Source organism: Streptomyces plumbidurans (assembly GCF_019857225.1).
GTDB classification, from domain to species: domain Bacteria; phylum Actinomycetota; class Actinomycetes; order Streptomycetales; family Streptomycetaceae; genus Streptomyces; species Streptomyces plumbidurans.
On sequence record NZ_JAFJSY010000029.1, the window covers coordinates 1 to 115,343 of the forward strand.

The 115,343-nt window shown below is 71.0% G+C and carries 96 protein-coding genes, 3 tRNA genes and 1 pseudogene; 41 read left to right on the forward strand and 59 right to left on the reverse strand.

The window, feature by feature from the left end; all coding sequences use genetic code 11:
* From JYK17_RS20045 to JYK17_RS20055, 3 genes are all read left to right on the forward strand, one after another.
* Positions 1-753 (forward strand): SPFH domain-containing protein (locus JYK17_RS20045; RefSeq protein ID WP_222810922.1); only part of this gene is annotated, 753 nt, incomplete at its 5' end.
* 148 nt (positions 754-901) lie between these two features.
* A complete protein-coding gene (locus JYK17_RS20050; RefSeq protein WP_222810923.1) occupies positions 902-1,507 on the forward strand; it encodes a lytic polysaccharide monooxygenase auxiliary activity family 9 protein in 606 nt (201 codons plus the stop codon).
* A gap of 100 nt (positions 1,508-1,607) precedes the next feature.
* A complete protein-coding gene (locus JYK17_RS20055) occupies positions 1,608-3,326 on the forward strand; it encodes an AMP-binding protein (protein WP_222810924.1) in 1,719 nt (572 codons plus the stop codon).
* Between the two features lie 818 nt (positions 3,327-4,144).
* On the opposite strand, the gene JYK17_RS20060 is transcribed toward JYK17_RS20055, so the two are convergent.
* From JYK17_RS20060 to ehuB, 6 genes are all read right to left on the reverse strand, one after another.
* Positions 4,145-4,221, reverse strand: a tRNA-Lys gene (locus tag JYK17_RS20060).
* A gap of 97 nt (positions 4,222-4,318) precedes the next feature.
* Positions 4,319-5,077 carry an IclR family transcriptional regulator gene (locus JYK17_RS20065; protein WP_108013031.1) on the reverse strand — a complete coding sequence of 253 codons (759 nt, stop codon included), beginning with the start codon at positions 5,075-5,077 and terminating at the stop codon, positions 4,319-4,321.
* Positions 5,078-5,311: 234 nt separating this feature from the next.
* Positions 5,312-6,088 carry an ectoine/hydroxyectoine ABC transporter ATP-binding protein EhuA gene (gene ehuA, locus JYK17_RS20070; RefSeq protein WP_108013030.1) on the reverse strand — a complete coding sequence of 259 codons (777 nt, stop codon included), beginning with the start codon at positions 6,086-6,088 and terminating at the stop codon, positions 5,312-5,314.
* Positions 6,089-6,098: 10 nt separating this feature from the next.
* A complete protein-coding gene (ehuD, locus tag JYK17_RS20075) occupies positions 6,099-6,749 on the reverse strand; it encodes an ectoine/hydroxyectoine ABC transporter permease subunit EhuD (RefSeq protein ID WP_108013029.1) in 651 nt (216 codons plus the stop codon).
* A complete protein-coding gene (gene ehuC / locus JYK17_RS20080) occupies positions 6,746-7,468 on the reverse strand; it encodes an ectoine/hydroxyectoine ABC transporter permease subunit EhuC (protein WP_222810925.1) in 723 nt (240 codons plus the stop codon). The genes ehuD and ehuC overlap by 4 nt, the downstream gene beginning before the upstream one ends.
* The gene (gene ehuB / locus JYK17_RS20085) at positions 7,465-8,370 is read right to left on the reverse strand and encodes an ectoine/hydroxyectoine ABC transporter substrate-binding protein EhuB (RefSeq protein ID WP_108013027.1); all 906 of its coding nucleotides are present in this window, start codon (positions 8,368-8,370) and stop codon (positions 7,465-7,467) included. Before ehuB ends, ehuC begins: the two co-directional genes overlap by 4 nt.
* Before the next feature lie 47 nt (positions 8,371-8,417).
* On the opposite strand from ehuB, the gene JYK17_RS20090 reads away from it, so the two are divergent.
* Positions 8,418-8,912, forward strand: a complete 495-nt coding sequence (locus JYK17_RS20090; RefSeq protein ID WP_164932232.1) for a DUF3830 family protein — start codon at positions 8,418-8,420, stop codon at positions 8,910-8,912.
* Here JYK17_RS20090 and JYK17_RS20095 read toward each other — a convergent pair.
* Positions 8,893-10,305, reverse strand: a complete 1,413-nt coding sequence (locus JYK17_RS20095; protein WP_108013025.1) for an amidase — start codon at positions 10,303-10,305, stop codon at positions 8,893-8,895. The genes JYK17_RS20090 and JYK17_RS20095 overlap by 20 nt on opposite strands.
* A 32-nt stretch (positions 10,306-10,337) precedes the next feature.
* Entirely contained in the window at positions 10,338-11,285 is a 948-nt protein-coding gene (locus tag JYK17_RS20100) for a D-2-hydroxyacid dehydrogenase (RefSeq protein WP_222810926.1), read from the reverse strand.
* Positions 11,286-11,429: 144 nt separating this feature from the next.
* Here JYK17_RS20100 and JYK17_RS20105 point away from each other — a divergent pair, with 144 nt between their 5' ends.
* From JYK17_RS20105 to JYK17_RS20115, 3 genes are all read left to right on the forward strand, one after another.
* Positions 11,430-12,227, forward strand: coding sequence for a maleate cis-trans isomerase family protein (locus JYK17_RS20105; protein WP_108013023.1), 798 nt, complete (start codon positions 11,430-11,432; stop codon positions 12,225-12,227).
* Complete coding sequence (locus JYK17_RS20110; protein WP_222810927.1) at positions 12,224-12,955, forward strand: maleate cis-trans isomerase family protein; 732 nt, start codon at positions 12,224-12,226, stop codon at positions 12,953-12,955. The genes JYK17_RS20105 and JYK17_RS20110 overlap by 4 nt, the downstream gene beginning before the upstream one ends.
* Before the next feature lie 133 nt (positions 12,956-13,088).
* The gene (locus JYK17_RS20115; RefSeq protein WP_108013021.1) at positions 13,089-14,183 is read left to right on the forward strand and encodes an LLM class flavin-dependent oxidoreductase; all 1,095 of its coding nucleotides are present in this window, start codon (positions 13,089-13,091) and stop codon (positions 14,181-14,183) included.
* A 449-nt stretch (positions 14,184-14,632) separates the two neighbouring features.
* Here the strand turns inward: JYK17_RS20115 and JYK17_RS20120 are convergent, their stop codons facing one another.
* Positions 14,633-16,492: a putative bifunctional diguanylate cyclase/phosphodiesterase gene (locus JYK17_RS20120; protein ID WP_108013020.1), complete on the reverse strand. Its 1,860-nt coding sequence runs from the start codon at positions 16,490-16,492 to the stop codon at positions 14,633-14,635.
* A gap of 312 nt (positions 16,493-16,804) precedes the next feature.
* Between JYK17_RS20120 and JYK17_RS20125 the strand changes: the two genes are divergently transcribed.
* Positions 16,805-18,094, forward strand: coding sequence for a M6 family metalloprotease domain-containing protein (locus JYK17_RS20125; RefSeq protein WP_222810928.1), 1,290 nt, complete (start codon positions 16,805-16,807; stop codon positions 18,092-18,094).
* 757 nt (positions 18,095-18,851) lie between these two features.
* On the opposite strand, the gene JYK17_RS20130 is transcribed toward JYK17_RS20125, so the two are convergent.
* The 7 genes from JYK17_RS20130 to JYK17_RS20160 form a co-directional block, all read right to left on the reverse strand.
* A tRNA-Lys gene (locus JYK17_RS20130) sits at positions 18,852-18,925 on the reverse strand.
* Positions 18,916-19,509, reverse strand: a complete 594-nt coding sequence (locus tag JYK17_RS20135; protein WP_108013018.1) for a bifunctional DNA primase/polymerase — start codon at positions 19,507-19,509, stop codon at positions 18,916-18,918. Before JYK17_RS20135 ends, JYK17_RS20130 begins: the two co-directional genes overlap by 10 nt.
* 121 nt (positions 19,510-19,630) lie before the next feature.
* A complete protein-coding gene (locus tag JYK17_RS20140) occupies positions 19,631-19,996 on the reverse strand; it encodes a DUF8844 domain-containing protein (RefSeq protein ID WP_108013017.1) in 366 nt (121 codons plus the stop codon).
* Between the two features lie 109 nt (positions 19,997-20,105).
* Positions 20,106-21,443 (reverse strand): AAA domain-containing protein, encoded by a 1,338-nt coding sequence (locus tag JYK17_RS20145; protein ID WP_128802820.1) that lies wholly within the window; start codon positions 21,441-21,443, stop codon positions 20,106-20,108.
* On the reverse strand, positions 21,440-23,029 hold the full coding sequence (locus JYK17_RS20150) for an amino acid adenylation domain-containing protein (protein ID WP_222810929.1): 1,590 nt from the start codon (positions 23,027-23,029) through the stop codon (positions 21,440-21,442). Before JYK17_RS20150 ends, JYK17_RS20145 begins: the two co-directional genes overlap by 4 nt.
* A complete protein-coding gene (locus JYK17_RS20155) occupies positions 23,020-24,204 on the reverse strand; it encodes a hypothetical protein (protein WP_108013014.1) in 1,185 nt (394 codons plus the stop codon). Before JYK17_RS20155 ends, JYK17_RS20150 begins: the two co-directional genes overlap by 10 nt.
* Positions 24,155-25,099, reverse strand: a complete 945-nt coding sequence (locus JYK17_RS20160; protein WP_108013013.1) for a phosphatase PAP2 family protein — start codon at positions 25,097-25,099, stop codon at positions 24,155-24,157. Before JYK17_RS20160 ends, JYK17_RS20155 begins: the two co-directional genes overlap by 50 nt.
* A gap of 205 nt (positions 25,100-25,304) precedes the next feature.
* Between JYK17_RS20160 and JYK17_RS20165 the strand changes: the two genes are divergently transcribed.
* Entirely contained in the window at positions 25,305-25,901 is a 597-nt protein-coding gene (locus JYK17_RS20165) for a histidine phosphatase family protein (protein ID WP_128802822.1), read from the forward strand.
* A 43-nt stretch (positions 25,902-25,944) separates the two neighbouring features.
* On the opposite strand, the gene JYK17_RS20170 is transcribed toward JYK17_RS20165, so the two are convergent.
* The gene (locus JYK17_RS20170) at positions 25,945-27,438 is read right to left on the reverse strand and encodes an NsdA family TPR-like regulatory protein (protein WP_128802823.1); all 1,494 of its coding nucleotides are present in this window, start codon (positions 27,436-27,438) and stop codon (positions 25,945-25,947) included.
* Between the two features lie 290 nt (positions 27,439-27,728).
* Between JYK17_RS20170 and JYK17_RS20175 the strand changes: the two genes are divergently transcribed.
* Both JYK17_RS20175 and JYK17_RS20180 read left to right on the forward strand, forming a co-directional pair.
* Positions 27,729-28,121, forward strand: a complete 393-nt coding sequence (locus JYK17_RS20175) for a hypothetical protein (RefSeq protein WP_108013309.1) — start codon at positions 27,729-27,731, stop codon at positions 28,119-28,121.
* 48 nt (positions 28,122-28,169) lie between these two features.
* Positions 28,170-29,039, forward strand: a complete 870-nt coding sequence (locus JYK17_RS20180) for a spermidine synthase (RefSeq protein ID WP_128802824.1) — start codon at positions 28,170-28,172, stop codon at positions 29,037-29,039.
* Between the two features lie 46 nt (positions 29,040-29,085).
* On the opposite strand, the gene JYK17_RS20185 is transcribed toward JYK17_RS20180, so the two are convergent.
* Entirely contained in the window at positions 29,086-29,601 is a 516-nt protein-coding gene (locus JYK17_RS20185) for a hypothetical protein (RefSeq protein ID WP_108013010.1), read from the reverse strand.
* A gap of 110 nt (positions 29,602-29,711) precedes the next feature.
* On the opposite strand from JYK17_RS20185, the gene JYK17_RS20190 reads away from it, so the two are divergent.
* From JYK17_RS20190 to JYK17_RS20200, 3 genes are all read left to right on the forward strand, one after another.
* The gene (locus JYK17_RS20190) at positions 29,712-30,416 is read left to right on the forward strand and encodes a response regulator transcription factor (protein WP_164932234.1); all 705 of its coding nucleotides are present in this window, start codon (positions 29,712-29,714) and stop codon (positions 30,414-30,416) included.
* Positions 30,413-31,789 (forward strand): sensor histidine kinase, encoded by a 1,377-nt coding sequence (locus JYK17_RS20195; protein ID WP_108013008.1) that lies wholly within the window; start codon positions 30,413-30,415, stop codon positions 31,787-31,789. Before JYK17_RS20190 ends, JYK17_RS20195 begins: the two co-directional genes overlap by 4 nt.
* A 182-nt stretch (positions 31,790-31,971) precedes the next feature.
* Positions 31,972-33,438: a glycoside hydrolase family 18 protein gene (locus JYK17_RS20200; RefSeq protein WP_108013007.1), complete on the forward strand. Its 1,467-nt coding sequence runs from the start codon at positions 31,972-31,974 to the stop codon at positions 33,436-33,438.
* Between the two features lie 160 nt (positions 33,439-33,598).
* On the opposite strand, the gene JYK17_RS20205 is transcribed toward JYK17_RS20200, so the two are convergent.
* From JYK17_RS20205 to JYK17_RS20220, 4 genes are all read right to left on the reverse strand, one after another.
* Positions 33,599-35,038, reverse strand: coding sequence for a GH1 family beta-glucosidase (locus tag JYK17_RS20205; protein ID WP_128802825.1), 1,440 nt, complete (start codon positions 35,036-35,038; stop codon positions 33,599-33,601).
* 136 nt (positions 35,039-35,174) lie between these two features.
* Positions 35,175-36,068 (reverse strand): carbohydrate ABC transporter permease, encoded by an 894-nt coding sequence (locus tag JYK17_RS20210; protein WP_181362498.1) that lies wholly within the window; start codon positions 36,066-36,068, stop codon positions 35,175-35,177.
* Positions 36,065-37,093: a carbohydrate ABC transporter permease gene (locus JYK17_RS20215; protein ID WP_108013004.1), complete on the reverse strand. Its 1,029-nt coding sequence runs from the start codon at positions 37,091-37,093 to the stop codon at positions 36,065-36,067. The genes JYK17_RS20210 and JYK17_RS20215 overlap by 4 nt, the downstream gene beginning before the upstream one ends.
* Positions 37,090-38,415: an ABC transporter substrate-binding protein gene (locus JYK17_RS20220; RefSeq protein ID WP_108013003.1), complete on the reverse strand. Its 1,326-nt coding sequence runs from the start codon at positions 38,413-38,415 to the stop codon at positions 37,090-37,092. Before JYK17_RS20220 ends, JYK17_RS20215 begins: the two co-directional genes overlap by 4 nt.
* Before the next feature lie 394 nt (positions 38,416-38,809).
* Here JYK17_RS20220 and JYK17_RS20225 point away from each other — a divergent pair, with 394 nt between their 5' ends.
* On the forward strand, positions 38,810-39,865 hold the full coding sequence (locus JYK17_RS20225; protein WP_108013002.1) for a LacI family DNA-binding transcriptional regulator: 1,056 nt from the start codon (positions 38,810-38,812) through the stop codon (positions 39,863-39,865).
* A 56-nt stretch (positions 39,866-39,921) separates the two neighbouring features.
* Here JYK17_RS20225 and JYK17_RS20230 read toward each other — a convergent pair.
* From JYK17_RS20230 to JYK17_RS20250, 5 genes and pseudogenes are all read right to left on the reverse strand, one after another.
* Positions 39,922-40,152, reverse strand: a pseudogene (locus JYK17_RS20230) (GNAT family N-acetyltransferase); the annotation flags it as partial.
* Between the two features lie 171 nt (positions 40,153-40,323).
* Positions 40,324-40,396 (reverse strand) — tRNA-His (locus tag JYK17_RS20235).
* Positions 40,397-40,506: 110 nt separating this feature from the next.
* Positions 40,507-41,109, reverse strand: coding sequence for an oligoribonuclease (gene orn, locus JYK17_RS20240; protein WP_108013000.1), 603 nt, complete (start codon positions 41,107-41,109; stop codon positions 40,507-40,509).
* A gap of 108 nt (positions 41,110-41,217) precedes the next feature.
* Positions 41,218-42,462: a helix-turn-helix domain-containing protein gene (locus tag JYK17_RS20245; protein ID WP_108012999.1), complete on the reverse strand. Its 1,245-nt coding sequence runs from the start codon at positions 42,460-42,462 to the stop codon at positions 41,218-41,220.
* Positions 42,463-42,840: 378 nt separating this feature from the next.
* Positions 42,841-43,173, reverse strand: a complete 333-nt coding sequence (locus JYK17_RS20250) for a hypothetical protein (protein WP_181362497.1) — start codon at positions 43,171-43,173, stop codon at positions 42,841-42,843.
* Positions 43,174-43,524: 351 nt separating this feature from the next.
* Between JYK17_RS20250 and JYK17_RS20255 the strand changes: the two genes are divergently transcribed.
* Entirely contained in the window at positions 43,525-44,052 is a 528-nt protein-coding gene (locus JYK17_RS20255; RefSeq protein WP_108012998.1) for a universal stress protein, read from the forward strand.
* A gap of 151 nt (positions 44,053-44,203) precedes the next feature.
* A complete protein-coding gene (locus JYK17_RS20260) occupies positions 44,204-44,770 on the forward strand; it encodes a GPR1/FUN34/YaaH family transporter (RefSeq protein WP_222810930.1) in 567 nt (188 codons plus the stop codon).
* Between the two features lie 99 nt (positions 44,771-44,869).
* On the opposite strand, the gene glmS is transcribed toward JYK17_RS20260, so the two are convergent.
* The gene (gene glmS / locus JYK17_RS20265; RefSeq protein ID WP_108012996.1) at positions 44,870-46,687 is read right to left on the reverse strand and encodes a glutamine--fructose-6-phosphate transaminase (isomerizing); all 1,818 of its coding nucleotides are present in this window, start codon (positions 46,685-46,687) and stop codon (positions 44,870-44,872) included.
* Positions 46,688-46,717: 30 nt separating this feature from the next.
* The gene (locus JYK17_RS20270) at positions 46,718-46,975 is read right to left on the reverse strand and encodes a hypothetical protein (RefSeq protein WP_108012995.1); all 258 of its coding nucleotides are present in this window, start codon (positions 46,973-46,975) and stop codon (positions 46,718-46,720) included.
* Positions 46,976-47,149: 174 nt separating this feature from the next.
* Between JYK17_RS20270 and JYK17_RS20275 the strand changes: the two genes are divergently transcribed.
* Positions 47,150-48,715 carry a purple acid phosphatase family protein gene (locus tag JYK17_RS20275; RefSeq protein WP_108012994.1) on the forward strand — a complete coding sequence of 522 codons (1,566 nt, stop codon included), beginning with the start codon at positions 47,150-47,152 and terminating at the stop codon, positions 48,713-48,715.
* A 50-nt stretch (positions 48,716-48,765) separates the two neighbouring features.
* On the opposite strand, the gene JYK17_RS20280 is transcribed toward JYK17_RS20275, so the two are convergent.
* Positions 48,766-49,650, reverse strand: coding sequence for a DUF4429 domain-containing protein (locus tag JYK17_RS20280; protein WP_108012993.1), 885 nt, complete (start codon positions 49,648-49,650; stop codon positions 48,766-48,768).
* A gap of 83 nt (positions 49,651-49,733) precedes the next feature.
* On the opposite strand from JYK17_RS20280, the gene JYK17_RS20285 reads away from it, so the two are divergent.
* Positions 49,734-51,332: a beta-N-acetylhexosaminidase gene (locus JYK17_RS20285; protein WP_222810931.1), complete on the forward strand. Its 1,599-nt coding sequence runs from the start codon at positions 49,734-49,736 to the stop codon at positions 51,330-51,332.
* 62 nt (positions 51,333-51,394) lie between these two features.
* Here the strand turns inward: JYK17_RS20285 and JYK17_RS20290 are convergent, their stop codons facing one another.
* From JYK17_RS20290 to JYK17_RS20335, 10 genes are all read right to left on the reverse strand, one after another.
* The gene (locus tag JYK17_RS20290; protein ID WP_222810932.1) at positions 51,395-53,167 is read right to left on the reverse strand and encodes an IucA/IucC family protein; all 1,773 of its coding nucleotides are present in this window, start codon (positions 53,165-53,167) and stop codon (positions 51,395-51,397) included.
* Entirely contained in the window at positions 53,164-53,694 is a 531-nt protein-coding gene (locus JYK17_RS20295) for a GNAT family N-acetyltransferase (protein WP_222810933.1), read from the reverse strand. The genes JYK17_RS20290 and JYK17_RS20295 overlap by 4 nt, the downstream gene beginning before the upstream one ends.
* The gene (locus JYK17_RS20300) at positions 53,691-54,977 is read right to left on the reverse strand and encodes a lysine N(6)-hydroxylase/L-ornithine N(5)-oxygenase family protein (protein WP_128802831.1); all 1,287 of its coding nucleotides are present in this window, start codon (positions 54,975-54,977) and stop codon (positions 53,691-53,693) included. Before JYK17_RS20300 ends, JYK17_RS20295 begins: the two co-directional genes overlap by 4 nt.
* On the reverse strand, positions 54,961-56,403 hold the full coding sequence (desA, locus tag JYK17_RS20305) for a lysine decarboxylase DesA (protein WP_222810934.1): 1,443 nt from the start codon (positions 56,401-56,403) through the stop codon (positions 54,961-54,963). The genes JYK17_RS20300 and desA overlap by 17 nt, the downstream gene beginning before the upstream one ends.
* A gap of 54 nt (positions 56,404-56,457) precedes the next feature.
* Positions 56,458-57,294: a siderophore-interacting protein gene (locus JYK17_RS20310; protein WP_222810935.1), complete on the reverse strand. Its 837-nt coding sequence runs from the start codon at positions 57,292-57,294 to the stop codon at positions 56,458-56,460.
* 125 nt (positions 57,295-57,419) lie between these two features.
* Positions 57,420-58,463, reverse strand: a complete 1,044-nt coding sequence (locus tag JYK17_RS20315; protein WP_222810936.1) for an ABC transporter substrate-binding protein — start codon at positions 58,461-58,463, stop codon at positions 57,420-57,422.
* 122 nt (positions 58,464-58,585) lie between these two features.
* Complete coding sequence (locus tag JYK17_RS20320; protein WP_108013307.1) at positions 58,586-59,746, reverse strand: acyl-CoA dehydrogenase family protein; 1,161 nt, start codon at positions 59,744-59,746, stop codon at positions 58,586-58,588.
* Positions 59,747-59,751: 5 nt separating this feature from the next.
* Entirely contained in the window at positions 59,752-60,729 is a 978-nt protein-coding gene (locus tag JYK17_RS20325; protein WP_108012985.1) for a hydroxymethylglutaryl-CoA lyase, read from the reverse strand.
* Complete coding sequence (locus JYK17_RS20330) at positions 60,726-62,663, reverse strand: ATP-binding protein (RefSeq protein WP_222810937.1); 1,938 nt, start codon at positions 62,661-62,663, stop codon at positions 60,726-60,728. The genes JYK17_RS20325 and JYK17_RS20330 overlap by 4 nt, the downstream gene beginning before the upstream one ends.
* Before the next feature lie 11 nt (positions 62,664-62,674).
* Positions 62,675-64,291: a carboxyl transferase domain-containing protein gene (locus tag JYK17_RS20335; protein WP_108012983.1), complete on the reverse strand. Its 1,617-nt coding sequence runs from the start codon at positions 64,289-64,291 to the stop codon at positions 62,675-62,677.
* A 96-nt stretch (positions 64,292-64,387) separates the two neighbouring features.
* On the opposite strand from JYK17_RS20335, the gene JYK17_RS20340 reads away from it, so the two are divergent.
* The 5 genes from JYK17_RS20340 (at position 64,388) to JYK17_RS20360 (ending at position 69,277) form a co-directional block, all read left to right on the forward strand.
* A complete protein-coding gene (locus JYK17_RS20340; protein WP_128802836.1) occupies positions 64,388-64,981 on the forward strand; it encodes an SACE_7040 family transcriptional regulator in 594 nt (197 codons plus the stop codon).
* 105 nt (positions 64,982-65,086) lie between these two features.
* Complete coding sequence (locus JYK17_RS20345; protein WP_108012981.1) at positions 65,087-66,244, forward strand: acyl-CoA dehydrogenase family protein; 1,158 nt, start codon at positions 65,087-65,089, stop codon at positions 66,242-66,244.
* Positions 66,245-66,290: 46 nt separating this feature from the next.
* Positions 66,291-67,172 carry an acyl-CoA thioesterase gene (locus JYK17_RS20350; RefSeq protein ID WP_108012980.1) on the forward strand — a complete coding sequence of 294 codons (882 nt, stop codon included), beginning with the start codon at positions 66,291-66,293 and terminating at the stop codon, positions 67,170-67,172.
* Positions 67,173-67,177: 5 nt separating this feature from the next.
* The gene (locus tag JYK17_RS20355) at positions 67,178-68,143 is read left to right on the forward strand and encodes a cation diffusion facilitator family transporter (protein ID WP_108012979.1); all 966 of its coding nucleotides are present in this window, start codon (positions 67,178-67,180) and stop codon (positions 68,141-68,143) included.
* A 42-nt stretch (positions 68,144-68,185) separates the two neighbouring features.
* Positions 68,186-69,277, forward strand: coding sequence for a maleylpyruvate isomerase N-terminal domain-containing protein (locus tag JYK17_RS20360; protein ID WP_261995950.1), 1,092 nt, complete (start codon positions 68,186-68,188; stop codon positions 69,275-69,277).
* A 21-nt stretch (positions 69,278-69,298) separates the two neighbouring features.
* Here JYK17_RS20360 and JYK17_RS20365 read toward each other — a convergent pair whose 3' ends face one another.
* Together JYK17_RS20365 and JYK17_RS20370 are read right to left on the reverse strand one after the other, a co-directional pair.
* On the reverse strand, positions 69,299-70,096 hold the full coding sequence (locus tag JYK17_RS20365; protein ID WP_222810938.1) for a phosphatase: 798 nt from the start codon (positions 70,094-70,096) through the stop codon (positions 69,299-69,301).
* A 92-nt stretch (positions 70,097-70,188) separates the two neighbouring features.
* Entirely contained in the window at positions 70,189-71,706 is a 1,518-nt protein-coding gene (locus JYK17_RS20370) for a PucR family transcriptional regulator (RefSeq protein WP_222810939.1), read from the reverse strand.
* Positions 71,707-71,827: 121 nt separating this feature from the next.
* Here JYK17_RS20370 and JYK17_RS20375 point away from each other — a divergent pair, with 121 nt between their 5' ends.
* From JYK17_RS20375 to JYK17_RS20385, 3 genes are read left to right on the forward strand one after another with little or no spacing between them, the layout of a single operon-like run.
* Positions 71,828-73,291 carry a sodium:solute symporter family protein gene (locus tag JYK17_RS20375; protein ID WP_108012976.1) on the forward strand — a complete coding sequence of 488 codons (1,464 nt, stop codon included), beginning with the start codon at positions 71,828-71,830 and terminating at the stop codon, positions 73,289-73,291.
* Between the two features lie 47 nt (positions 73,292-73,338).
* Positions 73,339-74,307: an agmatinase gene (gene speB / locus JYK17_RS20380; protein WP_108012975.1), complete on the forward strand. Its 969-nt coding sequence runs from the start codon at positions 73,339-73,341 to the stop codon at positions 74,305-74,307.
* A complete protein-coding gene (locus JYK17_RS20385; protein ID WP_222810940.1) occupies positions 74,304-75,995 on the forward strand; it encodes a thiamine pyrophosphate-binding protein in 1,692 nt (563 codons plus the stop codon). Before speB ends, JYK17_RS20385 begins: the two co-directional genes overlap by 4 nt.
* Here JYK17_RS20385 and JYK17_RS20390 read toward each other — a convergent pair whose 3' ends face one another.
* On the reverse strand, positions 75,996-76,220 hold the full coding sequence (locus tag JYK17_RS20390; RefSeq protein WP_128802840.1) for a DUF397 domain-containing protein: 225 nt from the start codon (positions 76,218-76,220) through the stop codon (positions 75,996-75,998).
* Positions 76,213-77,007 carry a helix-turn-helix domain-containing protein gene (locus tag JYK17_RS20395; protein ID WP_128802841.1) on the reverse strand — a complete coding sequence of 265 codons (795 nt, stop codon included), beginning with the start codon at positions 77,005-77,007 and terminating at the stop codon, positions 76,213-76,215. Before JYK17_RS20395 ends, JYK17_RS20390 begins: the two co-directional genes overlap by 8 nt.
* Before the next feature lie 141 nt (positions 77,008-77,148).
* On the opposite strand from JYK17_RS20395, the gene JYK17_RS20400 reads away from it, so the two are divergent.
* Positions 77,149-77,556, forward strand: coding sequence for a hypothetical protein (locus tag JYK17_RS20400; protein ID WP_372465190.1), 408 nt, complete (start codon positions 77,149-77,151; stop codon positions 77,554-77,556).
* Here the strand turns inward: JYK17_RS20400 and JYK17_RS20405 are convergent.
* Positions 77,475-79,691 carry an ArnT family glycosyltransferase gene (locus JYK17_RS20405; RefSeq protein ID WP_222810941.1) on the reverse strand — a complete coding sequence of 739 codons (2,217 nt, stop codon included), beginning with the start codon at positions 79,689-79,691 and terminating at the stop codon, positions 77,475-77,477. The two genes, JYK17_RS20400 and JYK17_RS20405, sit on opposite strands and share 82 nt — an antisense overlap.
* 127 nt (positions 79,692-79,818) lie before the next feature.
* Between JYK17_RS20405 and JYK17_RS20410 the strand changes: the two genes are divergently transcribed.
* The 5 genes from JYK17_RS20410 (at position 79,819) to JYK17_RS20430 (ending at position 87,705) form a co-directional block, all read left to right on the forward strand.
* Positions 79,819-80,670 carry a serine hydrolase gene (locus JYK17_RS20410; RefSeq protein WP_108012971.1) on the forward strand — a complete coding sequence of 284 codons (852 nt, stop codon included), beginning with the start codon at positions 79,819-79,821 and terminating at the stop codon, positions 80,668-80,670.
* Positions 80,671-80,723: 53 nt separating this feature from the next.
* Positions 80,724-81,773 (forward strand): esterase-like activity of phytase family protein, encoded by a 1,050-nt coding sequence (locus JYK17_RS20415; protein ID WP_222810942.1) that lies wholly within the window; start codon positions 80,724-80,726, stop codon positions 81,771-81,773.
* A 138-nt stretch (positions 81,774-81,911) separates the two neighbouring features.
* Complete coding sequence (locus JYK17_RS20420; protein ID WP_222810943.1) at positions 81,912-85,652, forward strand: ABC transporter ATP-binding protein; 3,741 nt, start codon at positions 81,912-81,914, stop codon at positions 85,650-85,652.
* Between the two features lie 141 nt (positions 85,653-85,793).
* Positions 85,794-86,189 (forward strand): hypothetical protein, encoded by a 396-nt coding sequence (locus tag JYK17_RS20425; RefSeq protein WP_128802846.1) that lies wholly within the window; start codon positions 85,794-85,796, stop codon positions 86,187-86,189.
* A 76-nt stretch (positions 86,190-86,265) separates the two neighbouring features.
* On the forward strand, positions 86,266-87,705 hold the full coding sequence (locus JYK17_RS20430) for a S28 family serine protease (RefSeq protein ID WP_222810944.1): 1,440 nt from the start codon (positions 86,266-86,268) through the stop codon (positions 87,703-87,705).
* A gap of 42 nt (positions 87,706-87,747) precedes the next feature.
* Here JYK17_RS20430 and JYK17_RS20435 read toward each other — a convergent pair whose 3' ends face one another.
* The 3 genes from JYK17_RS20435 to JYK17_RS20445 form a co-directional block, all read right to left on the reverse strand.
* The gene (locus JYK17_RS20435) at positions 87,748-88,404 is read right to left on the reverse strand and encodes a hypothetical protein (RefSeq protein ID WP_128802848.1); all 657 of its coding nucleotides are present in this window, start codon (positions 88,402-88,404) and stop codon (positions 87,748-87,750) included.
* Between the two features lie 128 nt (positions 88,405-88,532).
* A complete protein-coding gene (locus JYK17_RS20440) occupies positions 88,533-90,326 on the reverse strand; it encodes a glycoside hydrolase family 3 protein (RefSeq protein WP_108012966.1) in 1,794 nt (597 codons plus the stop codon).
* Positions 90,327-90,646: 320 nt separating this feature from the next.
* Entirely contained in the window at positions 90,647-91,564 is a 918-nt protein-coding gene (locus JYK17_RS20445; protein WP_108012965.1) for a LysR family transcriptional regulator, read from the reverse strand.
* Between the two features lie 87 nt (positions 91,565-91,651).
* Between JYK17_RS20445 and JYK17_RS20450 the strand changes: the two genes are divergently transcribed.
* From JYK17_RS20450 to JYK17_RS20460, 3 genes are read left to right on the forward strand one after another with little or no spacing between them, the layout of a single operon-like run.
* Entirely contained in the window at positions 91,652-92,566 is a 915-nt protein-coding gene (locus tag JYK17_RS20450; RefSeq protein ID WP_128802850.1) for an EamA family transporter, read from the forward strand.
* Between the two features lie 4 nt (positions 92,567-92,570).
* A complete protein-coding gene (gene aroA / locus JYK17_RS20455) occupies positions 92,571-93,830 on the forward strand; it encodes a 3-phosphoshikimate 1-carboxyvinyltransferase (RefSeq protein WP_128802851.1) in 1,260 nt (419 codons plus the stop codon).
* Positions 93,814-94,437, forward strand: a complete 624-nt coding sequence (locus JYK17_RS20460; protein WP_128802852.1) for a GNAT family N-acetyltransferase — start codon at positions 93,814-93,816, stop codon at positions 94,435-94,437. The genes aroA and JYK17_RS20460 overlap by 17 nt, the downstream gene beginning before the upstream one ends.
* A 95-nt stretch (positions 94,438-94,532) precedes the next feature.
* On the opposite strand, the gene JYK17_RS20465 is transcribed toward JYK17_RS20460, so the two are convergent.
* The 4 genes from JYK17_RS20465 to JYK17_RS20480 all read right to left on the reverse strand — a co-directional run bounded on the left by JYK17_RS20465 (position 94,533) and on the right by JYK17_RS20480 (position 98,665).
* On the reverse strand, positions 94,533-95,333 hold the full coding sequence (locus JYK17_RS20465) for a sugar phosphate isomerase/epimerase family protein (RefSeq protein ID WP_108012961.1): 801 nt from the start codon (positions 95,331-95,333) through the stop codon (positions 94,533-94,535).
* 11 nt (positions 95,334-95,344) lie between these two features.
* A complete protein-coding gene (locus tag JYK17_RS20470; RefSeq protein WP_128802853.1) occupies positions 95,345-96,277 on the reverse strand; it encodes a bifunctional helix-turn-helix transcriptional regulator/GNAT family N-acetyltransferase in 933 nt (310 codons plus the stop codon).
* An 86-nt stretch (positions 96,278-96,363) separates the two neighbouring features.
* Positions 96,364-96,963, reverse strand: coding sequence for a dihydrofolate reductase family protein (locus JYK17_RS20475; RefSeq protein WP_128802854.1), 600 nt, complete (start codon positions 96,961-96,963; stop codon positions 96,364-96,366).
* A gap of 643 nt (positions 96,964-97,606) precedes the next feature.
* Positions 97,607-98,665, reverse strand: coding sequence for a LacI family DNA-binding transcriptional regulator (locus JYK17_RS20480; RefSeq protein WP_128802856.1), 1,059 nt, complete (start codon positions 98,663-98,665; stop codon positions 97,607-97,609).
* A gap of 286 nt (positions 98,666-98,951) precedes the next feature.
* Here JYK17_RS20480 and JYK17_RS20485 point away from each other — a divergent pair, with 286 nt between their 5' ends.
* Genes JYK17_RS20485 through JYK17_RS20495 form a run of 3 tightly spaced genes read left to right on the forward strand, consistent with a single transcriptional unit; the run spans position 98,952 to position 102,093 of the window.
* Positions 98,952-100,112, forward strand: coding sequence for a Gfo/Idh/MocA family protein (locus tag JYK17_RS20485; RefSeq protein WP_222810945.1), 1,161 nt, complete (start codon positions 98,952-98,954; stop codon positions 100,110-100,112).
* Entirely contained in the window at positions 100,109-101,263 is a 1,155-nt protein-coding gene (locus tag JYK17_RS20490) for a dihydrodipicolinate synthase family protein (RefSeq protein WP_108012957.1), read from the forward strand. The genes JYK17_RS20485 and JYK17_RS20490 overlap by 4 nt, the downstream gene beginning before the upstream one ends.
* A 29-nt stretch (positions 101,264-101,292) precedes the next feature.
* Positions 101,293-102,093, forward strand: coding sequence for a sugar phosphate isomerase/epimerase family protein (locus JYK17_RS20495; RefSeq protein WP_222810952.1), 801 nt, complete (start codon positions 101,293-101,295; stop codon positions 102,091-102,093).
* Positions 102,094-102,282: 189 nt separating this feature from the next.
* Here JYK17_RS20495 and rbsD read toward each other — a convergent pair whose 3' ends face one another.
* The 5 genes from rbsD to JYK17_RS20520 form a co-directional block, all read right to left on the reverse strand.
* Positions 102,283-102,672: a D-ribose pyranase gene (gene rbsD / locus JYK17_RS20500; protein ID WP_108012956.1), complete on the reverse strand. Its 390-nt coding sequence runs from the start codon at positions 102,670-102,672 to the stop codon at positions 102,283-102,285.
* Positions 102,669-103,571 carry a ribokinase gene (locus JYK17_RS20505; RefSeq protein WP_222810946.1) on the reverse strand — a complete coding sequence of 301 codons (903 nt, stop codon included), beginning with the start codon at positions 103,569-103,571 and terminating at the stop codon, positions 102,669-102,671. The genes rbsD and JYK17_RS20505 overlap by 4 nt, the downstream gene beginning before the upstream one ends.
* A 67-nt stretch (positions 103,572-103,638) precedes the next feature.
* The gene (locus JYK17_RS20510) at positions 103,639-105,585 is read right to left on the reverse strand and encodes an ABC transporter permease/substrate-binding protein (RefSeq protein WP_222810947.1); all 1,947 of its coding nucleotides are present in this window, start codon (positions 105,583-105,585) and stop codon (positions 103,639-103,641) included.
* Entirely contained in the window at positions 105,575-107,113 is a 1,539-nt protein-coding gene (locus tag JYK17_RS20515; protein WP_108012953.1) for a sugar ABC transporter ATP-binding protein, read from the reverse strand. The genes JYK17_RS20510 and JYK17_RS20515 overlap by 11 nt, the downstream gene beginning before the upstream one ends.
* Positions 107,110-108,138, reverse strand: a complete 1,029-nt coding sequence (locus tag JYK17_RS20520; RefSeq protein WP_222810948.1) for a LacI family DNA-binding transcriptional regulator — start codon at positions 108,136-108,138, stop codon at positions 107,110-107,112. The genes JYK17_RS20515 and JYK17_RS20520 overlap by 4 nt, the downstream gene beginning before the upstream one ends.
* A gap of 128 nt (positions 108,139-108,266) precedes the next feature.
* Here JYK17_RS20520 and recD2 point away from each other — a divergent pair, with 128 nt between their 5' ends.
* Positions 108,267-110,525 carry an SF1B family DNA helicase RecD2 gene (recD2, locus tag JYK17_RS20525; protein ID WP_108012951.1) on the forward strand — a complete coding sequence of 753 codons (2,259 nt, stop codon included), beginning with the start codon at positions 108,267-108,269 and terminating at the stop codon, positions 110,523-110,525.
* Positions 110,526-110,775: 250 nt separating this feature from the next.
* Positions 110,776-112,065, forward strand: coding sequence for a citrate synthase (locus tag JYK17_RS20530; protein WP_222810949.1), 1,290 nt, complete (start codon positions 110,776-110,778; stop codon positions 112,063-112,065).
* Between the two features lie 637 nt (positions 112,066-112,702).
* On the opposite strand, the gene JYK17_RS20535 is transcribed toward JYK17_RS20530, so the two are convergent.
* Together JYK17_RS20535 and JYK17_RS20540 are read right to left on the reverse strand one after the other, a co-directional pair.
* Positions 112,703-114,973, reverse strand: coding sequence for a heavy metal translocating P-type ATPase (locus JYK17_RS20535; protein ID WP_108012949.1), 2,271 nt, complete (start codon positions 114,971-114,973; stop codon positions 112,703-112,705).
* A gap of 21 nt (positions 114,974-114,994) precedes the next feature.
* Positions 114,995-115,234 (reverse strand): heavy-metal-associated domain-containing protein, encoded by a 240-nt coding sequence (locus JYK17_RS20540; protein ID WP_108013301.1) that lies wholly within the window; start codon positions 115,232-115,234, stop codon positions 114,995-114,997.
* Positions 115,235-115,343 lie beyond the last annotated feature (109 nt).

The window sequence follows — 115,343 nt, forward strand, 5'->3', positions numbered from 1 at the left end:
GCGGCGGCGCTGCGGCTGCCCGCGTTCGCGGGGGCCGGGCTCGGGCCCGCGCAGTGGGCGGCGTACGCCGGTGCGGGGGCGCTCGCCCTGTTCGGGTTCGGCGGACTGGCCCGGGGCCGGACCGGGCGGGCCTGGGTGCTCGGGCTGTTCGGCCGCTACCGCGGGACCGTACGGCGTACCGGTCTGATGTGGGTCAACCCGCTGCTGCTGCGCCGCCGGGTCGACGTACGGCTGCGGCATTGGCGCAGCGAGCCGATGCCAGCGGCCGATGGCAACGGTGTCGCGCTGCGCGTGGTGGTGCTGGTGGTGTGGCGGGTGCGGGACACCGCGCGGGCCGTGCTGGGCATCGAGGACCACGAGACCTATCTGCGCGAGTGCGTGGAGGCGGCCCTCGCCCGGGTGGCGGTGGAGACGCCCGGGAGTCGGAGGGGTCCGGCGGAGGCGGCCGGGGACGCGCTGACCCGGCTGACGGCGGCGGACGCGGCGCCGGTCGGGCTGGAGGTCTTCTCGGTGCAGCCGGTCCTCGTCGAGTACGCGCCCGAGGTGGCCGCCGCGATGCAGCGTCGCCGTATCGCCGCGCTGGACGCGCAGCACCGGGCGAGTGTGCTCACCTCGGTGGTCGACTCCGTGGAGGACACCGTGACCCGGCTGACAGTGCGTGGTCTGGTGGACCTGGACGACTACGAACGCAAGGCGCTGGTGAAGGACTTGACGGTGGCGTTCTGCGCGGGGCGGAGCGAACAGATGCCGTGATGAGCGAACAGATGCCGTGATCGAGGATGCCGTGACGGATAGGGGCCCGTCTTGGTATGGACACGACCAACGGACGGCAATATTCTGAAACTTGGTCTAGACCTGCACGCCTCATGGAACTTCCCCCACGTTCTTCAGGAGCGGCAGCATGCGCAGAAAGACCAAGTGGTACGCCGCCGCGCTCGGGCTCACCACGGCAGGGGCCTTCGTGCTCTCCGCCGGAAGCGCGAGCAGCCACGGCTACACCGACCTCCCCATCAGCAGGCAGAAGCTGTGCGCCAACGGCACGGTGACGAACTGCGGCGACATCCAGTACGAGCCGCAGAGCGTCGAGGGCCCCAAGGGCTTCCCCGCCTCCGGACCCGCCGACGGGGCCATATGCTCCGGCGGCAACTCGCGCTTCTCCCAGCTCGACAGCCCGAGGACACCGTCCGGCGGCGCCTGGCCCACCACCCAGGTGACGGGCGGTCAGAGCTACACGTTCCGGTGGCAGTTCACCGCCATGCACGCCACCACGGACTTCAAGTACTACGTCACCAAGCAGGGCTGGAACCAGAACCACAACCTGTCCCGCTCGGACCTCAACACCACACCGTTCCTGACAGTGCCCTACAGCGGGCAGCGGCCCCCCTCCACCCTCTCCCACAGCGGCACCCTGCCGTCCGGGCTGAGCGGTCACCACGTGATCGTCGCCGTATGGACGATCGCGGACACGGGCAACGCGTTCTACGCCTGCTCGGACGTCACCTTCTGATCCACCGGACAGGGTGTGTGCGCCGGGAGGCTCGGTCCCGGCGCACACACCTGGTTACGCCTCTCCACATCTGACGGGACGTCAATTACCGTGCACCTCCATGGAGTCCAAGGAGTCCAGGTCATCCGGAGCGACTACGGCCACGGCTACGTCCACGGCCACGGTCGCCGAACTCGTGGCGGTGCGCTACGGCGACCACCGCCCGGGGCTGTGGTACGAGGACCTGGTCCTCACCCACCACGAGGTGGCGGCCGGTGCTGCCGCCCGAGCGGCGCTGCTGACCGACCTGTTGCCGCCCGGCGCCGAGCCGCACGTGGGGGTGCTGCTGGACAACACCCCTGAATACCCGCTGTGGTTGAGCGCCGCCGCGCTCGCGGGAGCCGCGGTCGCCGGGATCAACCCCACCCGCCGCGGCCCGGAACTGGCCCGCGACATCCTGCACACCGAGTGCCGGACGCTGGTCACCGAACGCGCCCACCTCCCCCTCCTCGCCGGGCTCGAACTCCCCGGCGTACGGCTGCTGGTGACCGGGACCGAGGAGTACGAGGACCTTCTGGCGCCCTACGCGGGCGCCGTGCCGGACGCCTCCCGGGCCGCCCCCGGCGACCGCCTCCTGCTGTACTTCACCTCCGGCTCGACCGGCGCCCCGAAGGCGGCGATCTGCTCCCAGGGGCGGCTGGCGGCGGCCGGGCGTTCGCTGGTCGGCCAGTTCGGGGTGGGTCCGGACGACGTGCACTACATCTGCATGCCGATGTTCCACGGCAACGCGGTGATCGCCGACTGGGCGCCCGCGCTGGTGGCCGGGGCGGGGGTGGCGCTGCGGCGGCGCTTCTCGGCGTCGCGCTTCCTGGCGGACGTGCGCGCGTACGGGGCGACGTACTTCACGTATGTGGGGCGGGCCGTGAGTTACGTCCTGGCCACCGAGGAGCGTGCCGACGACCGGGACAACCCCCTGCGGCTGGGCTTCGGCACGGAGGCGGGGGCGGTGGACGCGGCGGCCTTCGAGCGGCGCTTCGGGGTGCGCCTGGTGGAGGGGTACGGCTCGTCGGAGGGGGGTGCGGCCGTGCAGTGGTCGCCGGGTACGCCGTCCGGCGCGGTCGGGAGGGCGACGCCCGGGCTCGTCGTACTCGATCCGCAGACGCGCAAGGAGTGTCCGGCCGCCGTTCTCGACGCGGCCGGGCGGCTGCTCAACGGGGACGAGGCGATAGGGGAGCTGGTCAACAAGGGGCCGAACCCCTTCGAGGGGTACTGGCGCAATCCCTCCGCGGAGGCCGAGCGACGGCACGACGGCTGCTACTGGACCGGCGACCTCTTCTACCGGGACGCCGACGGCTACCTCTACTTCGCCGGCCGCACCGACGACCGGATCCGCGTCGACAGCGAGAACCTCGCGGCCGCGATGATCGAGAACATCCTCGCCCGCTACGAGGGCGCCGCCGCCGTCGCGGTCTACGCAGTGCCGGACCCGGTGACCGGCGACCAGGTGATGGCCACCATCGCCGGCACCTTCGACCCCACGACCTTCACCACCTTCCTGGCCGCCCAGCCCGACCTCGGCACAAAAATGACCCCGAGCTTCGTACGCGTCGTAGAACGGATGCCGATCACGGCCACCAACAAAATCCACAGAGCCCAACTAAGACGGGAGGGCCTCCACTGCAACGACCCGGTGTGGTGGCGCCCACCGGGAGAGCAGATGTACCGCCTTCTGACCCCCGAGGACACTGCAGACCCCGCAACGACAAAGGCCCCCCGCGCCTGCGGAGGACCCTCGTCGTCAATGGTGCGCCGCCAGGGACTCGAACCCCGGACCCGCTGATGCTGCGTTTTCCCGGGGGATAACCCCCGGACCCCCAGCCGCTCCTGCCGGGCCGCGAGGAGATCGGGGGCTCCGGCGTAGATCCGGCCCCGACGACAAGGGCCCCCCGCGCCTGCGGAGGACCTTCGTCGTAGATGGTGCGCCGCCAGGGACTCGAACCCCGGACCCGCTGATGCTGCATTTCCTGGGGGATGACCCCCAGACCCCCAGCCGTCCCTGTAGGGCCCGGGGAGATGCGGGCGTCGCGGGAGACTCGCCCCAACGACGAAGGCCCCCCGCACCTGCGAGGGGCCTTCACCCGTGTTTGTGCGCCGCCAGGCACTCGAACCCCGGACCCGCTGATGCTGCGTTTTCCCGGGGGATAACCCCCGGACCCCCAGCCGCTCCTGCCGGGCCGCGAGGAGATCGGGGGCTCCGGCGTAGATCCGGCCCCGACGACAAGGGCCCCCCGCGCCTGCGGAGGACCTTCGTCGTAGATGGTGCGCCGCCAGGGACTCGAACCCCGGACCCGCTGATGCTGCATTTCCTGGGGGATGACCCCCAGACCCCCAGCCGTCCCTGTAGGGCCCGGGGAGATGCGGGCGTCGCGGGAGACTCGCCCCAACGACGAAGGCCCCCCGCACCTGCGAGGGGCCTTCACCCGTGTTTGTGCGCCGCCAGGCACTCGAACCCCGGACCCGCTGATGCTGCGTTTTCCCGGGGGATAACCCCCGGACCCCCAGCCGCTCCTGCCGGGCCGCGAGGAGATCGAGGGCGCCGGCGTAGATCCGCCGCAACGACAAAGGCCCCCCGCGCCTGCGGAGGGCCCTCGTCGTCAATGGTGCGCCGCCAGGCACTCGAACCCCGGACCCGCTGATTAAGAGTCAGCTGCTCTAACCAACTGAGCTAGCGGCGCGTGACTCTCGCCGCCCGGTGGAGTGGTCTCCGGTGGGTGGCGACGGGGAAAATAGTACCTGGTCCGTGGGGGTGGTTGTGACCACCCGGGGCTGTCTCTAGATCGCCAGGGAGAGCAGGACCGGGGTTGCGTTGCGGTTGAGGGTGTCGGCGGCCTGGCGGAGGCGGTGGGCGTGTTCGACGGGGAGGGAGAGGGCCAGGCAGCCGACCGAGGTGCCGGCGCTGACCGGGACGGCCGCGCAGACCGTGCCGACCGCGTACTCCTGGAGGTCGAGGTGGGGCACCGTGGGCGGCTGGGTCTCCAGGCGGGACAGCAGAAGTTTGTCGCTGGTGATGGTGCGCGAGGTGAGCCGGGCCAGCTTGTGGCGGGAGAGGTGGTCGCGGCGGCCGTTGTGGTCGAGCTGGCCGAGCAGGCTCTTGCCGATCGCGGTGGCGTGCGCCGAGGAGCGGAAGTCCACCCACTCGTTGACCACCGGGGTCGTGGGCCCGTCCGCGTACTGGGCGATCCTGACCTCGCCGTCGACGTACCGGCTGAGGTAGACCGCGGCGCCCACCGAGTCCCGCAGCCGGTCCAGGGTCCGCTGCAGCTTCTCGCGCACCGCCTGCTCGCGGCCCTCGGCGGATCCGAGCCGGGAGAGGGCGTCACCGGTGACGTACGCCCCGTCGGTGATCTGCTCGACGTAGCCCTCGCGGCGCAGCATCCGCAGCAGGGTGGCCAGCCGCTCCGGGGCGAGGCCGGTGTCCCGGGCGAGCTCGGTGTCGGTGACTCCTGCGGTGTGCCGCGCCACGGCCTCCAGGATGCGCAGGGCGTCCTGGGCCGAGTGGTACGGCGCGGTCGGCTCGTGCTTCAGCGCCACGGTGCTTCCCCCTGCGCTTGCTCGGTCGCTCAACAACTGGGCCGTCATCAGGACAGAGAAACCGGTTCCACGATAGCGGCCAAGAGGCTTGTTGTGAGCGGCTGTTGACGGGATCCGAACCCCGTTCCAACGCTCTCAGCAGCGGCGCAGGCACTCCGGCACATGCCAGGGACATGATCCGGCGCCCGGACCTCGGAGGTTGAACCGCGTTCAACCTCCGAGGCCGCAGACACGTCAGAGCACCGCGCTGAGAAATTCTCGCGTGCGGTCGTTCTCGGGCTCGCTGAAGATCTTCTCCGGCGACCCCGACTCGATGACCCGCCCGGAGTCGAACATCAGCACCTGGTCCGAGATGTCCCGCGCGAAGTTCATCTCGTGGGTCACGCAGAGCATCGTGATGTCCGTGGTGCGGGCGATGTCACGCAGCACGTCGAGCACACCGGCGACCAGCTCCGGGTCGAGCGCCGAGGTCACCTCGTCGAGCAGCAGCACCTGCGGCCGCATCGCCAGCGCCCGCGCGATCGCCACCCGCTGCTGCTGACCGCCGGAGAGCTGCATCGGCCGGGCGTCGCACTTGTCGGCGAGGCCCACCATCTCCAGCAGGTCGCGGGCGCGCTCCGCCGCCTCGTCCTTGGACATGCCGAGGACGGTGACCGGGGCCTCGGTGATGTTGCGCAGCACCGACATGTTCGGGAACAGGTTGAACTGCTGGAAGACCATCCCGATCTTCTTGCGGACCTCGCGGATCTGCTTCTCCGGCGCCGGGAAGAGCTGCTCCCCGGCGACCGTGATCGTGCCCTCCTCCGGCTTGGTGAGGGTCATCAGCAGCCGCAGGATCGTCGTCTTGCCGGAGCCGGACGGGCCGATCAGGGTGACGTGCTTGCCGGAGTTGACGGAGAAGTCGAGCCGGTCGAGCACCGTGTTCGACCCGAACCGCTTGGTGACGTTGTCGAAGCGGATCAGCTCGCCGCCGTCCACCGGCGGGTTCGCGTCGGCGTCGGGTTCTTTCATCAAGGGTGTGTCAGCGGACAAGGCGTCGCTCCAGGGCTCGTACGAGAAGGGAGGCCGGATAGGCGATGACGATGAAGGCCACGCCGATCACCGTCAGGGGCTCGGTGAACTGGAAGTTCTGCTGCGAGAACAGCCGCGCCTGGCCGAGCATCTCCAGGACCGTGATCGTCATCAGGATCGGCGTGTCCTTGAGCATCGAGATCACGTAGTTGCCGAGCGCCGGGACGACCCGGCGAATCGCCTGCGGCAGGATCACCGCGGTCCAGGTGTGCCGCACCGGCAGGTTCAGCGCCGTCGCGGCCTCCCACTGGCCGACGGGGACCGCCTCGATACCGGCCCGGTAGACCTGCATCGTGTACGTCGAGTAGTGCAGCCCGATCGCGCAGATACCGGTGGTCAGCGCCGACCAGGTCAGGCCCCACTCGGGCAGCACGTAGAAGAAGAAGAACAACTGCACCAGCAGCGGAGTGTTGCGGATGAACTCCGTGATCACCCCGACCGGCCAGCGCACGAAGCGGGTCGGCGTCCGCATCAGCAGCGCCCACACCAGGCCCAGCACGAACGAGATCAGCGAGCCGAGGGCCAGGATCTCCAGCGTGACCAGCAGTCCGTCCCAGAACTTCGGCATGAAGTCGGCGACGACGCCCCAGTCCCAGGTCATGAGGAAGCACCTCCCGCGCCCACGCCGGCCGTCTCGGGCGCGTGCAGCCTCTCGTCGGGCGTGCGCCCTACCTGCTTACCGATTCCCGCCTTGAGCCTGCGTTCCAGTGCGCGCATCCCCCGCGTGAGCACGAAGGCGATGACGAAGTAGATCAGCAGGACGTACGTGTAGATCTCCGCGCTCTGCTGCAGCGCGAGGCGCACCAGGTTGGCGCTGAAGGCGAGATCGCCCATGCCCATGATCGACACCAGTGCGGTGCCCTTCAGCAGCTCCACCAGGAGGTTGGAGAAGGGCGGGATCATCTCCGGCACGGCCTGCGGCAGCAGCACCAGCCGCATCCGCTGCCACGGCGTGAAGCTCAGGGCGATGCCGCCCTCGCGCTGTGCCGGGTCGACGGAGTTCAGCGCGCCGCGCACGATCTCGGCGCCGTAGGCCCCGTAGGTCAGTCCGAGTGCGAGGGTGCCGGCCCACAGCGGGACCAGCTGCCAGCCGAAGGCGATCGGCAGCACGAAGAACACCCAGAAGATCATGATCAGCGCCGAGGTCCCGCGGAAGATCTCGGTGTAGAGGCCCGCGAGGAAGCGGACGATCCACAGCCGGTGGGTGCGGGCGATGCCGACGCCGAAGGCGACCGCCGTGGCCAGCAGGCCGCTGAGGACCAGCAGCTGGATCGTGACCCAGATGCCGTGAAGTACGAGTTCCCACAGTCCCGAGGTCATCCGCCGCACAGCTCCTTCGCGGTGAGGTCGGTCATCTCGGCCTTGGTGAAGCCGAACGGCTTGAGGATGCGGAAGAGCTCCCCGCTCTTCTTCATCTTGTGCAGCTCGACGTTGAAGGCGTCCCGCAGGCCGGTCTCGGTTGGCCGGAAGGCGAAGGCGCCGCCGTCGACGTGCGGCTTGCCCTTGACGAGGGGCGCGAACGCCTTGGTGGACTCCGTCTTGCCGGACTTCTTGACCACCTCGCGGACGGTCAGCGCCGTACCGGCGAAGACGTCCACGCGTCCGGCCTCGACGGCGTTCAGCCCCGCGACCTGGTCCGGCACGATCAGGATGTCGCTCTGCTTGTATCCCGCGTCGACGGCGTACTGGATCTCCGCATAGCCCGTACCGGTCGCGAACTTCGCCTTCTTCTCGACGATGTCCTTGTAATTGTGCAGCCCCTTCGGATTGCCCTTGCGGACGATGAAGGCGTCGAGCATCTGGTAGTCGGGGTCGGCGAAAATGACCTGCTGGCAGCGCTCGGGATTGACGTACATCCCCGCCGCCACGACGTCGAACTGCTGCGAGTTCAGGCCCGGGATCAGCGAGCCGAATTCCGTCGGGACGGGCTGCACCTTGTCCACGCCGAGGCGCTTGAAGATGACCTTGGCCAGTTCCGGTGCCTCGCCGGTCAGGTCGCCGTTCTTGTCGATGTACCCGAAGGGGATCTCGCCGGCGATGCCCAGCCTTACGACACCGGCTGCCTTGAGCCGGTCGAGCAGGTCGCCGCCCTTCTTGGTCGAGGCGGAGGCCACGCGACTGCATCCGGCGGCGCCCAGCGCACCGAGCGCCGCCACCCCCGCGAGCAGCGTTCGGCGGGAGGGTCCGGGTGTGTGTCTGTCGTTCCCAAAAGGTGGAGCCATGGCGGCGCGGCTACCCGAGTTCATGCGATGTATGCACTATGGATTTCATGGCCGATCGATACATCGAAGTCTCCCTGGTCAAGCGTGGAATCACCTGTACGGCGCGTCTGCTGGACGACCGCGCGCCTGTCACCTGCGCGGCTGTATGGGACGCCCTTCCACTGGGCAGCGACGTCTATCACGCAAAATACGCCCGAAACGAGATCTATGCTCTTTTCCCGCCCTTCGCGGCGACAGAACCGCCCCTGGAGAATCCGACCGTCACGCCGATTCCCGGAGATCTCTGCTATTTCTCCTTCGCGGGAACGGAACTCGGCACCAAGTCCTACGGTTACGACCGCGAGGTCCGCGCGGGCACCACGGTCGTCGACCTCGCGCTGTTCTACGAGCGCAACAACCTTCTGCTGAACGCCGACGTGGGCTGGGTGCCCGGGATCGTCTGGGGCCAGGTCGTGGAGGGGCTCGCGGACATGGCCGACGGCTGCAACGACCTGTGGCGGTCGGGGGCGGCGGGGGAGACGCTCAGCTTCCGGCGGGCGTGAGGCCGGTCGCCGCGACCCCGGCCTCGTAGAGCGTGTGGGCCGCCCGCAGCACCAGATCGTCCCGGTGCCGGGCGGCCACCAGCTGCAGCCCGATCGGCAGTCCGTCCCCGTCGGTGCCGACAGGGACGGTCGCCGCGGGCTGCTGGGTCATGTTGAACGGGTACGTGAACGGCGTCCACCCCGTCCAGCGCCGGTGCCCCGAGCCCCTCGGCACCTCCTCGCCCGCCTCGAACGCGGTGATCGGCAGCGTCGGCGTGACGAGCAGGTCGTAGGAATCGTGGAAGCGGCCCATACGGCGGCCGAGCTCCATGCGCACGTCCACCGCGGCGAGATAGTCCAGAGCGGAGCGCCGGGCGCCCTGCCCGCAGATCTCCCGCAGCCCCGGATCGAGCAACTTGCGCTGGTGCGGGCCGAGTTGCTGGGTCACCCGGGCCGCCCCCGAGAACCACAGGGTGTGGAAGGCCTCCACCGGTTCGGTGAAGTCCGGATCGGTCTCCTCCACGTACGCGCCGAGCCCGGCCAGCCGCTCCACCGCCCGCCGCACCGCCGCGGCGACCGCCGGGCGCACCGCGACCTGGCCGCCGAGCGAGGGCGAGTACGCCACCCGCAGGCCCTTCACCCCGCCGGACAGGCCCGCCGCGAAGGAGCCGGGGGCGGGGGGCAGCCCGGACCAGTCACGGCTGTCGGGCGCGGCGATCACATCGAGCAGCAGCGCCGCGTCCGCCGCGTCCCGGGTCATCGGGCCGACGTGCGCGAGCGTGCCGAAGGCGCTCGCCGGGTACAGCGGCACCCGGCCGTACGTCGGCTTCAGCGCGAAGATGCCGCAGAACGCGGCCGGGATACGGACGCTGCCGCCGCCGTCCGTGCCCAGCGCCAGCGGGCCCGCGCCGAGCGCCACGGCCGCCGCCGCGCCGCCGCTGGAGCCGCCCGCGGTGCGCGTCGTGTCGTACGGATTGCGGGTCACCCCGGACTGCGGCGAGTCCGTGACGCCCTTCCAGCCGAACTCCGGGGTCGTGGTCTTGCCGAGGAAGACGGCGCCCTGCTCGCGCAGCCGGGCCACCGAGGGCGCGTCCTCGTCCCAGCGGCCGTTCTCGGAAATCGTCTTCGAGCCCTTGAGCGTGGGCGCGCCGCGCAGCAGCAGGATGTCCTTGACCGTCGTGGGGACCCCGTCCACCGGCCCCAGCGGCTCACCGCGCCGCCAGCGCTCCGTCGACTCCCGGGCCTGCGCCAGCGCCTCGTCGGCCAGCAGCCGCACGAAGGCGTTCACATCCGGCTGGATCCGATCGGCGCGGTTCAGCGCGGCCCGCGTCGCCTCCTCCGGACTGAACTCGCCCTTGCGGTACCCCTCGACGAGCCGTACGGCGGTCAGTCCGGTGAGTTCGAGGTCCGTCATGTGCCCTCCAGCGTTGGGAGCTGCCCGGCGGTTCAGCGTCCTGGTACGTACCCGCGTTCCTTGTCCACGACGTTGAGCAGAGGTCTGCCCGCCGCCCAGCGCTCGTACAACTCCACGAACTGAAGTCCGAGCTGATCACGCCAGCCGATCGTGTCGCCGCTCATGTGCGGGGAGACGATCAGTCCCGGAACCTGCCACAACGGGCTGTCCGGCGTGAGGGGTTCGTGCTCGAAGACGTCCAGGGCGGCGCCCGCGATCCACCGCTTGTTCAGCGCCTCGGCGAGGGCGTCCTCGACGACGAGAGGGCCGCGCCCGATGTTGATGAAGCGCGCCGACGGCTGCATCACGCCGAAGCGACGCGCGTCGAACATGCCGTACGTCTGATCCGTCAGCGGCGCCGCCGCGATCACCCAGTCCGCGCGGGCGATCAGCCGTTCCAGGTCGTCCGGGCCGTGCACGCCGGCCCGCGCGGTGCGCCCCACGATCGCCGGGGTCACGTCGAGCGCCTGCAGCGTGCGGGCGATCGTACGGCCGATGGGCCCCGATCCGACGACGCACGCGCGCGTGCCCGCGACCCGCTGGGTCTCGCGGTGCCGCCAGGTCCGCTCCCGCTGCAGCTCCAGAGTGCGCGGCAGATCCTTGGCCATGGTCAGTACGAGGGCGGCGACGTACTCCGCGATGGGCTGGTCGAAGATGCCGCGCGCATTGGTCACCACCGTCTCCGAAGCCGCGAGTTCCGGGCACATCAGATGGTCCACGCCCGCGCTCGCCGTATGCACCCAGCGCGGCCGCGGGCCCTCGCCCGGCCAGGCCGAGCGCACGGCCCGGGAGGTGAAGTCCCATACGAGGAGCACGTCGGCGTGCGGCAGCCGCTCGGCGAGCGCCGCCTCGTCGGTGTGCTCGATACGGGCGCGACCGGTGAGCCTGCCGAGACGGGGGAGGGGATCGGCGTCCAGGACGAGAAGCGTGGGGGTGGTCATGCGAGGAGCCGTTTCTGAGGGCGGTGGCGGCCGTCTGACATGCGAGGTTTGACCACGCTCGCACCCGAACCTACCTTCGTCAACACGGGCGTTGCACACGGCCGGTTGCTCACCTCCTTTCTCGCTGTGAGGGCGGTGCCCGTCATGGACGTTTCCTTCCTCGGTGGACCCCAGCCGCAGCGCGGCGTCGGGGTGGTCGCACCCTTCGACTTCGCGCTGGACCGGGAGCTGTGGCGCTGGGTCCCGGACGATGTATCGCTGCATCTGACCCGCACGCCGTTCGTGCCCGTCGAGGTGAGCCTCGACCTGGCCCGTCTGGTCAGCGAGCACGAGACGCTGGCGGACGCGGTCCGCACGCTCAACGCGGTCTCGCCCGAGGTCGTGGCCTACGCCTGCACCTCCGGCAGCTTCGTCGGCGGGATCGCCGGGGAGCGGGCGATGTGCGCGGCGATGACACGCGCCGGCGCGGTCCCCTCGGTCACCACCTCCGGCGCACTCCTGGACGCCCTGGCGGCGCTCGGCGCACGGCGGGTGGCGCTGGTGACCCCGTACACCGTGTCGGTGACGCGCGCGCTGGAGGAGTACGTCGCCGAGGCGGGCGTGAAGGTCACCGGGTGCGTGTACATGGGGCTGACCCGGCACATCTGGAAGGTGCCGTACCGCGACGTGGTCGCCATGGCGCGCCAGGCAGTGCGGCGCTCGGCGGAGGTCCTCTTCATCAGCTGCACCAACCTTCCGACCTACGACGTCATCCCCCAGCTGGAGGCCGAGCTGCGCATGCCGGTGATCTCGGCCAACCAGGTGACGATGTGGGCTGCTCTCGCCCGGCTGGGTACCCGAGCGGTGGGGCCGTACCAGGCGCTGATCGATCCGGCGGCGCGCACCCGTCCCGTGCTGCCGGACCTCCCGAACGGTGAACAACAGCAGGAAGGCAGGTCATGACCGCACTCGGATTCCTCTACCCGGGACACTCCGCCGAGGACGACTACCCGCGCATCGAGCAGTTGCTGGGCAGTGACATCCGCCTCGACGTCGTCCACACCGACATCGGTACGGACGCGCACCGGGTGGACGCCCTGCTGGAGATGGGCGCGGCCGACCGCCTCGCGGCAGGCGTCGAGGAACTGCGCATGGGCGGCGCGGACTCGGTGGTGTGGGCCTGCACCAGCGGAAGCTTCGTCTACGGCTGGGACGGCGCCCACGAGCAGGTACGCTCCCTCGCGCTCGCGGCCGGGCTGCCCGCGTCGTCCACGTCCTTCGCCTTCGTGCACGCGCTCAAGGAGCTGGGGGTGCGGACGGTGGCGGTGGGCGCGACCTACCCCGAGGACGTGGCCGGACTGTTCGCGGACTTCCTGGGGGCCGGCGGCATGGCGGTGACCTCGGTGCGCGGTGCCGGGATCATCACCGCGGCCGAGGTCGGCACCTGGGGCGAGGACGAGGTGTTCCGTCTGGCGCGGGAGGCCGACCGGCCCGACGCGCAGGCGCTGCTGCTGCCGGACACGGCCCTGCACACCGCGGCCCACATCCCGGCCCTGGAGAAGGAGCTGGGCAAGCCGGTCCTGACCGCCAACCAGGTCACGGTCTGGGAGGCGCTGCGGCTCGCGGACCGCAGGGTGAACGCACCGAGGCTGGGCGCGCTGTTCAGCCGGGAGCCGCTCGTCCAGGCCTGACCCGCCCCCGGGACGGCGGCCGGGGAACAGAGCGGGCCGGGCCGGGAAACAGAGCGGGGCCGGGAATAAAGCGGAGAGTGCCTCCTGTTAATCGCGCAGGACAGCGCATGGCCGAAATCAGGAGGCACCCACCGTGACGGCAGACGACGAGATCCGGGGCACCGCACAGGGCACCGCGCCCGTACCCCTCTCCGTACTGGACCTGGTGACCGTCGGCGCGGGCCGCACCGCGAGCGACGCCCTGCGCACCAGCGTCGCCCTGTCACGTCTCGCCGAATCCCGTGGCTTCAACCGCTACTGGGTCGCCGAGCACCACTCGATGCCGGGAGTGGCCTCGTCCTCGCCCGCCGTGATCCTGGCCCACCTCGCCGCCCACACCGAGCGCATCCGGCTCGGCTCCGGCGGTGTCATGCTGCCCAACCACGCCCCGCTGGTCATCGCCGAGCAGTTCGGCACGCTGGAGGCGCTGGCACCGGGGCGCGTCGACCTCGGGCTCGGGCGCGCGCCCGGCACCGACGGCGCCACGGCCGCCGCCCTGCGCCGCACCGACACCCTCAACGAGGGCGCCGACGACTTCCCGCAGCAGCTGGCCGAACTCACCCGCTTCCTGGACGACGACTTCCCGGACGGCCACCCCTACCGCCGTATCCACGCCGTCCCCGGACCGGTGCAGGCCACGTCGCCCGGCGGCGTCCAGTCCCCGCACCGCCCGCCGATCTGGCTGCTCGGCTCCTCCGGGTTCAGCGCCCGGCTGGCCGGTGTCCTCGGCCTGCCCTTCGCCTTCGCGCACCACTTCTCGGCGCAGAACACCGTCCCGGCGCTCGACCTGTACCGCGAGTCCTTCCGCCCCAGCGAGGTCCTCGACGCCCCCTACGCCCTCATCGGCGTCTCCGCCCTCGCCACCGACGAGGAGCGCGAGGCCCGCCGCCAGGTCCTGGCCGCCGCCCTCAACATGGTCCGGCTCCGCACCGGCCGCCCCGGCCTGGTCCCCACCCCCGAGGAGGCCGAGTCCTACGAATTCAGCCCCATGGAACGGGACTTCATCACCTCCTGGAACGCCAACGTCATCCACGGCACCCCGGACGAGGTCCGCACCGGCCTCGACGACCTCCAAAAGCGCACCGGCGCCGACGAGCTGATGATCACGGCAAACGCCCACAGCGGAGAGATCCGCCTCCGCTCGTACGAACTCATCGCGGACGCCTACGCACTGCCGACGGCGCCCTGACCGGGGCAACTGGCCGAGCGGCTTCAGGAGTTGCCGATCACCGACAGCGGTGGCCGTTGGGCCGAGACGCTGGGTGATGGGGCTGCCGACGGCCTGACCGAAAGCAACCGGCCAATCGGCGCTAGGAGTTGCCGATCGCCGAGCTCTTTGGTGAGGGCTGGATCGCTCGGCGATACGACGTATTCGGCGCTGACGGTCGGGCTGAGGCGCTGGGCTAGGAAACTGCCAACGGCCTGACGGGGCAACTCGTTGAGCGGTGCGAGGAGTTGCCGATCCCCGAGCGCTGGGGTGAGGGCTGGGTTGTTCGGGGATGCGATGCGTTCGGCGGTGGTCGTCGGGCCGAGGCGCTGGGTGATCGGGCTGCCGACGACGGCCTGACCGGGGCGACTCGCCGAGCGGTTCCCTTAGTTGTCGATGGCCGAGCGCTCGGAGCAACCGGCCACCCGGCGCTAGGAGTTGCCGATCACCGAGTCGCTCGGCTGGGGGGTGAGGAGTTCGGAGATGCGGTCCGGTGACACCGGGCGGGAGTAGAGCCAGCCCTGGCCGGTGTCGCAGCCGATGCGGCGCAGGCGGGTGGCCTGGGCGGAGGTTTCGACGCACTCGGCCGTGACCGTCAGGCCGAGGCGGTGGGCGAGTTGGATCATCGCCTCGACCACGACCTCGTCGGCCGGGTTCGGCGGCACGGACTGTTCCTTGTCGCTCTCGTACTGGAAGCCGCGGACGAAGGAACCGTCCAGCTTCAGCACCGACACCGGCAACCGGCTGAGGTAGGCGAGGTTCGAGTAGCCCGTGCCGAAGTCGTCGATCGCGATGCCGACCCCCATGTCGCTGAGCGCCTGAAGAGCCTGCAGCGGCCGCCCCGAGGAGCCCATCACCGCCGACTCCGTCAGCTCCAACTGCAGAAGGTGGGGCGCGAGGCCCGTCTCGGCGAGCGTCTCGGCCACGTCCGCGACCAGATCCGAGTCCCAGACCTGACGCACCGCCACATTGACGCTCACGACGAGCGGCGGCTCGTCCGGGTGGTCCAGCTGCCAGCGGCGCGCCTGCCGGCAGGCCGTGTTGAGCACCCAGCGGCCCAGCGGCACGATCGAGCCGTCCTCCTCCGCCAGTCCGATGAACCGATTCGGCGTCAGCACACCGAACTGCGGATGGTTCCAGCGCACCAGCGCCTCGACCCCGTGCAGCCTGCCGTCCTCCATGCCCACCAACGGCTGGTACTCGAGGACGAATTCACCGCGATCGATGGCCGGGCGGAGCGCGGAGGCGAGCGCCTGGCGGGTCATGCGGTGGGCGTTGCGCTCCGGGTCGAAGAGCGTCCAGCGGGCCTTGCCGTCCGCCTTCGCCCAGTAGAGCGTCGTATCCGCCGCCTGCATCAGGGCAGTTGGGGTGGTCCCGGCCGCACGGCGCTCCACGACGCCGATCGACGCCGACACCGACAGCCGCCGTCCCGACAGGTCGAAGGGCGCCTGCACCGCCTCCAGCACCGACTCCGCCAGATCGGCGAGTTGGTCCGTGCCGGTCGAGTCCTCCACCAGCAGGGCGAACTCGTCGCCGCCCAGTCTCGCCACCAGCGGGGCGCTCGCTCTGGCGTAACCCGCCTCGTCCGCACAGCGCGTGAGACGCTCGGCGACGGCGGCGAGCAGCCCGTCGCCGACGCGATGCCCGAGCGTGTCGTTGATGGCCTTGAAGCCGTCCAGGTCGAGATAGCACAGCCCGATCCGCCCGGTGCCGCCCTTCTCGTACGACTCCGCCTCCAGCGCGCTGGTCAGACGCTCGAAGAACAGTGTGCGGTTGGGCAGCCGGGTCACCGGGTCGTGCATCTGCAAGTGCCGCAGCCTGCCCTGGAGTTCACGGTGGACGCTGATGTCGGTGAGGGACATCAGTACGCCCTCGTCATGGGCCGACAGCGGTGAGACGGTGACCTCGACCCAGACCGACCGACCGTCGTGGTGCTTGAGCCGGCGCGTGCAGCGCAACGGCGCCTCGCGGCCGCGCAGCACCTCGCGGTACGCGTGCCAGGTACGGGTGTCGGACGACAGGTCGACCAGGTCGGCGGCGACCTTGCCGACCAGGGCGTCCGGATCGCTGCCGAACAGCGTGCCGAACCCGTCGTTGGCGTTGACCACCTGGCCCTCGCGGTCCACCACCGCCATCGCGAGCGGCGCAGCCGTGAACACCGAGCGGTACGCCGGCGGCTCGGTTCGAGTCGTCAGCGGCTCGGTACATGGCGCCGCATACGCGTCACTGTCTGTAACGGCGACCCGGTCGAGGTCTGCCGTGGGCGCCGGCCCTTCGGACGTTCCGCTCACCGCTCGCTCCCGCAGTGCACTCGATCTCTGTCCGTGCAGGAAAGTGTGCCGATCATAGAGGCAGACCCAGGGGCCTTCCAGCTACTGTCCAGTGTCCCGGATCGACCGGCACTTCAGACAGATCGTTTCTGCCCGCAGCTGGACGGCTTCTTGGGCCTCTCGATCGCTTGTGACGTTCCGTGAGAATTCCGGGGGTGTCGGCGCCGGCCGTCGTTCGGCCCTCTCACTCGTCCGGGCCAGGCAAACAGGACGTAGTACTACAAATCACACAGGCTGGGTGCGGAGTCCCGCGTACCGCACCCGGAGGTCCCTGTGTTGCGTCCGTTTCCCCTCAGGGGGTGCAGGGTTCCCCGACTGCGCAGCACCGCCGCGGTGTTCAGCACCCTGTCCGCCGTCGCCGCGACCTCGCTGGTGACCGGGCCGTCGGTGGCCGAGCCGTTCTCGGCGGTGCCGTGTGCGCTGCAGCGCACCACGGCCCATCACTCCGAGGGCCTCGACACCTGGAACGCCGCCTATCCGCGGCCGGCCCGCGCGCTGAACGCCGTGATGATCTTCCTGTCCTTCCCGGACTCCGCCCCGCGGACGAAGCCCGCCGAGCTGGCAGCCGACCACTTCCCGGCCACCAGCCGCTTCTTCGAGCGTGCCTCGTACGGCAGGTTCACCCTGCACCCGCACCCGCTGGGGCGCTGGATCCGGATGCCGCGTCCGTCGACGTCGTACGCCATACAGCGCGACTGGAGCCCGCGCAGCCGTGCCGCGTATCTGCGCGACGCGCTCGCCGTCGCCGACCCGCAGGTCGACTTCTCCCGCTACGACATCGTCTACTTCGTGGCCGACCCGGACGCACCCGGGGTGGACTCGGACGCGACGAAGGTCGTCAATCTGGACACCCCGCTGCGGGCCGACGGCACCGATGTCCGCCGTATCGTCACCGTCTTCGAGAAGCACCCGCCGGACCGGCTGGTGCTGGCGCACGAGACCGGGCACGTCTTCGACCTGCCGGACCTGTACCACCGGCCGCCCGACGACGGGAAGGGGGACTGGGACACCTATGTCGGCGACTGGGATCTGATGGGCAGTCAGTTCGGGCTGTCGCCGGATCTGTTCGGCTGGCACAAGTGGAAGCTGGGGTGGCTGGATCCGCGGCAGGTGGTGTGTGTACGGGAGTCGGGGGTCACGCGGCTGACGCTGGAGCCGCTGGAGGCCGGGCCGCCGTCACCGGTGACGGGCGCGGCAGGGCCGCCGGCCATCGGGATCGGGCAGGGAGTGAAGCTCGCGGTGGTGCGGACCGGCCCCGACAGCGTGCTCGCCTTCGAGGCGCGCGCCCCACTCGGCAACGACACGTCGACCTGCCGTTCGGGCATCCTCGTCTACCGCGTCAAGAGCACCTCCCAGTCCGGCGCGGGCCCCGTCCAGGTCCTGGACGCCCACCCCCGCACCGAGGCCTGCTGGGAAAACTCCGTCTACCCACCCCTCGCAGACGCCCCGGTCGCCCTGGGCGAGACCTTCACGATCCCGGATGAAGGAATCCGCGTACAGGTGGAGAGCCGTACGGCAACGGGTTCGTGGAACGTGAAGATCACGGCGGGGTTGTCGGCCTGAGCGGCCAGTCCCTGGGGATTGCCGTGCGGTGCGGGTGGGGTGCGGCTGCGGTCGAGGGTGGGGAGCGCGGGCGCCGGGGTGGGTGCCGTGACCGACGCCGGGGCGACCCCCGCTGGGGGTGTGGATGGCGATGCCATCACGGCGGGCGGGCGGGCGTGCGGGCGGAGTCGTGCAGACCGGCTTGAGCGGCCCGGCCACCTCGGCAACGGCGTGGCGTTGCAGGTGCCGACGTCGAGAGTGGGGTGCCGGGTATAACGCCGGGGGTTGCGTGGCGAAGCCGCCACGGCGGGCGGCCGCCCCGGCGAAGATCGGTCTGGGCGGCGCAGCCTCTGGGCAATTGCGCGGGGTTGCGGCCGCAGGCGGGTGCGCGGGCGCCGGGGTGGGTGCCGTGACCGACGCCGGGGTGACCGTCGCTTGGGTGTGCGTGGCGATGCCATCGCGGCGGGCGGCCGCTGCCGCGGAGTTCGGCCTGAGCGACCCGGCGCCTAGGCCGTGGCGCGGCGTTGCGGGCTGCGGGCGCCGCGAGGGCGGTGCCGTACATGACGCCGGGGGCGACCCCCGCAGGGGGCCTGGGTGGCGCAGCCCCTGGGCGATGCCGATGCGCTGCGGCGGGCGGCGCCCTTACCCGCGCCGGGGGACGGCAGTCGCAGGGGGGTGTGGGTGGCGGAGCCCCCACCGTGCGCGACGCAGTCGCGCAGAGACGACGATGGCGAGGCCGGTTCGCGCTTTCCGCGAACATGCCTCGCCATCGACAACGTGCGCCGCCAGGGACTCGAACCCCGGACCCGCTGATTAAGAGTCAGCTGCTCTAACCAACTGAGCTAGCGGCGCCTGCTGACGTCGTAGACCTTAGCATCCTGATCGGCCGGGGGAAAAATCGATATGCGCACCGCCGAGCGGGCCGCGCGGACGGCTGCCCAGATCAGGATCTCGGGGCCCGGGAGCCAGGGGTGGCGGGTGTCGGGGGCGACGAGCCAGCGGGAGTCGCCGGAGGCCGGGGGGTCGGTCGAGAGCAGGGCCGGGACGGTCACCGCGTCGCCGTTGCCGTGGCACAGCAGCGGCGGGATCGCGGCCGTACGACTCACCTCCTCCCAGCGCAGCAGCGAGGGCAGCCGCTGGGCCGTGCCGGGCGCGGCGAACAGCAGCATCCGGCCACGGAACGCCGCCACCGGGCCCGAGCCCGGCCCCTCGTCCCACAACTGGTCGACCATGCGGCGGCCGAATACCCCGGGGACGCTGACGACGTCGAACGCGGAACCGCAGGGGAGCACCACCGGGGCATCCGGGCGCTCCCTCCAGAGGGTGAGCGTGGAGCGGGGATACGTTCCCGCCGAGGCGAGCCAGGCGGCTCCGTCGGCGGTGACCCCGCTGACGTCGAAGCGGTCGGCGAAGGGCTCGTTCCGTGTGCGGCTCATGGCGACTACATCTACCGGCAGTGAACGTACCGTTTCGAGGAGTTGCGGGAAATCGGGACAGATATATGCGGCGAGGAGTATCTTGCTCGCCTGGCATATGCCAATGCGAAGCGGCCCGTGTTCACACCGGGTCCGGCGAGCCCGGCCCCTCGGCCCCGCTCATCAGGTCCCGGCCGAACTCCACCATCTTCTTGGCATAGTCCTCGGTCCACTCGGCCCGTTCCGCGATGTCCGCGGCCGTCAGCCGGTCGAACCGCCGCGGGTCCGCCAGCTGCGCGGCCGCCACCGCCTGGAACTCCACCGCGCGGTCCGCCGCGGCGCGGAACGCGTGCGTCAGCTCCGTCGCGCGGTCCAGCAGCGCCCGTGGATCGTCGATCGACTCCAGATCGAAGAAGTGCTCCGGGTCGGAGGCCGCCGCCGCGGGCTCGAAGAGCAGGGGCGCGGGGCGTAGCCGCGGTTCGTTCCGACGCGGCGTGGGCTCCGCCATGTCTTCTCCTCCTCATACGTCGCGCACGACCCGTCCCAGAAACGGGCCACCGTCCATTGTCCCGCGCCCGCGCAAGTGGGCCTGCGGCGTCCCCGGGAGCACCTGCTTCTCAAGGCCGCCAGGACACCCGGTGTTCCCGGAGGCGGGCGAGTACCGCGTGGTTGGCCTCCCAGCCGTCCGGGAACTTCACCAGCGTTCCCAGCTGGACCGGCTCCGTCGACGGATAGTCGTCGAGGAGTTCGCTCACCCCCGCGCGGCAGACCACGATGCAGGCGTGCCGGTGGCGGGAGGTGAGCACGCACAGGCGGCCTGTCTCCAGGTGGAAGGCGGTGGCGTCGGGGCGGCCGGACAGCGGGTGCAGGACGACCGTGACGTCGTACTCGCGGCCCTGCAGACGGTTGGCCGTGTCGACCGTGACCTCCGTGACGCCCAGCTCCGCGAGCGCCGCCCGCACCGCTGCGGCCTGGTCGCGGTGGGCCGTGCCGACAGCGATCCGGTCGGGCGTCAGCGGCCGCGGCTCCCCGGGCGCCCGCTCCGACGTCGCCACCCCCTCCCGGTCCAGCAGTCTCCGTACGATCGCCGCCACCGCCCGCACCGCCTCTGGATCCGTCCGCGGCGTGTGCCGCGCGGGCAGCTCCAGCAGGCCCCAGCCGGACTGCGCGGCCTCGTCGATGACCCGGTCGGGACCGGAGCCGTCGGACGGGACGGCGAAGGCAAGGCCGCGGTCGCCGTGACCGGTGCCGCTGCGGAAGGGCGTGAACGGGTAGAAGGCGTCCGAGACCAGCGGGGCCGCGGAGGCGGGCAGCCGCCAGGACACCGGGAGGCGGTGCTGCGGCAGCTCGGGGTTGTGGGCCAGAAGGGTGGTCACGGCCGAGGCCGAGGGGTCGTACGACAGCCCCGCCCACTGCTCGCTGCCCACGATCGAGAACGGGTCGAGCTGACCCGGGTCGCCCACGAACAGGGCCCGCTCGAACAGCCCGGCCACGGTGAGCAGCGAGTCCGAGCGCATCTGGTACGCCTCGTCGACGATCGCGTGCCGCCACGGCTCGTCGACCTTCACATGCGCCCACTTCGCGGCCGTGGAGACGACGACCGGCAGACCCGTCAGCTCGCCCGCCTTCGCCGCCTTGCGGACGTTCGGCAGGTCGTCGAGCGCCTTGTCGTACGGGTCGGCGTCACTGCTGTGCAGCCGGCCCACCGGCAGCTGGGGGCTCTTCTCCGCGAGGCGCTGGACGAGGTCGTCGACCTGTGCGTTCGTCTGCGCGACGACCATCAACGGGCGGCCCGCGTCGGCCAGTTCGAGCGCCGCCCGCACGACCAGCGTGGACTTGCCGGCGCCCGGCGGGGAGTCGACGACGACGCCGCGGTGGGTGCTGTGCAGCGTGTCGGCGAGGATCGCGTCGGTGGCCTCGGCGGCCGCGGCAGCGGGGTCGAACACGGTGGTCACAGGACGTCCTCCGCGGTCAGGGGATCGGCGGCCTCGGTTACGGCCTCACCGGGCGGCCCGCCGTGGGTCCACGGTGTCGCCTCCGGGTCGGGCAGCTTCGGACCGCCCCGCTGCTCGTGCTCGAACGTCGTGAAGCACAGCAGATCCCCCTTCTCGGGGACCGAGCCGGCCTCGGGCACCTTGCCGCGGCCCATCTTGTCGACGATGCGCAGGACGAGCAGATCGTCCGCCTCCCGCCCGACGAACTCCGCCGCCTGCGGCTTGCCGCCCAGCGAGCGGTACACCTTGGCGCGCTCGCCCAGGTGCGGCCGGTCCTCCGTCCGTACGGTGACCAGCGGGCGCGGGCTCGGCCGCTTGCCCTCGCTGTACGCCATGACGACGTCCGTCACCTCCCCGGCGAACGCCTCCCCGGACAGCCGCCGCGCCGCCATCACCAGCGGGTCGTCCAGCGCCTCCTGGGCCTCCAGCCGGGCCTGCTCGCGCTCGCGCGCGGCGAGCTTCCCGGCCGCCGTGACGGCGTCGTCGCGGCGCGGCTGCGGGGGCTCGCCCGCGGCGATCCGGTCGCGCTGGCCGGTGAACGACCAGCGGTCGCGCGTCCACCGCTCCTCGACGTGCGCCCCCTCGGGCAGCGCACGCAGCAGATCCAGGCCCCGCCAGACCTTCTCCCAGGTGGGCAGGGTGCGGCTGAGCACCAGCTCGCGGATCTCCCGCTCGGCGGCGGTGAGTTCACCGAGCCGGGTGTCCGCCTCCAGACCGTCCTGGGCGGCGGCCAGGGCGGTGCGGGCGCGGTCGTGGCGCTCGATGGCGGGGGCGAGCAGCTTGTTGTCGAAGGCCGGGTCGGTCGCCGGTCCCGCGGGCGGGCACACCAACTGGCCGTGCGCGTCCCGCGCCAGCTCGGCCGCGAGGGCCGCCTCCGCGCCGGAAACCCCCTCCGGTGCGTCGATCCAGGCGAGCAGCGCCCCGAGGTGCTGGTCCTCCAGGGAGGACTGCCCGGTCGCCCAGTGCCGGGCCAGGACGTCCGTCGCCGCCAGCAGCAGCGAGGAGCCGGGCACCCGGGCGCGCTCCCCGAAGTGCGTCAGCCAGCGGCCGAGCAGCGGCACGCGCGGGGGTGCGGGATACGGCGTCTCCGGGTCCTGCTCCGCCGTACGCCGAAAGCGCATGGAGCGGCCCAGCAGCCGTACGAAGTCGATGCCCGCGCGGCTCGGCACGATCAACTGCGGGGCGTCCGCGCACAGTTCGACCTCGACCTTGACCCGCTTGCCGGTCTCCGGGTCGGTCTCGGTGCGCTCCGCGGCCTCCACCTCGGCTCCGTACGCCTCCACGTACGGCAGGACGACGTCGGCCAGTTCGGCCAGGAACGCGAATCTGAGGTCGCGGTCGCGCGGCTGCGGCACGGCCAGCAGGCGCGGGGCGTCGCGGTCGGTGCCCACCAGCGCGCCGAGCGGGGCACCGGCCTCGCCCGCGGTGGTCAGCGGCACGAAGACGAGGGGCCGCTGCGACAGGTGGCGGTGGCGGACCGTGGCGGCCGGCTGGGCGTGGCCGGTGCGGACGGCCTCGAGACGGGCGAGGGTGGAGATCAGCGACACGGTGCGGCCTCCTCACCGGAGGACGCGGCCGGGTGCGGGGCCGCCGCGACGGGCCGGTGCCGGACGGCCGCCAGGGCCTCCTCCCGCAGCCGGGCCGCCCTGCGCAGCGCCGCGACCGCCGGGTCGTCCGGGTCCCCGTCGGTGCCCTCGGCCGCCGCCAGGACCTCGTCGACCGTGGTCAGACCGCCCAGCTCGGCGCGGACCGGGCGGCCCAGGGAGGTCACCGCCCCGGCCGCGCGGGACCGTTCGCGGCAGTGGAAGGCCAGCTCGCAGGCGGACAGGCACTCCGGCGCGTACGTCGCGGGGACCGACTCGACGGCCGCGGTCAGCTCCGCCGCGGGCAGCTCGGGGGAGAAGCAGACGCCCTCGGGGAGGGTGTCGGCGATGTCCTCGATCCGGGTCAGCCGCGTCAGCTGCCGGTCGGTGACCGCGCGCTGCTTGCGCACGTCGACGGCGGACGCGGTGGGCACGTTGGAGAAGTCCTTGGGGCACACGAGCAGGATGCGGTGCCGCACCTCGGGGGCCGGATCGAGGCGGGCCGCCACCCGCTCCAGGGCCAGCACATAGACGGCGGCCTGGCGCGCGGCCGCGCCCACCTTCGCCGGGTCCGCGGAGCCGTCCAGCATCGGGAAGGACTTGATCTCGACGACCGTCCAGCCGCCGTCGGGGTGCACGACCACGGCGTCCGGCTCCAGGAACGCGGGGGAGCCGGCCACCTCGAGCGCGAGCATCGGGTGGTCGAGCAGGGTCCAGGTGCCCGGGGCGGCGGCGGCCTCGCGCAGGGCGAGCGCCGTGCGCGCCGCACGTCCCTCGGGGCCGGTCGCGGCGAGGTCGGGCACCTGTGCCGGTGCCGCCGGGTCCGCGCGCGGATCGAGCTTCTCGCGCACCAGCCGCAGCAGCTCCGCGCCGCCGTCCGCCTTCACCTTCGCCTCGAACGCGTTGCCCCGCATGAAGGCGAACTGCGACTGCCCGAAGACCGAGGGGGAGCCCAGCGCGTCCGCCAGCGTCGCCTTGTCCACCCCGGCGCCGTCCAGGATCGCGCGCCGTCTGCAGCCCGGGTTGGCGGCGAGCGCCGCGAGGGCGCGCGCGTCCAGTGCCTTGGCGGGTACGTCCGGACCGCGCAGCTCAGCGAGCCGCTGCCGCAGCGCCTTCCCCGGCGTCCGTGGGAGAGGCACTCGGCTCTGCTCCGGATCCGGTCCGGGACTCGCGCTGCCGTGGAAATCGCTCACCCGCGGAAGTCTGGCATCCGCCACTGACAATTGAGGAACCTGCGGCCTGGGAGGCGCCGGCGCCCAGGGAGATCTGCTCCCTGATCCGGTCCGCGCCCCGCATCATGTACGGCGTCAGGAACAGGCCGACGCCCATGACCGCCGCGCCCGCGACCGCGTCGAGGAAGTAGTGGTTGGCGGTGCCCATGACCACGATCGTGGTCAGCAGCGGATAGGCGACGGCGGCCACCTTGGCCGTACGCGTCCTGCCGTACCGCCACAGCATGACGCCGCACCACAGCGCCCAGCCCACGTGCAGGCTCGGCATGGCCGCGTACTGGTTGGTCATACCGCCGAGACCCTTCGGGGCGCTGGCCGCACCGCCCCACCAGCCGTACGAGCTGTACTGCGCCATGGTGTCCACGAACCCGTGGCCGGCCGAGAGCAGGCGCGGCGGGCAGGTCGGCAGCAGGGTGAAGCCGATCAGGCCGATGAAGGTGGACGTCATCAGCCAGGTGCGCGCGGCGCGGTAGTGCATGGCACGCGACCTGAACAGCCAGATCAGGATCGCGGGCGTGACCAGGTAGTGCAGCGAGGCGTACCAGAAGTCGGCCGGGACGCCGAGCCAGGTCTCGCGCGTGAAAAGGCGGTTGAGGGGATGCTCCGCGTTGATGTGCAGCCACTTCTCGATCCGCAGGATCACCAGACCGTGGTCCACGGCTCCGTGGGTGTCGCCGCGCACGAGGAGGCGTCCTGCCGAGTAGCAGCCGTACACCAGCAGGATCAGCGGCACCTCGGTCCACCAGCGCGGGCGGGTCCGCGGGGCTGCTGCCTCGATGCCTGGTGTCTCGGTCTTCGGCATCCGATCGCCTCCCCCTTCGTTCTCGAACCGCCCGCTGATGAGCCGGGTCGTGTCACTTTACGGCGTACGTACGCGCCCGCTTCGGGCGCCCCCGGCCCTCAAAGACGCAGAGATCGCCCCCCGGGTTGCCCGCCGGGCCGGGGTCCAGGGTGCGCGATGATGGAGGGGTTCCGCTTGTCGTTTGTTCCGGAAGGGCTTCCTCCTCATGGCACCGCGCATCCTGCTGGCCCGGCACGGACAGACCGAATGGTCCCTGTCCGGCAAGCACACCGGCAGGACCGACGTGCCCCTCCTGGAGGAGGGCAGGAGCGGCGCCAAGCTGCTCGGCGAGCGGCTGCACCGGTCGCCGTTCGACGCCCTCCCGGGGGCCGAGGTGCGCACCAGCCCGCTGGCACGCGCGCGTGAGACGTGCGAACTGGCCGGGTTTGGCGAGCGGGCGGCCGTCTGGGACACGCTCGCGGAGTGGGACTACGGCGCCTACGAGGGCATGACGCCGCAGGACATCCAGGACGTCCGGCCGGGCTGGCTGATCTGGCGGGACGGCGTCCCGGAGGGGGAGTCGCTCGCCGAGGTGACCGCCCGCGCCGACGAGGTGGTGACATGGGCGCGCGAGGCCGACCGCGATGTGCTGGTGTTCGCCCACGGCCACATCCTGCGCTCCATCGGGGCACGCTGGCTGGGCCTCCCGATCGGCTTCGCGTCCCGGATACGGCTGAACCCGGCGTCCCTTTCGGTGCTGGGCTGGGCCTACGGAGAACCCGCGATCGAGAGCTGGAACGACTCGGGACACCTCGCGGCCTAGCAGGGCCCGAAGGACAGGTCCCGGCCGCGCGGTCTCCCGCCGCTCACGCCGTGCGTGGTACCGAGGCGTGCCGGTCCAGGAAGCCCGAGACTCCGGACGCGCGCCGGTGCGGCAGCAGGACCCGGGCCGTCCCCGCCAGCATCGTCTGGATCCGGGACGACTGGACCTGGTCGAGCAGGTCGAGCACCCGCATCCCGGCCGCCGCCGCCTCGTCGGGGCGGCCGCCGCGTGCCAGGTCGTCCGCCAGTTCCGCGGTGTACAGGGCGATGTTCCGGGTGAAGTGCGGGTCCTGCAGATGTGCCGCACGGTGCGCGTGGCGGGCGGCGCGCGACCAGTCGCCGAGCGTCGACCAGCACTGCGCCTCCAGGCCCTCCAGTTCGGCCTCCCCGTAGAAGCTCATCCACTCGGGGTCGGCGTCCGAGGGGCCGCGCTCGAAGAGGGTCTGGGCGCGCACCAGCGCCTGTTCGCAGCCGGTGCGGTCGGCGAGCCCCGCCCAGCCGCCCGCCTCGCGCAGGGCGAGCAGCGACATCAGGCGGTCCGATCCGAGGGACCGCCCGACGCGCTGCGCGGCCTGCGCGGCCCGTACCGCCTCGCGCGGCCGCCCGGCGTCGCGCGCCAGGAACGCGGTGTTGCAGAAGGCGTGCGCCTCCAGGGCGTCGTCGCCGGTCAGCCGCGCGGTCGCCAGCGCCTCCGCGTAGTGCGAGCGCGCGTCGTCGAAGCGGCCGGAGTCGTGCGCCAGCCAGCCGACGGAGATGGCGAGTTCACCGGCGCCCGAGTGCAGCCGGTCGGCGGTCGCCTGCCGGGTCGCGCCGGCGTCCAGCAGTTCGTAGGCGGCGCGCAACGGTGCCGACGCGCGCTGGTAGAGCCCGTCCGCGCCGTGCCGGTCGTCCAGCACCCGGATTCTGCGTACGGCCTCTTCGAGTGCGTACGCGTCGCTCGTCCCGGGGCGGCGCAGGGGACGTCCCGCCGCCGCGGCGTCGAAGGCGAGCCCGATCCGGCCCAGCGAGGCGGCGGCCACCGTGGCACTGCCGCCGGTCATGAATGCGCGACGTAGCACGTCGCTCTCCTCGTAGTTCTCGTGAAGCGCACGGCTCTCGTCGCGAGCCTGCGGGTCGTACGGGTCGTGCCGGTCCTCCCGGCCCCGCGGATCCTGGCGGTCCTGCGGGTCCTGGCGGTCCTGACGGTTCGGGGTGTCATACGGCTCGGGCGCCCCCCGCGTCTCACCGAGAGCCCCGGCCCGGCGGCCGCGCACGGACGCGCGGGGCGCGAAGCCCAGGTCGGTGAGGGTGCGGCCGGGGAACATGTGCAGGAACACCCGTTCGTATGCGTAGTTGGGGCAGCGGATCTCGCCCGCCTCGACCCGCCCGACGTAGCGCGCGTCGCAGCTGACCCGCTCACCGATCTCGCGCGCGGCCCGGCGCACCGCCGCGGCGAACTCGGCCGGGGAGCGCTGTCCGCGCAGTTCCCGCAGGACGAGGTTCGGCCGCGGTGGCCGTGGGGGCGTGGGCTGAGACGAGGTCACCTTTGACGACGCCATGGCCGGGTCCTCTCGTGCGAACCGTCGAACCATGCTGGATTCGGGGTGAGTTGTCCGTGATGCGCCCACCCCGTTCCAGCGGCCACGAACGTACCCTCTGTGCCGGACCCGCCACTCAGGGTTTGGCTACAAAACGGATATCTCATGCGGGATCTGCCATGAACTGCCATCCTTTGTGGCTGACTTCCGCCGTAGCCGTTGACGCGGCGGCGCGTTGAACCCTGTGGACCGGGAGCCGCCCGACTCCCGACCCGCTTCGTTCAAGGAGGGGTTCCGTGGTGGAGGCCGGGATGGAGACCAGGCAGAGCGTCGTTTCCGGTGCAGAATCCGGTGCACAAGGTGCGTGCGATCTCGTCACCGTGCCCACCCGACAGGGCCTGGAGGCCGTCGACATCCTGCGCCGCGGACCGGGCGAGGCGGTCGGACCCGTACTGCACGACGACGACGGCGAGACCCTGGGCTTCGTGGTGCCGCCGGGCACGGCCGCCGCCTGGGACGTCCCGGGCAGCACCTGTACGGAGACCGACGGCCGCGGGACGAGCCTGAACCCCGAGCCGCCCGTGGCGGGCTCCGACTGGCTGCTGCCGCCCGGCGAGGCCGACCTCGCGACCGACCCCGCGGTGCTGCGCGCGGCGCTCGGCGAGGCCGCCCGGATCATCAGGGCCGCCGACAGCTGCCGCTGACCCCACCCTGCGCGGGCGCGGGCGTGCGGGGACACCGATAATGGCGCGATGGGAAGGTCCAGGAACCCCCGGCGATCGAGGGGCGGTGCCGAAGCCGTCGTCGAGACCGTCGACGGCGGACTCGCCCAACTCCTGCCCGACCCGGACCGGCCGCGCGGCTGGACCCTGCTGATCGACGGGGCACCGCAGTCCTACGTCGACCTGGACGACCCGTCCCATCTCTCCTTCGAGTACCAGCGCAGGCTCGGCCACGTCATCGACCTCGTCGCGCCGGCCGGCAAGCCCGTGCACGCCGTGCACCTGGGCGGCGGGGCCTTCACGCTCGCCCGCTACGTCGCCGTCACCCGCCCCCGCTCCACCCAGCAGGTCGTCGAGCGGGACGCGGCACTGGTCCAACTGGTCCGCCGGGAGCTGCCGTTGGACACGAACGCCCGGATACGGGTGCGCGGCACCGACGCCCGCGAAGGGCTCGGCAAACTGCCCGACGGCTGGGCGGACCTCGTCATCGCCGACGTGTTCAGCGGGGCCCGCACTCCCGCCCACCTCACCTCGACCGAGTTCCTCGACGAGGTCCGCAGGGTCCTCAGGCCGGGCGGCTGCTACGCCGCCAACCTCGCCGACGGACCGCCGCTCGCCCATCTGCGCGGCCAGATCGCCACCGCGGCCGCCCGGTTCGCCGAACTCGCCCTGATCGCCGACCCGGCCGTACTGCGCGGCAAGCGCTTCGGCAACGCGGTCCTCGTCGCCTCCGACAGCACCCTCCCGGTCGCCGAGCTCACCCGCCGCGCCGCCGGCGACCCCCACCCGGGCCGCGTCGAACACGGCCGCCCCCTCACGGACTTCACCGGCGGCGCGACAGCGGTGACGGACAGCGCAGCAACAGCCTCACCGGCACCACCGCCGTCGGTGTTCCGGTAGGGCGGGTGCGTCGGTTGAACTGGGCCCGTCAGCCGGAGCGGCTGGGTCAGTAATTGCCGATCTCGACGTGCGGCGGTCCGTCGTGCCAGGTGCAGAAGACCGACACTCGGTTCGCTCCCGAGGTGAACTCCACACGGATCCACGACTCCGTCTTCCACACCTGCATCGACCAGCCGGCGCCCGGCGTGGCCGACACCAGCGTCGCGTCCGTCGTGCCGAGTGAGAACACCGCGCGTCCGCCGTCGGTGTCGTAGGCCTTGATCTGGCCGGACGCGGTGGGGGTGGGCGTGGGGCTCGGGGTCGGTTTCGTCGACGGTGTGGGGGTGGAGGAGGGGGAGGGCTTGACCGGCCTGCTCTTCGACGGTGCGGGGGAGGGGCGGTACGTCGACGACGCCAGCGGTTTCGAGTCCTGTGTGGTCGCGTCCGCCGCCGTGATGGGCAGGGCGCGCGGCGGGTCGTACGCCGTGCCCGCCATCACCGTGTGGACACCCCACCACGACAGCGTGACCGCCGCGCCCGTGGCGAGCGACCAAGCCAGTACGTGTACGAGTCCTCTGCCCATCGCGGGCCATACTGCCTCACGCGCCCCACTGGTGTCCCGCCCGTCTCCACAAGAGCGGAGTTGTCCACAGGCCCAGACCTGCTTCCTCCGCATGGCGTACGGTGCCGCGCATGGCAAGTGTGCTCGTGGTCGAGGACGACCAGTTCGTACGCTCGGCGCTGATCCGGCACCTGACCGATGCCGCGCACACCGTGCGCAGTGTCGGGACGGCGCTGGAGGCGCTGCGCGAGGTCGCCCATTTCGCTTTCGACGTCGTCATCCTCGACCTCGGACTGCCCGATCTGGACGGGTCCGAGGCGCTGAAGATGCTGCGCGGCATCACCGACGTGCCGGTGATCATCGCCACCGCGCGGGACGACGAGACGGAGATCGTCCGGCTGCTGAACGCCGGCGCGGACGACTATCTGACCAAGCCCTTCTCCGTCGAGCACCTGTCCGCGCGGATGGCCGCGGTCCTGCGCCGGGCCCGCAGCGCCCCGGTGGACGCCCCGCCGCCCACCGTCCTCCGGGTCGGCGGCCTGACCGTCGACCCGCTGCGCCGTCAGGCCGAGCTGGACGGCGTCCGGCTCGACCTCACGCGTCGCGAGTTCGACCTGCTGGCCTTCCTGGCCGGCCGGCCAGGCGTCGTCGTCCCGCGCAAGGAGCTGCTCGCCGAGGTGTGGCAGCAGTCGTACGGCGACGACCAGACCATCGACGTCCATCTGTCCTGGCTGCGAAGGAAGTTGGGCGAGACGGCGGCCCGCCCCCGCTATCTGCACACCCTGCGGGGCGTCGGCGTGAAGCTGGAACCACCGGGTGGGGAGCCGACGCGATGAGATGGGCACTGGTCAAGGTCGCTCTGGCGGTCACCGCCATGGTCGTGGTCGCCTTCGCGGTGCCGCTCGGGCTCGTCATCAAGGAGATGGCCCGCGACCGCGCGTTCTCCAACGCCGAGCGGGAGGCCGCCGCGGTCGCCCCGGCACTGTCCATCACCACCGAGCGCGACCAGCTGGAGCGGGTCGTCGCCTCCGCGGGCTCGGACTCCGGGATGGCCGTGCACATACCCGCGGCCGTCGGGCAGACGGCCCTCGACATCGGCAGGCAGCGCGCCGCCGCCAAGGACATCGCGACCGTGCGCAAGCTCGGCCGCGCCTCCACCACCGAGGTCTCCGGCGGCTCCACCCTGCTGCAGCCCGTCGCGCTGAGCTCCGGTGCGATCGCCGTCGTCGAGGTCTACGTCCCCGAGTCCGAGGTCAGCAACGGCGTCGGCACGGCGTGGGCGGTGCTCGCCGCCGTGGGCGTCGCCCTGATCGTCGGCTCGGTGGCCGTCGCCGACCGGCTGGGCGTCCGGATGGTGCAGCCCGCGCAGCGGTTGGTCGAGGGCGCGCACGAGCTCGGCGAGGGCAAGCTGGGCGCGAGGGTGCCGGAGGAGGGCCCGACCGAACTGCGCCTGGCCGCCGTCGCGTTCAACTCCATGGCCGACCAGGTCGTACAACTCCTGGCGAACGAACGGGAGTTGGCGGCCGACCTGTCGCACCGTCTGCGCACCCCGCTGACCGTGCTGCGGCTGAACGCCGCCTCGCTCGGCGACGGCGCCGCCGCCGACCAGACCCGGGCCGCCGTCGCCCAGCTGGAGCGCGAGGTCGACACCATCATCCGTACGGCCCGTGACGCCAAGCCGCAGACCGCGGCGGCCGGGCCCGGCGCCGGATGCGACGCCGGCGAGGTGGTCCGCGAGCGGATGGCGTTCTGGTCGGCGCTCGCGGAGGACGAGGGCCGCAAGTGGCGGATGGCGGGCGCCGACCGGCCGGTGCGCATACCCGTGGCGCGGGCGGACCTCGCCGCCGCGCTGGACGCCCTGCTCGGCAATGTCTTCCGGCACACCGCCGAGGGCACGGCCTTCGCGGTCGACCTGCACAACGGCGAGGACGCGGTGATCGTGCTCGTCTCGGACGCGGGCCCCGGCATACCCGATCCCGAGGCGGCGATGGCGCGCGGCCGGGGCTCGGGCAGCGACGGCTCGACCGGACTCGGCCTCGACATCGTGCGCCGGCTCGCGGAGTCGACCGGCGGTGACGTGCGGATCGGCTCGTCCGTGCTGGGCGGCACCGAGGTGCGGATCTGGATCCAGCTTGACGGACGGGAGCGGACGCCCGGCGGGCGTGGGCACCGGTCGGTGCGCCGACGCAGAAAGGCACTCGTCAGGTGACCGTGAGTGTCGGCGCGAGCGCCCGCAGGAGCCGAATTGGTCTCGACCTTTAACCGTCCCCGATCCCTTCCTTAAGCGCACCCTAAGATCCTCAACTCCCGCCCGGATCAGGCTTTTTGCCCGATTCCGGATCGCTAGCGTGCTGCCGCACCCCCACCCGTAACAGCGAAGGCAGGCACGCGATGAGCACGCACCGGCGCAAGGTCAGCGGCAGAAGCAAGGCGATAGGCGCAGTGGTCGCCGCGGCCGTGGTGGGCGGTGGCGCCATCGCGCTGACGGGCATCGCGCAGGCGGCCGGCGTGGGCGCCGCGTACACCAAGACCAGTGACTGGTCGACGGGTTACACCGCGCAGTACGTCGTCACCAACAACACCGGCAGCACCGAGAAGAACTGGAAGCTGGAGTTCGACCTGCCCGCCGGCGCGAAGCTGAGCTCGCTGTGGAACGCCGAGTCGAAGGTGAGCGGACAGCACGTCACCGTGACGCCGGCCAAGTGGGACACCGACGGTCTCGCGCCCGGCAAGTCCGTCACCGTCGGCTTCGTCGTCAACGGCAACGCCGACCCGAAGAGCTGTCTCATCGACGGCGACAAGTGCTCCGCGGACGACGGTGCCACGCCCGAGCCGAGCGGCCGCCCCACCGACTCCGCGACGCCGACGCAGAAGCCGACCGCCACCCCCACGCCGACCAAGACGTCGACGCCCACCTCGACCCCGACGGCCACCCCCACGCAGAGCACGGGCACCGGCACCAAGGCGAGCGCCGGCTTCTCGCCGTACGTCGACACCTCGCTCTACCCGGCCTTCGACCTGCTCGCGAGCGCCGACGCGACCGGCGTGAAGAACTACAACCTCGCCTTCATCACCGACGGCGGCGGCTGCACGCCCAAGTGGGGCGGCGTCACCGACCTCGGCAGCGACGGCGTGGCCTCGCAGATCGGCGCGCTGCGCGCCAAGGGCGGCGACGTCCGGGTCTCCTTCGGCGGCGCGTCCGGCTCCGAGCTGGCGACGACGTGCTCCTCGGCGGACGCGCTGGCGGCGGCGTACGGCAAGGCCGTGGACCAGTTCAAGCTGACCAAGGTCGACTTCGACATCGAGGGCGGCGCGCTGCCCAACACCACGGCGAACACCAACCGCGCCAAGGCCATCGCCAAGCTCCAGCAGCAGCACCCGGGCCTGGACGTGTCCTTCACCCTCCCGGTCATGCCCGAGGGCCTCACCCAGGACGGCGTGAACCTGCTGTCCAACGCCAAGTCCAACGGCGTGAAGATCTCGGCCGTCAACATCATGGCGATGGACTACGGCGCCTCGTACAGCGGTGACATGGGCACCTACGCCGAGCAGGCGGCCACCGCCACCCAGGCGCAGGTCAAGAGCGTGCTCGGGCTGTCGGACTCCGACGCCTGGAAGACGGTCGCGGTCACCCCGATGCTCGGCGTCAACGACGTCTCCTCGGAGGTCTTCAAGGTCGACGACGCCACCCAGCTGGTGAACTTCGCCAAGTCCAAGGGCCTGGGCTGGCTGTCGATGTGGTCGGCCACCCGTGACAAGCAGTGCGCCGGCGGCGCCAAGCCCACCGCCGACGCCACCTGCAGCTCGATCGTCCAGGACCAGTTCGCCTTCTCGAAGGCCTTCGGCGCCTTCAACTGACCACCGCGAAACGGGGGCCGTTGCGTCCCGGCCGGACATCCCCCCACCCGGCCGGGGCGCACACGCATGACCGGGGCGCACACGCATGAAGACCGGGGCGCGGCGCCCCCCTCGGGCACCGCGCCCCGCCCCCCGCCTGTGGGTTCCCCCTCGAGCCGGTTCAGTCGACCGGAACCGCCGGCAGCGTCCCCGTGCGCGCCGCCTGGGCGTACCAGTGGGCGCTGGACTTCGGCGTGCGGGCCAGGGACGCGTAGTCCACGTACACCGCGCCGAACCGCTTCTCGTAGCCGTACGCCCACTCGAAGTTGTCCAGCAGGGACCACAGGTAGTACCCGCGGACGTTCGCGCCGTCGGTGATCGCGCGCCGGACCGCCGAGAGATGGCCGTGCAGATAGGCGATGCGCTCCGGGTCGTGCACGCGGCCGTCGGGGTCGGGCTTGTCGTCGTAGGCGGCGCCGTTCTCGGTGATGTAGAGGGGCAGGCCCGGGGCCTCGCGCGAGTAGCGCATGATCAGCTCGTGCAGGCCGGTCGGGTCGATCGTCCAGCCCATCTCCGTGCGCTCGCCCGGCGTCTGGTGGAAGGCGACGTCGTCCGCGCCGGGCCAGGGGGAGTGCTCGCTGGCGCCGTGGCCGTCGCTGCGCGGGCCGGCCACCGTGGTGTCCGCCGCCGAAACCAGCGTCGGCGTGTAGTAGTTGAGGCCCAGCGCGTCCAGCGGCTGGTGGATCGCCTGCAGATCGCCGTCGAGGACGTACGACCAGTCGGTGATCAGCTCGGTCGCCGCGAACAGCGAATCCGGGTACGCCCCGTGCAGGATCGGGCCGTGGAAGACGCCGTTGGCCAGGTCGTCGATCCTGCGCGCGGCCGCCAGATCCGCCGGGTCCTGCGGCGAAAGGGGCCTGACCACCGAGGAGTTGAGGCTGAGCGCCACCGAGTTGCGGGCCGGCATCGCCGAGCGGAGCGCCGAGGTGCCCAGGCCGTGCGCCAGGTTCAGATGGTGGGCGGCCCGCAGGGTGGCCTCCGGGTCCGTGCGGCCCGGGGCGTGCACGCCGGAGCCGTAGCCCAGAAAGGCGCTGCACCAGGGCTCGTTGAGCGTGATCCACTGCTCCACCCGGTCGCCGAGCGCCTCGCCGACGATCTGCGCGTACTCGGCGAAGCGGTACGCCGTGTCCCGCTCCGGCCAGCCGCCCGCGTCCTCCAGCTCCTGCGGCAGGTCCCAGTGGTAGAGCGTGATCGCCGGCTTGATGCCGTGCGCGAGCAGCTCGTCCACCAGGCGCCGGTAGAAGTCCAGGCCCACCTGCACGGCCGGGCCCCGCCCCGTCGGCTGCACCCGCGGCCACGAGATCGAGAACCGGTAGGCGCCCAGGCCCAGGTCGGCCATCAGCGCCACGTCCTCGCGGTAGCGGTGGAAGTGGTCGACAGCGATGTCACCGTGCTCACCGCCGACGGTCTTGCCCGGCGTATGGCTGAAGGTGTCCCAGATCGAGGGCGTACGGCCGCCCTCCCGCACCGCCCCCTCGATCTGGTACGCGGAGGTCGCGGCGCCCCAGAGGAAGGTGGGAGGAAAGGTCACCGGGGTCGCGGATGGTGCTGACTCAAGCATGGAAGCGCTCCCATAAGTGGTCGTTCAGACCGAAGAGTTGGAGGGGGGAGTGGGGCCGAAGCGGCGGTGACCCGGCCCCGGTTGCGTACGTCGGGTGAACGCGGGAAAGGCGGTGAATCGGGGGCGCGTCCGGGCGTCAGCCCTTGATCGCGCCCTGCATGATGCCACCCACGATCTGCTTGCCGAACAGGATGAACGCGATCAGCAGCGGCAGCGTGCCCAGCAGCGCGCCCGCCATGATCACGGCCTGGTCGGGGACATAACCGGTGCCGAGCGAGTTCAGGGCGACCTGCACCGTGGGGTTCTGCTGGGTCAGGGCGATGATCGGCCACAGGAAGTCGTTCCAGGCGAACACGAAGGTCAGCAGGCCGAGCACGGCCATCGCCGGCCGGGCCGCCGGGAAGACCACGTGCCAGACCACTCTCAGACTGCTCGCCCCGTCCACCCGGGCCGCCTCGATCAGCTCGGTGGGCAGCGCCTGCACCAGGTACTGCCGCATGAAGAAGGTGCCGAAGGCGGTCACCAGCGTCGGCAGGATGACCGTCTGCAGCTGGTTCGACCAGCCGAGGTCGCTCATCCACAGATACAGCGGTACGACGGCCAGCTGCGGCGGGATCATCATCGTGCCGATCGTCAGCAGCAGCAGGACTCCGGAGAACCTGAACTTCAGCTTGGCGAAGGCGAATCCGGCGAGCGTGGAGAACAGCACCGTACTGATGGTGATGGTGCCCGCGACGATGACGCTGTTGAGCATCGCGGTGCCCAGGCCCGCCTGGTCCCAGGCCGCCTGCAGGTTCTTGAACAGGTTCCCGCCGAACCACAGCGGCGGCGGCGTCTGGGCCAGCCGGCGGTCGGTGCGCGAGGCCGCGATCGCGGTCCACACCAGGGGCGCCAGCGAGACCAGCGCGAAGACCGTCAGGACGATGTACGTCACCGGGCCCGCGTGCAGCTGCTTGCCCGCGCCCATCACACGACGGGAGCGGCCCTTCCTCTCCCGCGTCTGAGGCAGAGTCAGTTCACTGGTGGTCATTGGGACTTCCTCATGCGTCGGGTGAGCAGCATGTTGATCACGGCGATGATCAACAGGATCAGGAACATCGACCAGGCGATCGCGGACGCCTTGCCGAGGTTGCCGATGATCCAGCCCTGGTCGTACATGTACAGGCCGAGGGTCTGGTACTGGTGCTCGGAACCGCCCTTGGAGCCGCTGACCCCGCCGAACAGCAGGGGCTCACCGAAGAGCTGCGTCGCGCCGATGGTGGACACCACGACGGTGAACAGGATCGTCGGGCGCAGCTGGGGAATCGTCACATGCCGGAACTGCTGCCAGCGGTTGGCGCCGTCGATCGCCGCCGACTCGTAGAGATCGGTCGGGATCGCCTGCATCGCCGCCAGATAGATCAGCGCGTTGTAACCGGTCCAGCGCCAGATCACGATCGACGACACAGCGAACTGCGAACCCCAGTCGGATTCCCGCCAGTTGATGGGGTCGATGCCCACGAAGTGCAGGAACCAGTTGATCATGCCGCCGTCCCACGAGTACAGCAGCGTGAAGACGAGGGTCGCCGCCGCCACCGAGGTGGCGTACGGGGTGAGCATCACGACGCGCCACACGGTCGAACCGCGCAGCTTGTAGTTGAGCAGGTGCGCCAGACCGATCGCCGCCAGCAGTTGCGGGACGGTCGAGATCACACCGATGGTGAAGGTGTTCTTCAGCGCGTTCCAGAAGAAGTCCGAGCTGAGCAGGTTCTTGTAGTTGTCCAGCCCGGCCCAGGTCTGGGTGTCCAGCGAGGACAGCTGCACGTTGTGCAGCGAGTACCAGGCCGTGTACAGCAGCGGGATCAGGGAGAACGCCCCGAAGATGATGAAGAAGGGGGAGATGAACGCGTACGGCGACGCCTTCATGTCCCAGCGGTACAGCCGACTGCGCCAGGAGTCCGGGTCCGGCGGCTTCGTACCGCTACCGTGAGCGCCCCGGGCCGCGCCCGGCTGGGAGCCGGACGCGGCCTCGGCGCTCGACGCGGGGTGCGCGAGAGCCTGCTTGGAGCTGGTCACTGGCCGAGCACGTCCTTGATCTCCTTGGTCGCCGCGCTCCAGCCCTGCGCCGGCGACTTGCCCTTCTGCTCGACCTGGAGGATGCCGACGTCGGTGATCGCGGTACCGATCGGCTGGTCCTTGATGCCGAAGACCTGGACCGGGATGGTCTTCGCCGAGTCACCGAAGATCTGGGTGAGCGGCGCGTTCGAGAAGTAGGCCGTGGTGTCGGCGGCCGGCTTCAGGCTCGGGTAGATCGACGGGGTCGAGGGGAAGCTCGCCTGCTTGGCGAAGACCTTCGCCTGCTGCTCGGGGGCGGTCAGCCACTTCGCCAGGGCGACGGCCTCCTTCTGGTGCTTGCTCGCCGTCGGCACGCCGATGAACGAGCCGCCCCAGTTGGACGCGGTCGGGGCCGCCGCGACGTCCCACTTGCCCTTGCCGGAGTCACCGGACTTCTGCTCGATGTAGCCGACCATCCAGGCGGGGCAGGCCACCGTGGCGAAGGTGCCGTTGGCGTAGCCCTGGTCCCACGGCTTGTCGAACTGCTTCAGCTTCGCCGACATGTTGCTGGTCGCCACGGACATCGCGACGTTCCAGGCCTTCTTCACCCCGGACGACTTGTCCCAGATGACGTTGCCGTCCTTGTCGTAGTAGCGCTGGCTCTCGCCACCGAGGGCCGCGTTGTAGACGGAGGAGGCGGAGTCCACGAACTTGGTGCCGTTGGGCGCCTTCTTCATGTAGTCCTTGCCGACGTCGACGTACTTCGCCCAGTCGCCCTTCCACATCGCGGCGAGCTTGTTGCGGTCGGTCGGCAGGCCGGCCTTCTGGAACAGGTCCTTGCGGTAGCAGATGGCCATCGGACCGGTGTCGGTGCCGAGCCCGATCAGCTTGCCGTCCTTCGTGGTGGCCTGGGCGTTCTTCCAGTCCAGCCACTGCGACTTGTCGACGTCCTTGCCGAGGTCGACGAACTTGCTCGCCTGCGTCTGGACGGCCTCGGTGATGTTGCCGACCTCGATCGCCTGGACGTCGTCGGTGCCGGAGCCGGCCTGCAGGCGGGTGAGGACCTTGGGCCAGTAGACGTCGGTACGGGTGGTGACGTTCTCCTTGATGTTGATGCTGGGGTGCAGCTTCATGTACTCGTCGTAGAGACCGGCCTGCTTGTAGCCGAAGACTCCGAAGGTGCCGACCGTCAGCGTCGTCTTGCCCTTGGCGTTGCCGCCGCCGTCGTTCGAGCCGGACGAGTCGTTGTCGTCACTGGCGCAGCCGGCCAGCAGCCCCGTGGCCAGCGCGGCGACGGCCGCGAAGGCCACCACCCGGTGGGACCGGCGGGTACTCGTGCGCATTGGGTCCTCCTGTTGCCTGACGTGCCGACCCCCCGGCCAACTGCAATAGGTTGGGCCCGTTCGTACTCGCTGCGGCTCGGGCGGGGAACGTGCGGGATGTGTATGTGTCAGGTACTGTGGGAGCGCTCCCACAAGTGATGTGTTGAAGGTTCGTCGGTTCCGGCGGGGGTGTCAAGGGCGGAAGCCGGGCTAGATGCGTTCAGTTATCGGGCTGTTAAGTGGACTTGACGGGTCCGGTACCGGTCAAGAGATCCATCCTGTCCGGTGCTTGAGGAGTGTGCTCCCCAAGGCGCGGCGACGGGCCGGGAGCGGTGGTCCACAGCCCCGGTCGCAGCGTCGGACGGGACTGTTAGATTCCAGGCCGGAGCGAAAACGGTGGAAGGCGGCGGAGCCCATGGCAGGCCACGGAGGTCGGAGCCGGAGCGGGGGCCGGCCCACCCTCGAAGAGGTCGCCGCGCGCGCCGGCGTCGGCCGCGGCACTGTCTCGCGCGTGATCAACGGCTCGCCCCGGGTCAGCGAGTCGACCCGCGCCGCGGTCGAGGCGGCGGTCGCGGAACTCGGCTACGTCCCCAACACGGCCGCCCGCGCCCTCGCCGCCAACCGCACGGACTCGATCGCCCTCGTCGTCCCCGAGCCGGAGACCCGTTTCTTCGCGGAGCCGTACTTCTCGGACATGCTCAGGGGAGTCGGGGCCGAACTGTCCGACACCGAGATGCAGTTGCTGCTGATATTCGCGGGCAGCGACCGGGAGCGCCGGCGGCTCGCCCAGTATCTGGCCGCGCACCGGGTGGACGGCGTCCTGCTGGTCTCCGTCCACGCGGACGACCCGCTCCCCGACATGCTGGCCCAGCTGGAGATCCCGGCGGTGATCAGCGGCCCCCGATCGGCCGCCGAGACGCTGACCTCGGTGGACTCCGACAACTACGGCGGCGGCCGCTCGGCGGTCGAGCACCTCATCGGGCGGGGCCGCCGCAAGATCGCGCACATCACCGGCCGCCTCGACGTCTACGGCGCCCAGCGCCGCGTCGACGGCTATCGGGACGCGCTGCGCGACGCGGGCCACAAGGCCGACGACGACCTGCTCGAACCGGGTGACTTCACCGAGGAGGGCGGCCGCCGGGCGATGGAGACCCTGCTCTCCCGCTGCCCCGACCTGGACGCGGTCTTCGCCGGCTCCGACGTGATGGCGGCCGGTGCCCGCCAGATCCTGCGCAAACAGGGGCGCCGCATCCCCGACGACGTGGCGCTGGTCGGCTACGACGACTCGGCCATAGCCCGCCACATGGACCCGCCCCTCACCAGCGTCCGCCAGCCCATCGAGGAGATGGGCCGCCGCATGATCGACCTCCTCATCACCGAGATCGCCGACCGCCGCCCACCCGCGTCCCACGACGTGGAACGGCGCCAGATGGTGCTGGCCACGGAACTGGTGGCGCGGACTTCGTCCTGATACGGCGTCGAGGTGCGGGCGCCGGCGGCTCGGAGTGTCTTCGCGTTGCCCAACACCTAGCACACCCAAGGGAGTTGACGGCCACGTCCGGGCCGTAGCGAGAGCCGCCAGCGTGTTTCGCCGTCCTGTTGCTCCTCCGTCGGCTCCAGGCCCGCCGCTCGGGCCACCGCTGCCGAGGCGTGGTGGTCCGGGTGGATGTGGGCGATGACTGTGCTGACGGGGCCCTGGCCCAGGTGGGCGACGAGGGCGCGGGCCGCTTCCGTGGCGTAGCCGCGGCCCTGCCAGGGGAAGGGCGGGGTCGGCGAGGGTGGTGGCCATCTCGGCGGCGTGCGTGACCTGCAGGGGGAGGAGGTCGAGGCGCGCGGTGTGGAGGGTGTCGATGTCCATCCAGCCGCCTCCCTGGGAACCGAAAACAGCCGGTGGCCCTGAAACTTCAGGGCCACCGGCTGATTACTCAGGGTGAGTGACGGGACTCGAACCCGCGACATCCTGGACCACAACCAGGTGCTCTACCAGCTGAGCTACACCCACCACGACCGGTGCTGACTTCGTGCTTCTCCGACCGGCCGAGAAAAAGTGTACAGGGTCCGAAGGGGTGCTCGCGCCCGGCTTTTACGGCGGCCCCTCCGGCCTCCTACCTCCTACCGCGCGGGCAGGACGTGCTTCGCCGCGATCGACCTGGCCGTGTCGGAGTCGGGGCCGGGCTGCGGGACGAAGATCGCCTCGCGGTAGTAGCGCAGCTCCGCGATGGACTCGCGGATGTCGGCGAGGGCGCGGTGGTTGCCGTTCTTCTCGGGGCTGTTGAAGTAGGCCCGCGGGTACCAGCGCCGGGCGAGTTCCTTGACGGAGCTGACGTCGACGATGCGGTAGTGGAGGTAGCCCTCAAGCGTCGCCATGTCCCTGAGCAGGAAGCCGCGGTCCGTGCCGACGGAGTTGCCGCACAGCGGAGCCTTCCCGGCCTCCTTGACGTGCTCGCGGACGTAGGAGAGGACCTGCTCCTCGGCGTCGGCCAGGGTCGTGCCCCCGGCCAGCTCCTCCAGCAGTCCGGACGCGGTGTGCATCTGACGCACCACCTCCGGCATCGTCTCCAGGGCCTGGTCCGGCGGACGGATGACGATGTCCACACCCTCGCCGAGGATGTTCAGTTCGGAGTCGGTGACGAGGGCGGCAACCTCGATGAGCGCGTCGTCGGACAGCGAGAGGCCGGTCATCTCGCAGTCGATCCACACCATGCGATCGTTCATGCGACCACCCTAAAGCTGGCGTGCGCATTTGGGTGCCCCGCGGTACGGGCGGTGTACCGGTGTACCGGGGGCGGACCCCCGGTACACCGTTCACCTCTCGTACTCACCTCATGTACCGCTGCGCTGTCCGGGCACGCTCGCGCGGCTGGTGACGTACGCCTCGCGGCCGTTGTCCGCGGAGGCGGCCGCCGTCGTCGTCGACAGCGCGGGCCCCGAGCCGAGGGCCGACGCCGCCGCGCGCCGGCTCTGCAGCGGGACCGGGTTCTCCGGGTGCAGGGACGGGCCCGGCAGCACAGGTCCCGCCGACGTCTCCAGGTCGGCCGGCTTGTCGCCCTGCGGACGGCGAGCGCGGTACGCGGCACGGTAGGCGGCCGGCGACGAACCCAGCTGACGGCGGAAGTGGCCGCGCAGCGCCACCGGCGAGCGGAAGCCGCAGCGGCCCGCGACCTCGTCCACCGAGTAGTCCGACGTCTCAAGGAGCCGCTGCGCCTGCAGCACCCGCTGGGTGATCAGCCACTGCAGCGGGGCGCTGCCCGTCAGCGAGCGGAAGCGGCGGTCGAAGGTGCGGCGGCTCATGTACGCGCGGGCCGCCAGCGTCTCGACGTCGAACTGCTCGTGCAGGTGCTCCAGCGCCCAGGCGACGACCTCGGCGAGCGGGTCGGCGCCGATCTCCTCTGGTAAAGAGCGGTCCAGGTAGCGCTCCTGGCCTCCCGTCCGGCGCGGTGGGACGACCAGTCGGCGCGCCAGCGCACCGGCCGCCTCGTTGCCGTGGTCCGTCCGCACGATGTGCAGACAGAGGTCGATTCCGGCCGCCGTACCCGCCGACGTCAGGACGTCGCCGTCGTCGACGAAGAGTTCCCGCGGATCCACGTGCACCGACGGGTAGCGCTTGGCCAGCGTCGGCGCGTACATCCAGTGGGTGGTCGCGGGTCGGCCGTCCAGCAGCCCGGCCGCCGCCAAAACGAAGGCGCCGGTGCACAGCCCGACGATGCGGGCGCCTTCCTCGTGCGCCCGGCGCAGTGCGTCGAGCGCCTCTTCCGGTGGCGGAGAAGTGATCGAGCGCCAGGCCGGTACGACGACCGTGCCCGCGCGTGAGATCGCTTCCAGGCCATGCGGCGCGGTGAGTTCCAGGCCCCCTGTGGTCCGCAGCGGGCCTTCCTCGCCTCCGCACACCAGCAGTCGGTAGCGCGGCACGCCGGCGTCCTGGCGGTCGATCCCGAACACCGACAGCGGTATGGAACTCTCGAAGATGGGGCCGCCGCTGAACAGCAGCACCGCGACGATCTCCTTGCGGCGTCGCCCGGAAAGCTTCCGGGCCGCGGCTTCCGGCGCGGCGGTGGAGTCGTGGCTCATACTGCTAAGCCCCCCTCGGTGGTCGCGGCTCCTCGGTTGTGTCGCTCCTGCACGTTTCCCCTCGGTCCTGCACGAGTCCCCCGCCGTAAGACGTCAAGATCGAATCTACTGTGTCCCGTGGTGCCGGGGTGACCCAGTTCGGGAACCGGCACATTGTCGACATGGCAACTTGGCGTGAAGCATTCGATCACGAAGCGTTGCACTCGCGGGCCGTGCAGGGAAGTGCGCCTTGTCGCAGTGGCCAATCCACATAGGGTGCGCAGGGCCTGTGAGCCCCTGTTCGTGCAGGTGGAACGGGGGTCGGGGGGTGGTGGGGGCAAGGAATGCACGGTGTCCGGAAGTTGGCTGAAAAGCGTCGTGCGCGTGCGCGGAAACCGGTCAGCCGACCGGTGTGTTTCCACCAGGGCGTCGTCCGCCTCTGTGAGCACCCGTGCCGCTTCTGTGACGACGACCCCCACCGGCAGCGGCCTCCTCGGCCGTACGGCCGGCCGCGCCGCGCTCCGACCGGCGCAGCAGCAGACGGCACACGGCGGTGACGGCGGCGAGACCGAACGCCGTGCCCGCGGCGCCGGCGAGCGAGCTGCCGTACCAAAGGAGTACCACCGGAACCAGTACGCAGCTGAAGGCCGCCCAGCGGACCACGTCGGTCACGGCGTCCTGGGGCGGAGTGCTCGCGTGCGGAGGTTCGGGGGTGGGGTGCGGTACGGGCATGCGTGCTCCCTGGGGCCGGGTCACGGTGTTCAACGCCTGTTCGACCGGTCGGTCACTGTACGCTCCCGCCGGCGCCGCGTGCCGCACCGCTCGGGGCCGTGTCGGTAGCGCTACCGAGGCTCCCCGTTAGGTGAATGCTGTGCAAACCGCCTGTACAGCGCAGCAACCATTGCGTGACGGGCGCCCCCTCGTGCATGCTCCCTGGAACCCCCACGGACCGTGGGCGGGATCTGGGCTAAGGAGGCGTGCCGCCGTACCCTTGGGGGTATGGGGTTGGGAAGATGATTCCCGGACACAGCTCCGCCGCACACTGTTGTCCCTCCCATAAAGGATCAAAACGCCGAGACAGCCATGGCCGGTCACGAATTCTTCGAACCCGCGGACCGCAAGCGGCCCGTCGCCGATCCCACGGCGGCCGAGCCCGAGACGGCGGCAGAGCCACGCCACTCCTGCGATCCAGCCTTCAAGCACGGCGTCGTCGTCGGCTTCGACGGCTCCATGTCCAGTGAACGCGCCCTCGCCTACGCGATCGGCATGGCCAACCGCATCCGGTCGGGCCTGATCATCGTTCATGTCGCCAACCGGCTGCCCACCACGGTGTGGGCGGGCTGCGAGCCACCGGTCTTCGTCGACGTGCCGGACCATCGCACCGAGGTCCTCGGCCTCGAACTCGCCTGCGCGGAGTACCTCGCCGAGGTGCCCTGGATCCTGGTCGAGCGCGGCGGGGACATCTGCCACGAACTGGAAGAGGTCGGGCGGGAGTACGAGGCGGACGCGATCGTCGTCGGCTCCACGCACGGTCTCGTCGGACGCCTCTTCGGCTCCGTCGCGGGGCGGCTCGCCAAGCGGGCCAAGCGTCCCGTCGTCGTCATTCCGTAACTCGCCCGTTCTCCCTGGTGGGATGCGACCCGGGAACGGTCGGCCTCCATTGTGCAAAGTGCGAACCTACTGACGCGTAGAGGTGTTTGTGCCCTTGTGAAGGGCATATATCGCTCACCGCACAACTGCACATGCATGAAGGGAGCCCGCCGTGGACAACGTCGTCTCCGCGGGAAGCGGAACCACCACCGTGGTCGGCCGACTCGCCCTGGGAATCACCCTGTTGGCATTCGGCCTCGGACACACCGACGTGATCAACGGAGTATCGGCCGCTGACGCCGTCTCACTGGCCCACTACGTAGGCGGCGTTGCGCTCTTCGTCGCCGGACTCTTCGCCTTCCGCGACGGCAACTCCGCCGACGGCACGGCGTTCTCGGTGCTCGGCGCGCTCTGGTTCACCTGGGCCGTGACCGCCGGCGACTCGATGTCCGCCAACGCGGCAGGGCTGTTCCTGGCGCTGTTCGCCCTCGTGACGTTGTCGCTCACCGTCGCGGGCGGCGACCAACTCACCCAGGGCACCTACGGGTTGTTCTTCGTCTCCCTCGTCCTGCTCGCCATCGCGCAGTTCGCCACCAGTGACTCCCTCGCCAAGGTCGGCGGCTGGTTCGCCGTCGCCGCCGGCGCGGTGGCCTGGTACGCGGCCACGGCCACGCTCGCTCACTGGCCGACGGTGCTTCCTCGGCGTGCTGCCGGCCGGGGGGTGACGGCCACCGGCTGAATGGCAGCCGTCGTCGGGGTATTGGGCGGCCCCGGCGATTCGAAGGGACCCCCGCGTGTCTGGTGGCAGCACGTGGGGGTCCGTTCTGTGCGGGGGCCCCTACTCCACCGTCACCGACTTGGCGAGGTTCCTGGGCTTGTCGATGTCCCGGCCGAGCGCCAACGCCGTGTGGTAGGCGAGGAGTTGGAGGGGGATGCCCATCAGGATCGGGTCGAGTTCGTCCTCGTTCTTCGGGACGACGATCGTCTCGTCGGCCTTCGCCTCGTGCTGGTGGGCGACCGCGAGGATCCGGCCGCTGCGGGCCTTGATCTCCTCCATGGCGGCGCGGTTCTTCTCCAGCAGGTCGTCGTCGGGGACGATCGCGACCGTGGGCAGGGCCGGCTCGATCAGGGCGAGGGGGCCGTGCTTGAGCTCGGAGGCCGGGTAGGCCTCGGCGTGGATGTACGAGACCTCCTTCAGCTTCAGGGAGGCCTCGCGCGCGACCGGGTAGCCCCGCACGCGGCCGATGAAGAGCATCGAGCGGGCATCGGCGTACTGCTCGGCCAGCCGCTTGATCTCCTCCTCCTGCTTGAGGACCTCGGTGATCTGCTCGGGCAGCTTGCGCAGGCCCTCGATGATCCGCTTGCCGTCGCGGACCGAGAGGTCCCGGGTGCGGCCCAGGTGCAGGGCGAGCAGCGCGAAGGCGACCGTGGTGTTGGTGAAGCACTTGGTGGACACGACACAGACCTCGGGCCCCGCGTGGACGTAGATGCCGGCGTCCGCCTCGCGGGCGATCGCCGAGCCGACCACGTTGACGACGCCGAAGACCCGCGCGCCCTTGCGCTTGAGCTCCTGCACGGCGGCGAGCACGTCGTAGGTCTCACCGGACTGGGAGACGGCGACGTAGAGGGTGTCGGGGTCCACGACCGCGTTGCGGTAGCGGAACTCGGAGGCCGGCTCGGCGTCCGCGGGGATGCGGGCCAGCTCCTCGATCATCTGGGCGCCGATCTGGCCCGCGTGGTACGAGGTGCCGCAGCCGAGGATCTTCACCCGGCGGATCTGCCGGGCCTCGCGGGCGTCCAGGTTCAGGCCGCCGAGGTGCACGGTGGAGAAGCGGTCGTCGATACGGCCGCGCAGCACGCGGTCCACGGCTTCGGCCTGCTCGTGGATCTCCTTGTGCATGTACGTGTCGTGGCCGCCCATGTCGTAGGACGCGGCCTCCCACTCGACGGTGGTGGGCTCCGCCGTGGTGCGGGTGCCCTCCGTCGTGTACGTACGGAAGTCGTCGGCCTTGAGGGTGGCCATCTCGCCGTCGTCGAGCGTCACTATCTGCCGCGTGTGAGCGACCAGCGCGGCGATGTCGGAGGCGACGAACATCTCCTTCTCGCCGATGCCGAGGACCACCGGGGAGCCGTTGCGGGCGACCACGATCCGGTCGGGGAAGTCGGCGTGCATGACGGCGATGCCGTACGTGCCCTCGATGACCCGCAGGGTCTCGCGGACCTTCTCCTCCAGCTCCTCGGCCTGGGCGCGGGCGATGAGGTGGACGAGGACCTCGGTGTCGGTCTCGGAGAGGAACTCGACGCCGTCCGCCTCCAGCTTGCGGCGCAGGTCGGCGGCGTTGTCGATGATGCCGTTGTGGACGACGGCGACCTTGCTCTCCGCGTCCATGTGCGGGTGGGCGTTCGCGTCGGAGGGGGCGCCGTGGGTGGCCCAGCGGGTGTGGGCGATACCGGTCGTGCCCTTGAAGCGGGCCGGGACCTTGGCCTCCAGATCGCGTACGCGCCCCTTGGCCTTGACCATCTTCAGACCGGCCGTCTTCGGGGAGGTGACGACGATCCCGGCCGAGTCGTAGCCGCGGTACTCCAGGCGCTGCAGACCCTCCAGCAGCAGGGGCGCTACGTCACGCTTCCCGACGTATCCGACGATTCCGCACATATATACGTATCCCGTTCCCGGCCTTGCGACTCAGCCGTAGACGATGCGGCGCAGCTGCCTGAGCGTGAGCTCCGGCGGTGCGACCGCCCGGTATTTCAGGTCCGCCTCGATCCGTTCGAAGATCGTCGCGTTCACCAGGCCCCGGGCCTGCAGCTCGCGGTGGCGGCGACGGACGAACTCCTCGGTCGTCTCGTCGAAGTAGGCGAGCACGTCCTGGATCACCCGCAGCGCCTCGCCCCTGCTCAGGGGTGAGGACCGGGTCAGATGATCAACAAGTTCGTCGTGCACCCGACGATCCTGGGGTACCTGGGAGCGTTTCGCAAGAATCCTGCCCGATTTCGGGCAGGCTGCTGTGGATGTTCTTTGGTGTTCTCATGGGCACCTGTTTGCGAGCCGTCCATCCTGCGTCCTGAACCCCGTCGCCCGTGTGGACGAGTTTCAGACGCCATGGACATACCTCGTATGGGAGTACCGGAGCAGCTCGCCGACCGCATGAGCATGGCCGAGCAGCACGAGTACCTGCGCGCGAGATTCTCGCGGCGCAACCTGATCAGAGGCGGCGCCGTGACGCTCGGCGCCGTCGCCGGCGGCGCGTTCGTGCCGGGCGCGGTGGCGCAGGCCGCCGTCCCCACGCAGCGCACCTCGCCCGCGACCGAGCACGTCGACGGCTCGCTCGTCGCCCCCTTCGGCCGCCACCTCGCCTACGGCAACGACCCGCGCACCGAGATGACCGTCTCCTGGCAGGTCCCGGTCGCGGTGAAGAAGCCCTTCATCCGCATCGGCGCCCACCCCTGGGACCTCTCGCGCAGGATCGAGGCCGAGGTCCGCACGCTCTACACGCCGGCCGGCGTCGGCGCGAGCGGCGACCACACGCAGTACTACGTGCACGCCAGGCTGAGCCATCTGCGTCCGGGCCGCACGTACTACTACGGCGTCGGCCACCAGGGCTTCGACCCCGCCGAGGCCCATCTGCTCGGCACCCTCGGCACCTTCACCACCGCGCCCGACCGCAGGGAGCCGTTCACCTTCACGGCCTTCGGCGACCAGGGCGTCGGCTACCACGGCCTGGCCAACGACAGCCTGATCCTCGGCCAGAACCCCAGCTTCCATCTGCACGCCGGCGACATCGCCTACGCCGACCCGGCGGGCGCGGGCCAGAGCGCCGACAGCGGCTTCGACTCGCGGGTGTGGGACCAGTTCCTCGCGCAGACCGAGTCGGTCGCCAAGTCCGTGCCCTGGATGGTCAGTTACGGCAACCACGACATGGAGGCCTGGTACTCGCCCAACGGCTACGGCGGCGAGGAGGCCCGCTTCACGCTCCCCGACAACGGGCCGGACAAGGCGCATCTGCCGGGCGTCTACTCCTTCGTCCACGGCAACACGGCGATCATCTCGCTCGACCCGAACGACGTCTCCTTCGAGATCCCGGCCAACCTCGGCATCTCCGGCGGCACCCAGACCACGTGGTTCGAGGCGCAGCTGAAGAAGTACCGCGGCGCGAGGGACATCGACTTCATCGTCGTGTTCTTCCACCACTGCGCCTACTGCACCTCCACCTCGCACGCCTCGGAGGGGGGCGTGCGCCAGGAGTGGGTGCCGCTGTTCGAGAAGTACACCGTGGACCTGGTCATCAACGGCCACAACCACCAGTACGAGCGCACCGACGTCATCAAGGACAACAAGGTCGCCAAGAAGCTGGCGATCGGCGACACCGCGTACCCCGAGACCGAGGGCGTCGTCTACGTGACGGCGGGCGCCGCGGGCCGCAGCCTGTACGCGTTCAGCGCGCCGGACTCCTATGAGGGGCACCTCAACGAGCGTGACTCCGTGGCCTCGTTCGTCAACACCAAGGACGGCAAGGTCGACGAGACCGTCGCCTGGTCCCGGGTGCGCTACCTCAACTACTCCTTCCTGCGCGTGGACGTGGAGCCCGCCGCGCGCGGCCACTACGCGAAGCTGAAGGTGTCGGGCATCGCCGAGACCGGCGACCGGATCGACCACTTCACGGTCGCCCGCAGGGCCAAGTAGGGCGCACCCCGCGAAGACGGGAGACCCGCACCGCAGGCGGTCCTCACGCGCTACAAGCGCTTGAGGATCGCCTGTTTGGCCAGCTGGAACTCATCGTCGGTGAGCACGCCCGTGCGGTGCAGCTCGCCGAGTTCGCGCAGCCGCCGCAGCAGCGCGTCGTGCTCGTCCTCGCGCCCTTCGGCGGGTGCGAGCCGCTCGATGGCGCGCGGCTGCTCGGGCGGTACGTCCGCCGCCGCCGAGGGATGCGGCAGCCGCGCCTGTACGGCCGCGGCGAGCAGCGCCATCAGCGGGTCCTTCTTGAAGCCCCACAGCTCCACGGAGTTGGGGTCGTACTTGGGCGGGGCCTTGGTGGGCGCATGGCGCACGGTGAAGCGCAGATGGCCGTTCTCCAGGCCGGCCGCGGGCTGCCACTCCACCGCGACCAGTTCCGGGACGGTCAGCGTACGGGCGCCCGCGGCGGCCTTGGCGTCCTCCGTCTTCCAGTTCCACTCCAGCCGGATGTGCTCGCCGTCGAAGCTCGCGGTGCCGTCCCCGGCGGAGACGGAGAGCGGGACGGGCGGGCCCGGCAGCAGATACTCGGTCACCGGGTCCGAGGGGACCTCGTCGAGGAGCAGGGCGTCGCGCACCTCGTCGACGAAGTACTCGGCGACGCCGTAGCGGTCGGACTCCACGATCAGTTGGTAGGGGTCGTTGGGCTCGGTGAGCCGGCCGCCGGAGGCGTGCAGCAGCGGGTCGGCGCCGTCGCGCAGCCGCAGCCTGAGCCGCCCCGACCTGCGGCCCTGCTCGAACGAGATCCCCGCCAACGCCCCCAGCGGCACCACGAGTTCACCCAGCGTACGGCGGAGCAGGCTGACGCTCTTGTCCCGTCCCGGCGTCAGTCGAAGGGCATCGCCGTCGAAGGCCCAGGTGCCGTCCTTCTGGATGATTTCCGCCATGGAGGGATTGTTTCACCGGATCTGCGGGAGAGTGGTCTCTACCATTCCTGGTCCCTGAGGGGTACCCGTCGAAGGGAGCGCATGTGAGACAGCACCACAGAACGACTCCCCGTGTGGCCCGCGTCCTCGGATCGTTGCTGCTCGTCGCGGCGGCCGGCGTCTTCACCGCCGGCGCGGCCCCGGCGCCACCGGCCAGGGCGACCGCGCTCGACCGGGTGGTTCCGGCGCCCGCGTCGGTCACCCCGGGCACAGCCCCGTACCGCATCACCCGCGACACCCGCATCCGCGTGGACGACTCGCCCGCGGCCCGGCGGGTCGGCGAGTACCTCGCCGGCGTCCTGCGGCCCTCCACCGGCTACCGGCTGCCCGTCACCGCGCACGGCGGCGGAGGCATCCGACTCCGCCTGGCCAAGGGCTCGTTCGGCGCCGAGGGGTACCGGCTCGACAGCGGCGGCAAGGGCGTCACCATCACCGCCGCCCGGCCCGCCGGCCTCTTCCACGGCGTGCAGACCCTGCGCCAACTGCTCCCGGCGGCCGTGGAGAAGGACTCCGTGCAGCACGGGCCGTGGCTGGTGGCGGGCGGCACCGTCAAGGACAGCCCGCGCTACGCCTACCGCGGCGCGATGCTCGACGTCTCCCGCCACTTCTTCACCGTCGCTCAGGTCGAGCACTACATCGACGAGTTGGCCCTCTACAAGATCAACGAGCTGCATCTGCACCTCAGCGACGATCAGGGCTGGCGCATCGCGATCGACTCCTGGCCGCGGTTGGCCACCTACGGCGGCTCCACTCAGGTCGGCGGCGGCAAGGGCGGCCACTACACCAAGGCCGACTACAAGGAGATCGTCCGGTACGCCGCCTCCCGCTATCTGGAGGTCGTCCCCGAGATCGACATGCCCGGCCACACCAACGCCGCCCTCGCCTCGTACGCGGAGCTGAACTGCGACGGCAAGGCGCCCCCGCTCTACACGGGCACCGAGGTCGGCTTCAGCTCGCTGTGCGCCGGCAAGGCGGTCACCTACGACTTCGTCAACGACGTGATCCGCGAGCTGGCCGCGCTCACCCCGGGCCGCTATCTGCACATCGGCGGCGACGAGGCGCACTCCACCAGCCACGAGGACTACGTCACGTTCATGGACCGGGTGCAGCCCGTCGTCGCCAAGTACGGCAAGACGGTGATCGGCTGGCACCAGCTGACCGGCGCACACCCGGTGAAGGGCGCGATCGCGCAGTACTGGGGTCTGGACGACACCGACGCGGCGGAGAAGGCACAGGTCGCCGAGGCCGCGCAGAACGGCACGCGGCTGATCTTCTCGCCCGCCGACCGGCTCTACCTCGACATGAAGTACACCGAGGACACCCCGCTCGGCCAGGACTGGGCCGGGCTGGTCGAGGTACGGCGCTCCTACGACTGGGATCCGGGCAACTACCTTGCCGGGGCGCCCGGTTCGGCGGTCATGGGCGTAGAGGCGCCGCTGTGGACCGAGACGATTCAGACGAACGCCGACATCGACTACATGGCCTTCCCGCGGCTGCCCGGTGCCGCGGAGCTCGGCTGGTCGCCCGCGTCCACGCACGACTGGGACGCCTACAAGGTGCGGCTCGCCGCGCAGGCGCCCCGCTGGGACGCGCTGGGCATCGGCTACTACCGCTCGCCGCAGGTTCCCTGGCCCGCGACGTAGGCATCGCTCATGCCGGACGGGCACCTCGGAGGACCGTACTCCGGGGTGCCCGTCCGCTGTGATCAGAACCCCGCGACGGGATTTTTCAGGGTTCCGATCAGCTGGAGGGCGCCCGCCGGGTCGGCCAGGTCGACCATCTGCTTGTTGTCGCGCAGCTGCAGCCGGTTGAGACAGGACAGCGCGAACTCAGGGGCGAACAGGTCGTACTGCTCGAATTTCGCGGCGAGTTCGGGCACCGACCGCTGGTACTCGCGGATGATCTCCGCGACCGTGCGCCAGAAGTCGTCCTCCTCCAGGATTCCCTCGGCCGCGAGGCCGGCGGACAGGAAGCGGAAGAAGCAGTCGAAGACGTCCGTGAACAGCGACAGCAGCTTCTTGTCCTCGGGGACCTCCACGCGCAGCCGCTCGACCGCCGGCGGCAGCACCGCGTCGGGGTCCATGACGGCGATCTCCTCCGCGATGTCCTTGAAGACGGCGCGCTGCACCACACCGTCCTTCAGCACCAGGATCACGTTCTCGCCGTGCGGCATGAACACCAGGTCGTAGGCGTAGAAGCTGTGCAGCAGCGGGGTGAGGTAGGCGCGCAGATAGTGCCGCAGCCACCGCGTCGGCGTGAGGCCCGACTGCTCGATCAGCGCGCCCGCGAAGGACGCGCCCTCGTGGTCGACATGGACAAGCGAGGCCATGGTGGCCAGGGACTCGCCGTCCTTCAGCGAGGAGACCGGGCTCTCGCGCCACAGCGCGGCGAGCATCTTGCGGTACGGCGAGTAGCGGTCCGTCGCCTGCTCGTACTCCAGGTGCCGGTAGCCGACGGCGGCGCGCTCGCGGATGATCGTCAAGCCGGACGCTCGGAGGACCGGGTCGCCCTCGACGAGCTGAGCCAGCCAGTCGTTGATGGCGGGGGTGGCCTCCATGTAGGCGGCCGAAAGCCCGCGCATGAAGCCCATGTTGAGGACGGACAGGGCCGTCTTCACGTAGTGCTTCTCGGGGTGCGAGCGGTTGAAGAAGGTACGGATGGACTGCTGGGCCAGGTACTCGTCGTCGCCCTCGCCCAGGCACACCAGGTGCCGGCGTGCGATCTCGGCGGCGAAGGTGACGGTCAGTTTGTTCCACCACTGCCAGGGGTGGACGGGGATGAGGAGGTATTCGGCAGGGTCCAGGTCCTGGGCGCGCAGCACGTCGTGAAAGCGCTCCACGGTGGACTCGCCCAACTCCGCGCGCAGGAAGGTCTCGTACGCGATCCCGGCGCCCGCCGTGAACGCGGCGCGCGAGCGGTGCGCGGCCAGCCACACCAAACGGACCGGGCTCGCGGTCTCGGGCGCGTAGGAGAGGTACTCGTGGACGCCGAAGCCGAGCCGCCCGTTGTTGGCCACGAAGCAGGGGTGGCCCTCGGTCATGCCGGTCTCGATGTCCTGGAAGCCGGAGCGCGCGAGCTCGGCGGCCGTGATCTGGGGTTTCGTGAGCTTGTAGCAGATGCCGGACAGGGTGGAGGAGATCTCCTCCAGGTACACCGGCAGCACCTCCTCGCTCAGGCCCAGGGACTTCTGCAGCTCGATGAAGAAGTCCAGTGCGGCGAGCGGGAGTTCGGTGCCTTCGCGGTGGCGCGTGATCGAGTCGGCGTCGACCTGCCAGTGGTCGAGGGCGCGGAGTACGGCCGTGAAGGTGTAGCGGGTCAGGCCGTCGTCGCTGTGGACGACGTACTCACCGGCGCCGGTGGCCTCCGGCTCGATCAGCCGTTCATGGGCGAACTCGGCGAGGGCCTTGCGGATCAGGAGGCGGTTGGCCCGTGCCCAGCGGTCGGGGGACAGATGCGCTACGGCGTCGGACAGAGTCATATGGCGGCTCCTGTGGCGGCGAGGAACTGTTCGCGCGTGCAGAAGCTGAGCAGCGCCCTCTTCTCCGGCTTCTGGATCTCGCGCTCGGGCACGAAGCCGACGGCTTCGTTGAGGGCGTGGACGGCCTTGTTGGAGACGTCCGGTTCGACGACGACGCGACTCACCGCCGGGTCCGCGAAGAGGTGGGCCATGACGGCGGTGATCACCGACCTGGTGAACCCGTGCACGGGAGTGTCGGTCGCGGGGGTCAGGAAGTGCATGCCGACGTCGCCGGGCCGCGGCTCGTAGAGGCCGACCAGCTCGACGTACCGGGGGTCGTACCGCTCCATCAGGAAGGCGGGTTCGCCGCCCCGCAGGCCGAGGTAGGCGTGGTGGTGCTCGTGGGCCGCGATGCGCATGTACTCGCGCTCGACGTCCTGCAGTCTCGCGTCCTGCATCATCCAGAAGGCCGCCTTGGGGTGGGTGACCCAGGAGTGCAGCAGCTCGGCGTCCTGGAGGGGGTCGAGCGGGCGGAACGTGAACGTCATACGGCGAACTCCTGGAAGGCGATGGTCTTCTCGACCGGGTAGTACTCGGTGCCGAGCAGCTCGCGGATGATGTAGCTGTTGCGGTACGCGCCCATGCCCAGGTCGGGGCTGGTGATGCTGTGGGTGTGCACGCCGGCGTTCTGCAGGAAGACACCGCGGCCGGTGACGTCGACGGCGTAGTTGCGGCCCACGTCGAAACGGCCGTGGCCGTCGAGGCGCAGGCGGTCCTTCACGGGGGCGAGGAAGGCCGGGGGCTCGTAGTGGTACCCGGTGGCGAGGACGAGGCCCTCCGTGCGGATCTCGAAGTCCTTGTCCTGCTCGTCCTGGTGGAAGCCGAGCCGGTAGGCACCGTCGGCGTAACTGGCGCTCACCAGGCTGGAGTTGGTCAGCAGGCGGGTGGGCACAGGGCGGCCGGTGCTCTCGACGTTCTTCTGGTAGAGCAGGTCGTAGATCGCGTCGATGAGGTCCGAGTTGATGCCCTTGAACAGGCCCTTCTGCTGTTTCTCCAGCCGGTAGCGGGTCTCCTCGGGCAGGGCGCGGAAGTAGTCGATGTAGTCCGGAGAGGTCATCTCCAGAGTCAGCTTGGTGTACTCCAGCGGGAAGAACCGCGGGGAGCGGGTGACCCAGTTGAGCTGGTAGCCGTGGACGTCGATCTCGGTGAGCAGCTCGTGGTAGATCTCGGCGGCGCTCTGCCCGCTGCCCACCACCGTGATCGACTTCTTCGACCGCAGCTCGTTCCTGCGGTGCATGTACTGGGAGTTGTGGAAGAGGTCGCCGTCGAGCCCCCGGCACGCCTCGGGCACGAAGGGCACCGTGCCGGTGCCGAGGACGAGGTGACGGGCGCGGTGGAGGTCACCGGCCGCGGTGCGCACGAGGTAGTGACCGTCCTCGTACGTCACCTCCGTGACCGTCGTGTCGAAGCGGACGCTGCCGAGCCGGCTTGCCGCCCAGCGGCAGTAGTCGTCGTACTCCACCCGCAGCGGATAGAAGTTCTCGCGGATGTAGAACGGGTACAGACGGCCTTTCTCCTTCAGGTAGTTGAGGAAGGAGTACGGCGACGTCGGGTCGGCGAGGGTGACCAGGTCCGACATGAACGGGGTCTGCAGGTGGGCGCCGTCCAGGAACATGCCCGCGTGCCATTCGAAGTCGGGCTTGGACTCCAGGAAGAGGCCGTCGAGCTCGGCGATCGGCTCGGTCAGACAGGCGAGGCCGAGGTTGAACGGGCCGAGCCCGATCCCCACGAAGTCATGGGTGCTGGTGGGGGTTTCAGGACGCGCGGTCAAGGGAGTCTCCCAGGTACTGCTCGGCGTGGCCGGCGATCAGATCGAGGACGGCGGCGATGTCGTCCGTCGTGGTCTCGGGGTTGAGCAGGGTGAACTTCAGATAGTGGCGGCCGCCCACCTTGGTGCCCGCGACCACCGCGTCACCGGAGGCGAACAGGGCCTTGCGGGCGTACAGGTTGGCGCGGTCGATCTCGTCCGGGCCGGTGACGGCGGCCGGGACGTAGCGGAAGACGAGGGTGGAGAGCGAGGGCCTGACGACGACGTCGAAGCGCGGGTCGGCGGCGAGCATCCGCCAGCCCTCGGACGCGAGGTCGCAGACCTGGTCGAAGAGTTCGCCGATGCCGTCGGCGCCCATCACCCGCAGCGTCATCCACAGCTTGAGGGCGTCGAAGCGGCGGGTGGTCTGCAGGGACTTGTCGACCTGGTTGGGGATGCGCTCGGTGACCATGCGGCGCGGGTTGAGGTACTCCGCGTGGTAGGTCGCGTGGCGCAGCGTCGCGGCGTCGCGGACCAGTACGGCGGACGAACTCACCGGCTGGAAGAAGGACTTGTGGTAGTCGACGGTGACCGAGTCGGCGCGCTCGATGCCGTCGATCCGGTCCCGGTGCCTGAGGGAGGCGAGCAGCCCGCAGCCGTAGGCCGCGTCGACGTGCAGCCAGGCGCCGTACCGGGCGCACAGCTCGGCGATCTCGGGCAGCGGGTCGATGGAGCCGAAGTCGGTGGTGCCCGCGGTGGCGACGACGGCCATCGGGACCAGGCCCTCCTTCGTGCAGCGCTGCAGCTCACGGGCGAGGGCGACGGTCTGCATCCGCTTGTCGTGGTCGACGGGTATGGGGACCACCGCGTCCGGGCCGAGGCCGAGCAGTTTCGCGGACTTCCGCACGCTGAAGTGGCTCACCTCGGAGGCGAAGACGCGCAGTTGGGCCAGGGTGCCGGTCTTGGCCTCCTCCCGTGCCAGCAGCAGTGCCTGCAGATTGGACTGCGTGCCGCCGGAGGTGAACACACCGTCGGCGTTCTCGCCGAGGCCGATCCGGGCGGCGGTCCAGTCGATGAGCCGGCGCTCGATCAGGGTGCCGCCGGCCGACTGGTCCCAGGTGTCCAGGGAGGAGTTGACGGCGGACAGGACGGCCTCGCCGAGCACGGCCGGGATGACGACCGGGCAGTTGAGGTGGGCGAGGTAGCGGGGGTGGTGGAAGTAGACGGCGTCGCGGAGGTAGACCTCCTCCAGCTCGTCGAGCACGGCGGTGGTGTCGTGCAGCGGACGGTCGAGGTCGATCCGCTCGATGCGCGGCGCGAGGGCGTCGACCGTGACGCCGGTGAACGGACGTTTGGTGGCGGCCAGTTGGGCGGCCACCCGCTCGATGCCTTCGGTCACGGAGTGGCGGTACTGCTCAGCGGTCGTGTCATTGAGCAGGTGCGAGCGCATGAGGGATGTCCTCCGGTGGGGCTGCGGGGGCAACTGAACTTAGGTTAGCCTAACCTAAGTAACATTGGTGCGCAGCTGTTCCTCGCTCATGCCCCGTCGCCAGTAGCCGACGAAGGTCACCCGCCGCCGGTCGATCCCGCGTTCACCGACCAGATGCCGGCGCAGCTGCTTCACCATGGCGCTCTCGCCCGCGATCCAGGCGTACGTGCGCTGTGCGTCGGGGAGTTGTGTGCCGCGAAGGGCGTCGAGGGCCATGGGGGACCCCTCGGTGCCGCTCGCGTCCCCGACCAGCCAGGTGATCTCGGCGTCGGCCTCGGTCGGCAGATCCTGGATGTCGCCGGGGTCGTGCACCTCCAGCCAGACCCGGGCGCGGGTGCCGGGCGGCAGTGATTCGAGGATGGCGGAGACGGCCGGAACGGCGGTCTCGTCGCCCCAGATCAGCGTCAGCTCGGTGTCGTTCGGCGGCCGGAAGCGGATGGCGCGGTTGTCCGCGAGCGCGGGGCCCAGCAGGACGACGCGGTCGCCCGAGGAGGCCCGCGTGGCCCAGCGCGAGGCGGGCCCCGCCGGGGTGTGCAGCACGAAGTCGATGTCGATCTCGTCGGGATCGCGGCGCAGCGCCCGCAGGGTGTACGAGCGCATCACCGCCCGTACGCCGTCCGGCAGTTCACGCCACGCCTGCCACCAGCCGTCCCCCAGCTCGTACGGCACGGCGGGCTTCTCCTGGCCGGGATGCGGCAGGAACAGCGACAGGGACTGGTCACGCCCGTCGGAGAGGAAGTACCGCAGATCCTCCCCCGCAAGAGTCACCCGAACCAGAGACGGCCCGAGCCGCCGCGTCCGTACAACCTGCAGAGCGAAGAACCGAAACGGGGCAGCAACAGCGGTAGTCATGGGGAACTCCTGAAACACCGTCAGGGGATACGTACCTCAGGGGCGCGGGGCTGTATCGATATGCGGCTCCGCCGCGTGGGCGCGACCAGCCACGACGAACCCGCAGCCACCCACGACGCCCAGCCTCAGCTGACTTTCTTCGCCTTCTCCAGCGCTTCGGCGAGGCTCGTGAGAAGGGGGGTGCACTTGTCGTAGGACAGGATCGGCTCGGGGGAGCGCGCAATGACCTGCCCGGCCTTGACCGCGGGGAGCTTCTTCCACGTGGCCCTGGTGATGTGGGCCGGCTGGATCGCCGAGGTGCGGTCGTCCATCATGATGATGTCCGCCGCGTACTTGTCGACGTTCTCCCAGCTCAGCGACTCGTACCAGCCGCCGCCCTTGGCCTTCGCCTTCTCCGGCGGCTCGACGAAGTTCACGCCGAGCGCCTTGAAGTACTCCAGGTCGACGGAGAGGTTGGTGCCGGAGACGTAGAAGAGCGTGTCGGCGGCGGAGGCGGCCATCACCTTGATGTCCGGCTTGGCCTTCGCGGCCTTGCGCAGGCGGGCGGCGGCCTCCTCGAACCTCTTCTTGGCGTCCGTGACCTTGGGCGCCTTCATGTCCGCGCCGAGCGACTGGGCCAGCGCCCACATCCGCTGCAGCGGTTCGGTCAGCTGGCGGTCGTAGACGGAGATGCCGACGCTGGGGGCCAGCTGGGCGATCTTGTCCTTGGAGGCCTCGGGGACGTACCAGAGGGTGCCGGCGCCGTCGAACATCGTGCTGATGAGCACGTCGGGCGCGAGGGCCGCGTACTTCTCGACGTTGAACTGGTCCCAGACGTTGCCGAGGATCGTGACCTTGCTGATGTCCATGTCGCCGGCCTGGACGTCGGGCTTGCCGTCCGTGGTCTTCGTGGGGCCGAACACGCCCTTGACGGAGATGCCGTAGTCGTAGAGCGCGGCGGCGACGCCGGTGAACGCGACGATGTTCCTGGGCGTCTCGTCGAGCTTCACCGTCTTGCCGCGGTCGTCCTTGAACGACCACGGGCCGGACTTGCCGGCCATCGTCGCGTCGGAGCCGCCGCTTTTCGCGTCGTCGTCCCCGCAGGCGGCCAGCGCGGCACCGAGGCCGAGGGCGCCGCCGGCGGCCAGGATGCCGCGTCGGGTGAGATGGGTGGCTCGGGCGTTGGACATGGTGTGGCTGCTTTCGAACGGGGCGGAACGCCCGCCGGACAAGTTCGAACGTAGGTTAGCCTAACCTCAGTACGTGTCCAGGGGTAGGGGCGCTCCGCGGCCCGTCGGACCCTGCTGCGGGCTCAGCCGGTGAGCCCCAACTCCCGTGCGATCAGCATCCGTTGCACCTCGCTCGTGCCCTCGCCGATCTCCAGGATCTTGGAGTCGCGCCACATGCGGGCCACCGGGTACTCGTTCATGAAGCCGTAGCCGCCGTGGATCTGGGTGGCGTCACGGGCGTTGTCGACGGCGACCGTGGAGGAGTGCAGCTTGGCGAGGGCGGCCTCCTTCTTGAAGGGGGCGCCGGACACCAGCCGGGCGGCCGCGTCCCGCCACGCGAGCCGGGCGGTGTGTGCCTTCATCTCCATGTCGGCGATCTTGAACTGGATGGCCTGGTTGGCGCCGATGGGCCGCCCGAAGGCGTGCCGCTCCTTGGCGTACTTCACCGACTCGTCCACACAGCCCTGGGCGAGGCCGGTGGCGAGGGCGGCGATGGCGACGCGGCCCTCGTCCAGGATCCGCAGGAACTGGGCGTAGCCGCGGCCCTGCTCGCCGAGGAGGTTGGCGGCGGGCACCCGCACGTCCTGGAAGGACAGCTCGCGGGTGTCCGAGGCGTTCCAGCCCACCTTCGAGTACGGCGCCGCCACGGTGAAGCCGGGGGTGCCGGACGGGACGATGATCGACGAGATCAGCGGCCTGCCGTCCGGCTTGCGGCCGGTGACCGCGGTGACGGTGACCAGGCCCGTGATGTCCGTGCCCGAGTTGGTGATGAAGCACTTGGTGCCGTTGATCACCCATTCGTCGGTCGACTCGTCGAGGCGGGCCGTCGTGCGGGTCGCGCCCGCGTCCGAGCCGCCGTCGGGCTCGGTGAGGCCGAACGCGCCGAGGATCTCGCCCGCGCACAGCCGCGGCAGCCACTCGCGCTTCTGCTCCTCGGTGCCGAACAGATGGATCGGCATGGCGCCCAGCGAGACACCGGCCTCCAGGGTGATGGCCACCGAGGAGTCGACGCGGGCCAGCTCCTCCAGCGCGATGCCGAGCGCCAGATAGTCGCCGCCCATGCCGCCGTGCTCCTCGGGGAACGGCAGTCCGAACAGGCCCATGCGGCCCATCTCGCGGACGATCTCGTAGGGGAACTCGTGGTGCTCGTAGAAATCGCCGATCTTGGGCGCCACCACGTCGTGGGCGAACGCCTCGACGGTGCGGCGCAGTTCTTCGAGCTCGGGGGAGAGACGGAAGTCCATGACGGTCACTGCTCCTCAGGGGCCTCGGCGGCCTGGTCGGCCTCGCTGTCCTTGTGGGACAGGGCGCTAACGGTGCGGGACGGGCTGGGTCGGCCCAGTTGTTCGGCCATCCACGCGCTGGTGGCGACGAGGCGGCCGAGGTCGACTCCGGTGTCGATGCCGAGACCCCGCAGCATCCACACGAGGTCTTCGGTGGCGAGATTGCCGGTGGCCGACTTGGCGAACGGGCAGCCGCCGAGGCCGCCCGCCGAGGCGTCGACCGTGGTGACGCCGTGCTCCAGGGCGGCGTAGGTGTTGGCCAGTGCCTGGCCGTAGGTGTCGTGGAAGTGGACGCCGATGACGTCGGTCGCCACGCCCGCCTCGTTCAGGAGGGAGAGCAGTCGGCGTACATGGCCGGGGGTCGCGACGCCGATGGTGTCGCCGAGGCTCAGCTCGTCGCAGCCCATGTCCGTCAGCGCCTTGCAGACCCGGACCACCTGGGGCAGCGGGACCGGGCCCTCCCAGGGGTCGCCGAAGCACATGGAGACATAGCCGCGGACGTGCGCGCCCTCGTCCTTGGCGTGCCGGACCACCGGGTCGAACACGGCGAGGGACTCCTCGACCGTGCGGTTGAGGTTGGCCTTGGCGAAGGACTCGGTGGCGCTGGCGAAGACGGCGACCCGGCGGGCGCCGAGGGCGAGGGCGCGGTCGAGGCCGCGCCGGTTGGGCACCAGGACGGGCAGCTCGACCGGCAGGCCGGCCACGAGCGGGAACAGCTGCTCGGCGTCGGCGAGTTGGGGCACCCACTTGGGGTGCACGAAGCTCGTCGCCTCGATCCTCGTCAGGCCCGCCTCGGCCAGGCGGTGGATGAACTCCGCCTTCACCTGCGTCGGGACCGTGCCCTTCTCGTTCTGCAGGCCGTCGCGGGCGCCGACCTCGTGGATGCGCACCCGGGCGGGCAGGCCTTCGGCCCCGACCGCCATCGGGAGTTGCTGCACGGTCATTTCTCCGCCTCCTCGTGCGGTGCGATCACGGCCAGCACCTGGTCCATGGCGACCGTCGTGCCCGGCGCCACGTCCAGTTCGGCGACCGTGCCGGCATGCGGGGCGGAGATGACGTGCTCCATCTTCATCGCCTCGACGACCAGCAGACTCTGACCGGCGCTCACCTCGTCCCCGACGGCGACCTTCACCACGGTGACCGTGCCCGGCATGGGCGCGGTCAGCGAGTCGGCACCGGCGTGCCCGGCGCCCGTGAGGGACGCGGCGACCGGGTCGTGGTCGCGCACCTGCCAGGCGTCGCCGTCGCGGCCGAGCCAGTCGGCGGCGCGGTGGAAGGTGTGGCGCACCCCGTCGAGGGTGACCGTCACCTCGTCACCGGTGACGGTGTGGGCGCCGCGCGCGACGTGCTCGACGGGCTCGAACCCGGGCACGCGCAGGTCGAAGGCGAGGGGCTTGGACGGTCCGCCCATGCGCCACCCGCTGGGCACGGAGAAGGGGTCCTGCCAGCCCTCCGCGCGCGGCCGCAGCGCCTCCTGACGCACGGCCGCCGCCGCCTCGTACACCTCGTCCGGTACGTCGGTGGGGACCAGGCCGTCCACCTCGCGCTCCACCAGACCGGTGTCCAACTCGCCCGCCACCACGGCCGGGTGGGCCAGCAGGCGGCGCAGGAACCCGGCATTGGTCGGCACGCCCAGCGTCACCGTCCCGGCGAGGGCCGCCCGCAGCTTCCTGAGCGCCGTCTCCCGGTCCGGTCCGTAGGCGATCACCTTGGACAGCATCGGGTCGTAGAGGCTGCCGACCTCGGTGCCCTCGCTGAGCCCGGAGTCGGTGCGGACGCCGTCGCCCTCGGGCTCGCGCAGCCTCAGGACCGCGCCGCCGGACGGCAGGAAGCCGCGCGCGCCCTCCTTGACGGACACGGTCTCCGCGCAGATACGTGCCTCCACCGCGTGCCCGGTGAGCCGGACGTCGTCCTGCGTGAACGTAAGCGGCTCGCCCGCCGCCACCCGCAGCTGCCACTCCACCAGGTCCAGGCCCGTGACCAGCTCGGTGACCGGGTGCTCGACCTGGAGGCGGGTGTTCATCTCCATGAAGTAGTACGAGGACGGGTCGCCGCCCGGCACGATGAACTCCACCGTGCCCGCGCCGCGGTAGCCGCAGGAGCGGGCCGCCTGCACGGCCGCCTCGCCCATCGCCGCGCGCGTGGCCTCGTCCAGGAGCACGCTGGGCGCCTCCTCGACGAGCTTCTGGTGGCGGCGCTGCAGGGAGCACTCGCGCTCTCCCAGGTGCACCACGTGACCATGGCCGTCGGCCATGACCTGGATCTCGATGTGCCGGGGACGGTCCACCCACCGCTCGACGAGGAGCGTGTCGTCCCCGAAGGAGGCGCGGGCCTCGCGGCGGGCCGCGGCGATCTCCTCGTCCAGCACCGCGAGGTCGCGGACCAGCCGCATGCCCTTGCCGCCGCCGCCCGCCGAGGGCTTGAGCAGCACCGGTGCACCCAACTCGCGTGCTGCCGCCGCCAGTTCGGGGTCGCGGCCGCCGGGGACGACCGGGACGCCCGCCGCTTTCACCGTCTCCTTTGCGCGGATCTTGTCGCCCATCAGGGAGATCGCGTCGGCGGGCGGCCCGATGAAGACCAGCCCGGCGTCGGCGCACGCGCGCGCGAAGCCGGCGTTCTCCGCGAGGAAGCCGTACCCGGGGTGGACGGCCTGGGCGCCGGTGCGGGCGGCGGCCTGAAGCAGCCGCTCCACCGACAGATAGCTCTCGGCCGCCGGGGCCGGGCCGATGCGCACCGCCGTGTCGGCCTCGCGCACATGGCGTGCGTCGGCGTCCGCGTCGGAGAAGACGGCCACCGAGCGCACGCCCAGCGAGCGGAGCGTACGGATCACGCGGACGGCGATCTCGCCCCGGTTGGCCACGAGCACTGTGTCGAACATGGGTCCCCTCCTCACATCCTGAAGACGCCGAACTGGGGCTCACCCAGAGGCGCGTTGGCACAGGCGGTCAGCGCGAGACCCAGCACCTGGCGGGTCTCCAGCGGCTCGATGACGCCGTCGTCCCAGAGCCGGGCGGTGGCGTAGTAGGCGTTGCCCTGGCGCTCGTACTGCTGCCGGATCGGCGCCTTGAAGGACTCCTCGTCCTCGGCCGGCCAGTCCTCGCCGCGGGCCTCCAACTGGTCGCGCTTGACGGTCGCGAGGACGGAGGCGGCCTGCTCGCCGCCCATGACGGAGATCTTGGCGTTGGGCCACATCCACAGGAAGCGGGGGGAGTAGGCCCGGCCGCACATCGAGTAGTTGCCCGCGCCGTACGAACCGCCGACCACGACCGTCAGCTTCGGCACGCGCGTGCAGGCCACCGCCGTGACCATCTTGGCGCCGTGCTTGGCGATGCCGCCCGCCTCGTAGTCCCTGCCGACCATGAAGCCCGAGATGTTCTGCAGGAACACCAGCGGGATGCCGCGCTGGTCGCACAGCTCGATGAAGTGGGCGCCCTTCTGGGCCGATTCGGAGAACAGGATGCCGTTGTTGGCGACGATCCCCACCGGGTGGCCGTGGATGCGGGCGAAGCCGGTGACCAGGGTCTGCCCGAACTCCGCCTTGAACTCGGCGAAACGGGAGCCGTCGACCACGCGCGCGATGACCTCCCGTACGTCGTACGGGGTGCGGGAGTCCACCGGCACCGCGCCGTACAGACCGTGCGGGTCGACCTTGGGCTCGACCGCCTGGCGCACCTCCCAGGGCAGTGCCCCGCGCGCGGGCAGGGTGGCCGCGATGTTGCGCACGATCCGCAGCGCGTGCGCGTCGTCCTCCGCGAGATGGTCCGTCACGCCCGAGATCCTGGAGTGCACCTCGCCGCCGCCCAGCTCCTCGGCGGTCACCACCTCGCCGGTGGCGGCCTTCACCAGGGGCGGGCCGCCCAGGAAGATCGTGCCCTGGTTGCGGACGATGACCGCCTCGTCGCTCATCGCCGGGACATACGCGCCGCCGGCCGTGCACGAGCCGAGGACCGCGGCGATCTGCGGGATGCCGGCCCCGGACATGCGGGCCTGGTTGTAGAAGATCCGCCCGAAGTGCTCCCGGTCCGGGAAGACCTCGTCCTGCATGGGCAGGAAGGCGCCGCCGGAGTCGACCAGGTAGATGCACGGCAGGCGGTTCTCCAGGGCCACCTCCTGGGCGCGCAGGTGCTTCTTCACCGTCATCGGGTAGTACGTGCCGCCCTTGACGGTGGCGTCGTTGGCGACGATCACGCACTCGCGTCCGCTCACCCGGCCGATCCCGGCGATCACGCCCGCGGCCGGTGCCGCCCCCTCGTACATCCCGTCGGCCGCGAGGGGGGCCAGCTCCAGGAAGGGCGAGCCCTGGTCGAGCAGCGTGTCCACCCGGTCCCTCGGCAGCAGCTTCCCGCGCGCGGTGTGCCTGGCGCGCGCCCGCTCGCCGCCGCCGAGCCGCGCCGCGGCCAGCTTGCCGCGCAGCTCCTCGACGAGCGCCAGGTGCGCCGCCTCATTGGCCCGCCAGGCCTCCGACGCGGGGTCGGCCGCGCTCGTCAGCTCCGGTGCCTCGTGCATCCTGCGGTACCCCTCACCCAGTGATCGACTGTTAATGAGCGTTAACCATCTCCCATAGGTTAACGACCGCTAACCTCCCTGTCTAGAATTGCCCTCATGGCCATCAGAACCGACGCCCCCACCCGGCGCGAGCAGATCCTCAAGGAGGCCGCGCGGCTGTTCGCCGAGCGCGGTTTCCACGGGGTCGGAGTCGACGAGATAGGTGCCGCGGTCGGCATCAGCGGCCCCGGTCTCTACCGCCACTTCGCAGGCAAGGACGCGATGCTCGCCGAACTGCTGGTCGGCATCAGCGGACGGCTGCTGACGGGCGCCAAGCGGCGCCTGCAGGAGTCGGACGGCACGCCCGCCGAGGGGGTCCTGGACTCGCTCATCGAGGGCCACATCGACTTCGCGCTGGACGACCGCCCCCTGATCACCCTGCACGACCGCGAGCTGGACCGGCTGCGCGACAGCGACCGCAAGCTGGTGCGGCAGCTTCAGCGGCAGTACGTCGAGCTGTGGGTGCAGGTGCTCCGGGAGGTCTATCCGGCGATCGCCGAGCCCGCGGCCCGGTCCGCCGTGCACTCGGTCTTCGGCCTGCTCAACTCCACCCCGCACCTCGGCCGCCCCGGCTCGCTGCCGGGCCGGGGGACGACCGCGCAGCTGCTGCACCGGATGGCCAGGGGGGCCTTCGCCGCCGCGGCAGCGTGACGAGCGTTACGAGGGCGGCTCTGGACGCCTCTCCCTACCCGCCGGTACCGTTATCTCTGAGCAAGCGCTTAGACACGCGATCCAGAGCCAGGTGGAGGTAGGGCTGTGCGCCGTACGGTGTTCAACGAGGACCACGAGGCGTTCCGGGAGACCCTCCGGGCCTTCATCGAGGCCGAGGTCGTCCCCGTCTACGACGAGTGGTTCGCCGCCGGCCAGGCGCCGCGCGACTTCTACTACAAGCTCGCCGAGCTCGGCATCTTCGGCATCCGCGTCGACGAGGAGTTCGGCGGCGCCGGCATCGACTCGTACAAGTTCGAGGCCGTGATGTACGAGGAGACCGCACGCGCCGGTGTCCAGTTCGGCGGCTCCGGTGTGCACGTGCTGCTCGGCCTGCCGTACATCAAGATGCTCGCCACCGACGAGCAGAAGAAGCGCTTCCTGCCGAAGTTCGTCTCCGGCGAGGAGATGTGGGCCCTCGCGATGACCGAGCCGGGCACCGGCTCCGACCTCGCGGGCATGAAGACCACCGCCAAGCTCTCCGAGGACGGCACGCACTACGTCCTCAACGGCGCCAAGACCTTCATCACCGGCGGCGTCCACGCCGACCGCGTCATCGTCTGCGCCCGCACCTCCGCCCCCACCGCCGAGGACCGCCGCTTCGGCATCTCCCTGTTCGCCGTCGACACCAAGTCCGAGGGCTACTCCATCGGCCGCAAGCTGGACAAGCTCGGCCTGAAGACCTCCGACACCGCCGAGCTGGCGTTCGTCGACGTCAAGGTGCCCGTCGAGGACCTGCTCGGCGAGGAGAACAAGGGCTTCTACTACCTCGGCCACAATCTCGCCTCCGAGCGCTGGGGCATCGCCTTCGGCGCCTACGCGCAGGCCAAGGCCGCCGTGCGGTTCGCCAAGGAGTACGTCCAGGAGCGTGCAGTCTTCGGCAAGCCCGTCGCCTCCTTCCAGAACACCAAGTTCGAGCTGGCCGCCTGCCAGGCCGAGGTGGACGCCGCCGAGGCCGTCGCCGACCGCGCCCTGGAGGCCCTGGACGCGGGCGAGCTGACCCCCGCCGAGGCCGCCAGCGCCAAGCTGTTCTGCACCGAGGTCGCGCACCGCGTCATCGACCGCTGCCTGCAGCTGCACGGCGGCTACGGCTTCATGAACGAGTACCCGATCGCCCGCCTGTACGCGGACAACCGGGTCAACCGGATCTACGGCGGCACCAGCGAGATCATGAAGACGATCATCGCGAAGAACATGGGCCTGTAAGGTCCGCGAAACCCCGAGAAACGACTGGCGGGTACAACTGTCTGCCATGAGCCAGGCACTACAGGATCTCCTCGATCTGCTCGACCTCGAACAGATCGAGGAGAACATCTTCCGCGGCCAGTCCCGGTCGGCCGTCGTCCCGCGCGTCTTCGGCGGCCAGGTGGCGGCCCAGGCCCTGGTCGCCGCCGGGCGCACGGTCCCGGCCGACCGCCACGCACACTCCCTGCACGCGTACTTCCTGCGCCCCGGCGACCCGGGAGCGCCGATCGTCTACGACGTCGACCGCATCCGGGACGGGCGCTCCTTCACCACCCGCCGTGTGGTCGCCATCCAGCACGGCAAGCCGATCTTCCACCTCTCGGCCTCCTTCCAGGGCGAGGAGGACGGCCTCGACCACCAGCAGCCGATGCCGGCCGCGCCCGACCCGGCCACGCTGCCCACCTCCCAGGAGCGGCTGCGCGGCTACGACCACCTCGACCCCGTGGTGGTCGAGAAGTTCCTGGAGGCGCGCGAGGCGGTCGACCTGCGCTACGTCGAGGAGCCGCCGTACGGGAGGTTCGGCGAGCCGCGTGAGCCGCACTCCCAGGTGTGGTTCCGCACCAACGGCAAGCTGGAGGGCGCCATCGACGAGCCCCTGCTGCACGTCGTCCTCGCCACCTACGTCTCCGACATGACCCTCCTCGACTCGGTGCTGCTCGCGCACGGCCGCGGCGGCTGGGCCGTCGGCGACGTGGTCGGGGCCTCGCTCGACCACGCCATGTGGTTCCACCGGCCCTTCCGCGCCGACGAATGGCTGCTGTACGACCAGGAGTCGCCGTCGGCCCACGGCGGGCGGGGGCTCGGCCAGGCCCGTATCTACACGCAGGACGGGCAGCTCGCGATCTCGGTGATCCAGGAGGGCTTGGTCCGCGTTCCGCGGGAAGACTGAGGGACATGACCTCTGCAGAGGAGGGCGGCGGCGAGAGCACCATGACGGTGATCGTCGCCGCCGTCGCCAATCTCGGGATCGCCCTCGCCAAAGCCGTCGCCGGCGTCATCAGCGGTTCCAGCGCGATGCTCTCCGAGGCGGCGCACTCGGTCGCCGACACGGTCACCGAGGTGCTGCTGCTGACCGCCCTCAAGCGCAGCGAGAAGCCGGCCGACGAGGACCACCCGCTCGGCTACGGCCCCGAGCGCTACATCTGGGCCATGCTCGCCGCCGTCGCCACCTTCGTCGGCGGCGCCGTCTTCTCCCTCTACGACGGCATCCACACCCTGGTCGCGGGCGAGGAGCTGGGCGACCCGCTCGTCTCCTACATCGTCCTGGCGGTCGCCTTCGTGCTGGAGGGCTTCTCGCTGCGGACGGGGCTGCGCCAGGCGCGCGGCGAGGCGGCCCGCGTCCGGGCGCCCTTCCGGCTCTACCTGCGCCACACCCCCGACACCGCCGTGAAGGCCGTCGTCCTGGAGGACTCGGCCGCGCTGATCGGCCTCGTGCTCGCCGCCGGGGGGCTGCTCGGCGGACAGCTCACCGGTTCCGGCGCCTGGGACGGTGTCGCCTCAGTGCTGATCGGACTGCTGCTGCTCGTCGTCGCCTGGGTACTGGGCCGCTCCAACGCCGAACTGCTCATCGGCCGCCCGCTGCCGAAGACCATGCGGGACCGGATCAGGGCCGAGCTGCTGGACGTGGAGCACATCGAGTCCGTACTGGAGCTGACGACCCTCGTGCAGGGACCGCGCGAGGCACTCGTCGCCGCCAAGATCGACTTCCGGGACCGTTCGACGGCGGCGCAGATCGAGTGGGCCTGCGAGGCGGCAGAGCTGCGGCTGCGCTCGGTGTTCCCGGCGGTGACCAGGGTGTATCTGGACCCGACGCCGGGGTTTGCGCAGCGGCGGTCGGAGGGGCTGAATCCGTGGCCGTGAAAGTGGGTTGAGCGGGGCGGGCGGGCGCGGTGGGATGACGTCATGGCGGAGACGGCGAGGACGGCTGACACGGCGGAGACGGCGGAGACGGCGGATACGGCGAGGACGGCGGACACGGCGAGGACGGCGGAGACGGCGGGCACGGCGAGGGCGGCGGAGACGGCGGATACGGCGGATACGGCGGATACGGCGAGGACGGCGGAGACGGCGGGCACGGCGAGGGCGGCGGAGACGGCGGATACGGCGGATACGGCGGATACGGCGAGGACGGCGGAGACGGCGGGCACGGCGAGGGCGGCGGAGACGGCGGATACGGCGGATACGGCGGATACGGCGAGGACGGCGGAGACGGCGGGCACGGCGAGGGCGGCGGGCACGGCGGGCACGGCTGAGACGGCGGGCACGGTGGGCACGGCGGAGACGGCAGAGACGACGAAGACGTCGGAGACGACGGATACCGCGGATACGGCGGAGACATGGAACTGGCGGGGCGGGCGGATCCGGGAGGCGTTTCTGGAGGCCGCGCGGACGGCGGCCGATCTGCTGGCCGAGCCGGCCGTAGCCCGTGCCTGGGACGGTCCTAGCGTGCTGGAGAAGTTCACGGTGCGCGGTCTGGCCGGGCACATGTTCTGGCAGGAGCTGGCCCTGCCCGCACTGCTCGCCGACCCGCTCCCGGCCGAACCGGTCGTGCCGTTGCGCACGTACTACCTGGAGAAGGTCATCTGGCTGGACGCCGGCCCCGACGCGCCCGTCAGCGGACGGATCCGGCAGGGCGGTGAGGCGACCGCGGCGGACGGGCACACGGCGCTGCACGCGCGCGTGCGCGAGGCGCTGGACCGGCTGCGCACCGAAGTGCCGGCCGCGCCCGCCGCACGGCCCGTGCACGTCCCCTCCTGGGGCGACTGGTCCCTGAACCTCGACGACTTCCTGCTCACCCGTCTCCTGGAACTCGTCGTCCACACCGACGACCTGGCTTGCAGCACCGACCTACCGACCCCCGCCTTCCCGGACCACGTGACAGCCCCCGCCATCGACCTACTGACCCGCCTCTCCACCCGCCGCCACGGCCCGATCCCACTCCTGAGAGCACTGGCCCGCAGGGAGCGGGCGCCGGGATCGATCGCCGGGATCTAGAGCTGAGGGTCGACTGGCCCGCTAACCCTCGGAGAGCAGCCCCGCCTCGCCCAACAAATACGCCGTCATCGGGTCGTAGTGGCGGGGGCTCATGACGTGGTCGTCCAGGGGGACGACCGCCTGGAGGGTGCCCTCGGATTCGGCGAGGAAGAGGGCCGGGTCGTTGCAGTCGGCGTAGCCGATGGAGTCGACGCCGTGTTGGCCGGCGTAGCCTGCCCAGCCGTGGTCGGCGACGACCAGGTCGGGGAGGGGGCGGTTCTCGCGTTCCAGGGCGGTGAGGATGGCCTTCATGGGTTCGCCGGAGTGGGTGTGCCACAGGGAGGCGCCGTGTTCCAGGACGGCGACGTCGGCGAGCTGCCAGACGTAGCCCTCGTCCGTCTGCAGGCCCTCGGGGATGACCACGATGTCGCAGCCGGCGGCGCGCAGCGCGGCGGCCGTGGCGCGGTGCACGTCGAGCAGGCCGCCCGGGTGGCCGGTGGCGAACAGCACCCGCTGCTGCCCCTTGGCCGCCTTGCGCAGCCGGGCCGCCATCCGCTCCAGGGCGTCGACCGTCAGCTCGGGGTCGATGGTGTCCTGGCCGTAGCGGAACTCGGGGTCGTCGTTCACGCCCACCCGCTCCGCCATCACCGCGAGCACGTCCTGCTCGTCGCTCCAGCGGTCGCCGAACTCCAGGCCGAGCCAGTAGTGGCGGTCGCCGTTGGCCAGCTTGCGGTAGTGGCTGAGGTTGTTCTCGCGGGGCGTCGCGACGTCGCCCGCGATGCGGGTCCGTACGAGGTGGTCGACGAGCTCGGCGCGGCTGGGTGTCCCGGGTATCGGCATGGCTCCCATTGTGAGGCAGGCGCAGATGCGAGTCCCTGGCGTCCCGCACGCTGGGACGTGGGTCACGTACTCATAGTCATGAGCCCGCGTACCTATGGCCGCCGCAGCGCGAACCACAGCTCCATCCGTACGTCCGGGTCGTCCAGGTCGGTGTCCAGCAGCGCGGCGCAGCGGGCGATGCGCTGGCGCACGGTGTTGCGGTGGACGGACAGCGCGACGGCCGTACGGTCCCAACTGCCGTGCAGGGAAAGCCAGGTGCGCAGGGTCTCGGTCAGCGCGGGGCTGTCCGCCACCGGCGCGAGCAGCAGCCGAGCGTGGTCCGCTGCGTCCCGCGGCGCCACCAGGTCCGCAAGGCCCGCGCGCTCGCCGTGACGCACCAGCGCCGTGCGGGTGGCACGGGCCCGGGCCAGCGCGCGGCCCGCCTGGGTGTCCGCGGACGCCCACTCGGCCGGGGCCACGGCGGCGCTGACCCCCAGCGTCCAGCCGGGCTGCGCGGCCGGTTCGCGGTCGGCCGGTACGAGGACGCGTACGACGTCCTGCGCCAGGTCGACCAGGGGCGAGCCGAGGGCCGCGCCCAGCGCGGAGGCGGCCACCGCGTCGGGGGAGCGGGTCTCCGGCCGGGCGTGCACCACGAGCCACCGCCCGGACCCCAGCAGCCCGGCCACGTCGGCGGGCGGCGCCCCCAGCAGCAGCCGCACCAGCGCGGACGAGCGCGCCGCACCCGTGCCGCTCTGGTGCTCGCCGGTGAGCAGCGAGAGCAGGACCGCGGCGACGGAGGCGATGGTGTGGTCGCCGGGGTCGCGCTGCGGGGCGGCGACCCCGAGCACGAAGCCCTGTCCGGCACCGAGGGCATAGGCGGCGAGGTGGGTGCCGGCCTTGCTGTCGGTGGCGGAGGTGGGCGTGCCGGGGACCGAGGGGCGTACGACGTCCGCGAGTTGGGCCAGCGCCGCGTCGGCGTCGTCGGTCCCTGTCGGGCGCCCGGCGGACGCGATCGTGGCGCCCTCCGGCCCGTACAGCACCGCCCGCCCGCCCACGCGCCGTGCCAGTTGCCGCAGCACCGACGGCACCGGGTCCGGGCGGGAGGCCGCCGCCGCGAGGCTCTGCTGCGCCTCCGCGACCCGGCGCAGCTCCGCCAGCCGGGCCTGCGCCATCAGCTGCCAGACCGCGCGGGCCACCCCGGAGAACGTGGTCCGCGGCGGCACCTCCAGCAGCGGCAGGCCCTGCGCGTCGCAGGCTGTCACCAGGGCGGGCGGCACCGTGTCGAACACGGGGGCGAGGCCGAAACCGAGCGCGGCCCCGCCCGCCGCGACGATCCGGGCGACGTATTCGGCGAAGTAGCCGGCGCGAGCACCCGAGCCCGCACCCAAGTCCACACCCGCACCCGAGCCCGCATCCAAGTCCGCACCCTCCGGGACATGCACCCCGGCCGTCAGCAGCAGCTCACCCCCCAGCAGATACGGGTACGGATCGGCCATCTCCGAGGTGTGCGCCCAGTGGATCACGGTCCCCGCGTCGGACGGTCCCGCGATCTGCCGGAGGTCCAGGTCCTCACGGGCCAGCAGTGACTCCAGGGGCACGGGTGGCGTGGGCGGGACGGCGGGATCCGGCATGGTGTGCGTTCCCTCCATGCGGCAGGGCTCGAATGGATGAAACGTACACTTCGCAGTCGCTTTCCGGCCACCTAGTGTCGGTGCTCATCACCCGCCGGCGAGACCGAGCGAAGGAGGCCCCGTGGCCGTCGACTACACCGTCATCGTCATCTACCTGGCCGGCATGCTGGCCATGGGCTGGTGGGGCATGCGCCGCGCCAGGTCGAAGAGCGACTTCCTGGTTGCCGGACGACGGCTGGGACCCGCCATGTACTCCGGCACCATGGCCGCGATCGTCCTCGGCGGCGCGTCCACCATCGGAGGCGTCGGCCTCGGCTACCAGTACGGCCTTTCCGGCGCCTGGATGGTCTTCACCATCGGCCTCGGCCTGCTGGCCCTGTCGGTCTTCTTCTCGGCCCGCATCGCGCGCCTGAAGGTCTACACCGTCTCCGAGATGCTGGACCTGCGCTACGGCGGCCGCGCGGGCGTCATCTCCGGTGTCGTCATGTGGGCGTACACGCTGATGCTCGCGGTCACCTCGACCATCGCGTACGCCACGATCTTCGACGTCCTCTTCGACATGAACCGGACCGTCGCGATCATCCTCGGCGGCTCGATCGTCGTCGCGTACTCCACGCTCGGCGGCATGTGGTCGATCACCCTCACCGACATGGTGCAGTTCGTGGTGAAGACCATCGGAGTCCTGCTCCTGCTGCTGCCCATCGCGGTCGTCAAGGCGGGCGGCTTCGGCGAGATGAGGGCCAAGCTGCCGACCTCGTACTTCGACCCGCTGGGCATCGGCGGCGAGACGATCTTCACCTACGTCCTGATCTACACCTTCGGCATGCTCATCGGGCAGGACATCTGGCAGCGCGTCTTCACCGCCGGGAGCGACCGGACCGCCAAGTGGGGCGGCACGGTCGCCGGCACCTACTGCCTCGTCTACGCTCTCGCCGGCGCCGTCATCGGCACGGCCGCCAAGGTGCTGTACCCCAAGCTCGGCAGCGCGGACGACGCCTTCGCCACCATCGTCAAGGACGAACTCCCCGTCGGAGTAAGAGGGTTGGTGCTCGCCGCCGCCCTGGCCGCCGTGATGTCGACCTCCTCCGGCGCACTCATCGCCTGCGCGACCGTCGCCAACAACGACATCTGGTCGCGACTGCGGGGCCGCACCGTCACGGGCGACGGCGACGGTGGCGGCGACCACGACGAGGTGCGCGGCAACCGCGTCTTCATCCTCATCATGGGTGTCGGCGTGATCGGTACGGCGATCGCCCTCAACAACGTCGTCGAGGCCCTCACCGTCGCCTACAACCTCCTCGTCGGCGGACTCCTCGTCCCCATCCTCGGCGGACTGCTGTGGAAGCGCGGCACCGCGCAGGGCGCCCTGGCCTCCGTGGCCGTCGGCGGCCTCGCCGTCATCGGCCTCATGGCGGGGTACGGCATCCTGGCCAATGAACCCGTCTACTACGGCCTCCTGTCCTCCCTGATCGCCTACGTCGCCGTATCCCTGGCGACCCCGGCGACCGACACCGCGGTACTCGACGCCTGGCGGGAACGGCTCGCCGGGCGCGAGGTTCCCCAGCCGGTTCCGGCATCCCGATGAACCGGACGGATGAACCGAACGGAAAACACGAAAGAAGGAATACGACCATGAGCAGCAACGAGACGCCCCGCGGCCCCGTCGACTCCTCCCGCGTCCCGCGGTACGCCGGACCCGCGACCTTCGCCCGGCTGCCCCGCCTCGACGAGGTCGGCAGCGCCGATGTCGCCGTCGTGGGCGTGCCGTTCGACTCGGGCGTCTCCTACCGGCCGGGCGCCCGCTTCGGCGGCAACGCGATCCGCGAGGCGTCCCGGCTGCTGCGCCCCTACAACCCGGCGCAGGACGCCTCCCCCTTCGCCCTCGCGCAGGTCGCGGACGGCGGCGACATCGCCGTGAACCCGTTCAACATCAACGAGGCCGTCGACACGATCGAGGCCGCGGCGGACCAACTGCTCGGCACCGGCGCCCGGTTGATGACCCTGGGCGGCGACCACACCATCGCGCTGCCGCTCCTGCGCTCGGTCGCGAAGAAGCACGGCCCCGTGGCCCTGCTCCACTTCGATGCCCACCTCGACACCTGGGACACCTACTTCGGCGCCGAGTACACGCACGGCACGCCGTTCCGCCGGGCGGTCGAGGAGGGCATCCTCGACACCTCCGCCCTCTCGCACGTCGGCACCCGCGGCCCGCTCTACGGCAAGCAGGACCTCACCGACGACGAGAAGATGGGCTTCGGCATCGTGACGTCGGCGGACGTGATGCGGCGCGGCGTGGACGAGATCGCCGATCAGCTGCGGCAGCGCGTCGGCGACCGCCCGCTGTACATCTCCATCGACATCGACTGCCTGGACCCGGCCCACGCGCCCGGCACCGGCACCCCCGAGGCCGGCGGCATGACCTCCCGCGAACTGCTTGAGATCCTGCGCGGCCTGGCATCCTGCAACCTGGTGTCGGCGGACGTCGTCGAGGTGGCGCCGGCGTACGACCACGCCGAGATCACCTCGGTTGCGGCCTCGCACACCGCCTACGAACTGACCACGATCATGTCCCGCCAGATTGCAGAGGCCCGCGCGAAGTGACGCACGACCACGACCTGGAACTCCGCCCGACCGCCGCACAGACCGAGGCCGCGCTGAACCCGCCGGCCGGCCGCAACGGCGGAGACCTGGTCGTGGAGACGCTGGCCGGGCTCGGCGCGACCACCGTGTTCGGGCTGCCCGGCCAGCACGCCCTCGGCATGTTCGACGCACTGCGCCGCTCGGACCTGCGGTACGTGGGCCTGCGGGTGGAGAACAACGCCGGGTTCGCGGCCGACGCCTACGGCCGGATCACCGGCGAGGCGGCGCCGCTGCTGCTGTCCACGGGCCCGGGCGCGCTCACCTCGCTCGCGGCCCTGCAGGAGGCGCGCGCCGCCTCCGCGCCCGTCCTCGCGATCAGCAGCCAGGTCCCGACGCGCGGACTGGGCGGCGGCCGCCACGGATATCTGCACGAACTCCCGGATCAGGCCGCCTCGTTCAGGGGCGTGGTGAAGTCCGTCCACACGGTCCGTACCCAGTCCCAGATCCCCTCCGCGATCGCCGAGGCCTGGAAGTCGGCCCTGACCGCCCCGCACGGCCCGGTGTGGGTGGAGATCCCGCAGGACGTGCTGCTGGCGCAGACGCGGCTGCCGGTGGTGACGGCGGTCGACGCCTCCCCGGACGAGCTGCCGCCGCGCCCCGAACTCACCGCCGTGGCCGCGGACTTGCTCTCGCGAGCCGAGCGGCCCGCGATCATCGCGGGCGGGGGAGTGGTACGGGCGGACGCCTCGGGCAAGCTGCGGCAGCTCGCCGAGCGTCTGCAGGCGCCGGTCGTCACGACCTTCGGCGGGAAGGGGGCGTTCCCGTGGACGCATCCCCTCTCGCTGCAGTCCTGGCTGGAGGACCGCCACACGACCGACCTCCTGGAGGACGCGGACGTGCTGCTGGTGGTCGGCTCGGGCCTGGGTGAACTCTCCTCGAACTACCACACGTTCAAGCCGCGCGGCCGGGTGATCCAGATCGAGGCGGACCTCGGCAAGCTGGAGTCCAACCACCCGGCACTGGGCATCCACGCGGACGCCCGCCTGGCCCTCCAGGCACTGTTGGAGACGGTCTCCGAGCGCGCGGACCCCGCCGCTCCCGAGCGCGTACGAGCCCTTCTCGCGAAGGTCGCCGACCGGATCGCCGCCCAGGAACTCACCCTGGAACAGGACGTGTTGGCATCCGTCCGGCGCGCGCTGCCGGCCGGTTCCCCGTCCTTCTGGGACATGACGATCCTCGCCTACTGGGCCTGGTCCGCCTTCGACGCGAAGTCCCCCAACACCATGCACTCGGCCCAGGGCGCCGGCGGCCTCGGCTACGGCTTCCCGGCGGCACTCGGCGCGGCGGCGGCCGACCCGACCCGCCCGGTCCTCGCGGTGTCCGGCGACGGCGGCGCCCTGTACTCCATCGCCGAACTGGCGACGGCCCGCCAGTACGACCTGAATGTCACCTGGCTCATCGTCGACGACGGCGGCTACGGCATCCTGCGCGAGTACATGACCGACGCGTTCGGCCAGCCGACGGCAACAGAACTGACCCGCCCGGACTTCGTGGCGCTCGCGGAGTCGTTCGGGGTCCCCGGGGTTCGTACGACCCCTTCGGCCCTCGCGGACGACCTGGCGAAAGCGCTGGCGGCACCGGGGCCCTCGGTGGTCGTACTCCCGGCGGTACTGCGGATGTTCGCGCCGACCCACCTGGACTCGGACTGATCACCGACCGACGAGGTCTCCGTTCTTGACCCCTGCGACGAACGACGCCCACCCAGCCGACGAGAAGACCAGTGCGGGCCCTTCGGGGATTTTGGAGTCACGAACAGGGACGCCCGCGAGGTGGGTGTCCAGGACCTCCAGGCAGCTGCCGCCCTCGCTGCCGCTGTACGAGGACTTCCGCCAGCCGGTCAGTGCGGCAGCGTTCGCGATGATCGGTTCAGCCATGACGTCCGTAATCCTTTGCTGTCGCCCTCAGCAGGGCCAGTGACTCCTTGAGTGGCAGAGCGTCGCTCAGTGCGAGATCGTAACGGCCTTGCAGTTCCTGAACCATGGCCGGGGAGTCGTGCACCTTCCCCATGCGCACTCCCTCGGTGTACGCCACCGGCGGCTGATCGTCGAACCACATCAGCGTCAGCATGCTCTCCAGCAAGGGGTGGAACCCCAATGACCGCGGCAGTACGTGCACGCGAACCCGTCTTGACTCCGCCAGCCTGACGATGCGTGTGATCTGCTCGGCCATGATCTCTGGGCCGCCGATCGGCCGGTCCAGGACGCTCTGGTCCAGAAGGGCCCACACTACTGGTGACACGGGGTCCTCAAGGATCTTTGCCCGCTCAAGCCGTGTGACAACGAGCCTGTCACATTCCTCTTCACCCAGAGGAGGGTAGGAGGGACTCAGAACCGCACGTGCGTACCCTTCTGTCTGGAGGATGCCTGGCACGAAGGAGAGGGCGAACTCCCGGATCTCAATGGCTTGTTGTTCGAGTGCGTGGGCCGCTTCGAAGTGCTTCGCCACGGCGCTGTCGTCATCCGGCAGAAAACTGCTCAGCACATCGCCCGTGTTCAGCGCCCTGTCGAGGCGTCGCGCGTCCTCTTTGGACGGGATGCGACGCCCCGCCTCGATGTGCGAGATGTGCGAACGCGTCATCACGGCGGCTGTCGCCAACTCCTGCTGTGTCAGGCCGGCCGCCTCGCGCTGCGCCTTCAACCACTCCCCATAGATGTTGCTCAACGTCAACTCCCATGTGACAGATGCGTTGTCACCTCCGACCCACTGGCGAGCCTAGCCCGGCCCGTCTCACTCTGTGTGCGGATCGCTACACAGCGATTTCCTCGCAGGTCGGCCCGCCTTGGACTTCAAGGAGTTGAAAACGTGTTGTACGCCCTCGCTGCCGCCTCAGTCACCCGCCCCCGTCTCCTCCCCTGGTCCAACGCCGACGGCAAGCCGTGCTATCTCGTCACCGACCCCTCCGGCACCGGTCCGCTCTCCCGCATTGCCGACAACGTCGAATCCGTCCAACTCGGTATGGCCGCCGACCTGCTCGACCACGCCACCGACCTGCTCGATGACGCCAAGGCCACCGCGCCCCAACTCCGTTTCCTGGCAGCCCGATTGACCGAGTCCCTCTACGACGTGCACCGCATCGCCCGCAGCAGAGGCGCCCGCCTGTCCGTCCCTGAGGATGACGAGGGGGTCCGTCAGTCGACGTCGGAGGGGTCCAGTCGGTACAGGGACACGGAGGACGAAGATGACGACGAGGACGAGGAGCCCGTGCTGTAGGCGCTCTCCTTCACGGCCGTGCCGTGCTTCTTCACCCAGTTCGTCACCGCGGTGCTGACACTGTTGCCGCCGCCGGGACCGCCGCCCATGCCGCCGCCGGTCTGGACGTAGTGCAACTCGCCCTTCTTCACGAGTTCCTTGAGCTTGGCGACGGTCATCGCCTTGTCGGAGCCGGTGAAGCCGAACATGGAGATGACGGGGGCCTTGGCGGTCAGCTCGATCTGGCCCGCGCTCTGGGAGTTGGAGACCGCGAGGAGCCAGGTGGCGCCGTCCCGGTGCTTCTTGAGGTAGGAGATGAGCCCGCTGTCGGCACCTTCCATGCCGCGGCCGCCCATGCCTCCTGCCATACCGGCGCGTCCTCCGGCGCGGGCGTCACCGCCGCGCGGCAACTCGCCTTTCGTACCGCCCTGTTGGCCGCCCTGGCCGCCCTGCCCGTTCGCCGCACCGCCAGGTGCACCGCTCGGTGCACCCCCGCCCCGCGGGAACCCGCCGCCGCCCCGCAACTCGCCACCCTGCTGAGCACCGCCCGGCGCCTCCCCGCCCCCGAATCCGCCCCCGGGACCGCCCATTCCGCCCGTCGACGGGCCCGCCGTAGGGTTCGAGCCGCCCATCATGCCGCCGGCGGAGGAGTCGAAGGCGGGTGAGGCGGCGTACGCCGTCGGGCCCGCGAGGGCCGCCACGATCGCCGCGGCGACGGAAGTGGCCAGCAGGCGCACGCGGTTGCCCTTCCGGTGGACGTACAGGCCGACGATCGCGAGGGCCATGACGACGCCGACGGTCGGCCACAGCCAGGTGTGCCAGCCGGTGGCCCGGCGCAGCAGGACGATCGCCCAGATCCCGGTGACCGCGAGCCCGGCGGGCAGCACCCATGACCAGCGCGGGTCACCGCTGCGGAAGGCGCGCCAGAGCAGTAGGCCGCCGCCACCGGTGAGTGCCGCGATGCCCGGGGCGAGGGCGGTCGTGTAGTACGGGTGCATCGTGCCCTCGGCCATCGCGAAGGTCAGGTAGTGCAGTACGAGCCAGCCGCCCCACAGCAGCAGCGCGGCGCGCGTGGGGTCGGTGCGCGGGGCGCGGCCGCAGAGCACCAGACCGGCGACGAGCGCGATGCACGCGAAGGGGATCAGCCAGGAGATCTGGCCGCCGAGGACGTCGTTGAACATCCGGCCGAGGCCCGCGGTCCCGGCGAAGGTGCCCCCGCCCCCGCCCCCGCCCCCGCCCCCGCCGCCGAAGCCACCGCCACCGGCGCCCCCGCCACCCCCGCCGTTGCCCTCGCCGCCGAAGACCCGCCCCAGGCCGTTGTAGCCCGTGATCAGGTTCCAGGCGGAGCCGTCGGTCGAGCCGCCGATGTACGGGCGGTCGTCGGCGGGGACGAGGGAGACCGCCGTCGCCCACCAGAAGCTGGAGACGGCCAGCGCCACCGCCGCGAGCGACAGATGCGCGGCCTTCTTCCGCCAACTCTGCTTCGAGGCGTAGACGTACACGGCGAAGACGGCCGGCAGGGCGATGTAGCCCTGGAGCATCTTGGTGTTGAAGGCGAGCCCGAAGCAGACGGCGGAGCCGATGAGCGGCAGCAGCCGGTCGGTGCGCACGGCGCGCAGGGCGAGGGCCGCGCCGCCGGTCATCAGCAGGACGAGGATCGTGTCGGGGTTGTTGTCGCGGTCGATGGCGACCGTGATCGGCGTCAGCGCGAGCACCAGGGCGGCGATCGCGGCCGCCGCAGGCCCGAAGTACCGCTTCACGGACGCGTGCAGAATCCAGATCGTGCCGAGCGCGGCCCCGATCTCGGGGGCCATCATCTGCCAGGTGCCGAAGCCGAACACGCGGCAGGACAGGCCCATCACCATGAGCGCGAACGGCGGCTTGTCGACGGTGATGAAGTTCCCGGCGTCGAGCGAGCCGAAGAACCACGCCTTCCAGCTCTGGGTGCCGCTGTAGACGGCCGAGCTGTAGAAGCTGTTGAGGCTGCTGCCCGACAGGTTCCAGGCGTACAGCACCAGCGCCAGGACCAGGATCGCGATCAGGGCGGGCAGCGACCAGCGCGGGGCCTTGTCCGGGGGCGCCGCCGGTGCGGTGGGTGGTGGCCAGTCGGCTGACACGGCCTGGGCGTGGGGGAGTGGATCGGTGGCAGATGTCACCCGGGAATCGTGCAGAGGGGGAGTGAGTGCGCGCTGTGGGGAACCTGGCTCCCGCCTGTGAATACGCGGAGGGTGCGGGTGGGGCGGGACGTACAACCATTCATGCCGACTCGTGCGTCAACACGGCATGACTCACCGGAGATTCACCGGACGCGCCAGAGCGCTCGCCATCGGCCTCGGCGTCCTCATACCGGGCGTGGCCGCCATCGCACCCGCGGCTGCCGCCACGACCCCCACCGTCAGCTGCACATCCGCGAAGGCGGGCCTGGCCACCAAGCTGAAGAAGGACATCGGCGCCGCCCTGACCAACCGCAAGGGCACCGTCGCGGTCGGCCTCTACGACCGCTCCACCAACACCACCTGCTCGCTGCGCGCGACGAGTTCGTACGACTCCGCGAGCGTCGTCAAGGTCACTGTCCTCGCGACGCTGTTGTGGGACGCGAAGAAGCACAACCGGTATCTGACGAACACCGAGGCGTCGCTCACCAAGTCCATGATCACCAAGTCGGACAACGACGCGACCACCAAGCTGTGGAAGCAGCTGGGCATGACGAAGATCAAGGGCTTCCTGGCCGCGGCCAAGATGACGAAGACCGTGCCGGGCGCGAACGGCTACTGGGGCCTGACCCAGATCAACGTCACCGACGAGCAGAAGCTGCTCAAGCTGGTCACCGCGAAGAACTCGGTGCTGAGCGACAACTCCCGTGCGTACATGCTGAAGTTGATGGGCCAGGTCATCTCATCGCAGCGCTGGGGCACGCCCTACGGCCGTCCGTCCGGGGTCACCTGGCACGTCAAGAACGGCTGGCTGCAGCGCTCCACGCACGGCTGGCGGGTGCACAGCGTCGGCACCTTCACCGGCGGCGGCCACGACTACATGATGACCGTGCTCACCTGGGGCAACAGCGACATGACCTACGGCATCAACACCATCCAGGGCGTCGCGAAGGCCATCCACAAGGACCTGGCGGCCAGCTGACCCTTCATGAGCGGGTCTCCCGCCCGTCACCGACTCGTCCTACGGTGGCGCCCATGCGCCTGAGAACCGTAATCGCCACCGCCACCGCGGCCCTGGCGGCGGCCACCGCCATGACCGCCGCCGCCCCCGCCACGGCCAACACCGCCATCTCCGCCGCGGCCGTCCCCGCGACGGACCACGCCTGTTCGCCGTCCGTCTCCATCGACCGCTTCTCCGACGCGCTCGACAAGACGACGTACGAGGGCACGTTCGTCGGCAACTTCTCCGCGCTGGCCGTGGACCGGGACGGCTCGCTCGCCGCCCTGGAGGACCGCTCCTCGCTCTTCGACCTCGACGCGAGGACGCTGCGGCCGAAGCGTGTCGTCCAGCTCGCCGACGAGAAGGGCGCCGCGCTCGACAGCGAGGGCCTGGTCGTCGACCGGGACGGCACCCGGCTGATCACCTCGGAGACCGAGCCGTCGATCCGCCGCTACTCCCGTGACGGCACAATCCTCGACCGTCTCCCGGTCCCCTCCTCGCTGCTCGTCGCCCCCGCCGGGCGCGCCACGTCCAACCAGACCTTCGAGGGCCTGACCCTCCTGCCGGGCGGCCGCACCCTCCTCGCGTCCATGGAGAACGCGATCTCCGGCGACTCCACGGACCTCGTCCGCTTCCAGACCTGGACCCGGACCAGGGGCAACCACTTCCGGCTCGGCGCGCAGTACGCGTACCGCATCGACGCCGGCCTCGGCGTCCCCGAGGTGCAGGCCACCCCCGACGGCCGCCTCCTGGTCCTGGAGCGCGGCTTCACCGCGGGCGTCGGCAACACGGTCCGCCTCTATCTGGCCGACCCGCGCCGGGCGACGGACACCAGCGGCATCGAGAACCTCACGGGCCAGGCCGGGGTGCGGGTGATCAAGAAGCGGCTGCTGGCCGACATCGCCGACTGCCCCTCCCTGGGAGCCACGGCCAAGCAGCCGCAGCCCAACCCCCTCCTCGACAACATCGAGGGCATGACGATCACCGGCCATGACCACGGCCGTCTGAAGGTCCTCCTGGTCAGCGACGACAACCAGGGCGCGACCCAGACGACACGCTTCTACTACCTGCGCGTACGCGTCTGACACCCGCGCGTACGCGTTGACACCTGCGCGTACGCGTGCGACCCGTACTCCCTGCGGTTTGTTACGGAGGGATGAAATCCGCTTCATTCTGCGTTGGTGCTCTCCGGAAGATCAGGACTGCTGACGGAGGGCACCCGCGTGAGTATGCAACGGGGATGGGTACGACGACTGGCAGGGTACGCATGGCGCTACCCCAAGGACGTCGTGCTGGCCCTGGGCGCCTCGCTGGCCGGCATGGCCGTCATGGCGCTGGTCCCGCTGGTCACCAAGGTGATCATCGACGACGTCATCGGCGACCACAGCCGTGCCATGGCCCCCTGGGCGGGCGTCCTGATCGGCGCCGCCGTCCTCGTCTACGTCCTGGCCTACATCCGCCGCTACTACGGCGGCCGCCTCGCCCTCGACGTCCAGCACGACCTGCGGACCGAGATGTTCGAGACGATCACCCGGCTCGACGGCCGCCGCCAGGACGAGCTGTCCACCGGCCAGGTCGTCGGCCGGGCCACCAGCGACCTCCAGCTGATCCAGGGCCTGCTCTTCATGCTCCCGATGACCATCGGGAACCTGCTGCTGTTCGTGATTTCCCTGGTGATCATGGCCTGGCTGTCGCTGCCGCTCACCCTGGTCGCGCTCGCCGTGGCCCCCGCCCTGGGGTGGATCGCCCGGCGCAGCCGCACCAAGCTGCACCCCGCCACCTGGTACGCGCAGGCCCAGGCCGCCGCCGTGGCGGGCGTCGTCGACGGCGCGGTGAGCGGCGTACGCGTGGTGAAGGGGTTCGGGCAGGAGGACCAGGAGACCGGGAAGCTGCGCGAGGTCGGCCGCAGGCTCTTCGCCGGGCGGCTGCGCACCATCCGTCTCAACAGCACGTACACCCCGGCCCTGCAGGCCGTCCCGGCCCTCGGCCAGGTCGCCATGCTGGCGCTCGGCGGCTGGCTGGCGGTGCGCGGGCACATCACCCTCGGCACCTTCGTCGCCTTCTCCTCCTACCTCGCCCAGCTGGTCGGCCCGGTCCGCATGCTCGCCGTGGTGCTCACCGTCGGCCAGCAGGCACGCGCGGGCACCGAGCGCGTCCTGGAGCTGATCGACACCGAGCCGTCGATGGCCGACGGCACGAAGACGCTGCCCGCGGACGCGCCCGCCACGGTCGAGTTCGACGACGTGTCCTTCGGCTACGACAACGCCTCCGGCACGCCCAAGCCGGTCCTCGAAGGGCTCAGCTTCGAGATCCGCCCCGGCGAGACCCTCGCCGTCGTCGGCTCCTCCGGCTCCGGCAAGTCGACGGTCTCGCTCCTCCTGCCGCGCTTCTACGACGTCACCCACGGCGCCGTCCTCGTCGGCGGCCACGACGTGCGCGAGCTCACCCTCGACTCGCTGCGCGCGGCGATCGGGCTGGTTCCCGAGGACTCCTTCCTCTTCTCCGACACGGTCCGGGCCAACATCGCCTACGGCCGCCCCGACGCGAGCGACGAGCAGATCGAGGAGGCCGCCCGCGCCGCCCAGGCCGACCGCTTCATCCGCGAGCTGCCCGAGGGCTACGACACCACGGTCGGCGAGCACGGCCTGACCCTCTCCGGCGGCCAGCGCCAGCGCGTCGCGCTCGCCCGCGCGATCCTCGCCGACCCGCGCCTGCTCGTCCTCGACGACGCCACCTCCGCGGTGGACGCCCGCGTCGAGCACGAGATCCACGAGGCGCTGAAACACGTCATGCAGGGCCGCACCACCCTGCTCATCGCGCACCGCCGCTCCACGCTCGGCCTCGCCGACCGCATCGCCGTCCTCGACAAGGGCCGGCTCGCCGACATCGGCACCCACGAGGAACTGCAGGAGCGCTCCGCCCTCTACCGCCGGCTGCTCACCGACCCGGACGAGCTGGGCGGTGTCTCGCCCGGCCACGCCCAGCCCGCCTGCCCCCCGGAGGACACCTCCGTCCGCGCGGAGCTGGACGCCGAGTTCGACGCCGAGCGCGGGGTCACCCCGCGGCTGTGGACCGGCGACCGCGAGCCCAGGGACACGGCCCTGGCGGGCATGCCGGCCACGCCCGAACTCCTCGCCCAGGTCGACGCGCTGCCCCCGGCGACCGACACCCCGGACATCGACGAGGCGCGGGCGGTGCGGCCGGAGGAGTCGTACGGCCTGAAGCGGCTGCTGCACGGTTTCGGCCTGCCCCTGCTGGTCAGCCTCGCTCTGGTCGCCGTGGACGCGGGCATGGGCCTCGCGCTGCCCGTGCTGATCCGGCACGGCATCGACCAGGGCGTCACCAGGGCGGCGCTCGGCGCGGTCTGGTCGGCCTCGCTGCTCGGACTGGTCGCGGTGCTGGTGCAGTGGGCGGCGCAGCGCGGCGAGACCCGGATGACCGGGCGGACGGGCGAGCGGGTCCTGTACGCGCTGCGGCTGAAGATCTTCTCCCAGCTGCAGCGGCTCGGACTGGACTACTACGAGCGGGAGTTGACCGGGCGGATCATGACCCGGATGACGACGGACGTCGACGCGCTGTCCACGTTCCTGCAGACGGGCCTGGTCACCGCGTTCGTCTCGGTAGTCACCTTCTTCGGCATCATGGCCGCCCTGCTGGTGATCGACGTCCAGCTGGCGCTGGTCGTGTTCGCCACGCTGCCGCCGCTGATCGTGGCCACGTTCTTCTTCCGCCGGGCGAGTGTGAAGGCGTACGAACTGGCCCGTGAGCGGGTGTCGTTGGTCAACGCCGACCTCCAGGAGTCGGTGTCCGGGCTGCGGATCGTGCAGGCCTTCCGGCGCGAGCGCGACGGCGGGCGGCGGTTCGCGGAGCGCAGCGACAGCTACCGGCAGGCACGTATCCGCGGACAGTTCCTGATCTCGATCTACTTCCCCTTCGTGCAGCTGCTGTCGTCCGTCGCCGCGGCGTCCGTGCTGATCGCGGGCGCGGGACGGATCGACGACGCGACCCTGACGACCGGCGCCCTGGTCGCCTACCTGCTCTACATCGACCTGTTCTTCGCGCCGGTCCAGCAGCTCTCCCAGGTCTTCGACGGCTACCAGCAGGCCACGGTCTCGCTGGGCCGGATCCAGGAGCTGCTGCGCGAGAAGACCTCCACCGGGGCCGCCGAGCAGCCGCAACAGGTGCGCTCCCTGCGGGGCGAAGTCGCCTTCGAGGACGTGCACTTCGCGTACGGCAAGGACGACGAGGGGGAGGCCGCGCTCAGCGGGATCGAGCTGCGCATCCCGGCCGGGCAGACGGTCGCGTTCGTCGGCGAGACCGGTGCGGGCAAGTCGACCCTGGTCAAGCTGGTGGCGCGCTTCTACGACCCCACCGGCGGCCGGGTGACGGTCGACGGCCAGGACCTGCGGACGCTGGACATCACCTCCTACCGCCACCGGCTCGGCGTGGTCCCCCAGGAGGCCTATCTCTTTCAGGGCACCGTTCGTGACGCCATCGCCTACGGCCGCCCGGACGCCACCGACGCCGAGGTCGAGGCCGCGGCCCGTGCCGTCGGGGCGCACGAGATGATCGCCACGCTCGACGGCGGCTATCTGCACGAGGTGGCCGAACGCGGCCGCAACCTCTCGGCCGGGCAGCGCCAGTTGATCGCACTGGCCCGCGCGGAGCTCGTCGATCCGGACATCCTGCTCCTCGACGAGGCGACGGCCGCCCTGGACCTGGCCACCGAGGCCCAGGTCAACCAGGCCACCGACCGTCTCACCGGCCGCCGTACGACGCTCGTGGTGGCCCACCGCCTCACCACCGCCGCCCGCGCGGACCGCGTCGTCGTCATGGACCACGGCCGGGTCGTGGAGGACGGCACCCACGAGGAACTGCTGCAACTGGACCGCACCTACGCCGAGTTGTGGCGCACCTTCGTCGGGGAGGGCGAGTCGGAGGAGCCGGTGGGGGTGGCCCGGTAGGCGACGGGGGCGGCAGGAACAGTCGGCGGGGATGGCCCGACAGACGGCGGGGGGCTCGCGGGGATGCTCGTGCAACCATCCGACACATGTCGTGCGTCCGTACACCAGTACGCTCATCGCCGGGGTACGGGAGGGACGACAGTGGACAGTGGTGCGATACGGCGGCGGGCCGCGACGCTTCTCGCCGTGCTGACCGCCTCCGGACTGCTCGCCGTCGCGGGGCCGGCGGCCGACGCCATGGCGGCGCCCTCGTCCTGCGCCGGGCACAAGGTCCGCACGTTCACCTTCTCCACCGGCTCCGTGAAGCTCTACAAGAGCGGCAACTACCTCTGCGCCATCACCGTCCCCAAGCACCCCGGCTCCCGGCGCTCCATGATGGTCAGCCTTCAGGTGCGCGGCTTCGAACCCGTCGTCGACAAGGGACGGTTCACCCGGCACGCCGGACCGGTGCGCAGCTACGTCGGCCACCGCAAGGTGTGGATCAAGGGATCGGTGGGCGGCGGCTCGTACGACTCCCACGGCTGGAAGCGCTTCTGAACCCTCACGGCCCCTGGTGCGCACCGGAGTTGCTCCGTAGGCTCCGCACGCACATCTGACTCACAGGGGAGGGTGCATGCGCAAGGCGCTCAGATGGCTGATGGCGCTCACAGTGTGCATAGGCACGCTGAGCACGGCAGGCGCGGCCACCGCCGCGGAGCCGACGGCCACGACCACCAAAGCGACCACCGACATCAAGGACCGGCTGCTCGCAATACCGGGCATGAGCCTGATCGAGGAGAAGCCGTACCCCGGCTACCGGTTCTTCGTCCTGAACTACACCCAGCCGATCGACCACCGCCACCCGTCCAACGGCACGTTCCAGCAGCGCATCACCGTGCTGCACAAGGACGTCTCGCGCCCGACGGTCTTCTACACCGGCGGCTACAACGTCTCCACCACACCGAGCCGCAGCGAGCCGGCCCGGATCGTGGACGGCAACCAGGTCTCCATGGAGTACCGCTTCTTCACCCCGTCCCGGCCCGACCCGGCCGACTGGTCCAAGCTCGACATCTGGCAGGCCGCCAGCGACCAGCACCGCATCTTCACGGCGCTGAAGAAGGTCTACAGCAGGAACTGGATCTCCACCGGCGGCTCCAAGGGCGGCATGACCGCCACCTACTACGAGCGCTTCTACCCGCGTGACATGGACGGCGTCGTCGCCTACGTCGCCCCCAACGACGTGGTGAACAACGAGGATTCGGCCTACGACCGCTTCTTCACCAAGGTCGGCACCAAGGAGTGCCGCGACCGCCTGGACGCGGTCCAGCGCGAGGCACTGGTGCGCCGCGACTCACTGGAGAAGAAGTACGCCGCCTACGCCGCCGACAACGGCTACACCTTCAGCACGATCGGCAGCCTCGACCGCGCCTACGAGGCCGTCGTCCTCGACTACGTCTGGGGCTTCTGGCAGTACAACCTGCTCGCCAACTGCGGTGACGACAGCCTGATCCCGCCGAACGCGAAGACCGCGACCGACGACCAGATCTGGAACTCGGTCGACACGATCTCCGGGTTCTCCTTCTACACCGACCAGGGCCTGGAGCCCTACACGCCGTACTACTACCAGGCGGGCACCCAACTCGGCGCGCCCACCATCCACTTCCCGTACATCGAGAAGAAGTACCTGCGCTACGGCTACCAGCCGCCGCGCAACTTCGTGCCGCGCGCCATCCCGATGCGGTTCCAGCCGTACGTGATGCGCGACGTCGACTCCTGGGTGCGGCACCACGCCCACCACATGCTCTTCGTCTACGGCTCCAACGACCCGTGGGGCGCCGAGCGGTTCGGCGTCGGCAAGGGCTCGAAGGACAGTTACGTCTTCACGGCCCCGGGGATGAACCACGGCGCCAACGTCGCCGGTCTGACCGCCGACCAGAAGGAGCTGGCCACCGCCCGCATCCTGGACTGGGCCGGTGTCCCGGCCGCCACCGCGGCGCAGGCGAAGCCGCTGGCCACGTTCGACAAGAAGCTGGACGTGCGCGACGTGGAGCGCGACCCGGCGCTGCGGCCGTAAGGCCGACGCCTCGGCAACTCGCGTGCTGTGTCCGGCCGTTGGTCACACCGGCCGGGCACAGCCCACCGACTCCTTGCCGTCAAGCCGCACATAGAGGGCCGTGTCCGCAGGGCACCGGCTGCGTGCGGTGGTCGCCCTGACCACCTTGTACTGCGGCCGCTTCTTGCCGCTGCCGTCGCAGGCGGTCTCGCGGACCTGTCCGCTGCCCGAGCCGTAGACGCAGTCCCCGACGATGGTGCGCGGGCCGCCCCCGCCGCCCGGGTCGCCCGGGTGCGGCGGCTCCAGGTTGCGCATACAGGCGTAGCCCTGCGGGATCGCGCCGTCGCCGTCCGCCTCGGACGACGGGTGCTGCGCGCTGATGTGCAGCACGAAGTCCGTGGTCGCCGGGCACAGCGGGCCGCCGGCCGGACTGCCGTCGTGGCGCGCCACGACCCGGGCCGCCGCCCGCTCGCTGGTGCACGGCACCTCGGTGAAGCTCGTCGTACCGAACGAACTGCACTCGTCGACGGCGAGGAACACCGCCCCGTACCCCGACTGCTGAGCCGCGCCCGACCTGCCGCTCGCGGCGCTCCGCCCGCCCGGCCCGTCGCCGCCCGAACCGTGCGATCCGGACGAGGACAGGACCTGGCAACCGCTCAGCAGAGCGGCGACCAGGACCAGCAGCGCGCAGCCCACCCCCACCGAACTTCTCTCACGCATCGCCGACCCCCCGGATACCCCTCGCCCAGCGTGACCCGCCGCAGCGGGCACACGCCAGACGCGCGGGAGGGTTTGGGCCCATTGGGGGTTGCACGCCGGGTGTGCGGCGTATGGGCCCTACGTCCCTTCTAGTACGACAGCCCGTACCCGATGGGGTACAGCTCCTGCGCCGGGTCGTCGGCCCGCTGCACCGGCACCGGCAGCCGCCCGCGCGGCGCCACCCTCCCGGCGATCACCCGCGCGGCCGCCCGCAGTTCGACGTCGGTCCACGAGTACGTGGCCAGACTGGCGCGCACGGAGGGGAGTTGGGCCACGTCGTAGGGGTTGCGGACGGCGACCGCGACCACCGGCCTCCCGGTCGCGAGCAGCTGCTGGACCAACGCCTGCTGCGCGTTGCCCGCGGTGACGTTGTAGGTGGCGACGACCACCGCGTCCGCGTCCTGCGCCGCCGCGACCGCCTTCGCGATCGTCGCACCCGACGGGGCGGTGCCGGTCGACAGGGCGGTGGCGGTGAAGCCCAGCTCGCCGAGGGCGGCCGCGAGGACACCGGTCGGCGGGCCCGTCGTGCCGGACGGGGAGGCCGGGTCGGCGCCCACGACGAGCACCTTGCGGTGCGTGTGGCGGGACAGCGGCAGCAGGTGCCCGTCGTTGACCAGCAGGGTCGTGGTGCGTTCGGCGATGCGGTCGGCGACGGCCAGGTGCTCGCGGGTGCCGACCGTGCGGTCCACGCCGCGGTCACTGGCGTACGGCTGCTGGAACAGCCGCAGCCTGCTCTTCAGCCGCAGGATGCGCAGGATCGACTCGTCCAGCCGCGCCTCGGTCAGCTCCCCGTCCTGCACGGCCTTCAGGACGGCGTTCCACGCGACGGGCAGGTCCGGCGGATTGAGGAGCTGGTCGACGCCGGCCTTCAGCGCGAGCACGGGGACCCGGTCGTCGCCATACTTCGTCCGTACGCCCTCCATGCCCAGCGAGTCCGTCACCACCACGCCGTCGTAGCCGAGTTCGCCGCGCAGGATGCCGGTGAGGATCGGGTGGGAGAGGGTGGCCGGGTCGCCGGAGTCGTCGAGGGCCGGGAACTGGATGTGCGCGGTCATGATGCAGTCGATGCCCGCCCTGACGGCCGCACGGAAGGGAACGGCGTCCAGCTTCTCCCACAGCTCCCGGCTGTGGGTGATGACGGGGAAGCCGTAGTGGCTGTCGACGGCCGTGTCGCCGTGCCCGGGGAAGTGCTTGGAGGTCGCGGCGACCGACGCGCTCTGGTACCCGGCGACCTCGGCGGCGACCAGGCCCGCGACCGCCTCAGGGTCGGCGCCGAAGGACCGTACGCCGATGACCGGGTTGGCCGGGTTGATGTTGACGTCGGCGTCCGGGGAGTAGTCCTGGTTGATGCCCATGGCGCGCAGTTCGGCGCCGGAGACGCGGCCGAGGGTGCGGGCGTCGCGGCGGGAGCCGCCGGCGCCCATGGCCATCGCGCCGGGGAAGAGTGTGGCCGGCTTGCCGACGCGGCAGACGATGCCGTGCTCCTGGTCGGTGGCGATGAGGACGGGCAGCCCGCGTGGCTGGGTGAGGGAGGCACGCTGGATCCCGTTGGACAGGTCCGCGATCTGGTGCGGGTCGCGGGTGTTGTGCGCCCAGGTGAAGTAGATGATGCCGCCCACGCGGTACGTGGCGATCAGCTCGGCGGCCGTACGGACGCCGATCTCCTTGAGGTTGGCGTCGATGTCGGCCTGGTCGGGGTCGGTGGCGGAGTGGCCGTAGACCCGCATGACGAAGAGCTGGCCCACCTTCTCCTCGAGTGTCATACGGGAGATGAGCGAGCGGAGCTTGTTGTCGTCCGGGGGACTTGCGTGGGCGGGGGTGCCGAGGGCCAGGGCCGCGGTGACACCTGCGGTCGCGGCCAGAACGGTACGTCTGGAGGGCACGTGCGCTCCTTCCGGAGATTCCGCTGAAGGAAACTTCCAAGGAGTCACCAATAACCGGGAAGTTTCTGCCAGTCAAGGGAGTGCACAGAGCCGGGACGACGGCGAAGAGGGGCCGCCATCGGCGCTGTTGGAGGGGGCGCGCCGATGGCGGCGTGCTGCCGGCCGCAGTACGGCGGAGAGGGTAGGTCAGCGATCGCAGCCAGCAGCGAGGGCCGACACCGCACTGCGGAGACTCATCCGGCAGCTTGCGGGTTGGACGAACGGTAATGGGGGCGGGTTCCCGCCTCGCGGTCGATTGCCCGAAGTCGGTGGCGAAGTGGTCAGCGGGACGGCTGGGACGCGATGTGCGGCCACCTCTGCTGCAGAGTGCGTACGGTCTCTGCGATCGCCGGTCGACGTGCGCCGCCTTTGCGCCACAGGGCGTACAACCGGCGTATGGGCGTGGGATCAAGGCTCACCTCGGCCACCCCGGCGGGCAGCGGGCCGCGGCCCAGGCGCGGGATCACACAGATGCCGAGGCCGCCCGCGACCAGCGCGACCAGGGTCGGGTTCTCGTCGGCCTGGTGCACGATGTGCGGCTCGTGCCCGACGGCGCGCAACGTGCGCACCAGCCATTCGTGGCAGACCCGGCCCGGCGGCTGGCACACCCACCGCTGGTCGACCAGGTCCTCGCGGCGCACCGCCTCACGCCCGGCGAAGGGATGGTCCTCGGGCACCAGCAGCGTGCACGGGTCGTGGCCGATCGTGGCCTGCTCGACGCCCGCGGGCAGGGACAGCGGCGCGATGTCCCAGTCGTGCGCCACCGCCATGTCGACGGCGCCCCGGGCGACCAGGTCGACGGAGACGTGCGGGTCGACCTCGCTGAGCCGGGCGTCCAGGGCGGGGTGCCGGACGGCCAGGTCGGCGAGGACCGAGGGCATCAGCCCGCGCGCGGCCGAGGCGAACGCGGCGATCGTCACGCGGCCCGCCGGCACTCCGCGCCGCTCCTCCAGGGCGATCTCGGCCCGCTCGACGATCGCGAGCAACTCCTTTGCCGTGTCGACCAGTTGATGTGCCTCGGGGGTGAGCCGGACGCCCCGTCCCTCCCGTTCGAGGAGCACGGTCCTGGTCTCCCGCTCCAGCTTGGCGATCTGCTGGGAGACGGCCGAGGGGGTGTACCCGAGCGCGGCGGCCGCCGCCCCGACGGTCCCGTGGACGGAGATGGCGTGCAGGGCGCGAAGGCGTTGCAGGTCGAGCACGGCGGCTCCATTCGTAAGTGCTGCTTCATCCGACCGTGCAGCAATCATCGCTGGTGCTTCACGGTCGACGGAAGTGATGCTCTTGGCATGAGACCCGTACACCTTGCTCTCGCCGTGGTCGTCGCCGCCGTCTGGGGCGTGAACTTCACGGTCATCGAGATCGGCCTCGACCACTTCCCGCCGCTGCTGTTCTCCGCCCTGCGCTTCTTCGCGGCCGCACTGCCCGCCGTCTTCTTCGTGGGCCGCCCGAAGGTGGCGTGGAAGTGGATCGTGGCGGTGGGGCTGGTGCTGGGAGTGGCCAAGTTCGGCCTGCTGTTCGTCGGCATGGACGCCGGGATGCCGGCCGGGCTGTCCTCCCTGGTGCTGCAGATCCAGGCGGTGTTCACGGCGGCGGTGGCCTTCGCGGTCCTGGGCGAACGGCCCACGCGCATACGGGTGTTGGGCATGGCGATCGCGCTGGCCGGGATCGCCGTCGCGGCGGTCGACGAAGGCACCACGGGACCCCTCGGCGCCTTCGCGCTCATCGTCGCGGCGGCGGCCTGCTGGGGCGTCTCCAACGTCCTGACCCGCAAGGCCGCGCCGCCGGACGCGCTGAACTTCATGGTGTGGGTGAGCACGGTCCCGGTCCTGCCGCTCCTCGCCCTCTCCCTGCTCGTGGAGGGCCCCACCCGGGACTACGACGCCCTGCGCGCCCTCGACTGGCAGGGCGCCGGCACGGTCGTCTACGTGGCCTGGGTGACCACGGTGTTCGGCTTCGGCGCCTGGGGGCTGCTGCTGCGCCGCTACCCGGCCTCGACGGTCGCGCCGTTCTCCCTGCTGGTCCCGGTGTTCGGGATGTCCTCGGCGGCGCTGTTTTTGGGGGAGTCGGTGAGCGGGCTGCGCTGGTGCGCGGCGGCGCTGCTGGTGGGCGGGGTGGCGCTGACGTCGGTGACGCGCGGGCGACGGGAAGTGGTCCATCCCGTGGACGGAGCGGCGTCGCCGGTGACGGTCGGCCGATCATGAAGACATGCCCGTAGTCGACATCCCCGGTTCCAAGTCCATCACCGCCCGCGCGCTCTTCCTGGCGGCGGCGGCCGACGGCGTCACCACCCTGGTACGGCCCCTGCGCTCGGACGACACGGAGGGCTTCGCCGAGGGGCTGGCGGCCCTCGGCTACCGCGTCGGCCGGACCCGGGACGCCTGGCAGGTGGACGGGCGCCCGCAGGGTCCGCCGGTGCGCGAGGCGGACGTCCACTGCCGGGACGGCGCCACCACGGCCCGCTTCCTGCCGGCGCTCGCGGCGACCGGACACGGCACCTACCGCTTCGACGCCTCGCCCCAGATGCGCCGCCGGCCGCTGCTGCCGCTGACCCGCGCCCTGCGCGACCTGGGCGTCGACCTGCGGCACGAGCAGGCGGAGGGGCACCATCCGCTGACCGTGCGGGCGGCGGGCGTCGAGGGCGGTGACGTGGTCCTCGACGCGGGCCAGTCCTCGCAGTACCTCACGGCGCTGCTCCTGCTCGGCCCGCTCACCCGCAGGGGCCTGCGGATCCGGGTGACGGAACTGGTGTCGGCGCCGTACGTGGAGATCACGACCGCGATGATGCGGGCGTTCGGGGCGGAGGTGGAGGTCGCCCGGGAGGCGTCCGGACGGGGCCAACTCTTCGTCGTCCCGCCAAGCCGATACCGGCCCACCACGTACGCCGTGGAACCGGACGCCTCGACGGCGAGCTACTTCTTCGCCGCGGCGGCCGTGACACCGGGCGGCGAGGTGACGGTGCCCGGACTCGGCGCGGGAGCGCTGCAGGGCGACCTCGGCTTCGTCGACGTGCTGCGCAGGATGGGCGCCGAGGTGTCGGTGCGGTCGGACGGCACCACGGTCCGGGGCACGGGGGAGTTGCGCGGCCTCACCGTCAACATGCGGGACATCTCGGACACGATGCCGACGCTGGCGGCCATCGCGCCGTTCGCCTCCGGGCCGGTGCGGATCGAGGACGTGGCGAACACCCGGGTGAAGGAGTGCGACCGGCTGGAGGCCTGCGCGCGGAACCTGCGGCGGCTCGGGGTGCGGGTCGCCACGGGCCCCGACTGGATCGAGATCCGACCGGGCACACCCGAGCCCGGCACCGTGATCGAGTCCCACCACGACCACCGCATCGTGATGTCCTTCGCGGTCACCGGCCTCAGGGTCCCGGGAATCTCGTTCGACGACCCCGGCTGCGTACGCAAGACTTTCCCCGGCTTTCATGAGGCGTTCGCGGAGGTGCGGGGTGGGCTGGGTGCTTGAAGGGCCGGTGCTGGAAGGCGAGTTGGTGAGGCTGGAGCCCCTGGCCCACCGGCATGCGGCCGATCTGGCGGTGGCGGCGGAGGAGGACCGGGGCACCTATGCGTTCACCTGGGTGCCGAGGGCCGACGAGGTGGGCCGCTACGTCGACGAGCAGCTGGGGCGCGCCGCGTCGGGCCGGCTCGCGCCGTACGCGCAGATCTCGCTCGCGACCGGCCGTGCCGTGGGCGCCACCTCGTACTGGGAGCCCCGCTGCTGGCGCTCGGACGACCGACTCGACGCCGTCGAGATCGGCTTCACCTGGCTCGCCGCCTCGGCCCAGGGCACCGGCATCAACGCCGAGGCCAAACTCCTCCTCTTCCGCCACGCCTTCGAGACCTGGTCCGTCTCCCGCGTCGACCTGAAAACCGACGCCCGCAACACCCGCTCCCGCGTCGCCATCCAGAGCGTCGGCGCCCACTTCGAAGGCATCCTCCGCAACTGGTCCCGCTCCTGGGCCCCTGGCGAGGACGACCACCTACGCGACTCGGCCATCTTCTCCATCACCGCCGAGGAGTGGCCGCGGTGCCGGGCGCGCTTGGAGAAACGGGTGGCACGGCTGGCCAGGTGAACTCCTGTGCTCCGAACGCCACTTGGGCACTCTCGTGCACTTTCCGCGTCCTCTGCACAACCGCCGAAACCGCCGCGCTGCCGAACCGCCGGAGGCTAAGCGCACTCGTTCAGCAACCGGCCCAAGTGCTCCCGTCCCCCCGCCAGCAGATCCGGCAGCGGTGCAGCGTTCTCGTACCAGCGTTTTTCGTACTCCCAGCAGAGCCAGCCGTCCCAGTTGTGGCGGGAGAGGACCTCGATGCAGTCGGTCAGGGGGAGTACGCCGGTGCCGAGGGGGAGAGGGGTGGTGTCGTCGGCGGAGGCGATGTCCTTGACCTGGACGTAGCCGAGGTAGGGGGAGAGGGCGGCGTACGTGTCCGCCGGCTGCTCGCCGCCCAGCCAGGTGTGCATGACGTCCCAGAGGGCGCCGACGTGCCGGTGGCCGACCAGGCCGAGGACGCGCATCGCGTCGGCGCCGGTGCGGTGCGAGTCGTGGGTTTCGAGCAGGATGCGTACGCCGAGGTCGGCGGCGTACTCCGCGGCCGTGCCGAGCCGTCGCGCGGCCACCGCGTCGGCGCGTTCGGTGGTCTGTTCGTCGTCGGCGCCCGGGAAGACCCGGACGTACGGGGCGCCGAGGTCGCGGGCCAGGTCGAGGAGGGTGCGGATCTCCTCGATCACCGGCCCGTCGTCACCCGGGGCGGCCACGCGCGCGTACCCCGCGAGCCCCAGCAGCTCGATGCCTCCCGCCTTGAACTCCGAGGCCACGTCCGCGCGTTGCGCCAGGTCGAGGCCGGGATGGACCGGCTCCTCCGGGTGCGCGCGCAGCTCGACGCCGTGGTAGCCGTTCGCGGCGGCGAGATGGATCACGTCCGTGACGGGCAGGCCGGGGACGCCGAGGGTGGAGAACGCCAGTCTCATGGTCCCTACTGTCACCCCGGTGTGCCGTGCAGGTCCAGCCGCCAGTCCTGCCCGGTCAGGTCCTTTCCGAACGAGCGGTGCGCCTTCTCGGCGACGAGGACGAAACCGTGGCGCTGGTAGATGCGGCGGGCGGCGGCGAGCACGTCGTTGGTCCACAGCACGAGATCGCGGTAGCCGACCCCGCGCGCGAAGTCGATGACCGCGCCCACGAGCCGGTCGCCGATGCCGAGACCGCGCGCCTCGGGCTCGACCAGGAGCAGCCGCAGCCGGGCGGTGGCCGGGGCGTCGTCCCGTACGCACATGACGCACCCCACCGGCCGCCCGTCGAGCTCGGCGATCCACACCCGCTCCAGATGCGGGTCGTGGTCCGCGGCGAAGTCGGCGACGATACGGGCCACCAGGGCCTCGTAGTCGGTGTTCCAGCCGTACTCGGAGGTGTACACGGCCGCGTTGCGCTGGACGATCCAGCCGAGGTCACCGGGGGCCGGTTCGCGCAGCACGGCGTCCTCGCGGCGCGGCGCGCGGCCGTCGGAGAGGATCTCGCGGACCGTGCGCATCGCCTCGGAGAGCCGGGGGCGGTCGGCGGAGGGCACGGTGGCCAGCAGCGCGCCGACCGACTCGTTCGCCCGCTCGGCGAGCAGGGCGGCGGTCTCGCGGCCGCGGGGCGTGAGCGCGACATGACGGCGCCGGGGGTCCCGCCGGGACTGCGTCCGCTCGATCAGCCCGTCCTCCTCGAATTTGTTCAGGATGCGGCTCAAGTAGCCCGCGTCCAGCGAGAGTTCGGTCCGCAGGTCGGCCGCGTCCGTGTGCGGGGAGTGCGCGAGCTCGTAGAGCACGCGGGACTCGGTGAGGGTGTAGGGGGCGTACAGCTGGCGGCTGTAGTCGAGGGCGCCGATGACATTGGTGTAGAAGCGGTTGAAGGTGCGGATGTCCTGGACGGTCATGAGGATCGACCCCCGAATGGTTGACTCAGTCAGAGATACCGTCGGGTCGAGAGTAGGACACCCGCACCGCGCGTGCCACCCCTCGGCTACCCCTCGTCGGCCACCGGCCGGTAGACGTGCACCTGAACCCCGGTCTTTCCCCGGGCCGTGGAGACCAGCTCGAACGCCCGCTTCGCCCCGTCCTCCGGGAAGATCGACTTGCCGCCGCCGAGGATCACCGGCATCTGGACGAGCTGCAACTCGTCCACCAGCCCCTCGGCGATCAGCGTCCGCACGAGCGTTGGGCTGCCCATCATCGCCAGGTCGCCGCCGGGCGCCGCGCGCAGCTCACGGATCCGCGCGACGGCCTCACCGCCCGCGATCCGCTCGGTGTTGTTCCAGGTCAGCTCGGCGTCGGAGAGGGTGTCGGTGACGACGTACTTCTTCAGCGCGTTCAGCCGGTCGGCGAAGGGGTCACCGGCCCGCTCGGGCCACGCCCCCGCCATCGTCAGATACGTCCGCCGCCCGTACAGCAGCGCCTCGGCCCTCTCCAGCCCCGCGGCGAAGGCCCCGCCGACCACCTCCGGGTCGAAGTACGGATGCGACCACCCGCCGTGCGCGAAGCCCCCGTCGGTGTCCTCCTGGGGTCCGCCGGGCGCCTGTACGACACCGTCGAGGCTGATGAATTCGCTGACTACGATGCGCATGGGATCAACTCCTGTCGTTCCTGTCCGTCCGCTCGGGCGAGCACGGAAATGAAGACCGGGGCGCAGCGCGGAAATCATCTGCGGACGCGGCACATCATGCGCCGGCGCGACACATCATCCGCAGGAGACGAGCCTATGCGCGGTCGGGTTCTACGGCACCGGGGGCGTGCGCTCCGGGTTCGCGGTGACGAGGCACGAGGCGCACAGGCCGACGTGGTCTGCCGGGCGCACGCTGACGTGGCATGCATGTCAGCGTGGTCTGCGGGGCGCATGTTGACACGGCACGAGGCACTCACGCTGACGCGGCTCGCCGGGCTTAGCCGACGCGGCCTGCCGGGCTCACGCCGCTACGGCCTGCGGGGCCGCACGCTGACGCGGCACGAGGTACACGCGCCGACGGGGCCCGCCGCACTCATGCCGGCGCGGCGTGCCGGGCTCAGCCGACGCGGCCCTCCGAACTCAGGCCGACGCGGCCTGCAGGGCGCACGTTGACGCGGCCCGCCGGGCTCGCGCCGACGAGGCACACACGCCGACACGGCCCGCCGAACTCACGCCGACACGGCCCGCCGAACTCACGCCGACGCGGCCCGCCGCACTCAGGCCGACGCGGCCTGCCGGGTCACGCCGACGCGGCCCACCGCACTCACGCCGACGCCGCCCGCCGAGGCCCCCCGGAGGACCCCCGCACCATCAGCTCCCCCCGCACCGTCGCTATCCCCCCGGGCGGCGGCTCCTCGCGTCCCATTGCGATGCGCCCGGCCCGCGCCCCCGCGTCCGCCAGGGGCAGCCGTACGGTTGTCAGGGCGGGCACCGCGTCCATGCTGAACGGCAGGTCGTCGAAGCCGGCGACGGAGACGTCGTCCGGGATGCGCAGTCCCGACTCCCGGAGCGCCGCGCACGCCCCGAGCGCGACGGAGTCGTTGGCCGCGACGACCGCGGTCAAGGACGGGTCCCTGCGCAGCAGTTCGAGCGTCGCCTCGTAGCCGGAGGTGCGGTCGTAGGGCCCGTGCACGGTCCACCCCGGGTCCTCGGAGATCCCCGCAGCGGCCAGCGCGGCCCGGTGCCCCTCAAGGCGGTGCCGGGTCGTCGTCCGCTCCTCGGGGCCCGCGATGTACCCGAGCCTCCGGTGCCCCAGGCCGATCAGGTGCTCGCTCAGCCGCTGCCCGCCGCCGCGGTTGTCGAAGGCGATCGCGACGGCCCCGGTGTCCGGTGCCGGCGGCCGCCCGCACAGCACCACCCGGGTCCCCGCCTCCGTCAGCTTGCGCAGCTTCGCCGCGACGGCCGCCGCGTGCGGCGCGTCCTCCACGGCGCCGCCGGTCAGCACGACCGCCGCCGCCCGCTGGCGCTGCAGCAGGGTCAGATAGGTCAGTTCGCGCTCCGGCGAGCCCCCCGTGTTGCAGACGACGGCCAGCCGCTCGCCCCCGGCCCGTCCGCCCGGCCCCCCGATCTCCGACTGGATCGCGCTCGCCATGATCCCGAAGAAGGGGTCGGCGATGTCGTTGACCAGGATGCCGACCAGGTCGGAGGTGGCCGCGGCCAGCGAGCTCGCGGGACCGTTGAGCACGTAGTCCAGCTCGTCGACCGCCTTCAGCACCCGTTCCCGGGTGGAGGCGGCCACGGGGTAGTTGCCGTTCAGCACGCGCGACACCGTCGCGGGCGAGACCTGGGCGCGGGCCGCCACGTCCGCCAGGGTCACCGTCATCTCGTCGTCCTCCGGTCGCGCATCTCGTCGTACCTCGTCGTCCGCCCTCGTAGACAGGCGCTTCGGGGCCCACGGTTCCGAACACGTCGAGCAGACCTTACGGCCAGAACACCTCGCTGTTCGTCCCCTCGAACAACTCGAAGCGGTCACGGTCTTGTCCCCGCCGGTGGTCAGAGGTTAGTTTCTTTGGGGATAGAAAGCGCTTGCTGCGATGCTCGTCAGGAGGGCCGACGCGGCGCACTCACCCGCGTACGACGCTGAGTACGACGCCTGCGAAGGGAATGACGTGACACGCAAGACGGTGCGCATCGCCATGAACGGCGTGACCGGACGCATGGGTCACCGCCAGCACCTGGTCCGTTCCATCCTGGCCATCCGCGAACAGGGCGGCCTGGACCTCGGTGACGGCGACGTGCTGTGGCCGGAACCGGTCCTCGTCGGCCGCCGCGAGCACGCGCTGCGCGCGCTCGCCGAACAGCACGGCCTGGAGCACTTCTCCACCGACGTGGACGCCGTCCTCGCCGACCCGACCGTGGACCTCTACTTCGACGCCCAGGTGACCTCGGCCCGCGAGGAGGCGCTGAAGAAGGCGATCGCCGCGGGCAAGCACATCTACACCGAGAAGCCCACCGCCACCGGCCTCGCGGGCGCCCTCGAACTCGCCCGGCTCGCCCAGGAGAAGGGCATCAAGCACGGCGTCGTCCAGGACAAGCTCTTCCTGCCGGGCCTGCGCAAGCTCAAGCGCCTCGTCGACGGCGGCTTCTTCGGCCGGATCCTGTCGATCCGCGGCGAGTTCGGCTACTGGGTCTTCGAGGGCGACTGGCAGAGCGCCCAGCGCCCCTCCTGGAACTACCGCGCCGAGGACGGCGGCGGCATCGTCGTCGACATGTTCCCGCACTGGGAGTACGTGATGCACGAGCTGTTCGGCCGCGTGAGGTCCGTGCAGGCGATCGCCACCACGCACATCCCGCAGCGCTTCGACGAGAACGGCAAGCCCTACGACGCCACCGCCGACGACGCCGCGTACGGCATCTTCGAGATCGAGGGCCCCGGGGGACCGGCCATCGCCCAGATCAACTCCTCCTGGGCCGTGCGCGTCAACCGCGACGAACTCGTCGAGTTCCAGGTCGACGGCACCGAGGGCTCCGCGGTCGCGGGCCTGCGCAACTGCCGCGTCCAGCACCGCGGTACGACCCCCAAGCCGGTGTGGAATCCCGACATCCCGGCCGCCTACTCCTTCCGCGACCAGTGGCAGGAGATCCCGGACAACGAGGAGTTCGACAACGGCTTCAAGGCCCAGTGGGAGCTGTTCCTGCGGCATGTGTACGCCGACGCCCCCTACCACTGGGACCTGCTCGCCGGTGCCCGCGGCGTCCAACTCGCCGAGCTGGGCCTGAAATCCTCCGCCGAGGGCGTCCGCATCGACGTACCGGAGATCCAGCTGTGACCGTCCGACTCCCGGACCCCCAGGGCGGGTTCAGGTTCTACGAGCCCCGTGCCGAACCCCTGGTGGTGACCCCCGGAACCCCGTTCACCTCCCGCACGGTCTACGCGGCGGCGCACGTCGTCGCCGACCCGTACGCGGACGTGACCCCCGACTCCCCGGCCGCCGTCGACTGGGACGCCACCCTCGCCTTCCGCCGCCACCTGTGGTCCCACGGGCTCGGTGTCGCCGAGGCCATGGACACCGCCCAGCGCGGAATGGGCCTGGACTGGGCGGGCGCGGCCGAGCTGATCCGGCGCAGCGCCGCCGAGGCCAGGGCGGTCGGCGGCCGCATCGCCTGCGGGGTCGGCACCGACCAACTCACCGGCCCGGCAACGCCGGCCGAGGTCCGGGTGGCGTACGAGGAACAGCTCGCCCTCGTCGAGGAGTCCGGCGCACAGGCGATCCTGATGGCCTCCCGCGCCCTCGCGGCGGCGGCCCAGGGTCCCGAGGACTACCTGGAGATCTACGGCCATCTGCTGCGCCAGGCCGCCGAGCCGGTGATCCTGCACTGGCTGGGCCCGATGTTCGACCCGGCCCTTGAGGGCTACTGGGGTTCGAGCGACCTCGACGCGGCCACGGACGCGTTCCTGGAGGTCATCGCCGCCTACCCGGACAAGGTGGAGGGCATCAAGGTCTCGCTGCTGGACGCCGGGCGCGAGATCGGCATCCGCCGCCGGCTCCCGCAGGGCGTGCGCTGCTACACGGGCGACGACTTCAACTACCCGGAGCTGATCGCCGGCGACGAGCAGGGCTTCAGCCACGCCCTGCTCGGCATCTTCGACCCGCTGGGCCCGCTGGCGGCCCAGGCGGTACGGGTGCTGGACACGGGTGATGTACCGGGCTTCAGGGGGCTGTTGGACCCCACGGTCGAGTTGTCCCGGCACCTCTTCCAGGCACCCACCCGCTTCTACAAGACGGGCGTGGTGTTCCTGGCCTGGCTGGCCGGTCACCAGTCGCACTTCGCCATGGTCGGCGGCCTGCAGTCGGCCCGCTCCCTGCCGCACCTCGCCCGCGCCTACGAACTCGCCGACGGCCTGGGCCTGTTCCCCGACCCCAAGCTCGCCGAGGAGCGCATGAAGAACCTGCTGTCCGTGTACGGGGTGAACCAGTGACCGAACTCGCGCGCTTCTCCATCAACCAGATGACGGTCAAGCAGCTGTCACTGCCCGAACTGGCAGATGCCTGCGGCCGGTTGGGCATCGTCAACGTCGGCCTGTGGCGCGAGCCGGTCCAGTCGTACGGCGTCGACGCGACGGCGAAACTGATCCGCGACGCGGGCCTGCGCGTCACGACGCTGTGCCGCGGCGGCTTCCTCACGGCGATCGAACCGGCCGAGCGGGCAAGGGCGCTGGACGACAACCGCCGTGCCGTGGACGAGGCGGCGGCCCTCGGCACCGACACCCTCGTCCTGGTCTCGGGCGGCCTGCCGGCCGGCTCCAAGGACCTGCGCGGCGCCCGGGAACGGATCGCGGACGCGCTGGGGGAGCTGGGCCCGTACGCGGAGGGCAATGGCGTACGGCTGGCCATCGAGCCGCTCCACCCCATGTACGCCGCCGACCGCTGCGTGGTCTCCACCCTTGCCCAGGCCCTCGACCTCGCCGAACGCTTCCCCGCCCACCAGGTCGGCGTCACCGTCGACACGTACCACATCTGGTGGGACGACGACGCGCCCGCGCAGATCGCCCGCGCGGGCGCCGCCGACCGCATCCACACCTTCCAGCTCGCCGACTGGACCACCCCCCTCCCCGAGGGCGTCCTCAACGGCCGCGGCCAGATCGGCGACGGCTCGATCGACATGCGGGAGTGGAAGGGGTACGTGGAGGCCGCCGGGTACACCGGGCCCATCGAGGTCGAACTCTTCAACGACGGACTGTGGGCGCGGGACGGGCGGGAGGTGCTGGAGGAGACGGCGGCCCGCTTCGTGGAGCACGTGATCCGCTGACCTCCGATGGCCTCCGAGAAAAAAATCTGCGGCGGGCGTACAACCCTTCCCGCACCCGCCTGGTCGTACTTTGCATCAGGGCCGCTCGGAGGGGGGATCTGGGGGGATCGCGGGGGGTTCTGGTGCAGGAGGGGAAAAGCCGAGGGGGCCCGGTCGACGGATCGGGCCCCCTCGAATTTGTGGGCGCGGTCAGAAGAAGACACCGCACCTCAGCAGCACATTCGCGTACGGCTGGGCCTCACCCGTGCGTACCACCAGGCGCGCCCCCGCTGACAGGTCCTTGAGCTGCTCGTGGGTGACCAGATCGAGCCTCGGGAAATGGGCGGTGAGCAGGGCGGACGTCGTCGGGTTGGCGTCGTGGATCTCGGTCGCCGCCGTGGCTCCCTCCACCACCAGCTCGGCCAGCAGCCCGTCCAGCACCTCGGCGAAGGACGGCACCCCGGCGCGGAACGCGAGGTCGACCACCCTCGGCCCCCGCGGTATCGGCATGCCCGCGTCGCACACCAGCACCCCGTCCCCGTGACCCAGCTCGGCGAGCGCGCCGGAGAGATGGCGGTTCAGGATTCCCGCCTTCTTCACAGCGCGTCCACCTCCTCGGCCGTGGGGAAGGACTCCTGCGCGCCCTCCCTGGTGACGGCGGCGGCACCCACGCGCGCCGCGTAGGCCGCGGCCTCGGCGAGGGACGCCCCCGCGCCCAGCCGGAACGCCAGCGCCGCCGTGAACGCGTCGCCCGCACCCGTGGTGTCCACCGCGTCGACCTTCACCGAGGACACCCGCGCGGTCCCGTCCGGGGAGGCCACCAGCGCACCCTCCGCTCCCAGGGTGACCACGACCGAGCGCGGCCCCTTGGCCAGCAGCAGGCGCGCCCAGTCCTCCGGCTGCTCCGAGACGCACGCGTCGCCCAGGACCACCTTCGCCTCGTGCTCGTTGACGATCAGCGGGTCGCAGGCCGCCAGCACCTCCGGCGGCAGGGGCTGCGGCGGCGAGGGGTTGAGGACGAAGCGGCTGTCGGGCGTGAGGCTGCGGACGACCTCCACGACCGAGTCCAGCGGGATCTCCAGCTGCGTGGAGATTACCCGCGACGCGTGGAAGAGACATGCGGCGGCCCGTACGTCCGCCGGCGCGAGCCGTCCGTTGGCACCCGGCGAGACCACGATGCTGTTGTCCCCGGACGGGTCCACGGTGATCAGCGCGACCCCCGTGGGCGCCCCGCCGACCAGCACGCCCACCGTGTCGACGCCGGCCTCGCGCTGCGAGTCGAGCAGCAGCCTGCCGTACGCGTCGTCGCCGACCCTGGCCAGCAGGGCCGTACGGGATCCGAGCCGGGCGGCCGCGACCGCCTGGTTCGCGCCCTTGCCGCCCGGGTGGACGGCCAGGTCGGAGCCGAGCACGGTCTCGCCGGCTCCCGGCCGCCGCTCCACGCCGATCACCAGGTCGGCGTTGGCCGAACCCACGACCAGGAGGTCGTAGTCGTACATGAGAAGACTCCCCAGATGAGTGCCTTGGGGCGGGCGGTCCCCCTGACCGCCCGCCCGTTCCCCGTCGTCAGCCGTTGAAGCCGGCCACGTTCTGCTTCGTGACCACCTTCACCGGCACCTTCACCGTCTCCTCGATCTTCTTGCCCTGCAGGGCCCTGAGCGCGTTGTCCACGGCGATCCTGCCCAACTGTGTGGGCTGTTGTGCCACAGATGCGTACAGACTGCCCCCTTCGACCGCCTTGAGCCCGTCCGGCGTGCCGTCGAAGCCGACGACCTGGACCGACTTCCCGGCCTTGGAGCCGAGCGCCTTGATCGCGCCGAGCGCCATCTCGTCGTTGGCGGCGATGACGCCCTGGACGTCCGGGTGGGCCTGGAGCAGGTTCGACATCACGTCGAGTCCCTTGGTGCGGTCGAAGTCGGCCGGCTGCTGGGCCACCACCTTGATGCCCGGGTAGGCCTTCAGACCGGCCGCGAAGCCCGCCGCGCGCTCCCGGGCCGCGGAGGTGCCCGCCTGTCCCTGCAGGATCACGATGCGGCCCTGACCACCCAGCTTTTCGCCGATCGTCTTCGCCGCCAGCTCACCGCCCTTGACGTTGTCGGAGGCCACGAGGGCGTCCACGGCCGCCTTGTTGACGCCGCGGTCGACCGCGACGACCGGGATCTTCGCCTTGTCGGCGGCCTTCACGGAGTTGCTCGCCGCGTCCGAGTCCACCGGGTTGACGATGATCGCGCCCAGGTCCGAACTGGTGAAGTTCTGCAGCTGGTTGGCCTGCTGGGAGGCGTCGTTCTGGGCGTCCGTGACGGTCAGGTCGATGCCCAGCTTCTTCGCCTCGGCCTGGGCGCCCGCCCGGATCTGCACGAAGAAGGGGTTGTTGAGGGTGGACAGCGACAGGCCCATCTTCGGCGTGGTCGAGTCCGAACCGTTGTGCAGGAAGGACGTCGCGCCCACCAGCGCCACGGTGACGACCGCCGCGAGTCCGTACGTCCCCGCCTGCCTGCCCTTGTTGCCGCCGGTGCCCGCGGCCACCGGGGTCGCCCCGGCCTTGCGCCGCAGCGTGTCGAGGAGCACCGCCAGCGCGATGACGACACCGATGACGACCTGCTGCCAGAAGGCGGACACGTTCAGGAGGTTGAGGCCGTTGCGCAGCACCGCGAGGATCAGCGCGCCGATCAGGGTGCCGGACGCCTTGCCGGTGCCGCCCGCCAGCGAGGCGCCGCCGATGACGACGGCGGCGATCGCGTCCAGCTCGTAGCCGTCGGCGGCCTGCGGCTGCGCGGAGGAGAGCCGGGAGGCGAGGACGATGCCCGCGACCGCGGCGAACAGACCCGAGAAGGCGTAGATCGCGAGCTTCTGCTTCTTCACCCGCAGTCCGGAGAGGCGGGCCGCCTCCTCGTTGCCGCCGATCGCGTACATGGAGCGGCCGATGTAGGTCCGGCCGAGCACGAACGCCGCGATCAGCCCCATGACGATCATGACCAGCACCGGCACGGGCAGCCAGCCGCCGAGCGTGTCGCCGAGGTGCGAGACCGAGTCGGGGAAGGGGATCGGGGAGCCCTCGGAGATGACCAGCGCCAGACCGCGCGCCACCGACAGCATCGCGAGCGTCGCGATGAACGGCGGCAGCTTGCCGTAGGCGATCAGGAAGCCGTTGACGAGACCGGCCGCGATGCCGGTGACGACGGACAGCACCACCGCCAGCACGACCGGCACGCCGTGCGAAGTCGCGCTCCAGGCAAGGACGGTGGCCGACAGCGCCGCCACCGAGCCGACCGACAGGTCGATGCCCGCGGAGACGATCACGAAGGTGACGCCGAAGGCGAGAACGGCGGTCACGGCCGCCTGCACGCCCACGTTCAGCAGGTTGTCCGTCGTCAGGAAGTCCCCCGACAGCGCCGACAGGGCGATGACGAGGACGATCAGCGCGGTGAGCGCGCCGTTGTCGAGCAGGAGGCGGCGCACACCGCCCGTGGCGCCAACGGCGCCCGCGTTGCTCTTGAGCGTGTCAGTGGCCACGGCTGGCCTCCGTTCCGGTGCTTTCGGTCGTTGCGCTGGTGGGGTTGCTGACGGCGAGCGCCATCACGGCGTCCTGGGTGGCCTCGTCGGCCGAGAGTTCACCCGCGATCCGGCCCTGGGCCATCACCAGCACCCGGTCGCTCATGCCGAGCACCTCGGGCAGATCGCTGGAGATCATCAGGACGGCGGCTCCGGCCGCGGTGAGTTCGTTGATGAGCTGGTAGATCTCGACCTTGGCGCCGACGTCGATGCCCCGCGTCGGCTCGTCGAGGATCAGCACCTTGGTGTCGGCGAGCAGCCACTTGCCGATGACGACCTTCTGCTGGTTGCCGCCGGACAACGTCCGCACGTGCTGGCCCAGTCCGGCCATCCGCACGCCGAGCTGCTTCGCGATCCGCTCGGCCGACCCGTGCTGAGCCTTGCGGTCGACGAGTCCCGCGCGCGTGGCGGCCCGCATCGTCACCAGGCCGAGGTTCTCCTCGACGGAGGCGTCGAGCACCAGCCCCTGGCCCTTGCGGTCCTCGGGCACGAGCCCGATCCCGGCCGCCATGGCCGCGTTGACGTCACCCCGCCGCACCGTGGTCCCGGAGACCTTGACGGCCCCCTTGTCGTACGGATCGGCGCCGAACACGGCCCGTACGACCTCCGTACGGCCCGCACCGACCAGCCCCGCGATGCCGACGACCTCGCCCGCGTGCACCTCGAAGCCGACGTCGTGGAAGACGCCGTCGCGGGTCAGCCCCTCGACGGTGAGCAGCGCGGCGCCGGCGTCGGCGCGTTCGCGCGGGTACTGCTGCTCGATCGAGCGGCCCACCATGAGGCGTACGAGGTCGTCCTCGGGGGTGGAGGCGGGGACCTCGCCGACCGACCTGCCGTCGCGGATGACCGTGACCCGGTCGCCCAGGACGGCGATCTCGTCCAGGTGGTGGGTGATGAAGACGATGCCCACGCCGTCCTCGCGCAGCGTGCGCACGATCGCGAAGAGCCTGTCGACCTCCTCGGAGGTGAGCACGGCGGTCGGCTCGTCCATGATCAGCACGCGCGCGTCCAGACTGAGCGCCTTGGCGATCTCGACCATCTGCAGGCGCGCGATGCCGAGTTCGCGCACGCGCGCGTGCGGCGAGACACTGACGCCGACCCGCTTCAGCAGGACCTCCGCGTCGGCCTCCATCCGCTTGCGGTCGATCACCCCGAAGCGGCGCGGCTGCCGCCCCAGGAAGATGTTCTCGGCGACCGTCAGATCGGGTACGAGGTTGAACTCCTGGTAGATGGTGGCGATCCCGAGGCGCTCGGAGTCCTGCGCACCGTGGATGCGCACCTCCTCGCCGCCGACCAGGATCCGCCCGGCGTCGGGGGTGTAGGCGCCGGAGAGCATCTTGATGAGGGTGCTCTTGCCCGCGCCGTTCTCACCGAGGAGCACATGCACCTCGCCCCGGCGCAGGTCGAAGTCGACGCCGTCGAGCGCGACCACACCCGGGAAGGTCTTGCGTATGCCCTCGATGCGCAGCAACTCGTCCTGGTTGCTCACGACGTGCTCCTGTTCGTTACGGGGTTCTCGGCGGGGTCCTCGCCGCAGGAGCGGCGTACGACGAGACGGGCGGCGAGGGTGACGGACCGCGGGGTCCGGCCCTCGATTCGGTCGACCAGCGCGCGCACGGCGGCGCGCCCCAGCTCGCCCGTGGGCTGGGCGATCGCGGTGATCGGCGGATCGGTGTGGACGAACCACGGGATGTCGTCGAAGGCGGCCAGTGCTATGTCGTGCGGCACCCGCAGCCCGCGCGCGCGGATCGCGTCCAGCGCGCCCAGCGCCATCAGGTTGTCGGCGGCGAAGACGGCCTCGGGCGGCTCGGCCAGGTCGAGGAAGCCCTCGGTGACCCGCCGCCCGCTCTCGGCCTGGAAGTCGCCCTGACCCGTGTAGGCGTCGGGCAGTTCGAGGCCGTGGGCCGCGAGCGCCTTGCGGAAGACCTCCACGCGCTCCCGCCCGGTCGTGGTCGCGGCCGGTCCCGCGATGATCGCGAGCCGGCGGTGCCCGAGCCCGTGCAGATGCGCGACGAGGTCCCGTATCGCGCTCTGCCCGTCCGCCCGCACCACCGGCACGTCGACACCCGGGATCCACCGGTCGACGAACACCATCGGCGTCCCGCCGCGCGCGGCGTCCAGCATCAGCGGGGAGGCGCCGTCGGTGGGGGAGACGAGAAGGCCGTCGATGCGGCGGTCCAGCAGATTGCGTACGTGGTGGTCCTGCAGATCGGGTCGCTCGTCGGCGTTGCCGATGATGACGCTGTAGCCGAGCGCGCGGGCCTCCTCCTCGACGGAGCGGGCCAGTTCGGTGAAGTAGGGGTTCATCACGTCGCTGATGACCAGGCCGAGGGTGTGGGTCTGGTCGGTGCGCAGGGAACGGGCGACGGCGTTCGGGCGGTAGCCCAGCACCTCGACCGCGGCCAGCACGCGCGCGCGTGCGTCCGCGCTGACCGAGGGATGGTCGTTCAGGACGCGCGAGACCGTGGCGACGGAGACCCCCGCCTCGGCGGCGACGTCCTTGATGCTCGCCATCGCCGTTCCACCTCCTTGTGGAATCGATTACATCGACTGCGTACCAAGGATTGGAAACGATTACACGGGTGCCTGGCAAGACCCCTGTACCGGATCGTGATGTCAGAGCCTGGCTGTACCGTCGGATCGTGGCTCAGCAGACGGGGGACCCCACGGGCGAACGGCGCCTCGCCGTGCTGGAGGGCGTCCTGGAGCGCATCACGTACGCCAACGAGGAGAACGGCTACACGGTCGCGCGGGTCGACACCGGCCGCGGCGGCGGCGACCTGCTCACCGTCGTCGGCTCGCTGCTCGGCGCCCAGGTCGGCGAGTCCCTGCGGATGGAGGGCCGTTGGGGCTCCCACCCGCAGTACGGCAAGCAGTTCACGGTGGAGAACTACACGACGGTGTTGCCGGCCACGGTCCAGGGCATCCGCCGCTATCTCGGCTCCGGCCTGGTCAAGGGCATCGGCCCGGTCTTCGCCGACCGCATCACCCAGCACTTCGGCCTGGACACCCTGCAGATCATCGAGGAGGAGCCCAAGCGCCTGATCGAGGTCCCCGGGCTCGGCCCCAAGCGCACCAAGAAGATCGCCGACGCCTGGGAGGAGCAGAAGGCGATCAAGGAGGTCATGCTCTTCCTGCAGACCGTCGAGGTCTCCACCTCCATCGCCGTGCGCATCTACAAGAAGTACGGCGACGCCTCGATCTCCGTGGTCAAGAACCAGCCCTACCGCCTCGCGTCCGACGTCTGGGGCATCGGCTTCCTCACCGCCGACCGGATCGCCCAGTCCGTCGGCATCCCGCACGACAGCCCCGAGCGCGTGAAGGCCGGCCTGCAGTACGCGCTCTCGCAGGCCACCGACCAGGGCAACTGCTATCTGCCCGAGGAGCAGTTGATCGCCGACGCGGTCAAGCTGCTCCAGGTCGACACCGGCCTGGTCATCGAATGCCTCGCCGAGCTCGCCGCCGAGCCGGAGGAGGGCGAGGACCCCGGGGTCGTACGGGAGAAGGTGCCGGGCCCGGACGGCGGCGACCCGGTGACGGCCGTCTACCTCGTCCCCTTCCACCGCGCCGAACTGTCCCTGTCCGCCCAGTTGTTGCGCCTGCTGCGCACCGACGAGGACCGTATGCCGGGCTTTCGCGACGTGGCCTGGGACAAGGCGCTGGGCTGGCTGAAGGGGCGCACGGGCGCGGACCTCGCGCCCGAGCAGGAGGCCGCCGTCAAGCTGGCGCTGACCCAGAAGGTCGCCGTGCTGACCGGCGGACCGGGCTGCGGCAAGTCCTTCACCGTCCGCTCGGTGGTGGAGCTGGCCCGCGCCAAGAAGGCGAGGGTGGTCCTGGCGGCCCCCACCGGCCGCGCCGCCAAGCGGCTGTCCGAGCTCACCGGCGCCGAGGCCTCCACCGTGCACCGCCTGCTGGAGCTCAAGCCCGGCGGCGACGCGGCGTACGACAAGGACCGTCCCCTGCAGGCCGACCTGGTGGTGGTCGACGAGGCGTCCATGCTGGACCTGCTGCTCGCCAACAAGCTGGTCAAGGCGGTCCCGCCGGGCGCCCATCTGCTCTTCGTCGGGGACGTGGACCAGCTGCCGAGCGTCGGCGCGGGGGAGGTGCTCAGGGACCTCCTCGCGGACGGCGGCCCAATCCCGGCGGTGCGCCTGACGCGGGTGTTCCGCCAGGCCCAGCAGTCGGGCGTGGTCACCAACGCCCACCGGATCAACTCCGGGCAGCATCCGGTCACGGACGGCATGAAGGACTTCTTCCTCTTCGTCGAGGACGACACCGAGGAGGCCGGGCGGCTCACCGTGGACGTGGCCGCCCGCCGCATCCCGGCCAGGTTCGGCCTCGACCCGCGCCGGGACGTGCAGGTCCTCGCCCCGATGCACCGCGGCCCGGCCGGCGCCGGCACGCTCAACGGCCTGCTGCAGCAGGCGATCACCCCGGGCCGGCCCGACCTGCCCGAGAAGAGATTCGGCGGCCGGGTCTTCCGGGTCGGCGACAAGGTCACCCAGATTCGCAACAATTACGAGAAGGGCAAGAACGGTGTCTTCAACGGCACCGTGGGCGTGGTCACCTCGCTCGACCCGGTCGACCAGCGCCTGACGGTGCTGACCGACGAGGACGAGGAGGTTCCGTACGAATTCGACGAACTGGACGAACTGGCTCACGCGTACGCGGTGACCATTCACCGCTCGCAGGGGAGTGAATACCCGGCCGTGGTGATCCCGGTCACCACGGGCGCCTGGATGATGCTCCAGCGCAACCTCCTCTACACGGCGGTCACACGGGCCAAGAAGCTGGTCGTCCTCGTCGGTTCACGCAAGGCGATCGGCCAGGCGGTGCGCACGGTGTCGGCGGGACGGCGCTGTACGGCACTCGACTTCAGGCTTTCCCCCCGGCTCCTGTGAAGCGCTTGCGGCCTTCGCGGCACCCCCGTGAGGCAGGCATCACAAAAAATGATCGATCAAATGAGTCGCGAAGGTCACAGAGCACTTCCGGATGGGGAACCAAGGGGGCAGGATGTGCAAGTTGGCGGCACTCAGTGCCGCCGATAGGCCCGATGGTCGACCCCGAGTGCACTCTCCTGAGCCAATTGGGGGATGGTAGAGACAGTCAGGGCAACCTCGAAGATGAGGCACTACGTCGGTGAGGGAAGACGTGAGCGACAACTCTGTAGTACTGCGGTACGGCGACGGCGAGTACACCTACCCGGTGATCGACAGCACCGTCGGCGACAAGGGCTTCGACATCGGGAAGCTCCGCGCCCAGACCGGTCTGGTGACGCTTGACAGCGGTTACGGCAACACCGCCGCCTATAAATCCTCGATCACCTACCTCGACGGCGAGGCGGGCATCCTCCGGTACCGCGGCTACCCGATCGAGCAGCTGGCCGAGCGCTCCTCCTTCGTGGAGGTGGCCTACCTGCTGATCAACGGTGAGCTGCCGACCGTCGACGAGCTGTCCGCGTTCAAGGGCGAGATCACGCAGCACACCCTGCTGCACGAGGACGTCAAGAACTTCTACAAGGGCTTCCCGCGCGACGCCCACCCGATGGCGATGCTGTCCTCGGTGGTCTCGGCGCTGTCCACGTTCTACCAGGACAGCCACAACCCCTTCGACGAGCGGCAGCGCAACCTCTCCACGATCCGCCTGCTCGCCAAGCTTCCGACGATCGCGGCGTACGCGTACAAGAAGTCGATCGGCCACCCGTTCGTCTACCCGCGCAACGACCTCGGCTACGTCGAGAACTTCCTGCGGATGACCTTCTCGGTCCCGGCGCAGGAGTTCGACCTGGACCCGGTCGTGGTCTCCGCCCTCGACAAGCTCCTCATCCTGCACGCCGACCACGAGCAGAACTGCTCGACGTCGACGGTCCGCCTGGTGGGCTCGTCGCAGGCCAACATGTTCGCCTCGATCTCCGCCGGCATCAGCGCCCTGTGGGGCCCGCTGCACGGCGGTGCCAACCAGTCCGTCCTCGAGATGCTCGAAGGCATCCAGGCGGACGGCGGCGACGTCGACTCCTTCATCCGCAAGGTGAAGAACAAGGAGGACGGCGTCCGGCTGATGGGCTTCGGCCACCGGGTCTACAAGAACTTCGACCCGCGCGCGAGGATCATCAAGGCCGCGGCGCACGACGTCCTGTCCGCGCTCGGCAAGTCCGACGAGCTGCTGGACATCGCGCTGAAGCTGGAGGAGCACGCGCTCTCCGACGACTACTTCACCGAGCGCAAGCTCTACCCGAACGTGGACTTCTACACCGGCCTGATCTACCGCGCCATGGGCTTCCCGACCGAGATGTTCACGGTCCTGTTCGCCCTCGGCCGGCTGCCGGGCTGGATCGCCCAGTGGCACGAGATGATCAAGGAGCCCGGCTCCCGCATCGGCCGCCCGCGCCAGATCTACACGGGCGTCGTGGAGCGCGACTTCGTGCCGGTCGAGGAGCGCTGACCCTTCTCGGCGGGGGCGCCGGAATCGCCGGTGCCCCTCCGCGGGTGAGGTTTTCTCCGCAGTGCGTACATCCGCAGTGCGTACGCGAGCCGTACATGCAGAAGGCGCCCTGGCGCCGGTCCCCCCACGGGCCGACGTCCAGGGCGCCTTCCCATGTCCCGGTACGGATTCCCCCCACGGGATCCGGCCGGGCGTCTGAAGACAGCGCCTGAATCGCTGCTGAGTGCGGCGAGCGTTGAGCAGAATGAGCAAAACCCGCCGTACTCATGTGTGTGCGGTCTGCCGGGACATCGCACGTTCGGGAGGGCCGCTCAAAGCTCCCCGGTGTACGTGCCCCGGCAACGCGCCTCTGAGGAAGTCCCCCAAGACATCCCCAGATGCCAGGAAACGCCCCCCAAGACGCTGCCTGACATCGTCAACTTAGACCTTCGAACCCCTTCGATGGTTACGTTCACATCACTGTGATCTGCGTCTCTTGCATATGTCCGTTAGATACGCAAGGGCCCCGATACGGCGACCGGGACTCAAGCGTAAGGATGATGCGCGAGCCTTGTGAAGAGCTTATGTGAGCCTGGCCCCGGACTCTAGGGGGGCTCTTACCTCGACTTCGCCTAACCGCCGGTAACTTTGCCGCAGTTCAGACGAACCGGCGCAGGCGGAGGCTGTTCGTCACCACGAACACCGACGAGAAGGCCATCGCGGCGCCCGCGATCATCGGGTTCAGCAGTCCGGCGGCCGCCAGCGGCAGCGCGGCCACGTTGTACCCGAAGGCCCACACGAGGTTGCCCTTGATCGTGGCCAGCGTCCGGCGCGAGAGCCGGATCGCGTCCGCGGCCACCCGCAGATCCCCGCGCACCAGCGTCAGATCGCCCGCCTCGATCGCCGCGTCCGTCCCGGTGCCCATCGCCAGGCCCAGATCGGCGGTGGCGAGCGCGGCCGCGTCGTTGACGCCGTCGCCGACCATCGCCACGCTCCGGCCCTCGGCCTGCAGCCGCCGCACGGCCTCGGCCTTCTCCTCGGGCAGGACCTCCGCGATCACCTGCTCGATGCCGACGGAGCGCGCCACCGCCTCGGCCACCGCCCGGTTGTCGCCGGTCAGCAGCACCGGCGTGAGCCCCAGCGCGCGCAGTGCGCGCACCGCCTCCGCACTGGTCTCCCGGACCGCGTCGGCGACGGTGACGACACCGCGTGCCACCCCGTCCCAGCCGACGACCACGGCGGTACGTCCGTCGCCCTCGGCCCGGGCCTTGGCGCGGGCGAGTTCCGGGGGCAGCTGCGCGGTGTACTCGGCGAGCCGTCCGACGGCCACCTCGTGGCCCTCCACGCGCCCCCGGACGCCCCGTCCGGGCACGTTCTCGAAGCTCTCGACCTCCGGGAGCCGTCCCGTTCGTTCCGTGGCGCCCAGCGCGATCGCGCGGGCCACGGGATGCTCGGAGGCGTGCTCGACGGCGCCCGCGAGCCGCAGGACCTCGCTCTCGTCGGTGCCGTCGGCGACGTAGACCTCGTGCAGGGTCATACGGCCGGTGGTGACCGTGCCGGTCTTGTCGAGGAGGACGGTGTCGACGCGGCGCGTGGACTCGAGGACCTCCGGGCCCTTGATCAGGATGCCCAGCTGTGCGCCGCGACCGGTGCCGACCATCAGCGCGGTGGGTGTGGCCAGGCCCAGCGCGCACGGGCAGGCGATGATCAGGACCGCGACGGCCGCGGTGAAGGCGGCGACCGCGTCGCCGGTGACGCCCAGCCAGGCGCCGAATGTCGCGACCGCGATCAGCATGACCACCGGGACGAAGACCGCCGAGATCCGGTCGGCGAGCCGCTGCACCTCGGCCTTGCCGTTCTGCGCGTCCTCCACCAGCTTCGCCATCCGCGCGAGCTGCGTGTCGGCGCCCACGCGCGTGGCCTCGACCACGAGCCGGCCCCCGGCGTTCACGGTGGCCCCGGTGACGGCGTCGCCCACGCCCACGTCCACCGGCACCGACTCGCCGGTCAGCATCGAGGCGTCCACGGCGGACGTGCCCTCGGCGACGGTGCCGTCGGTCGCGATCTTCTCCCCGGGCCGTACGACGAACCGGTCCCCGACGGCCAGTTGCGACACCGGGATGCGCAGCTCACGGCCGTCGCGCAGGACGGTCACGTCCTTGGCGCCGAGCTCCATCAGCGCCCTGAGCGCCGCTCCGGCACGCCGCTTGGAGCGGGCCTCCAGATAGCGGCCGAGCAGGATGAGGGCGACCACGCCGGCGGCGACCTCGAGATAGATCGTGGAGGCGCCGTCCGCGCGCGAGACGGTGAGGCGGAACTCGTCGCGCATGCCGGACCGGCCCGCGTCGCCGAGGAACAGCGCCCACAAAGACCAGCCGAACGCGGCCAGCGTGCCGACCGAGACCAGCGTGTCCATGGTGGCCGCGCCGTGCCGGGCGTTCGTCCAGGCGGCCCGGTGGAAGGGCAGCCCGCCCCAGACGACCACCGGAGCGGCGAGGGTGAGGGCCAGCCACTGCCAGTTGCCGAACTGCAGGGCCGGGACCATGGACAGCAGCACCACGGGCAGCGCGAGCAGGGCGGAGACCGTCAGGCGCCTGCGCCCGGCAGTGAGTTCGGGGTCCTCGGCGGGCTCCTGCCCGGCCGCGTCCCGCCCGGTGGGCTCCGGCCGCGGCGCGGGCGGCTCCTCGGCGGTGTACCCCGTCCTCACCACGGTGGCGATCAGGTCCGCGACCTGTACGTCCGCCGGGAAGGCGATCCGCGCCTTCTCCGTCGCGTAGTTCACCGTGGCGCTGACGCCGTCCATGCGGTTGAGCTTCTTCTCGACGCGCGCCGCGCAGGAGGCGCAGGTCATCCCGCCGATGAGCAGTTCGACCTCGGACTCCTGCGCGGCCGTGCGTATCGCCGGAGTCGCTGCGGTGGTGCCGGTCATCTCGGGTACCCGCGTCCGGTGTCAGATCTGTCCGACGAGCTCGAAACCCGCCTCGTCCACCGCTTCGCGCACGGCGGACTCGTCGAGCGGGGCCGCGGAGACGACGGTGACCTCGCCGGTCGCCGCGGCCGCCGTGACCGAGGTGACGCCGGGAAGCTCGCGGATCTCGCCGGAGACGGCGCCCTCGCAGTGTCCGCAGCTCATCCCGGTCACCTTGTAGACGGCGGTGACGGTACCCGGGGTATCGGTCTGGGCGGTCATGTCGTTCTCCTCGTCGAGGCATGTGGGGCAGAGGGGGCCCACGGGGGGACCCGCTCCTTCCACACTATACCCCTAGGGGGTACTTTTCACGGTGACGACGGGAGCGCGC

What these genes read in the sequence shown, in the direction of transcription:
- JYK17_RS20170 (WP_128802823.1), bottom strand. Translation starts at nt 27,438, where the DNA reads ATGGCGTCGTCAAAGGTGACCTCGTCTCAGCCCACGCCCCCACGGCCA.
- JYK17_RS20465 (WP_108012961.1), bottom strand. Translation starts at nt 95,333, where the DNA reads ATGAGACTGGCGTTCTCCACCCTCGGCGTCCCCGGCCTGCCCGTCACG.
- JYK17_RS20410 (WP_108012971.1), top strand. Translation starts at nt 79,819, where the DNA reads ATGACTCACCGGAGATTCACCGGACGCGCCAGAGCGCTCGCCATCGGC.
- JYK17_RS20320 (WP_108013307.1), bottom strand. Translation starts at nt 59,746, where the DNA reads ATGGACTTCCGTCTCTCCCCCGAGCTCGAAGAACTGCGCCGCACCGTC.
- JYK17_RS20140 (WP_108013017.1), bottom strand. Translation starts at nt 19,996, where the DNA reads ATGGCGGAGCCCACGCCGCGTCGGAACGAACCGCGGCTACGCCCCGCG.
- JYK17_RS20180 (WP_128802824.1), top strand. Translation starts at nt 28,170, where the DNA reads ATGGGAAGGTCCAGGAACCCCCGGCGATCGAGGGGCGGTGCCGAAGCC.
- JYK17_RS20295 (WP_222810933.1), bottom strand. Translation starts at nt 53,694, where the DNA reads ATGACGTTCACGTTCCGCCCGCTCGACCCCCTCCAGGACGCCGAGCTG.
- JYK17_RS20495 (WP_222810952.1), top strand. Translation starts at nt 101,293, where the DNA reads ATGACGGTCAAGCAGCTGTCACTGCCCGAACTGGCAGATGCCTGCGGC.
- JYK17_RS20175 (WP_108013309.1), top strand. Translation starts at nt 27,729, where the DNA reads ATGGAGACCAGGCAGAGCGTCGTTTCCGGTGCAGAATCCGGTGCACAA.
- JYK17_RS20535 (WP_108012949.1), bottom strand. Translation starts at nt 114,973, where the DNA reads ATGACCGGCACCACCGCAGCGACTCCGGCGATACGCACGGCCGCGCAG.
- JYK17_RS20355 (WP_108012979.1), top strand. Translation starts at nt 67,178, where the DNA reads ATGACCTCTGCAGAGGAGGGCGGCGGCGAGAGCACCATGACGGTGATC.
- JYK17_RS20105 (WP_108013023.1), top strand. Translation starts at nt 11,430, where the DNA reads ATGGACGTTTCCTTCCTCGGTGGACCCCAGCCGCAGCGCGGCGTCGGG.
- glmS (WP_108012996.1), bottom strand. Translation starts at nt 46,687, where the DNA reads ATGTGCGGAATCGTCGGATACGTCGGGAAGCGTGACGTAGCGCCCCTG.
- JYK17_RS20520 (WP_222810948.1), bottom strand. Translation starts at nt 108,138, where the DNA reads ATGGCGAGCATCAAGGACGTCGCCGCCGAGGCGGGGGTCTCCGTCGCC.
- JYK17_RS20415 (WP_222810942.1), top strand. Translation starts at nt 80,724, where the DNA reads ATGCGCCTGAGAACCGTAATCGCCACCGCCACCGCGGCCCTGGCGGCG.
- JYK17_RS20100 (WP_222810926.1), bottom strand. Translation starts at nt 11,285, where the DNA reads ATGACCACCCCCACGCTTCTCGTCCTGGACGCCGATCCCCTCCCCCGT.
- orn (WP_108013000.1), bottom strand. Translation starts at nt 41,109, where the DNA reads ATGAACGATCGCATGGTGTGGATCGACTGCGAGATGACCGGCCTCTCG.
- JYK17_RS20095 (WP_108013025.1), bottom strand. Translation starts at nt 10,305, where the DNA reads ATGACGGACCTCGAACTCACCGGACTGACCGCCGTACGGCTCGTCGAG.
- JYK17_RS20365 (WP_222810938.1), bottom strand. Translation starts at nt 70,096, where the DNA reads ATGCCGATACCCGGGACACCCAGCCGCGCCGAGCTCGTCGACCACCTC.
- JYK17_RS20185 (WP_108013010.1), bottom strand. Translation starts at nt 29,601, where the DNA reads ATGGGCAGAGGACTCGTACACGTACTGGCTTGGTCGCTCGCCACGGGC.
- JYK17_RS20275 (WP_108012994.1), top strand. Translation starts at nt 47,150, where the DNA reads ATGGGAGTACCGGAGCAGCTCGCCGACCGCATGAGCATGGCCGAGCAG.
- JYK17_RS20225 (WP_108013002.1), top strand. Translation starts at nt 38,810, where the DNA reads ATGGCAGGCCACGGAGGTCGGAGCCGGAGCGGGGGCCGGCCCACCCTC.
- JYK17_RS20205 (WP_128802825.1), bottom strand. Translation starts at nt 35,038, where the DNA reads ATGCTTGAGTCAGCACCATCCGCGACCCCGGTGACCTTTCCTCCCACC.
- ehuB (WP_108013027.1), bottom strand. Translation starts at nt 8,370, where the DNA reads ATGGCTCCACCTTTTGGGAACGACAGACACACACCCGGACCCTCCCGC.
- JYK17_RS20310 (WP_222810935.1), bottom strand. Translation starts at nt 57,294, where the DNA reads ATGACTACCGCTGTTGCTGCCCCGTTTCGGTTCTTCGCTCTGCAGGTT.
- speB (WP_108012975.1), top strand. Translation starts at nt 73,339, where the DNA reads ATGAGCAGCAACGAGACGCCCCGCGGCCCCGTCGACTCCTCCCGCGTC.
- JYK17_RS20330 (WP_222810937.1), bottom strand. Translation starts at nt 62,663, where the DNA reads ATGTTCGACACAGTGCTCGTGGCCAACCGGGGCGAGATCGCCGTCCGC.
- JYK17_RS20135 (WP_108013018.1), bottom strand. Translation starts at nt 19,509, where the DNA reads ATGAGCCGCACACGGAACGAGCCCTTCGCCGACCGCTTCGACGTCAGC.
- JYK17_RS20050 (WP_222810923.1), top strand. Translation starts at nt 902, where the DNA reads ATGCGCAGAAAGACCAAGTGGTACGCCGCCGCGCTCGGGCTCACCACG.
- JYK17_RS20360 (WP_261995950.1), top strand. Translation starts at nt 68,186, where the DNA reads ATGGCGGAGACGGCGAGGACGGCTGACACGGCGGAGACGGCGGAGACG.
- JYK17_RS20325 (WP_108012985.1), bottom strand. Translation starts at nt 60,729, where the DNA reads ATGACCGTGCAGCAACTCCCGATGGCGGTCGGGGCCGAAGGCCTGCCC.
- JYK17_RS20430 (WP_222810944.1), top strand. Translation starts at nt 86,266, where the DNA reads ATGCGCAAGGCGCTCAGATGGCTGATGGCGCTCACAGTGTGCATAGGC.
- JYK17_RS20340 (WP_128802836.1), top strand. Translation starts at nt 64,388, where the DNA reads ATGGCCATCAGAACCGACGCCCCCACCCGGCGCGAGCAGATCCTCAAG.
- ehuC (WP_222810925.1), bottom strand. Translation starts at nt 7,468, where the DNA reads ATGACCTCGGGACTGTGGGAACTCGTACTTCACGGCATCTGGGTCACG.
- JYK17_RS20390 (WP_128802840.1), bottom strand. Translation starts at nt 76,220, where the DNA reads ATGGCTGAACCGATCATCGCGAACGCTGCCGCACTGACCGGCTGGCGG.
- JYK17_RS20250 (WP_181362497.1), bottom strand. Translation starts at nt 43,173, where the DNA reads ATGCCCGTACCGCACCCCACCCCCGAACCTCCGCACGCGAGCACTCCG.
- JYK17_RS20090 (WP_164932232.1), top strand. Translation starts at nt 8,418, where the DNA reads ATGGCCGATCGATACATCGAAGTCTCCCTGGTCAAGCGTGGAATCACC.
- JYK17_RS20190 (WP_164932234.1), top strand. Translation starts at nt 29,712, where the DNA reads ATGGCAAGTGTGCTCGTGGTCGAGGACGACCAGTTCGTACGCTCGGCG.
- JYK17_RS20245 (WP_108012999.1), bottom strand. Translation starts at nt 42,462, where the DNA reads ATGAGCCACGACTCCACCGCCGCGCCGGAAGCCGCGGCCCGGAAGCTT.
- JYK17_RS20290 (WP_222810932.1), bottom strand. Translation starts at nt 53,167, where the DNA reads ATGACTCTGTCCGACGCCGTAGCGCATCTGTCCCCCGACCGCTGGGCA.
- JYK17_RS20195 (WP_108013008.1), top strand. Translation starts at nt 30,413, where the DNA reads ATGAGATGGGCACTGGTCAAGGTCGCTCTGGCGGTCACCGCCATGGTC.
- JYK17_RS20315 (WP_222810936.1), bottom strand. Translation starts at nt 58,463, where the DNA reads ATGTCCAACGCCCGAGCCACCCATCTCACCCGACGCGGCATCCTGGCC.
- ehuA (WP_108013030.1), bottom strand. Translation starts at nt 6,088, where the DNA reads ATGAAAGAACCCGACGCCGACGCGAACCCGCCGGTGGACGGCGGCGAG.
- JYK17_RS20450 (WP_128802850.1), top strand. Translation starts at nt 91,652, where the DNA reads ATGAGACCCGTACACCTTGCTCTCGCCGTGGTCGTCGCCGCCGTCTGG.
- desA (WP_222810934.1), bottom strand. Translation starts at nt 56,403, where the DNA reads ATGCGCTCGCACCTGCTCAATGACACGACCGCTGAGCAGTACCGCCAC.
- JYK17_RS20370 (WP_222810939.1), bottom strand. Translation starts at nt 71,706, where the DNA reads ATGCCGGATCCCGCCGTCCCGCCCACGCCACCCGTGCCCCTGGAGTCA.
- JYK17_RS20350 (WP_108012980.1), top strand. Translation starts at nt 66,291, where the DNA reads ATGAGCCAGGCACTACAGGATCTCCTCGATCTGCTCGACCTCGAACAG.
- JYK17_RS20280 (WP_108012993.1), bottom strand. Translation starts at nt 49,650, where the DNA reads ATGGCGGAAATCATCCAGAAGGACGGCACCTGGGCCTTCGACGGCGAT.
- JYK17_RS20165 (WP_128802822.1), top strand. Translation starts at nt 25,305, where the DNA reads ATGGCACCGCGCATCCTGCTGGCCCGGCACGGACAGACCGAATGGTCC.
- JYK17_RS20200 (WP_108013007.1), top strand. Translation starts at nt 31,972, where the DNA reads ATGAGCACGCACCGGCGCAAGGTCAGCGGCAGAAGCAAGGCGATAGGC.
- JYK17_RS20160 (WP_108013013.1), bottom strand. Translation starts at nt 25,099, where the DNA reads ATGCCGAAGACCGAGACACCAGGCATCGAGGCAGCAGCCCCGCGGACC.
- JYK17_RS20540 (WP_108013301.1), bottom strand. Translation starts at nt 115,234, where the DNA reads ATGACCGCCCAGACCGATACCCCGGGTACCGTCACCGCCGTCTACAAG.
- aroA (WP_128802851.1), top strand. Translation starts at nt 92,571, where the DNA reads ATGCCCGTAGTCGACATCCCCGGTTCCAAGTCCATCACCGCCCGCGCG.
- JYK17_RS20505 (WP_222810946.1), bottom strand. Translation starts at nt 103,571, where the DNA reads ATGTACGACTACGACCTCCTGGTCGTGGGTTCGGCCAACGCCGACCTG.
- JYK17_RS20480 (WP_128802856.1), bottom strand. Translation starts at nt 98,665, where the DNA reads ATGACGGTGACCCTGGCGGACGTGGCGGCCCGCGCCCAGGTCTCGCCC.
- JYK17_RS20475 (WP_128802854.1), bottom strand. Translation starts at nt 96,963, where the DNA reads ATGCGCATCGTAGTCAGCGAATTCATCAGCCTCGACGGTGTCGTACAG.
- ehuD (WP_108013029.1), bottom strand. Translation starts at nt 6,749, where the DNA reads ATGACCTGGGACTGGGGCGTCGTCGCCGACTTCATGCCGAAGTTCTGG.
- JYK17_RS20055 (WP_222810924.1), top strand. Translation starts at nt 1,608, where the DNA reads ATGGAGTCCAAGGAGTCCAGGTCATCCGGAGCGACTACGGCCACGGCT.
- JYK17_RS20210 (WP_181362498.1), bottom strand. Translation starts at nt 36,068, where the DNA reads ATGACCACCAGTGAACTGACTCTGCCTCAGACGCGGGAGAGGAAGGGC.
- JYK17_RS20435 (WP_128802848.1), bottom strand. Translation starts at nt 88,404, where the DNA reads ATGCGTGAGAGAAGTTCGGTGGGGGTGGGCTGCGCGCTGCTGGTCCTG.
- JYK17_RS20220 (WP_108013003.1), bottom strand. Translation starts at nt 38,415, where the DNA reads ATGCGCACGAGTACCCGCCGGTCCCACCGGGTGGTGGCCTTCGCGGCC.
- JYK17_RS20110 (WP_222810927.1), top strand. Translation starts at nt 12,224, where the DNA reads ATGACCGCACTCGGATTCCTCTACCCGGGACACTCCGCCGAGGACGAC.
- JYK17_RS20335 (WP_108012983.1), bottom strand. Translation starts at nt 64,291, where the DNA reads ATGCACGAGGCACCGGAGCTGACGAGCGCGGCCGACCCCGCGTCGGAG.
- JYK17_RS20470 (WP_128802853.1), bottom strand. Translation starts at nt 96,277, where the DNA reads ATGACCGTCCAGGACATCCGCACCTTCAACCGCTTCTACACCAATGTC.
- JYK17_RS20255 (WP_108012998.1), top strand. Translation starts at nt 43,525, where the DNA reads ATGGCCGGTCACGAATTCTTCGAACCCGCGGACCGCAAGCGGCCCGTC.